106 protein-coding genes and 1 pseudogene (2 of these 107 cut by a window edge) are annotated in these 115,343 nt (G+C 50.3%); 58 read left to right on the forward strand and 49 right to left on the reverse strand.

Annotation, left to right across the window (positions count from 1 at the left end; all coding sequences use genetic code 11):
- A protein-coding gene (locus tag NA330_RS00845) for a peptidase U32 family protein (protein ID WP_023242326.1) crosses the window boundary here: on the forward strand, window positions 1-1,091 show its 3' portion. The gene continues 874 nt to the left of window position 1, outside the view; 1,091 of the gene's 1,965 nt are visible here — the last part of the coding sequence; the start codon falls outside the window, past its left edge; it ends in the stop codon at window positions 1,089-1,091.
- Here NA330_RS00845 and NA330_RS00850 read toward each other — a convergent pair whose 3' ends face one another.
- On the reverse strand, window positions 1,092-1,322 hold the full coding sequence (locus NA330_RS00850; protein WP_001537894.1) for a YncJ family protein: 231 nt from the start codon (window positions 1,320-1,322) through the stop codon (window positions 1,092-1,094).
- Between the two features lie 272 nt (window positions 1,323-1,594).
- Entirely contained in the window at window positions 1,595-2,545 is a 951-nt protein-coding gene (sifB, locus tag NA330_RS00855) for an SPI-2 type III secretion system effector SifB (RefSeq protein ID WP_023195455.1), read from the reverse strand.
- A gap of 528 nt (window positions 2,546-3,073) precedes the next feature.
- On the opposite strand from sifB, the gene ugtL reads away from it, so the two are divergent.
- From ugtL to patD, 5 genes and pseudogenes are all read left to right on the forward strand, one after another.
- The gene (gene ugtL, locus NA330_RS00860; RefSeq protein ID WP_023216859.1) at window positions 3,074-3,472 is read left to right on the forward strand and encodes a hypothetical protein; all 399 of its coding nucleotides are present in this window, start codon (window positions 3,074-3,076) and stop codon (window positions 3,470-3,472) included.
- Window positions 3,473-3,504: 32 nt separating this feature from the next.
- A pseudogene (locus NA330_RS00865) lies at window positions 3,505-3,736 on the forward strand (hypothetical protein).
- 259 nt (window positions 3,737-3,995) lie between these two features.
- On the forward strand, window positions 3,996-4,766 hold the full coding sequence (locus NA330_RS00870) for a M15 family metallopeptidase (RefSeq protein ID WP_023242325.1): 771 nt from the start codon (window positions 3,996-3,998) through the stop codon (window positions 4,764-4,766).
- A 135-nt stretch (window positions 4,767-4,901) separates the two neighbouring features.
- Entirely contained in the window at window positions 4,902-6,326 is a 1,425-nt protein-coding gene (gene ycdR, locus NA330_RS00875) for a GntR family transcriptional regulator YdcR (protein WP_000760688.1), read from the forward strand.
- 114 nt (window positions 6,327-6,440) lie between these two features.
- Window positions 6,441-7,886 (forward strand): aminobutyraldehyde dehydrogenase, encoded by a 1,446-nt coding sequence (patD, locus tag NA330_RS00880; protein WP_000158093.1) that lies wholly within the window; start codon window positions 6,441-6,443, stop codon window positions 7,884-7,886.
- Window positions 7,887-7,990: 104 nt separating this feature from the next.
- Here the strand turns inward: patD and yncL are convergent, their stop codons facing one another.
- Window positions 7,991-8,086: a stress response membrane protein YncL gene (gene yncL, locus NA330_RS00885; protein ID WP_001103198.1), complete on the reverse strand. Its 96-nt coding sequence runs from the start codon at window positions 8,084-8,086 to the stop codon at window positions 7,991-7,993.
- A 198-nt stretch (window positions 8,087-8,284) separates the two neighbouring features.
- Between yncL and NA330_RS00890 the strand changes: the two genes are divergently transcribed.
- On the forward strand, window positions 8,285-8,458 hold the full coding sequence (locus NA330_RS00890) for a GhoT/OrtT family toxin (protein ID WP_000171943.1): 174 nt from the start codon (window positions 8,285-8,287) through the stop codon (window positions 8,456-8,458).
- Between the two features lie 44 nt (window positions 8,459-8,502).
- Here NA330_RS00890 and srfC read toward each other — a convergent pair whose 3' ends face one another.
- Genes srfC through srfA form a run of 3 tightly spaced genes read right to left on the reverse strand, consistent with a single transcriptional unit; the run spans window position 8,503 to window position 14,955 of the window.
- Complete coding sequence (srfC, locus tag NA330_RS00895) at window positions 8,503-10,647, reverse strand: virulence-associated effector SrfC (protein WP_023241646.1); 2,145 nt, start codon at window positions 10,645-10,647, stop codon at window positions 8,503-8,505.
- Entirely contained in the window at window positions 10,644-13,625 is a 2,982-nt protein-coding gene (locus tag NA330_RS00900) for a virulence factor SrfB (protein WP_052894856.1), read from the reverse strand. Before NA330_RS00900 ends, srfC begins: the two co-directional genes overlap by 4 nt.
- Window positions 13,626-13,629: 4 nt before the next feature.
- Entirely contained in the window at window positions 13,630-14,955 is a 1,326-nt protein-coding gene (srfA, locus tag NA330_RS00905; RefSeq protein ID WP_023242428.1) for a virulence-associated effector SrfA, read from the reverse strand.
- 223 nt (window positions 14,956-15,178) lie between these two features.
- Between srfA and NA330_RS00910 the strand changes: the two genes are divergently transcribed.
- On the forward strand, window positions 15,179-15,412 hold the full coding sequence (locus NA330_RS00910) for a YdcY family protein (RefSeq protein ID WP_000018720.1): 234 nt from the start codon (window positions 15,179-15,181) through the stop codon (window positions 15,410-15,412).
- A 4-nt stretch (window positions 15,413-15,416) separates the two neighbouring features.
- On the opposite strand, the gene NA330_RS00915 is transcribed toward NA330_RS00910, so the two are convergent.
- Both NA330_RS00915 and mddA read right to left on the reverse strand, forming a co-directional pair.
- Entirely contained in the window at window positions 15,417-15,866 is a 450-nt protein-coding gene (locus tag NA330_RS00915; RefSeq protein WP_001076565.1) for a DMT family transporter, read from the reverse strand.
- On the reverse strand, window positions 15,866-16,381 hold the full coding sequence (gene mddA, locus NA330_RS00920; protein ID WP_000155373.1) for an L-methionine sulfoximine/L-methionine sulfone acetyltransferase: 516 nt from the start codon (window positions 16,379-16,381) through the stop codon (window positions 15,866-15,868). Before mddA ends, NA330_RS00915 begins: the two co-directional genes overlap by 1 nt.
- A 211-nt stretch (window positions 16,382-16,592) precedes the next feature.
- Between mddA and NA330_RS00925 the strand changes: the two genes are divergently transcribed.
- Together NA330_RS00925 and mcbR are read left to right on the forward strand one after the other, a co-directional pair.
- Window positions 16,593-17,630: an NADP-dependent oxidoreductase gene (locus tag NA330_RS00925; RefSeq protein ID WP_023242427.1), complete on the forward strand. Its 1,038-nt coding sequence runs from the start codon at window positions 16,593-16,595 to the stop codon at window positions 17,628-17,630.
- 333 nt (window positions 17,631-17,963) lie between these two features.
- Window positions 17,964-18,629, forward strand: coding sequence for a colanic acid/biofilm transcriptional regulator McbR (mcbR, locus tag NA330_RS00930; RefSeq protein ID WP_017441333.1), 666 nt, complete (start codon window positions 17,964-17,966; stop codon window positions 18,627-18,629).
- A 55-nt stretch (window positions 18,630-18,684) separates the two neighbouring features.
- Here the strand turns inward: mcbR and pqqU are convergent, their stop codons facing one another.
- A complete protein-coding gene (gene pqqU, locus NA330_RS00935; RefSeq protein ID WP_017441334.1) occupies window positions 18,685-20,805 on the reverse strand; it encodes a TonB-dependent receptor PqqU in 2,121 nt (706 codons plus the stop codon).
- A 263-nt stretch (window positions 20,806-21,068) separates the two neighbouring features.
- Between pqqU and NA330_RS00940 the strand changes: the two genes are divergently transcribed.
- Together NA330_RS00940 and NA330_RS00945 are read left to right on the forward strand one after the other, a co-directional pair.
- Entirely contained in the window at window positions 21,069-22,130 is a 1,062-nt protein-coding gene (locus NA330_RS00940) for a YncE family protein (RefSeq protein WP_000550642.1), read from the forward strand.
- A 144-nt stretch (window positions 22,131-22,274) separates the two neighbouring features.
- Window positions 22,275-22,496, forward strand: a complete 222-nt coding sequence (locus NA330_RS00945; protein ID WP_000732362.1) for a YgdI/YgdR family lipoprotein — start codon at window positions 22,275-22,277, stop codon at window positions 22,494-22,496.
- Window positions 22,497-22,572: 76 nt separating this feature from the next.
- Here NA330_RS00945 and ansP read toward each other — a convergent pair whose 3' ends face one another.
- Window positions 22,573-24,066 (reverse strand): L-asparagine permease, encoded by a 1,494-nt coding sequence (gene ansP, locus NA330_RS00950; RefSeq protein ID WP_023242426.1) that lies wholly within the window; start codon window positions 24,064-24,066, stop codon window positions 22,573-22,575.
- Window positions 24,067-24,578: 512 nt separating this feature from the next.
- On the opposite strand from ansP, the gene NA330_RS00955 reads away from it, so the two are divergent.
- Window positions 24,579-25,211, forward strand: a complete 633-nt coding sequence (locus NA330_RS00955; protein ID WP_017441335.1) for a hypothetical protein — start codon at window positions 24,579-24,581, stop codon at window positions 25,209-25,211.
- Between the two features lie 283 nt (window positions 25,212-25,494).
- Window positions 25,495-26,340 carry an N-hydroxyarylamine O-acetyltransferase gene (gene nhoA / locus NA330_RS00960; protein WP_000200329.1) on the forward strand — a complete coding sequence of 282 codons (846 nt, stop codon included), beginning with the start codon at window positions 25,495-25,497 and terminating at the stop codon, window positions 26,338-26,340.
- A 35-nt stretch (window positions 26,341-26,375) separates the two neighbouring features.
- Here nhoA and NA330_RS00965 read toward each other — a convergent pair whose 3' ends face one another.
- The 7 genes from NA330_RS00965 to NA330_RS00995 all read right to left on the reverse strand — a co-directional run bounded on the left by NA330_RS00965 (window position 26,376) and on the right by NA330_RS00995 (window position 36,300).
- Window positions 26,376-27,269, reverse strand: coding sequence for a PhzF family isomerase (locus NA330_RS00965; protein ID WP_000804298.1), 894 nt, complete (start codon window positions 27,267-27,269; stop codon window positions 26,376-26,378).
- Between the two features lie 105 nt (window positions 27,270-27,374).
- Window positions 27,375-28,055 (reverse strand): respiratory nitrate reductase subunit gamma, encoded by a 681-nt coding sequence (gene narI, locus NA330_RS00970; RefSeq protein ID WP_000617103.1) that lies wholly within the window; start codon window positions 28,053-28,055, stop codon window positions 27,375-27,377.
- Entirely contained in the window at window positions 28,052-28,747 is a 696-nt protein-coding gene (narW, locus tag NA330_RS00975) for a nitrate reductase molybdenum cofactor assembly chaperone (protein ID WP_023182141.1), read from the reverse strand. The genes narI and narW overlap by 4 nt, the downstream gene beginning before the upstream one ends.
- Window positions 28,747-30,291, reverse strand: a complete 1,545-nt coding sequence (narH, locus tag NA330_RS00980; protein ID WP_000702579.1) for a nitrate reductase subunit beta — start codon at window positions 30,289-30,291, stop codon at window positions 28,747-28,749. The genes narW and narH overlap by 1 nt, the downstream gene beginning before the upstream one ends.
- A complete protein-coding gene (locus NA330_RS00985) occupies window positions 30,288-34,028 on the reverse strand; it encodes a nitrate reductase subunit alpha (protein WP_052894858.1) in 3,741 nt (1,246 codons plus the stop codon). The genes narH and NA330_RS00985 overlap by 4 nt, the downstream gene beginning before the upstream one ends.
- 91 nt (window positions 34,029-34,119) lie before the next feature.
- Entirely contained in the window at window positions 34,120-35,508 is a 1,389-nt protein-coding gene (locus NA330_RS00990) for a NarK family nitrate/nitrite MFS transporter (protein WP_023242320.1), read from the reverse strand.
- A 213-nt stretch (window positions 35,509-35,721) separates the two neighbouring features.
- Window positions 35,722-36,300, reverse strand: coding sequence for a TetR family transcriptional regulator (locus NA330_RS00995; RefSeq protein ID WP_000121044.1), 579 nt, complete (start codon window positions 36,298-36,300; stop codon window positions 35,722-35,724).
- Between the two features lie 117 nt (window positions 36,301-36,417).
- Between NA330_RS00995 and smvA the strand changes: the two genes are divergently transcribed.
- On the forward strand, window positions 36,418-37,905 hold the full coding sequence (gene smvA / locus NA330_RS01000; RefSeq protein ID WP_000489734.1) for a methyl viologen efflux MFS transporter SmvA: 1,488 nt from the start codon (window positions 36,418-36,420) through the stop codon (window positions 37,903-37,905).
- A 24-nt stretch (window positions 37,906-37,929) separates the two neighbouring features.
- On the opposite strand, the gene NA330_RS01005 is transcribed toward smvA, so the two are convergent.
- The 3 genes from NA330_RS01005 to yddG form a co-directional block, all read right to left on the reverse strand.
- Window positions 37,930-38,310, reverse strand: coding sequence for a GFA family protein (locus tag NA330_RS01005; protein WP_014343841.1), 381 nt, complete (start codon window positions 38,308-38,310; stop codon window positions 37,930-37,932).
- Between the two features lie 143 nt (window positions 38,311-38,453).
- The gene (gene ompD / locus NA330_RS01010) at window positions 38,454-39,536 is read right to left on the reverse strand and encodes a porin OmpD (RefSeq protein ID WP_000769043.1); all 1,083 of its coding nucleotides are present in this window, start codon (window positions 39,534-39,536) and stop codon (window positions 38,454-38,456) included.
- 523 nt (window positions 39,537-40,059) lie between these two features.
- Complete coding sequence (gene yddG, locus NA330_RS01015; protein ID WP_023242321.1) at window positions 40,060-40,941, reverse strand: aromatic amino acid efflux DMT transporter YddG; 882 nt, start codon at window positions 40,939-40,941, stop codon at window positions 40,060-40,062.
- 277 nt (window positions 40,942-41,218) lie between these two features.
- On the opposite strand from yddG, the gene fdnG reads away from it, so the two are divergent.
- From fdnG to fdnI, 3 genes are read left to right on the forward strand one after another with little or no spacing between them, the layout of a single operon-like run.
- Window positions 41,219-44,266 (forward strand): formate dehydrogenase-N subunit alpha, encoded by a 3,048-nt coding sequence (fdnG, locus tag NA330_RS01020; protein ID WP_077684034.1) that lies wholly within the window; start codon window positions 41,219-41,221, stop codon window positions 44,264-44,266.
- Between the two features lie 13 nt (window positions 44,267-44,279).
- Window positions 44,280-45,164, forward strand: a complete 885-nt coding sequence (fdxH, locus tag NA330_RS01025) for a formate dehydrogenase subunit beta (protein ID WP_000061599.1) — start codon at window positions 44,280-44,282, stop codon at window positions 45,162-45,164.
- Window positions 45,157-45,813 carry a formate dehydrogenase-N subunit gamma gene (gene fdnI, locus NA330_RS01030; protein WP_000045658.1) on the forward strand — a complete coding sequence of 219 codons (657 nt, stop codon included), beginning with the start codon at window positions 45,157-45,159 and terminating at the stop codon, window positions 45,811-45,813. The genes fdxH and fdnI overlap by 8 nt, the downstream gene beginning before the upstream one ends.
- Window positions 45,814-45,903: 90 nt before the next feature.
- Here fdnI and adhP read toward each other — a convergent pair whose 3' ends face one another.
- The 4 genes from adhP to bdm all read right to left on the reverse strand — a co-directional run bounded on the left by adhP (window position 45,904) and on the right by bdm (window position 49,527).
- The gene (gene adhP / locus NA330_RS01035) at window positions 45,904-46,914 is read right to left on the reverse strand and encodes an alcohol dehydrogenase AdhP (RefSeq protein WP_000642447.1); all 1,011 of its coding nucleotides are present in this window, start codon (window positions 46,912-46,914) and stop codon (window positions 45,904-45,906) included.
- A gap of 285 nt (window positions 46,915-47,199) precedes the next feature.
- A complete protein-coding gene (locus tag NA330_RS01040) occupies window positions 47,200-48,897 on the reverse strand; it encodes an NAD-dependent malic enzyme (protein WP_000450511.1) in 1,698 nt (565 codons plus the stop codon).
- Window positions 48,898-49,073: 176 nt separating this feature from the next.
- A complete protein-coding gene (gene sra, locus NA330_RS01045; RefSeq protein WP_000841559.1) occupies window positions 49,074-49,217 on the reverse strand; it encodes a stationary-phase-induced ribosome-associated protein in 144 nt (47 codons plus the stop codon).
- A 94-nt stretch (window positions 49,218-49,311) separates the two neighbouring features.
- Window positions 49,312-49,527: a biofilm-dependent modulation protein gene (bdm, locus tag NA330_RS01050; protein ID WP_001649462.1), complete on the reverse strand. Its 216-nt coding sequence runs from the start codon at window positions 49,525-49,527 to the stop codon at window positions 49,312-49,314.
- Between the two features lie 511 nt (window positions 49,528-50,038).
- Between bdm and NA330_RS01055 the strand changes: the two genes are divergently transcribed.
- The 6 genes from NA330_RS01055 (at window position 50,039) to glgX (ending at window position 58,634) form a co-directional block, all read left to right on the forward strand.
- Window positions 50,039-50,470, forward strand: coding sequence for an OsmC family protein (locus tag NA330_RS01055; protein WP_000152297.1), 432 nt, complete (start codon window positions 50,039-50,041; stop codon window positions 50,468-50,470).
- 336 nt (window positions 50,471-50,806) lie between these two features.
- Window positions 50,807-51,136 carry an acid-activated periplasmic chaperone HdeB gene (hdeB, locus tag NA330_RS01060; RefSeq protein ID WP_001032161.1) on the forward strand — a complete coding sequence of 110 codons (330 nt, stop codon included), beginning with the start codon at window positions 50,807-50,809 and terminating at the stop codon, window positions 51,134-51,136.
- Between the two features lie 142 nt (window positions 51,137-51,278).
- The gene (locus NA330_RS01065) at window positions 51,279-52,064 is read left to right on the forward strand and encodes an OBAP family protein (protein ID WP_023242322.1); all 786 of its coding nucleotides are present in this window, start codon (window positions 51,279-51,281) and stop codon (window positions 52,062-52,064) included.
- A 128-nt stretch (window positions 52,065-52,192) separates the two neighbouring features.
- Entirely contained in the window at window positions 52,193-53,977 is a 1,785-nt protein-coding gene (gene treZ, locus NA330_RS01070; protein ID WP_023242323.1) for a malto-oligosyltrehalose trehalohydrolase, read from the forward strand.
- The gene (gene treY, locus NA330_RS01075) at window positions 53,974-56,502 is read left to right on the forward strand and encodes a malto-oligosyltrehalose synthase (protein WP_052894860.1); all 2,529 of its coding nucleotides are present in this window, start codon (window positions 53,974-53,976) and stop codon (window positions 56,500-56,502) included. The genes treZ and treY overlap by 4 nt, the downstream gene beginning before the upstream one ends.
- A 56-nt stretch (window positions 56,503-56,558) precedes the next feature.
- Window positions 56,559-58,634 carry a glycogen debranching protein GlgX gene (gene glgX / locus NA330_RS01080; RefSeq protein WP_000210594.1) on the forward strand — a complete coding sequence of 692 codons (2,076 nt, stop codon included), beginning with the start codon at window positions 56,559-56,561 and terminating at the stop codon, window positions 58,632-58,634.
- A gap of 113 nt (window positions 58,635-58,747) precedes the next feature.
- On the opposite strand, the gene NA330_RS01085 is transcribed toward glgX, so the two are convergent.
- From NA330_RS01085 to NA330_RS01095, 3 genes are all read right to left on the reverse strand, one after another.
- A complete protein-coding gene (locus NA330_RS01085; protein WP_000347152.1) occupies window positions 58,748-59,950 on the reverse strand; it encodes a MalY/PatB family protein in 1,203 nt (400 codons plus the stop codon).
- A gap of 12 nt (window positions 59,951-59,962) precedes the next feature.
- Window positions 59,963-61,414 carry a Na+/H+ antiporter NhaC gene (gene nhaC, locus NA330_RS01090; RefSeq protein ID WP_001276632.1) on the reverse strand — a complete coding sequence of 484 codons (1,452 nt, stop codon included), beginning with the start codon at window positions 61,412-61,414 and terminating at the stop codon, window positions 59,963-59,965.
- A gap of 143 nt (window positions 61,415-61,557) precedes the next feature.
- Window positions 61,558-62,565, reverse strand: coding sequence for a LacI family DNA-binding transcriptional regulator (locus NA330_RS01095; protein WP_000201071.1), 1,008 nt, complete (start codon window positions 62,563-62,565; stop codon window positions 61,558-61,560).
- A gap of 257 nt (window positions 62,566-62,822) precedes the next feature.
- Here NA330_RS01095 and NA330_RS01100 point away from each other — a divergent pair, with 257 nt between their 5' ends.
- Window positions 62,823-64,289 (forward strand): hypothetical protein, encoded by a 1,467-nt coding sequence (locus NA330_RS01100; protein ID WP_024149238.1) that lies wholly within the window; start codon window positions 62,823-62,825, stop codon window positions 64,287-64,289.
- A gap of 265 nt (window positions 64,290-64,554) precedes the next feature.
- On the opposite strand, the gene NA330_RS01105 is transcribed toward NA330_RS01100, so the two are convergent.
- On the reverse strand, window positions 64,555-65,535 hold the full coding sequence (locus NA330_RS01105; RefSeq protein ID WP_023241923.1) for an NAD(P)H-dependent flavin oxidoreductase: 981 nt from the start codon (window positions 65,533-65,535) through the stop codon (window positions 64,555-64,557).
- 173 nt (window positions 65,536-65,708) lie between these two features.
- On the reverse strand, window positions 65,709-66,617 hold the full coding sequence (locus NA330_RS01110) for a LysR family transcriptional regulator (RefSeq protein WP_001176641.1): 909 nt from the start codon (window positions 66,615-66,617) through the stop codon (window positions 65,709-65,711).
- Between the two features lie 412 nt (window positions 66,618-67,029).
- On the opposite strand from NA330_RS01110, the gene NA330_RS01115 reads away from it, so the two are divergent.
- The gene (locus NA330_RS01115; RefSeq protein WP_001276021.1) at window positions 67,030-67,218 is read left to right on the forward strand and encodes a DUF29 family protein; all 189 of its coding nucleotides are present in this window, start codon (window positions 67,030-67,032) and stop codon (window positions 67,216-67,218) included.
- A gap of 274 nt (window positions 67,219-67,492) precedes the next feature.
- Here NA330_RS01115 and NA330_RS01120 read toward each other — a convergent pair whose 3' ends face one another.
- The gene (locus NA330_RS01120; protein WP_023241922.1) at window positions 67,493-67,825 is read right to left on the reverse strand and encodes a DUF1493 family protein; all 333 of its coding nucleotides are present in this window, start codon (window positions 67,823-67,825) and stop codon (window positions 67,493-67,495) included.
- Window positions 67,826-68,712: 887 nt separating this feature from the next.
- On the opposite strand from NA330_RS01120, the gene NA330_RS01125 reads away from it, so the two are divergent.
- From NA330_RS01125 to NA330_RS01145, 5 genes are all read left to right on the forward strand, one after another.
- Window positions 68,713-69,102 carry a hypothetical protein gene (locus tag NA330_RS01125; protein WP_001044696.1) on the forward strand — a complete coding sequence of 130 codons (390 nt, stop codon included), beginning with the start codon at window positions 68,713-68,715 and terminating at the stop codon, window positions 69,100-69,102.
- A gap of 2 nt (window positions 69,103-69,104) precedes the next feature.
- The gene (locus NA330_RS01130; protein WP_000418733.1) at window positions 69,105-69,458 is read left to right on the forward strand and encodes a hypothetical protein; all 354 of its coding nucleotides are present in this window, start codon (window positions 69,105-69,107) and stop codon (window positions 69,456-69,458) included.
- A 413-nt stretch (window positions 69,459-69,871) separates the two neighbouring features.
- Window positions 69,872-70,120, forward strand: a complete 249-nt coding sequence (locus tag NA330_RS01135) for a type II toxin-antitoxin system Phd/YefM family antitoxin (RefSeq protein ID WP_000885424.1) — start codon at window positions 69,872-69,874, stop codon at window positions 70,118-70,120.
- A complete protein-coding gene (locus tag NA330_RS01140; protein ID WP_000221343.1) occupies window positions 70,110-70,394 on the forward strand; it encodes a type II toxin-antitoxin system RelE family toxin in 285 nt (94 codons plus the stop codon). Before NA330_RS01135 ends, NA330_RS01140 begins: the two co-directional genes overlap by 11 nt.
- A gap of 170 nt (window positions 70,395-70,564) precedes the next feature.
- Window positions 70,565-70,954 carry a RidA family protein gene (locus NA330_RS01145; RefSeq protein ID WP_000194089.1) on the forward strand — a complete coding sequence of 130 codons (390 nt, stop codon included), beginning with the start codon at window positions 70,565-70,567 and terminating at the stop codon, window positions 70,952-70,954.
- A gap of 57 nt (window positions 70,955-71,011) precedes the next feature.
- On the opposite strand, the gene NA330_RS01150 is transcribed toward NA330_RS01145, so the two are convergent.
- Window positions 71,012-72,085 carry an S-adenosylmethionine:tRNA ribosyltransferase-isomerase gene (locus NA330_RS01150; RefSeq protein WP_000954689.1) on the reverse strand — a complete coding sequence of 358 codons (1,074 nt, stop codon included), beginning with the start codon at window positions 72,083-72,085 and terminating at the stop codon, window positions 71,012-71,014.
- Window positions 72,086-72,277: 192 nt separating this feature from the next.
- Window positions 72,278-72,766 carry a MarR family winged helix-turn-helix transcriptional regulator gene (locus NA330_RS01155; protein ID WP_001293635.1) on the reverse strand — a complete coding sequence of 163 codons (489 nt, stop codon included), beginning with the start codon at window positions 72,764-72,766 and terminating at the stop codon, window positions 72,278-72,280.
- 44 nt (window positions 72,767-72,810) lie between these two features.
- Between NA330_RS01155 and NA330_RS01160 the strand changes: the two genes are divergently transcribed.
- The 5 genes from NA330_RS01160 to NA330_RS01180 all read left to right on the forward strand — a co-directional run bounded on the left by NA330_RS01160 (window position 72,811) and on the right by NA330_RS01180 (window position 79,639).
- The gene (locus tag NA330_RS01160; protein ID WP_023241920.1) at window positions 72,811-74,319 is read left to right on the forward strand and encodes an FAD-dependent oxidoreductase; all 1,509 of its coding nucleotides are present in this window, start codon (window positions 72,811-72,813) and stop codon (window positions 74,317-74,319) included.
- On the forward strand, window positions 74,309-75,550 hold the full coding sequence (locus NA330_RS01165) for an MFS transporter (RefSeq protein WP_023241919.1): 1,242 nt from the start codon (window positions 74,309-74,311) through the stop codon (window positions 75,548-75,550). The genes NA330_RS01160 and NA330_RS01165 overlap by 11 nt, the downstream gene beginning before the upstream one ends.
- Window positions 75,551-75,619: 69 nt before the next feature.
- On the forward strand, window positions 75,620-77,176 hold the full coding sequence (locus tag NA330_RS01170) for a PhoPQ-activated pathogenicity-related family protein (protein WP_072103187.1): 1,557 nt from the start codon (window positions 75,620-75,622) through the stop codon (window positions 77,174-77,176).
- 176 nt (window positions 77,177-77,352) lie between these two features.
- The gene (locus NA330_RS01175) at window positions 77,353-78,639 is read left to right on the forward strand and encodes an MFS transporter (protein ID WP_000824240.1); all 1,287 of its coding nucleotides are present in this window, start codon (window positions 77,353-77,355) and stop codon (window positions 78,637-78,639) included.
- Window positions 78,614-79,639: a zinc-binding alcohol dehydrogenase family protein gene (locus tag NA330_RS01180; RefSeq protein ID WP_000864936.1), complete on the forward strand. Its 1,026-nt coding sequence runs from the start codon at window positions 78,614-78,616 to the stop codon at window positions 79,637-79,639. Before NA330_RS01175 ends, NA330_RS01180 begins: the two co-directional genes overlap by 26 nt.
- A 58-nt stretch (window positions 79,640-79,697) precedes the next feature.
- Here the strand turns inward: NA330_RS01180 and NA330_RS01185 are convergent, their stop codons facing one another.
- Both NA330_RS01185 and NA330_RS01190 read right to left on the reverse strand, forming a co-directional pair.
- Window positions 79,698-80,489 carry a FadR/GntR family transcriptional regulator gene (locus NA330_RS01185; RefSeq protein ID WP_001518759.1) on the reverse strand — a complete coding sequence of 264 codons (792 nt, stop codon included), beginning with the start codon at window positions 80,487-80,489 and terminating at the stop codon, window positions 79,698-79,700.
- Between the two features lie 45 nt (window positions 80,490-80,534).
- Window positions 80,535-81,626, reverse strand: coding sequence for a choloylglycine hydrolase family protein (locus NA330_RS01190; protein WP_023241917.1), 1,092 nt, complete (start codon window positions 81,624-81,626; stop codon window positions 80,535-80,537).
- A 427-nt stretch (window positions 81,627-82,053) separates the two neighbouring features.
- On the opposite strand from NA330_RS01190, the gene NA330_RS01195 reads away from it, so the two are divergent.
- From NA330_RS01195 to hypA, 9 genes are read left to right on the forward strand one after another with little or no spacing between them, the layout of a single operon-like run.
- Entirely contained in the window at window positions 82,054-83,157 is a 1,104-nt protein-coding gene (locus NA330_RS01195) for a hydrogenase small subunit (RefSeq protein WP_001194448.1), read from the forward strand.
- Window positions 83,158-83,159: 2 nt separating this feature from the next.
- Entirely contained in the window at window positions 83,160-84,962 is a 1,803-nt protein-coding gene (locus tag NA330_RS01200; RefSeq protein ID WP_000331200.1) for a nickel-dependent hydrogenase large subunit, read from the forward strand.
- Window positions 84,913-85,656 (forward strand): Ni/Fe-hydrogenase, b-type cytochrome subunit, encoded by a 744-nt coding sequence (cybH, locus tag NA330_RS01205; RefSeq protein ID WP_000924456.1) that lies wholly within the window; start codon window positions 84,913-84,915, stop codon window positions 85,654-85,656. The genes NA330_RS01200 and cybH overlap by 50 nt, the downstream gene beginning before the upstream one ends.
- Before the next feature lie 5 nt (window positions 85,657-85,661).
- A complete protein-coding gene (gene hybD, locus NA330_RS01210) occupies window positions 85,662-86,270 on the forward strand; it encodes a HyaD/HybD family hydrogenase maturation endopeptidase (protein ID WP_023241916.1) in 609 nt (202 codons plus the stop codon).
- Window positions 86,270-86,569, forward strand: coding sequence for a HypC/HybG/HupF family hydrogenase formation chaperone (gene hypC / locus NA330_RS01215; protein ID WP_000334910.1), 300 nt, complete (start codon window positions 86,270-86,272; stop codon window positions 86,567-86,569). Before hybD ends, hypC begins: the two co-directional genes overlap by 1 nt.
- On the forward strand, window positions 86,566-86,976 hold the full coding sequence (locus NA330_RS01220; protein WP_000155985.1) for a hydrogenase: 411 nt from the start codon (window positions 86,566-86,568) through the stop codon (window positions 86,974-86,976). The genes hypC and NA330_RS01220 overlap by 4 nt, the downstream gene beginning before the upstream one ends.
- A 17-nt stretch (window positions 86,977-86,993) precedes the next feature.
- Window positions 86,994-88,055 carry a hydrogenase expression/formation C-terminal domain-containing protein gene (locus NA330_RS01225; RefSeq protein WP_023241915.1) on the forward strand — a complete coding sequence of 354 codons (1,062 nt, stop codon included), beginning with the start codon at window positions 86,994-86,996 and terminating at the stop codon, window positions 88,053-88,055.
- On the forward strand, window positions 88,043-88,930 hold the full coding sequence (locus NA330_RS01230) for a dehydrogenase (protein WP_023241914.1): 888 nt from the start codon (window positions 88,043-88,045) through the stop codon (window positions 88,928-88,930). The genes NA330_RS01225 and NA330_RS01230 overlap by 13 nt, the downstream gene beginning before the upstream one ends.
- Window positions 88,931-88,942: 12 nt before the next feature.
- On the forward strand, window positions 88,943-89,284 hold the full coding sequence (gene hypA / locus NA330_RS01235; RefSeq protein ID WP_000544772.1) for a hydrogenase maturation nickel metallochaperone HypA: 342 nt from the start codon (window positions 88,943-88,945) through the stop codon (window positions 89,282-89,284).
- A gap of 140 nt (window positions 89,285-89,424) precedes the next feature.
- Here the strand turns inward: hypA and ompC are convergent, their stop codons facing one another.
- A complete protein-coding gene (gene ompC / locus NA330_RS01240) occupies window positions 89,425-90,543 on the reverse strand; it encodes a porin OmpC (protein ID WP_000758336.1) in 1,119 nt (372 codons plus the stop codon).
- A 716-nt stretch (window positions 90,544-91,259) separates the two neighbouring features.
- Here ompC and NA330_RS01245 point away from each other — a divergent pair.
- Window positions 91,260-91,802 (forward strand): YybH family protein, encoded by a 543-nt coding sequence (locus NA330_RS01245; protein WP_000513118.1) that lies wholly within the window; start codon window positions 91,260-91,262, stop codon window positions 91,800-91,802.
- A 55-nt stretch (window positions 91,803-91,857) separates the two neighbouring features.
- Here NA330_RS01245 and NA330_RS01250 read toward each other — a convergent pair whose 3' ends face one another.
- The 4 genes from NA330_RS01250 to sad all read right to left on the reverse strand — a co-directional run bounded on the left by NA330_RS01250 (window position 91,858) and on the right by sad (window position 95,774).
- On the reverse strand, window positions 91,858-92,772 hold the full coding sequence (locus tag NA330_RS01250) for a bestrophin family protein (protein ID WP_001804844.1): 915 nt from the start codon (window positions 92,770-92,772) through the stop codon (window positions 91,858-91,860).
- A gap of 255 nt (window positions 92,773-93,027) precedes the next feature.
- The gene (locus NA330_RS01255) at window positions 93,028-93,387 is read right to left on the reverse strand and encodes a DUF4186 domain-containing protein (RefSeq protein WP_000992449.1); all 360 of its coding nucleotides are present in this window, start codon (window positions 93,385-93,387) and stop codon (window positions 93,028-93,030) included.
- Window positions 93,387-94,313: a glutaminase B gene (gene glsB, locus NA330_RS01260; RefSeq protein WP_000090081.1), complete on the reverse strand. Its 927-nt coding sequence runs from the start codon at window positions 94,311-94,313 to the stop codon at window positions 93,387-93,389. Before glsB ends, NA330_RS01255 begins: the two co-directional genes overlap by 1 nt.
- Before the next feature lie 72 nt (window positions 94,314-94,385).
- Entirely contained in the window at window positions 94,386-95,774 is a 1,389-nt protein-coding gene (gene sad, locus NA330_RS01265) for a succinate-semialdehyde dehydrogenase (RefSeq protein WP_000178413.1), read from the reverse strand.
- A 102-nt stretch (window positions 95,775-95,876) separates the two neighbouring features.
- Here sad and ptrR point away from each other — a divergent pair, with 102 nt between their 5' ends.
- Both ptrR and NA330_RS01275 read left to right on the forward strand, forming a co-directional pair.
- Window positions 95,877-96,749: a putrescine utilization regulator PtrR gene (ptrR, locus tag NA330_RS01270; RefSeq protein WP_001649498.1), complete on the forward strand. Its 873-nt coding sequence runs from the start codon at window positions 95,877-95,879 to the stop codon at window positions 96,747-96,749.
- 115 nt (window positions 96,750-96,864) lie between these two features.
- Entirely contained in the window at window positions 96,865-98,055 is a 1,191-nt protein-coding gene (locus NA330_RS01275) for a sugar transporter (protein WP_000154617.1), read from the forward strand.
- Window positions 98,056-98,101: 46 nt separating this feature from the next.
- On the opposite strand, the gene NA330_RS01280 is transcribed toward NA330_RS01275, so the two are convergent.
- On the reverse strand, window positions 98,102-98,767 hold the full coding sequence (locus NA330_RS01280; protein ID WP_000968968.1) for a MarC family NAAT transporter: 666 nt from the start codon (window positions 98,765-98,767) through the stop codon (window positions 98,102-98,104).
- Window positions 98,768-99,025: 258 nt separating this feature from the next.
- Between NA330_RS01280 and marR the strand changes: the two genes are divergently transcribed.
- Genes marR through marB form a run of 3 tightly spaced genes read left to right on the forward strand, consistent with a single transcriptional unit; the run spans window position 99,026 to window position 100,107 of the window.
- Window positions 99,026-99,460 (forward strand): multiple antibiotic resistance transcriptional regulator MarR, encoded by a 435-nt coding sequence (gene marR, locus NA330_RS01285; RefSeq protein WP_000843434.1) that lies wholly within the window; start codon window positions 99,026-99,028, stop codon window positions 99,458-99,460.
- Between the two features lie 19 nt (window positions 99,461-99,479).
- Window positions 99,480-99,863 (forward strand): MDR efflux pump AcrAB transcriptional activator MarA, encoded by a 384-nt coding sequence (gene marA / locus NA330_RS01290; protein ID WP_000091194.1) that lies wholly within the window; start codon window positions 99,480-99,482, stop codon window positions 99,861-99,863.
- Between the two features lie 28 nt (window positions 99,864-99,891).
- Complete coding sequence (gene marB / locus NA330_RS01295) at window positions 99,892-100,107, forward strand: multiple antibiotic resistance protein MarB (protein ID WP_000783049.1); 216 nt, start codon at window positions 99,892-99,894, stop codon at window positions 100,105-100,107.
- Between the two features lie 118 nt (window positions 100,108-100,225).
- On the opposite strand, the gene eamA is transcribed toward marB, so the two are convergent.
- Window positions 100,226-101,128 (reverse strand): O-acetylserine/cysteine exporter, encoded by a 903-nt coding sequence (eamA, locus tag NA330_RS01300; RefSeq protein ID WP_072103186.1) that lies wholly within the window; start codon window positions 101,126-101,128, stop codon window positions 100,226-100,228.
- A 227-nt stretch (window positions 101,129-101,355) separates the two neighbouring features.
- On the opposite strand from eamA, the gene ydeE reads away from it, so the two are divergent.
- Together ydeE and mgtS are read left to right on the forward strand one after the other, a co-directional pair.
- Complete coding sequence (gene ydeE, locus NA330_RS01305; RefSeq protein WP_023205775.1) at window positions 101,356-102,543, forward strand: efflux MFS transporter YdeE; 1,188 nt, start codon at window positions 101,356-101,358, stop codon at window positions 102,541-102,543.
- 246 nt (window positions 102,544-102,789) lie between these two features.
- Window positions 102,790-102,885 carry a protein MgtS gene (mgtS, locus tag NA330_RS01310; RefSeq protein ID WP_000901531.1) on the forward strand — a complete coding sequence of 32 codons (96 nt, stop codon included), beginning with the start codon at window positions 102,790-102,792 and terminating at the stop codon, window positions 102,883-102,885.
- Window positions 102,886-103,231: 346 nt separating this feature from the next.
- On the opposite strand, the gene NA330_RS01315 is transcribed toward mgtS, so the two are convergent.
- On the reverse strand, window positions 103,232-103,624 hold the full coding sequence (locus NA330_RS01315) for a YdeI family stress tolerance OB fold protein (protein WP_000776351.1): 393 nt from the start codon (window positions 103,622-103,624) through the stop codon (window positions 103,232-103,234).
- Between the two features lie 426 nt (window positions 103,625-104,050).
- Here NA330_RS01315 and NA330_RS01320 point away from each other — a divergent pair, with 426 nt between their 5' ends.
- On the forward strand, window positions 104,051-104,578 hold the full coding sequence (locus NA330_RS01320) for a 2-oxo-tetronate isomerase (protein WP_001235357.1): 528 nt from the start codon (window positions 104,051-104,053) through the stop codon (window positions 104,576-104,578).
- Window positions 104,579-104,697: 119 nt separating this feature from the next.
- On the opposite strand, the gene NA330_RS01325 is transcribed toward NA330_RS01320, so the two are convergent.
- Both NA330_RS01325 and dcp read right to left on the reverse strand, forming a co-directional pair.
- The gene (locus NA330_RS01325; RefSeq protein WP_000807642.1) at window positions 104,698-104,880 is read right to left on the reverse strand and encodes a general stress protein; all 183 of its coding nucleotides are present in this window, start codon (window positions 104,878-104,880) and stop codon (window positions 104,698-104,700) included.
- A 344-nt stretch (window positions 104,881-105,224) separates the two neighbouring features.
- Window positions 105,225-107,267: a peptidyl-dipeptidase Dcp gene (gene dcp / locus NA330_RS01330; protein ID WP_023241913.1), complete on the reverse strand. Its 2,043-nt coding sequence runs from the start codon at window positions 107,265-107,267 to the stop codon at window positions 105,225-105,227.
- A gap of 138 nt (window positions 107,268-107,405) precedes the next feature.
- Here dcp and ydfG point away from each other — a divergent pair, with 138 nt between their 5' ends.
- The 3 genes from ydfG to ydfZ all read left to right on the forward strand — a co-directional run bounded on the left by ydfG (window position 107,406) and on the right by ydfZ (window position 109,352).
- Complete coding sequence (ydfG, locus tag NA330_RS01335; RefSeq protein ID WP_000636564.1) at window positions 107,406-108,152, forward strand: bifunctional NADP-dependent 3-hydroxy acid dehydrogenase/3-hydroxypropionate dehydrogenase YdfG; 747 nt, start codon at window positions 107,406-107,408, stop codon at window positions 108,150-108,152.
- Window positions 108,153-108,281: 129 nt separating this feature from the next.
- Window positions 108,282-108,968 carry a GntR family transcriptional regulator gene (locus NA330_RS01340; RefSeq protein WP_000215563.1) on the forward strand — a complete coding sequence of 229 codons (687 nt, stop codon included), beginning with the start codon at window positions 108,282-108,284 and terminating at the stop codon, window positions 108,966-108,968.
- 180 nt (window positions 108,969-109,148) lie between these two features.
- Window positions 109,149-109,352 carry a putative selenium delivery protein YdfZ gene (ydfZ, locus tag NA330_RS01345; RefSeq protein ID WP_000989267.1) on the forward strand — a complete coding sequence of 68 codons (204 nt, stop codon included), beginning with the start codon at window positions 109,149-109,151 and terminating at the stop codon, window positions 109,350-109,352.
- Between the two features lie 66 nt (window positions 109,353-109,418).
- On the opposite strand, the gene NA330_RS01350 is transcribed toward ydfZ, so the two are convergent.
- From NA330_RS01350 to NA330_RS01370, 5 genes are all read right to left on the reverse strand, one after another.
- Complete coding sequence (locus tag NA330_RS01350) at window positions 109,419-110,885, reverse strand: mannitol dehydrogenase family protein (protein ID WP_023241912.1); 1,467 nt, start codon at window positions 110,883-110,885, stop codon at window positions 109,419-109,421.
- Between the two features lie 143 nt (window positions 110,886-111,028).
- Window positions 111,029-112,408: an MFS transporter gene (locus NA330_RS01355; protein WP_000192118.1), complete on the reverse strand. Its 1,380-nt coding sequence runs from the start codon at window positions 112,406-112,408 to the stop codon at window positions 111,029-111,031.
- A gap of 53 nt (window positions 112,409-112,461) precedes the next feature.
- Window positions 112,462-113,481, reverse strand: coding sequence for a Zn-dependent oxidoreductase (locus NA330_RS01360; RefSeq protein WP_000836495.1), 1,020 nt, complete (start codon window positions 113,479-113,481; stop codon window positions 112,462-112,464).
- A 10-nt stretch (window positions 113,482-113,491) separates the two neighbouring features.
- The gene (gene rspA, locus NA330_RS01365; RefSeq protein ID WP_023241911.1) at window positions 113,492-114,706 is read right to left on the reverse strand and encodes a starvation-sensing protein RspA; all 1,215 of its coding nucleotides are present in this window, start codon (window positions 114,704-114,706) and stop codon (window positions 113,492-113,494) included.
- A gap of 121 nt (window positions 114,707-114,827) precedes the next feature.
- Window positions 114,828-115,154: a YnfA family protein gene (locus NA330_RS01370; protein ID WP_000921382.1), complete on the reverse strand. Its 327-nt coding sequence runs from the start codon at window positions 115,152-115,154 to the stop codon at window positions 114,828-114,830.
- 152 nt (window positions 115,155-115,306) lie between these two features.
- On the opposite strand from NA330_RS01370, the gene NA330_RS01375 reads away from it, so the two are divergent.
- A protein-coding gene (locus NA330_RS01375; protein WP_001066440.1) for a DUF1283 family protein crosses the window boundary here: on the forward strand, window positions 115,307-115,343 show its 5' end (the start). The gene runs 305 nt beyond the window's last position; the window shows 37 of its 342 coding nt (coding positions 1-37); it begins with the start codon at window positions 115,307-115,309; its stop codon lies beyond the right edge, outside the window.

Below are 115,343 nucleotides of genomic sequence, written 5' to 3' on the forward strand. Positions count from 1 at the left end.
TCCATCGCGGCAGCACCGACTATTTTGTTAACGCGCGTAAAGGTGATATTGGCGCATTTGATTCACCAAAATTTATTGGCTTGCCGGTAGGCGAGGTGCTGAATGTGGCGAAGGATTATCTCGACGTAGAAGCTACGGAGCCGTTGGCGAATGGCGATGGTCTGAACGTGTTGATTAAGCGTGAAGTGGTAGGTTTTCGCGCCAATACGGTGGAGAAAACCGGTCATAACCGCTACCGCGTTTGGCCAAATGATATGCCTGCCGACCTGCATAAAGTCCGTCCGCATCATCCGTTGAATCGTAATCTGGACCATAACTGGCAGCAAGCGCTGACAAAAACCTCCAGTGAGCGCCGTGTGGCGGTTGATATCATGCTGGGCGGCTGGCGGGAACAGCTTATTCTGACGCTGACCAGTGAAGACGGTGTCTGCATCACGCATACGCTTGACGGGGTATTTGAGGAAGCCAATAACTCTGAAAAAGCGTTGAATAACCTAAAAGCCGGACTGGCGAAGCTGGGACAGACGCCTTACTACGCGCGTGATATGCAGGTGACATTACCGGCGGCGTTGTTCGTGCCAAATAGCCTGCTCAATCAGTTCCGTCGGGAGGCGATTGATATGCTTGACGCGGCGCGGCTGGCCCATTATCAACGAGGTCGTCGGAAACCCGTGGCGCAGCCTGCGCCGGTCTATCCGCAAACGCATCTCAGCTTTCTCGCTAATGTCTACAACCACAAAGCGCGGGAATTTTATCACCGTTACGGCGTACAATTGATTGATGCGGCCTATGAGGCGCATCAGGAGAAGGGCGAGGTACCGGTCATGATCACCAAACACTGCCTGCGTTTTGCGTTCAACCTTTGTCCTAAGCAGGCGAAAGGAAATATTAAGAGCTGGAAAGCCACGCCGATGCAGTTGGTGCATGGCGATGAGGTACTGACGCTAAAATTCGACTGCCGTCCTTGCGAAATGCATGTCATTGGCAAAATTAAAAACCACATCTTAAAAATGCCCCAGCCCGGCAGCGTTGTCGCTTCAGTGAGCCCTGAAGCGCTGATGAAAACGCTGCCGAAGCGCAGGGGCGTTTAATTAACGAAAATAGCTCTCTGGTTTGCGCGATTTCTGCCAGTTGTGGTGCTCGCGCAAGCCTTCCGCTGATTCTTCCGCTGCCGCCCGTAATTCATCACTGTCGGCTTCGTGTCTAAGCTGGTGCCCTCCCGTCGCAAACCATACGAATGCGTGGTCTTGCTGTTTCGCCAGTAACTGGCCTGAAAACAGCGCACAGGTCAGTAAAACTACTGATAACGTTTTTGTAAACATCATGCCACCTTCCAGTTACGTCGTGAGGCTATGATGCCAATAATTTCTTTGAGTTATTATTCAACACTTCAAATTAGCGAAAACGGTTTGTCAATAAGTGCGATAAGTTGTATGAGAAAATATACTTATACTCAGTATCTCAATTATAAAAATAACGAGCCAATTCGCTCCATGCGAAATTCATTATTCCATGGAAGTATATTTTAAAGTTATTCTATTAGATGGTTTTGGTATTGCCAGGGGATTGTAAACCATAATAATTTATGGTGTGGTCAACTCTGGTGATGAGCCTCATTTTTTGTTGTTTCAACGAGTGAAGATAAATCTTCAGAAAAAAGGCTGTTATGAACTTGTAGCGCTACATATTCAACAAGGTCGTTTAAACATAGCAGATCATGAGAGGAATTTTCCTCAAGCATATTCATTAATATCTCATTCTTAAACAAACATGAATAAACTAGTTGAGTAACTGAGCTTTGTGTATGATTTGCATGAAATGTTGCATTCTTTAAGTTAGTATTCTCAATAACCTTTGCGGCTATTTTGTTTTTAATAGCGTCGTCAATAGGTGGTACACCTGCCTGGGCGATGCCCAGATTAATCCTGGAGGAGATGGCGGCTTTTCTTTCCTGTTCCTTCCAGTCACATAAATTACCCTTTTCTGCCATGTCGATAAGCGTCTCTTTTATATTTTTTAGGTCGACGGGAAATGTTATACCGCCGGATAGCGAGAGTAGTAACCGCTCAGGGAACAAGCAACATAGCTCTTCACAAACATAAGTGCTAGCTTTTATATTAATATCAGAATATCTTTTCAGGTGGGCAGACTGAGTATCAACACAGAGTACTGTTCTATTCATTATCTCATAATAGTAGTGATCCTGGCGTATCACAATGCATAACGGAATATCTTCGCCATCTTTAATGCAGAGATTTGTATATTGATACTCAGCATCTTTATAGTGCTGAAAATGGAAATTTCCTCTGCATGACGGTGATGATAATTCATATAACTTGCAAAATAAATCAAATAAACGTTGCGCGTCAGGCGGAGAGGCAACATCACATAATTCCTTTATATATTGATCGGCAGCAGATCTTCGCGTGCTACAGAAAAAATCTTTAATCTTTTCCCATAGTAACGTAAAGAAGGAGCGTTGAGAGATGGCACTTTGAGAAAACATCTCACTTTTTAAAAATCCTCTCCCGATAGTAATTGGCATAATGTAGACCACAAGTGATTATATGAGACTTCATTACTGGAATAGGTGGTATTCGAAATATTATACCATGTTGCCCATCGATTTGGTTATCAGTGAAATACCTGATTTTTGCTTTGTCCTGAACCGTCAACATTATTGTTAATATCGACCCGTAGCTTTAGTCATGCCCACGTCTCCTGGCCATGAAGTATGTCAGGTAAAACGAATGAAAGTAAAATGATTTTCTTAATTCTCACATCATCATGTACCATGAGTAATGATTAATTACGCGCTATATTATTTTTAGAGAAAGTAAATAGTTGCTCAACCGTGTAGAAATTGTCTTATAAGAAGTTAAACTAAAAGTATTATTAGGCTAACAACAATGAGATATTTAGCGGCAGGGCAGAAGGCCAATACTGATAGCACTTATGATATAAATACCTTACTCTTTAGTTTTTGTCTTAATTATATTTGTTGTAACGATTAGCTGACGGGTTTATTTCCAGTTGGGTGATAAGACTATAAAAACCTGCGAGGAGGCTCAAAATGAAGAAATCAGATGGTGAAATTCACGAAAAGACAGCATCCTGGGGCATTTTGCAGTCAGAATGGCTAAAAAAATGTGGACGGCTATTATTGCTGTTACTTTACCGCTTCGTTATCGGATGGGCTTTTTTTCAGTTACTCGCCATGATTGTGGCAGGGATATTTTTGTTAGGCGTCTTATTATTTCATCCCATAATATTTGTACAGACTATCGCAATCACTGAGAAGTTAAATCATGCTTCGCTTGATTTATGGCATATCCTTAAGTTATGCCTGTGGCATTACGGTATCATCGCAGGGTTTATTTTTATGGCGGAGTGTACGTTAAGTAAAAGTATACGGCAGGTTCAGCGCTTGTCCAAAAAGTTTGGGGCGCAGGATTTTTCTTCACGCCCGTGATCCGCCGCTGCAACCTGCGTTCTTACTGAATAATGGCTATGATCAGCAGACCGAATTATCTCGGTTCGAGGGGGATTCTATGTGTTTGCACAACTGCGGTGAATCGTAATTTCAGATGCATTATCGCCGACAATTGACGCGTTCCTCACTAATTGCCTTCCTGACTATATAGTGGTCTTATCTTTGACAAAACAATGTTATTTAGTTATGGAAGGCGACAACAACTGTACTACTGATTATCAAATAACCTTTCTGGTCAGGTAGACTCGCCTTTGTGAAAACACATCGTTATCTGTGTTCCTGGGACTCACTCCCTTGCCGCCTTTAAGCAACTCGAATTATTTTGGGTATAGAACAGGCGGCGTAATGGTCATATAAGCAAAATATAACCTCTCCGTTTGTGATAAGGCACAGATTACAGGGGGGAATGATGTTTATTTTAACCATCTGTTTAAGCGCTGTCCGCTAATCTTTACCTGCTCAAATACATAATCACCCCTGTGACTCTCGCGAGGTGTAACATATGGTAAAATGCGTATCTTCTTTCCTCCTGTTCAGCCTGTTGTCCTTTCAGGCAATGTCAGCTGAAAGCCATATTGATCTCCACCAGCCAAAAGACTTTGTCGATATTACTACGGTCGCCCCCGACGTACAGGTAGACATGCGATACTTCACTTCCCATAACTTTATTGGTCGCCCCATTAAAGGCTATAACGCGCCTGTTTGCCTGTTAACACGACCAGCCGCAAACGCAGTGAAGCAGGTCGCCGATCGTTTACGCCCCTTTGGACTTACCTTAAAAATATATGATTGCTACCGTCCGCAAAGCGCAGTGAACGACTTTATCGCGTGGGCCAAAGATCCTTCTCAAAACCAAATGAAAAACGAATTTTATCCGCTGGTAGAGAAAAAGCGTCTGTTTGATGAAGGTTATCTTGCCGCCAGATCCGGCCACAGTCGGGGAAGTACGCTTGATCTAACGATTGTTCCACTTGACAGTAAAATACCAATATACGCTCCCGGACGACCACTGGTGAATTGTACTGCGTCCGCGGCGCAACGCTCGCCAGATAATAGTCTGGATTTTGGTACCGGCTTTGACTGTTTTAGTCCGTTATCCCATCCCGATAATGCCATGCTTACCGCTCAGCAACGCGCGAATAGGTTGTTATTACAAACATTGATGCGTGATGCGGGCTTTACGCCACTGGATACTGAATGGTGGCACTTCTCCCTTACTCATGAACCATACCCGAACACCTGGTTTGACTTTCCCGTTAAGCAGAGACCCTGAAACGGCGTTTTGTTGCGAAATCTAATCATTACGCCTGTTGGGAAGCACCATAACAGTTAGCAAATCATTGTTAATTTTAACAACTGATATACACTGCGGTTGCCACCTGCAAGCAGCGCTCAATGAGAACGAATAATGAAAAAATATCAACGTCTGGCGGAGCAAATTAGAGAACAAATCGCCTCTGGCGTTTGGCAACCCGGCGATCGATTACCCTCGCTGAGGGAGCAGGTCGCCAGTAGCGGCATGAGTTTTATGACTGTCGGTCATGCGTACCAGTTGCTGGAAAGTCAGGGACGGATTATCGCCCGTCCGCAATCCGGTTATTATGTCGCGCCGCATCCGGTTTGTCGGTCAGTCGCGACGGCAGCGCACGTTATTCGGGATGAAGCCGTAGATATCAATACCTATATTTTTGAGATGCTGCAGGCCAGCCGTGATACCTCAGTGGTGCCCTTTGCTTCAGCGTTTCCCGATCCGCGTCTGTTTCCCTTGCCGCAATTGAACCGCTCTCTGGCGCAGGTCAGTAAAACCGCGACGGCAATGAGCGTCATCGAAAACTTGCCGCCAGGTAATGCAGAATTGCGCTATGCGATAGCACGCCGTTACGCGCAGCAGGGGATTACCGTTTCTCCTGACGAGATTGTCATTACCGCCGGCGCGCTGGAAGCGTTGAATCTTAGTTTACAGGCAGTGACGGCGCCGGGAGACTGGGTGGTGGTGGAGAACCCCTGTTTCTACGGTGCGCTACAGGCCCTGGAGCGATTGCGCCTGAAAGCGTTGTCGATACCCACCGATGTCAAAGAAGGTATCGATCTTATGGCGCTGGAACAGGCGTTACAGGAATATCCGGTGAAAGCGTGCTGGTTAATGACCAACAGCCAGAATCCGTTAGGGTTCACGCTGAGCGCTGAGAAAAAAGCGCGGCTGGTTGCGTTACTCACGCACCATAACGTGATGCTAATTGAAGACGATGTTTATAGCGAACTCTACTTTGGCCGCGAGAAACCTCTGCCCGCCAAAGCATGGGATCGCGACGATACCGTGTTGCATTGTTCATCTTTTTCCAAATGTCTGGTTCCCGGTTTTCGCATTGGCTGGGTTGCGGGAGGAAGCCATGCCAGACAAATTCAGCGTTTGCAGTTAATGAGCACATTATCCACCAGTTCCCCCATGCAATTGGCGTTAGTGGATTATCTCTCGACACGTCGATATGACGCGCATCTGCGCCGATTGCGAAGGCAGCTTGCCGAACGTAAACAGCAAGCCTGGCAAACCCTTTTGCGCCATCTCCCGGCGGAAGTAAAAATTCACCATAACGATAGCGGTTATTTTCTTTGGCTGGAGCTACCTGAGCAGCTTGATGCCGGTGAACTTAGCGCCAAAGCGCTTGAACACCTTATCAGTATCGCGCCGGGGAAAATGTTTTCAACGTCCGGTGCCTGGACGCGTTTCTTTCGTTTTAACACCGCATGGCATTGGGGAGAACGGGAAGAACAGGCCGTAAAACAGCTTGGCAGCCTGATTCGCGAGATGCTGAGCGCTAAAAGCCTTGTGTGAGGTGGAATGCGTGTCAGCTCACAACCTGACTAAATTTCCCGAGTGTGCCGGGTGAGCATCTGGCGCGCCGTCTATTTTTAGGAAAGCGGCGGCCCGTTCGCCGGAAATCGATTAATGACGATATGGGAAAATGCTATGCAATATCAATTACTGATTAATGGCGTGCTGGTGGACGGCGAGGGAGAAAGGCAGTCTGTTTATAACCCGGCGACAGGCGAGGTCATACTTGAGATTGCGGAAGCGTCGCCCGCGCAGGTTGACGCCGCAGTGCTGGCCGCCGATAGCGCGTTTGCCGAATGGGGGCAGACCACACCCAAAGCACGGGCGGAATGTCTGTTAAAACTGGCGGACAGCATCGAGCAAAACGCCCTTGAGTTCGCCCGGCTTGAATCGCAAAACTGCGGTAAGCCTTTGCACTGCGTAATTAATGATGAAATTCCGGCAATCGTGGATGTCTTTCGCTTTTTTGCCGGCGCGGCCCGTTGTTTGAGTGGGCTGGCGGCGGGCGAATATCTGGAAGGACATACGTCGATGATCCGCCGGGATCCGATAGGCGTGGTTGCCTCTATCGCGCCGTGGAATTATCCGCTCATGATGGCGGCCTGGAAGCTGGCGCCAGCGCTGGCGGCAGGTAACTGCGTGGTGATTAAGCCTTCTGAAATCACGCCGCTGACGGCGCTTAAACTTGCCGCGCTGGCGAAGGATATCTTTCCGCCGGGGGTGCTCAATGTCCTGTTCGGACGAGGGCAGACTGTTGGCGATGTATTGACCGGTCATGAAAAAGTACGCATGGTCTCTTTAACCGGTTCTATCGCGACCGGGGAGCATATTCTGCGCCATACTGCGCCAGCGATAAAACGTACGCATATGGAACTCGGTGGTAAAGCCCCGGTGATTGTTTTTGATGACGCCGATCTGGATGCGGTGGCGCAGGGCGTCCGGACTTTCGGTTTCTATAATGCCGGACAGGATTGTACTGCGGCATGCCGTATATACGCGCAGCGCGGTATCTATGATGCGCTGGTCGAAAAGCTAGGGAACGCGGTGAGCAGCCTGAAAATGGGCGCGCCGGAGGATGAGTCGACAGAGCTGGGGCCGTTAAGTTCGCTGGCGCACCTGAAGCGCGTCACAGCGGCTGTAGAGGAGGCGAAGGCCCTCAGCCATATCCGTGTGATTACTGGCGGAAGTCAAACGGAAGGTAAAGGTTACTATTTCGCTCCGACGTTGCTGGCAGACGCAAAACAGGAAGATGCCATCGTGCAACGCGAAGTCTTCGGCCCGGTGGTCAGTATAACCGTCTTTGATGATGAAGATCAGGTTCTGAGGTGGGCCAACGATTCTCGCTATGGTCTGGCATCCTCCGTCTGGACTCAGGACGTTGGGCGGGCGCACCGGCTTAGCGCCAGATTGCAGTATGGCTGTACCTGGATTAATACCCATTTCATGTTGGTTAGCGAGATGCCGCATGGAGGGCAAAAACAATCGGGATACGGCAAAGATATGTCATTGTATGGTCTGGAAGACTACACCCTTGTCCGCCATATCATGGTTAAGCATTAAGGATCATTTACTGTTCAGAAAAATCGTGAAAAAATAGGCGGGTGTCGGCGGAGAGGGGGACCTCCCCGCCAACATGCGCAGCAAGTACTCAAAGGTTGAACACCTCAAGCAAACCAGCCGAATCTCAACGAGATCAGACCCAAAAGTCCTGCAGCAGCAAAGACATTAATCAGCACGACGGTTTTACTGGAAACATTCATTTTCGCCACCTTTCATCATAACCCCTATGGGTATAGTACGGGTTGGCGAGATCCGCAATAATACGTAAACAGGATATTCTGTGAGTGGAGCCGTGCATTGAGAACGTTTTGCTGTTAAGGCGGATAAACCTTGATGTGTGTCAAATAAAAAGAGCATATTGCGCGCGTTTTTTCCTCTGGTTGGCGCGGATGCCTGATATGACCCTCTTTCAAAAGATATTAATTTTTTACGCCGTCATGGCGGTGATATCATCCCTGATCACCTGGTTTTTGACTCATGACAAAAAACGAATTCGTTTCCTGAGCGCCTTTTTGGTTGGCGCGACATGGCCGATAAGTTTCCCCGTCGCATTGCTGTTTTCGCTTTTCTGACCTCAAGCCCGATACAGGTTACCGGGCATGGTTTTTCCGCCAGGTCAGGCTATCAGGGCAATTAATTGCGCTCTGTCTACGTCGGTAACGTCCTGCGGATGCCGATATCCTGCGTTCTCATTGGCCAGGGTATACAGCGCAACAAGCCAGTCATAGACATAGCGGCTGGCGGCGTGAACGGGCTGTTCGTCAAGCTTTGTTAGACGCAACATTGTCGAACGCGGTGTTGCGGCGAAAATGGCTGCGCCTTTCTGAACGCGGCTGGCCGGGCGTTGGGCCTCCTCGATATTGGCGTAGCCGAGCCAGGCGATGAAGTTACCAATGATGGCATGAAGCTGCGCGCCGCTAACCTCCTCGCGTTGCATGGTTTTCTGTAACTGCTGAGGTAAACCGAGGCGATAGCTGGCGGTAATTAAAATCTCCGCCACGGCGTTGAGCATCTGCGGTTCCAGTCCCAGACGCTGCGCATTATCCCGGCAGTGGGCCCACTGGCGCAGATGATTGATCCACATTTTGTGCGCCTGATAGCCTGTTTCGTGACCTTCTGACGCTGAAGCGCGCGTTGGTTCGTCGGCAAAGAGATCGATCGCGTCATTAAATAAACCGCTGACCTGTTCTTCTCGTGACTGTCGGATGCGCAGCAACGCTTCGAAATTCTGTACCGGCGGTAACAGCCCGGCCAGCAGGTCGCCATGTCTGGCGGCCTGGGCCTGAAGACGCCGGATCACGGTTTCAACCGGTAGCCGCGTGTCATCAAACATCGATAACAGATCGCGCACGCGGCCCCGCAGTTGTTCGCGTAACGCCTGTAAGCGCGCCTGTCGCTGTGGTGCCGATGTCGCCTGCGATAACCACTCCACCAAACGCTGCATACTGTGTTTATCCAGTGCCTGCAACGTTCCCCAATGCACGCCAGGTTTACCCATCAACTGCTGGACGGCCTCATCCAGATTTTGCTGGGTGGCAAAACGGGCATCCTGTGGAGTAATAGCCCAGACGACGCCGGGTAACGCTGATTCATGCTGCGGCTGCGTGGCGTTAACCCACTCCAGTAAGTGACGGGCGGCAGTGGACGTTTGCGAGCGAGATGCCAGAGCATTGCAAATCACCAGAACATCGGGCTGTATCTGCTGACGGCAATGGGCCAGCATCCAGCCTAATTTCGCCCGCCATAACGGATGAGGATGACTGTCTGGCGCGACCGGAATATCCAGTAAATCAACGTTATCCAGTACGCTGTTTTCAACGCTTAGCACCAGTTCGCGGGTAAGCAGCGCCAGAGAATCAAGCGAAAGGCTGACCGCATTGAGCAGTCGGCCTTCCTTAACCGGATGCACCACCACATCGCTTTGCGTATCGCTGGCGGTTAGCGCCATTTGCGTCAGGAAGTTTTCCGCCGGTAAGCCAAAATGATCGACCAGCAGGCTGAGCGGCGCCGCCAGTTCCCCGGCATGGCCGGTTTGTTGCAACATATGCGCCAGCGCCAGCCATTGCTGGGTGATCTCTGGTTGCTCTCCCCACAGTAATGCCCAGGCGTGCGCCCGTGTCGTGAGATCCAGCGTAGGCAAGAGCGAGGCAAAGTGTTGCCATGTCGCATCATCAATATGTTGTCTGGCGGACGGCAGGCAAGAGCGCCAGAAACTCGCGATGGTCGCTACCTCTTCAGCGGTAACGCCGGGGACGGGCTGCGGTTGGCGAAGCGATTGCCATTTCTCCAGGCGTGATGTGATAATGGATTTTTCGACCTGGCGACAAACGGGGGACGCGCTGGTCCAGGCAATAAAGATCTGCACCAGTTCGGCTTCACTGATCAAGCGCAGGCGCAACGGCCAGCCGCTCTCGTTTGAAAAAATGTCGCGCGTAAAGCGAATAGCCATATTCGCTGGCGCATGACCCGGATTGATGTGGCTGAAATAATCATAGTCACGGTCCGGCGTGATAATTTCCAGCTTGCCATTCTCGTTACCGCATAGCGTCGTTAGCAGATGCGCTTTTGCGGATTGCGCATACCCGTACAGACCGACGCAGCCATGTGATGCGCAGGCGGCGTTGAGCGCTGACTCATCCGCCGCGGCAAGCGTAAGTTGCGCCAGCAGAGCGTCGGCTTCGTCATCCAGTCGCGTTGCGTAACGGCGCGTGTTGTTAACCCACTCGATAACAGCCTGGGTGGCGTTTAACGGTTTTGTCATTTCAGGTATACACTCCCGCTATCTATCCAGTAGTGGCTGCCGCTGTGGCGACGGTCAGCCAGCGTATTCAATTTTAATGTCAGCGCATCGGCGGCGACCGGCGTCCCGTCCTGGAGCCAGGCATCACTTAATATGAACGATTCCGGGGCGCTATCTTTACTACTGCCGCGTAATTTCAGTCGCACATTCAGTACGCCGTCGCCAGCGATGGTTTTGGCCAGTTCGGCGGAGTTAATGCTCAGGCAATAGAGTGGGGTTGCCGGCCAGCGACTGTTCGCCAGTTGACGAAAGCCCAACGTTACGTTGCCGCGTAGCGGAAAATGCAGGCGAGCGTCCAGCGTTGCGCCGGGTTTATCCAAATCGATCTCGTGATACCAGATATTTTCATCGCGAAGCGTATTAACGGTATTATCCAGTACGCCGAGATAACGCACAGTCGAATACGCGCCGATATCAGCCGCTTTAAAATTGAAACGCGGCAGACGTAAGTCCAGCGCCAGGCTGCATAACATCGCGCCTACCGCTGCAGTGGATTTTGGATTGCCGATACGCCCTTGCTGACTGAAGGGATACCATTCATGTACCTGATACTTATCCATCCACACAATGCGATTAACCGGCACCGGTTGTAAGTGCCGGATGAGCGCCTGTACGCCGGGTAAACAGGTCGGTCTCCCCGTCACCAGCAAGATATCGCAGTGATAGTGGGATATCGCTTCGCAGACCGCATGAAGCGGCGTTGTCAGCGTAAACTGGCCGGCCAGCAGAGCCTCCTGAAGCTGGCTAAACTGGATTTGCAACGGCACATTGAATATATCAAATGTCGGCGAACCAGACGGTAAGGCATGATCGATCGCCTGCTGGATATAGTTCATCACGTTGCTCGTTGGGCGGCGGATCAGCAGATCGCCAAATGTTGCATGTAAACCAGCAAACGGATCGTTAATGTCGCTTTGCTCCCAGGCGGAAAGTACCGCATGGCCCAGCGGCATAAATAATTGCAGCGCCGTTTGCTGGCGCAAAATGGCCTGAGTATCAATTCGTCCCGAATCGCCAAATAAGGTCGCCAGCAGGGCGGCGGCATCCGTAACGCCTGCCCGTTGCAACGCCGTTTGCAGGGAAGGGAGTACGCAACGCTGAATGATATCCAATAGCAGATCGTCCCCGGCGACTTTAAAACCTTCGCGAAACAGGAGATGAGGCGTAATTTTTACATTGGCCCCCACGCCGTCATCTAACTGATAGTGAACGATCGCCATATCCGTCGTGCCGCCGCCGATATCAATCGATGCCACGCGCAACGCGCGCCCGGGGACGACGCCGGGTTCAGGCTGGCGATCCGGTCTGGCGAGTGCATTAAAAAAGGATTCGGTACGCCCGGCGTAATGCGAAATGGCTTCGTTATAAAGCCATACCAGTTGGCCGCAACTTGCTTCGTCCCATTCCATCTGTATTTCTGGTACCGGCACCACGCTTTTTTCACGTTGCTTAGGCGTGGTGAAATCCTCATCCTGCGGATGCCAGCCCATGGCTTTCCAGACCAGCGCCAGCGCTTCAAACATTCGCTGGCGGAAAATTTCTCGCTCCTGTTTCGGCATGGCGGAAGGCAGCGTTAAAATCAGGGTGCGTAGCTGGCGCGGCGAGGCGGGAAAGCCGAGCCGCAGCCGGGTGGCGACGCTGTTAATTTGCCCCAGCGCCTGAGCCAGAATTTCGCACAACATATGCGTCATCAAGGTGCTACGGCTGTATTGCGGCGAAAAAACCGGTAGCCTTTCTTCATGCGGCAGGCGGAATAACGGCTGTCCGTCGTCGTTCATCAGATTCATCAGCGGAAACGCGGTGGCAAGCGGTTCGCGCTGCGTTTTACCGTGGATCTGGCTAAAACGCCAGTCCTGCAAGGCGGGGGTTTCATCCCACAGGTAGCGGCGCGGGCTGGAGATGCCGCTGCTGCCTTCGGTGCCCACACGCTGCATAGCAAGGGCGCGAGCCTCGTCGCCCACACGCACAATGGAAGGCCAGACAAAGGCGTCGTCTCGTCCGCTTTCGACAGAAAAGTGTTGCTTGCCAAAGCGTGCTTCCGAGAATTCTACCCGGCTGGTAAATAAAGGATCGTTCAGATACTGCGGCTCGCTTAAAGAACGCACCTGAAGCTCTGCCGTCTGGCGTAACCCGTCATTCGCATCGCCATGATCCTCGATCAAGACGCCGCAGGTATGCGTATTGCCGACATCCAGAATCAGATCGACCGGGATTGCGGGCGTGCTTAACGTATGTGTCACAAACTTCACTTCCGGCACCGTAAGCTGTTCGCCTAACAGCGTCAGTAAATTCAACCAGTGCGCCTGATACTCAAAGCTACGCAGCGCTTGTTGTATGGCCTGTTCCGGACGGTTTTCCACCTGTGAGGCATACTGAAGAAACGACTCGCGCAGCCAGCCGTCAATCCATGTCTGGTCAAGAAAATCGGCAACTTCTTCATCGCGCCAGGCGAGCGCAAAACGTGTGCCATTGAGCAGATCGTTTTCGCAAGGCGCCAACGCCGCAGGCATATTTTTTGCCAGTTGACTGTCGAAGGCGAGGGTGATGCGGTGTGTGTTTCCGGCGCTATCTGGCTCGCTGAGTTTACGTACCTGAATGCGCGCCCAGTTATCCGGCCCGTCAATAAAGGTACGCGGCGGATTAAAACGCAGGAACGGCAGGGGGAGCCAGATTCCGTCGAGTACATCCAGAGAATAGTGCAGCGTCTGAGTGCTTTCCGGTTTCACGACTTCGGGTTGGCCGCCAGCACGTCCAGGCAACGTGTAGCGCCCGTTGGTCAGATCAAAATCGAGGCGCAGTAGCGGACCGTTTGCCGTTTTGCGCACAAAACGTCCGTAGTGGGCCGACTCTTGCGGCGTTAAGCCAAAATCAAGAAACTGGACGCCGCTGTTTGCAATGAGCGTGACGCTCTGTTTGTAATCACACAGATTGACCAACATAAAATCAGGCACCTATCTTTTTAAACGTCAACGGAATTGCCGCGTGGTCGCCATAACGGGCGGTACAGGTTGCGACGTCATTGACGCCTGCTTTACAGGTAATTTCCGGCATCGGATAACGTGAGCCGTCGGTGCAGCGCGCATTGCCGCGACTTTTAATCATCAGCTCGCCCGTTTGATGCAGACCAGAGAAAATTTCCGCCCGACAAACCACGTTATCGCCATGTACTACGCGCGCGATACCTTTGTTATTTTGGATCTGATAACGCAGAGAGGGCGGCTTGCCGGTAATCGGATCTTTGACATCCACGCTGACCCGCCAGCTACCGTTTAAAAAGCGCGTGGTTCCAAGCTTCATCTGCGTACTGTCCATCACCAGCGCGTCTTTGGGAATAGCGGCAATGATAACAGGCGCTTCCGGCAGCGGCGCCGCTTTGGGGGCGGGCGTCACCTCAGCGCGATGCAGCGGTAAATGCGCGGTGAGTTCAGGCAAGGGGGTAACGTCAGTTTTCGCGGTAGCGACAGGCGCGGCGCGAACAGGAGAGGACCCGTTAACGGATGAAGATGGCCAGAAAAAAGGCGTGGCGACGGCAGCGATAACCACGGCAGCGACAGGTAAGCTCCACAGCGGTAGACGGCGAGCTCTTTTCGCCTCAGCAACCGGGATGGGTGTGGCCGGCTTCGGCTCGCTAACGATAACGGGCGGCGCAACAGGTTCCTCCGGCATTTTCGGCGGCTCAATGACAGACGTTAACAAGGGTTCATCCGCCTGACTAAACGCCGCCTCTACCAGCGGCTTTTCTTCGGGCTCCGGCTCCGGCTCGACCAGAGGGATGTCGGGGATTGCCTCGGTGACCCGCAGGCAGTCCAGCATATCATCGCGTGTATTTTCGTTGAGATTAACGAATCCCCAGAAGGTGATAACCGGTTTGCCGTTAACCAGGAAAACATGATTTTCGCCGGGAAATTGCGTCGCTTTCTCAAGTAGCGACCCAAATAGCTGAAGCGCTGTTTTACCGGATTGCAGACTTTTTCGACTGAGTGCAGCCGCGCTTTCAAAAGTGCTGGCTAAATAACGTAAAGCCCGAGAACGTGTCTCTTCGTCAGCCGCTTTCCACGCTATCGCCTGACCTTCAATCGGCGAATACCAGTCAACCCGATCGCCATTATCGTTAAGTTGCGGAATCGCCAGACAGTCAACCATCGCCTGCTGTTTACGCAGACGAAGCGTTTCGCGAATTTGCAATGCTGATTCAAATACGGCCTGACCGCCGCCGCCCACGGCCTGATAATCATCCAGATTGCCGCTGCGCAAGAGAGATTTTGCCACGTTGTTATCCCTTAGACTTCTTCACGCGTCTACTTTACGGGGTCTATACGCAAGCAAACGGCGGAAGAAAGGCAAAAAGGCGCGAATTCTCGGTCTATTAAGCCCCGTGTTTTCACTTGACGTAAGTTAAATCAGGAGGGCGGCGGCGAATTACCGCATCGGGCGACAATAACGCGTATAATAGGCGAATCATGCTGTTACAGAATAAAGAGTAGGAGAGCTTATGTCGCACCTGGAGGAAGTGAGCGCCCGCGTGGATGCCGCCATCGCGGAGAGCGTAATTGCCCATATGAATGAATTGCTGATTGCCTTGAGCGATGACGCTGAATTACGTCGTGAAGATCGTTATGTGCAGCAGCAGCGTTTACGCACGGCTATCGCGCATCACGGCAGACAATATCAAGAAGATCGGGACGCGCGCCGCGAACAGCTCACCAAAGGCGGCACGATCCTGTAACCCATTAAAACTGGCGCTTCGCAATCAGCCATGCGCCAATGACCAGCAACAGCGCGCCAAACGCCGGCCCGACCATTGCGCGTAACGTGACGCCGTGGCTACGCGCGATATCCAGCGCCAGTCCGCCGATTAACTGGCTGGCGACCAGTACCGCGATAGTCGTCGCGGCGCCAACGTTCTGATACCCGCTAATGCTGGCAAATACAAAAAATGACCCCAGCAGACCGGGGATCAATGTCCACCAGCGAACGCTGGCGACCAGCTCGCCGAAACCCGCAGCGCCTTGCTTAAACCACAATATCGTCACAAATAAAACGATCCCTACCAGCGAGTTCAACAGCATAGCGATCAGAATCGTCGATGATGTCTGCGTAATACGCACCATAATACTGTTTTGTACCACCAGCCCGACGCCGGCGGCGATCAAAAAGATAAGCGTCAAAGACTGGTTCATCAGCAGGCGTCCGGCGCGGCGTGTTCATCAAGCTGGAGCTGCATAAACGTAAGATCTAACCAACGGCCAAATTTTACGCCGACCTGTGGCATTTGCGCGGTAACGGTAAATCCCAGCGAATGATGCAGGCGTATCGAGGCGGCATTCTGTGACTCAATACCGGCCACCATCACATGCTTGCCGCAGCGTCGGGCTTCGTCGATCAGTCTGCTGAGCAGCTTTCGCCCCAGTCCTTTCCCCTGGTGCGCCGGATGAACATAAACCGAGTGCTCGACGGTATAGCGAAAACCGTCGAAACTGCGCCAGTCGCCAAATGATGCATAGCCAGTCACCACGCCATTTTCTTCGCTTACCAGCACCGGATAGCCCAGTAATTGACGGGCCTCATACCAGGCAAGGCGATTATCCGTATCGACCGTCCGATCGTTCCAGATGGCCGCAGTATGTAATACCGCATGGTTATAGATTTCGGTAATCGCGGCGCAGTCTGCTTTATCGGCAAAGCGAATCGTCATAGGGAACCCCAGGGAATGTTTATGATAGTGTTAGAAATACTATTGAAGGCGGCATAAATCAACGAATTAGCGCAAGAATTCATATTTAGCGAGAGGGGAAAGAAAGTCGTTCACAAAAGCGCACAGCCTGATATCTGAGAGTGTTTAACTCCCTCAGAAAGCTAATGTTCGACTATTATTGATGGATTATGCCAGGCATGAGGAGAATAGAATGAAGCAACAGACCAACCGAAATCGTCGTTGGGTTTTGGCCTCGCGTCCCCACGGCGCGCCGCAGATGGATAACTTCCGCCTCGAAGAAGATGACGTCGCGACGCCCGGTGAAGGGCAGGTGCTATTGCGTACCGTTTTTTTATCACTCGACCCTTATATGCGTGGCCGCATGAGCGATGAACCCTCTTATGCGCCGCCTGTTGAACCTGGCTGCGTTATGGTTGGCGGTACGGTCAGTCGCGTTGTCGCGTCAAGCCATCCTGATTACCGACCAGACGAATGGGTGTTGAGTTACAATGGTTGGCAGGATTATGACATTTCAGATGGCGAAGGGTTGGTAAAGCTGGGTGATAATCCGCAACATCCTTCCTGGTCATTGGGTATTTTAGGAATGCCGGGGTTTACCGCCTATATGGGGTTACTGGATATCGGCCAGCCGAAAGAGGGCGAAACGCTGGTTGTCGCCGCCGCCACCGGCCCCGTAGGCGCAACGGTTGGGCAAATTGGCAAGCTGAAGGGCTGCCGGGTCGTGGGTATTGCTGGCGGCGCGGAAAAATGCCGTCATGCGACAGACGTTTTGGGATTTGATCTGTGCCTTGATCATCACGCTGATAATTTCCCACAACAGCTTGCGCAGGCCTGCCCGCAGGGAATCGATATCTATTATGAGAATGTCGGCGGTAAAGTCTTTGACGCCGTCTTACCGCTACTGAATACATCGGCGCGGATTCCGCTCTGCGGTCTGGTCAGCGGCTACAATGCGACAGCGTTGCCGGACGGTCCAGACAGACTGCCTCTGCTGATGGCGACATTACTTAAAAAGCGTATTCGTCTGCAAGGCTTTATCATCAACCAGGACTATGGTCACCGGATACATGAGTTTCAGCAAGAAATGGGGCGTTGGATCAAAGAAGGGAAAATACATTACCGGGAGCAGATTACTGATGGGCTGGAAAATGCGCCAGAAGCGTTTATGGGGCTGCTGGCGGGGAAGAACTTTGGCAAAGTCGTGATACGTTTAGCGGACGATGCGTAAAGAAAAAATGGCGGCATTATGTCGCCATAAAAATGTGCAAATTTTAAAATTGCGGCTTTACTTATATTCATCATTCAGATCGCGGTGGGGCAGCTTATCTCCCTCAGCGGCCTGAACTGGTCAAAAATCTCGATACATGAAGGAATGACGGAGATAAAACGGTTGCCATAAAGAAACCTGTATTGTTGTAAAAGATGAGAATATCACGCAAGTAAATTATCACTTTTATTTATTTGGCCGTTCAGGCCTGGATTATCTTTTTTACAATTAAGTTCCGAAACTTCTTCGGGACTCGATTGCGATGTTGTTCTGCCAAGAGGTGAAGGAAGGAAAATGCCGGGTACGGAAAAAACACAACATATAAGCCTGACCACACAGGTTGAAAATCGGTTAAAGCATCAATTGTCTATTGGCGCATTAAAACCAGGCGCAAGGCTTATCACTAAAAATATCGCTCAAGAGTTAGGCGTCAGTATTACGCCAGTGCGTGAGGCCCTGTTAAGGCTGGTCTCTTCCAGTGCTTTGGCGGTGGCGCCAGCACAGGCGTTTATGGTGCCGGAGATCTCGCTGCAAAGTTTGCTGGAAATTAATACGATTCGTACTGCCCTGGAGGAGATGGCGGTGGTCGCCGCTGCGGGTAAGATTACCCCGGATCGCGAGCAGACGCTGAATGCGCTATTAGATGAATTTCAACAGGCGCTGGAAAGTGGCGTTATGGAGAAAATTCTTTTGGCCAACCGCGCATTCCGCTTTGAGATCTACCACTACGCGGATATGCCAACGCTGTATGCCATGATCGAGCAATTATGGGTACGCCTGGGGCCAAGCCTGCATTTTTTATATGATAATTTTAAACTTGATGATTATCAAGACGGCGTTAGTCTGTACAGAAAATTGCTTAATGCGTTAGTGACAGGTGATAAAGAAGCCAGTCGCCACTGCCTACAGAACGTTTTGCAACAAAACGTAGCGACGATTAAAAATCAGTACTTCATGTAACCTTTATGAAACTATGACTTATCAATAGCGGGGATTCCCCGCTATTGCCGGATATTTATTCAAATTGCCATGCCAGATTAATCCCCACGCCATAGTTACGCCCTGGCGCTGGCTCATAATATCGGCCATTAGATTCATTAACGATCACCGAACCGATATATTCTTTATCAAATAGATTATCTACCCGCCCAAAAATATCGACGGTAAGCTGACTGTAATTAAATTTATACCCTGTATTTAGTCCAACAACGGTATACGAAGGCACTTTGGCGGTATTTTCATCATTGGCCATGATATCGCCCATATAACGAACGTCTGTTCCGGCGTACCACCCCTCATCCGGGATAAAACCTAATGAGGCGAATCCCATATTACGGGCGATGCCGGGCATCCGGTTTCCATCACAGTTTTGCCCCTGACAAACGTTACTGCGATAGGTCGCATCCAGCCAGGTCCATGATGCTTTCACCCGCCAGTCGCCGGCGAAGCGCTGGTCCAACGCGAGCTCTGCGCCCTGGCGGCGTGTTTTGCCCGCGTTTTTGTAGGTAGTGCGTCCTCCCATACTGCTGGCGACGACAATTTCATCATCAGTATCGGTTTGAAATAACGCGGCGGTCAACAAGCCATTGCCAATCCGCGTTTTACTGCCGACTTCCACCGTATCATTGGTCGACGGTTTGAGGTCAAAGTTGAACCCGCTTTGGCCGTCAGCGCGATAAGAAAGTTCATTGATAGTGGGAGTTTCAAATCCGCGACCGGCAGCAAGATAGAGATTCCAGGCGTCAGTTAACGCATATTTTAGCGATCCGGCGGGTAGCCAGTGGTGATAGCTGGCGTCGCCGCTGTCATCGCCATTGCCGGGCGCGATATAGTGATCATTAGAATCGAACCACACGGAACTGTAGCGCACGCCAGCATCCAGCGAGAGTTTTTGCGTAAGCTGCCACTGGGTTTGCAGATAAGGATCGACATTCCACATCAAGTTACGCTCATCCCGGCGTAAATCGCCTTTATGCCCAAACTCAGGGGTGCCGTTGTTGAGACGGAAGTTATTGTAACCCTTGCGGTTTTCGCTCATGTTTTCATAGTTTACTCCGCCAGTGAAGGTGACCGGCACACCTAATTCTCCCCGGTGAGTCCAGCGGGAATCAATGCCCTGATAGTGGCGTTGCAGTGTAATTACGCCGCCAGCCTGGGCTGGTTTTAGCTGTGCCACCAAGGGAATAGACTGGTATTGCGTGGTTTCCCGCTCTCCGGCGTAGGCCATCACGCTGATATCATCCTGCGCGCTGAGCTGACGTTCATAACGCAATCCTGCCTGAGTTTGTTTGATGGTTTTACGCGTATTGTACTGTTCAGCGCGCGGCGCCTGTTGCGGATCGGCTTTCCATTCAGATTCGGTAAGTCCGCCGGGATCGTCCGCCTTAATGTCCACACTATTAAAAATCAGCGAGAGTTTACTGACATCGTCAAGGCGCACGCCCAGTTTGGCATTAGCCAGATTTTTTTGCGCGCCGCTGTGATCGCGGTAGCCGTGGGTGGTGAAACGGGTAGTCGATACCGTGTAATCCACGTCGCCAGGCTGTGTGCCGTCACCCATCGCGCCCGTGGCTTTTAGCCCATAGCGCCAGCTTCCATAACTGCCGTAGTAGCTGCTGGCCTCAAGGGTAGGCGGCTGTCTGCCGGTTTCGGTGGTGACATTTATCACGCCGCCGGAAGCATTGCCGTATAGCGCTGAGAAGGGGCCGCGTAACACTTCAACGTCTTGTATGCTGTTAATATCAATATTCGAAATCTGGCCTTGTCCATCCGGCATGGTGGCGGGAATGCCATCAACATACAGACGAATGCCGCGCACGCCAAAGGCGGAACGCGAGCCAAATCCACGGATAGAGATTTGCAGATCCTGCGCGTAGTTCTGCCGGTTTTGCACCTGCAATCCCGGGACGCTGGTTAAAGACTCAGATAAATTGACGCGCGGCGTCGCCAGACGCATGTCTTCTCCCTCAATGACGCTAACGGCGGCAGGTGTATCCAGTTCGGATACGGTTTGCGGCGTTGCGGTGACTATCATGGTTTGTTCATTGGACGTGCTGGCGGCCTGAAGGACCGGGGAGAAGGTCAGAGGCAATAAGAGGGCGGGATAAAGTCGCTGTCTAACGGAAATAATTTTCATGAAAATGCCGGATAAATGTAAGCGTATCAACGGAAAACGTGACATTAAGGGTAGTCAATATGTAAAGTTTTGAAATTTTAATCGCACATTAAGTTAAGAAAATGTGCGGTATTTAAGAGCCATGACATTCGCAGGCGAGGAAAAGCTCCACTTTCTGATAAATAATGATTATTATTCTCAACTTATAATAAGTGCGGAACGAAGATCCCGCGCAGCGAAGTAGTGTGAAGCAGCTATACACGTTTTTATCAAAGGGAGTCGTCATGCACTTACGTCATCTTTTTTCGCCGCGCCTGCGTGGTTCTTTATTGTTAGGTTCGCTCCTCGTCGCATCCTCATTTAGCACGCTGGCGGCGGAAGACATGCTGCGTAAAGCGGTAGGCAAAGGCGCTTATGAGATGGCCTGGAGTCAGCAAGAAAACGCGCTCTGGCTGGCTACATCGCAAAGCCGTAAACTGGATAAAGGCGGCGTAGTTTATCGTCTCGACCCGGTGACGCTGGAAATCACGCAAGCGATTCATAACGATCTCAAGCCGTTCGGCGCCACCATCAATGCCGCGACCCAAACGCTGTGGTTTGGCAATACCATTAACAGCGCTGTTACCGCGATTGATGCCAAAACGGGTGATGTAAAAGGTCGTCTGGTACTTGATGCGCGCAAACGTACTGAAGAGGTTCGTCCGTTACAGCCCCGTGAGCTGGTTGCCGATGCGTCTACCAACACGATCTACATTAGCGGTGTTGGTAAAGAGAGTGCTATTTGGGTAGTGGATGGCGAAACCATCAAACTGAAAACGACGATCGAAAATACCGGCAAAATGAGTACGGGTCTGGCGCTCGACAGTAAAGCGCAACGCCTGTACACCACCAATGCGGATGGCGAATTTATCACCATCGATACCGCCAGCAATAAAATTCTCAGTCGTAAGAAGTTGCTGGATGACGGTAAAGAACACTTCTTTATTAACCTGAGTCTCGATACCGCAGGTCATCGCGCGTTTATCACCGACTCGAAGGCGACTGAGGTTCTGGTTGTCGATACCCGTAATGGCAATATTCTTGCCAAAATCGCGGCGCCTGCCTCTTTGGCCGTCCTGTATAACCCGACACGTAACGAGGCGTATGTGACGCACCGTCAGGCAGGGCAGGTCAGCGTGATCGATGCGAAGACCTATAACGTTGTTAAAACGTTCGATACGCCGACGTACCCGAATAGCCTGGCGCTATCGGCAGACGGTAAAACGCTCTACGTCAGCGTGAAGCAGAAATCGACACGTGAACAGGAAGCGACGCAGCCGGATGATGTTATTCGCATTGCTCTGTAAATAGGGTATGGAGGGGGAAACCCCTCCAGTCATCTCTTTAAACGCACCGATACGCCTCGTTACACCCCGCCGATAGCCTGATGATTCTGTGAGAATTACACTGCCTTTTTGCTGTAGTTAACTCATTATATTCACGAGGAAAATATGAAAAAGTTATTTATATGCTCAGGTTTGGGCATGATGTTTTTTATGCTTGCGGGTTGTACAACCAACTATGTGATGACGACGAAGAATGGGCAAACGATCGTAACTCAGGGTAAGCCACAGTTAGATAAAGAGACGGGGATGACCAGTTATACCGATCAGGAAGGCAACCAGCGGGAAATTAACAGCAATGATGTGGCGCAGTTGATTAAGGCTGACTAAGCATTGGGCGCGATGCGGTGTTGGCGGCAACGCGCATTAAACCCGGCAGGCCTGGGGCTGCCGGGGAAGGGTAATGTTATGTCGCTGCTTCTTCTTTCAATACGACACTCTCTGTCGAATCCGCCGTCACTGGCGCAGTTCGATGGATCTCCGCCACGCGACGTCGCACGCCAAACCAGCCGGCGACCAGCAGAATGGCGATCAGCGGCAACGAGGCGATAGTGTAAGTTCCATTCGGGTAGTCAAACGCCATGAGTACCAGCACGCTTAGTAAAAACAGCAGCGTTAGCCAGGAGGTAAAAGGCGCGCCGGGCAGTTTAAAACTGACGTCTGCGGCTTTGCCTTCTTTTATCGCCTGGCGTAAACGCATCTGGCACACCATGATAAACGCCCACGACGCGATAATGCCGAGCGAGGCAAAATTAAGAACGATCTCAAACACGCGGGAGGGGACCAGGTAATTCAGGAACACGCCGACCACGTAAACCACCAGAGTCGCCAGAATACCCGCATAGGGCACATGCTGACGGCTCATTTTCGCCATGAATTTCGGCGCGGAACCCCCCATCGACATTGAACGTAAAATTCTCCCCGTACAGTAAAGCCCGGAGTTCAGGCTGGAAAGCGCGGCGGTTAACACCACGATATTCATAATACTGCCGATATAAGGCACGCCAAGTTTAGAAAAGAAGGTGACAAACGGACTTTGCCCCGCCTGATAGGCGTTCCACGGCAGCAGCAAAACCAGCAATACGACCGATCCTACATAGAAAAGACCAATACGCCAGATCACGCTATTGATGGCTTTTGGCACCATCGTCTGTGGATCTTTGCACTCCCCAGCGGCGGTACCGACCAGTTCAATCGACGCAAAAGCGAACACCACGCCCTGAATCAGTACCAGCGCGGGCAACAGGCCGTGCGGGAAAAAGCCGCCATTATCTGTAATCAGGTGAAAACCGGTGGCACTACCCTCAAGCGGTTGACCGGTACCGAGAAAAATCGTGCCTACCACCAGGAAGATAACAATGGCGAGTACTTTTATCAGCGCGAACCAGAACTCCATTTCGGCAAACCATTTTACGCCGATCATGTTCATGGTACCGACAATGGTTAACGCGCCGAGCGCGAACACCCATTGCGGAACGTCGCCAAATGCGCCCCAGTAGTGCATGTATAACGCCACTGCGGTGATATCGACGATACCGGTCATCGCCCAGTTAATAAAGTACATCCAGCCTGCGACGTAGGCCGCTTTTTCACCCAAAAATTCACGGGCGTAGGAGACGAAGCTCCCGCTGGAAGGGCGATGCAATACCAGTTCGCCCAGCGCGCGTAAAATGAAAAAAGAAAAAATGCCGCATATCAGATAGACCAGCGCCAGTGCCGGTCCGGCCATTTGCAATCGGGCGCCTGCACCTAAAAATAAACCGGTGCCAATCGCGCCGCCGATAGCAATCATCTGAACCTGACGATTCCCCATCGCTTTGTGATACCCCTCTTCATGGGCGTTCAGCCAGCGTCGTTTCGCCGCATGTTGTTCTGCGGCGTGCGTAGTCTGTGTTTTCATTACGTTACCTGTTATAGCCTGTCCTGACAGAAAAATTCCTTATGCCGCGACGGGCGCTCACCAATCGATTGCCTGCAATGGCGAATGCCGCTTTTCCCTGATTCTGTGACAGGGATAAAACCGCCGGCGGAGCATCCTACCTGCAATTGTTAAATGACGCAAAACATACGGAAAGAACAAAATGAGGATGTCGTGTTTATTTGTGCGGTCAGATGTGGTGCGGTGTGGTCACGATTCAGCCAGATAAGCTTTCAGCACAAATCCGCAGTGATTGCGCTGCGCAATAATTAACCAGCGTTAATCCCTGCAGGGATTTATGGTCATAGATATGACCTCGAACGATAAACCACCTGACGATATTGAAGCAGCATAAGATAAGGCCGTTGCGTCTGTTATTCTCATTTTCTCCTGAAAATGTATGCCTTTGAGCAATTTTGTTGATTGACATATCGTCATAATGAGAGAGGAGTAGGACATATAAAGCTATTGAGCAAAATTTGAAGGAGTAGGATATGCCACATACATCAGTTTCTACCTATGGCAGAGCTTTATCAGGAAATAAGCTACCTCATGTTGCTGCAGGAGATTATGAAAATAAATTATCAACAAAAATCATGAAAGGCATCTTGTATGTGCTTACCGCAGGACTGGCCTACGGATTTACGCGAGTAATTGAACATTATTGCAATGTTACGCCTAAAGTTGAGGAGTTCTGTGCCAATGCAGGGAATATCCATGATCACCTTGCTGATGCTGTATGTGATGGACTGTATGCTGTAGATGTCGAGCTTTCTGATGGTCGGAGGTTAATATTCGAACAACTCTCGCTGATAGCTGGAGGTAAGCCAATCGTCAGGATATCGGATGGCGAACATTCCGTTGAGGTTGAGGGAACCTTTGAAGATATTTGTATGAGACTGGAAGAGGGCTTTTTAGAAGCGCCAGCGTACTATCATTATGATATTGATAAAGACCATAAAACCGTCAGAGAACGAATAGCAGCATATAATGCCTTACCTCAGGCATTAGGCGCCATTCCGAGTTTAGAACATTATATCGCTCGGGCCAGCGACATGCCGGAGGCGAAAGCGCAACGGGCGGCCGACATAAAAGAGCGTTACCGTAACTATTTGGACACTTATTAAAAAGCGTTTATGTTTAGCCAGTTTTGTTAGAAATCAGACTCGCTGAGCTGGCGTTAAAAATTTTAACACGCCGCTATTTTGGCGGCGTGTCGCAAAGAGATTCTCAGAACCCGATTTCCGTTTGTACGCCAAAATTCCACGTACCTCCGGCGGCTGTAGCCGACCTGTCTTATTTTTTCAAAAGTATCCAACGCTATTCCACGGATAGGGTATCCTGTTGCGCAGCGATATCCGCCTCAGCCTGTGTGCCGAACGCAAGCATTAATGTTAATGGAAGCCTCAGATGACCTCTTTTTTACATGCTTATTTTACGCGATTACATTGTCAGCCGTTGGGGGTTCCTACGGTTGAAGCGCTCAGAACGCTTCACTTAGCGCACAACTGCGCGATTCCTTTTGAAAATCTGGATGTTCTACTGCCTCGTGAAATACAGCTCGATGAGACGGCATTAGAGGAGAAACTGCTTTATGCCCGACGCGGTGGATACTGTTTTGAACTGAATGGCCTGTTTGAACGTGCGTTACGCGACATCGGTTTTAACGTCCGAAGCTTATTGGGGCGGGTCATTCTGTCTCATCCCGCCAGTTTACCGCCACGCACGCACCGTTTGCTGCTGGTTGATGTTGAGGATGAGCAGTGGATCGCAGACGTGGGGTTTGGCGGCCAAACGCTAACCGCGCCGCTTCGTCTGCAGGCTGAAATTGCTCAGCAAACGCCGCATGGCGAATACCGCCTGATGCAGGAGGGGAGCACATGGATTTTACAATTCCGCCACCATGAGCACTGGCAATCGATGTACTGTTTTGATCTGGGGGTGCAGCAGCAGAGCGATCATGTGATGGGCAATTTCTGGTCGGCTCACTGGCCGCAATCCCATTTTCGTCATCATTTGTTGATGTGCCGCCATTTGCCTGATGGCGGCAAGCTGACATTAACGAATTTCCACTTCACGCGTTACCACCAGGGACATGCCGTTGAACAGGTCAATGTACCGGATGTACCGTCGTTGTATCAGTTACTTCAGCAGCAGTTTGGTCTCGGCGTAAATGATGTAAAGCACGGTTTTACCGAGGCGGAGCTGGCCGCGGTAATGGCTGCATTTGATACCCATCCGGAGGCGGGAAAATAATTTTTTGCCGCGAGGATTTGCGGGCCTGACAAAGATTAAAAAGTAATGGCCCATTCGGCATGAAACAGAATGACCGCCTGGCCGGAGATGGTGACGTTTTCCGGCTGGTTATCGCGAATGGTGACGGTAACATCAACAGTACCCTCTTTGCCTAAAGCGCGCCCCTGATGGCCTTGAATCTGCAGCGTTTTACCGTCATGCGCCATCAGACCATGATGGACGAGCCATGCCCCCATCGGGCCATTGGCGTTTCCCGTTACCGGATCTTCCACAATCCCTATCGCCGGGGAAAACATTCGCCCATCGGTTTCGTTTTTTCCCGGACGAATCTGGAAAGGAAAAAAGCCGTTACAGCCAATTTGCTGGCTGATTGCCGTCAGGGCTGCCAGATTCGGAGAAAGGGCATCAATATCAACGTCTGGTTTGAGCAGGATCATCACTTTTGCATGTCCTGTTGAAGCCACCTGAATTGGCGCTCCCGGCACGATATCATCTTCAGTCAGGTTCAGCGCGGTGATGATGGCAGCCCGAATTTCTCCGACTAGCGGTGGTTCAAAAGAGGGCTGACCTTGTTCCAGCGTGATGCGATAGTCGTTGTGTTCGGCATGAATTTCAACGCGATGACGGCCCGCTAACGAGGTTTGCCAGACGGTGGTGTTTCCCAACCCCAGTACCGTTGCCCGAACATAATGCGCGGCCACGGTGGCATGACCACAGATGGGGACTTCTACTGTCGGTGTAAAGTAGCGTATGCGCACATCACTCTCTTCGCTTTTTAGCAAAAAGGCGGTTTCCGAGTGACGAAGTTCACGGGCAATCAGCTGCATCTGCGCGTCGCTTAGCGTATCCGCATGTAAGACAACGCCAGCAGAGTTGCCGCGAAAGGGTTCGCTGGTGAAGGCGTCAACATGGTAAATCTGCGGTTTCATTGATGTTCTCCTTTGACTGAAGAATCATCATAGCCTGTGCGTTGCCGAATGACGACGCCCATGCGTCTTTCTTTGCCCGGTAAGCGTACCCCCGGGCAAAGAGAATTAGCGGCGGGTACGAACGATCTGGTAGCGACGGGTGAAATACTCAAACGGCGCGCTCCAGACATGAACCAGACGGGTGAACGGGAAGAGCAGGAAAATAGTCATACCCAGCACCAGATGAACGCGGAAAACAAACGCCACACCGTTCAGCATTTCCGAAGACCCGCCGCGGAAGGTGACAATACTTTGCGCCCAGCCCACCAACTTCATCATTTCGCTGCCATCCGGATATTGCGCCGAAAACGGAATGGTGCTCAGGCCAAGCAGGCACTGAATCAGCAAAATGCTCATGATGATAATATCAGGTGTAGTGGACGTCGCCCGCACACGCTGATTGGTCAGACGACGCCACAGTAATCCCGCGCCGCCGATCAACGTTAATACGCCGCACACGCCGCCGAGGATCATCGCCATCTGCTGTTTTACCGCAATTGGCAGGAACCAGGCATACATCCAGTGTGGCGTCAGCATCCCGAACAGATGGCCAAAAAAGATCCCCAGAATGCCAATATGGAACAGATTCGACCATATCACCATCCCACGCTTATCCAGCATCTGGCTGGACGACGCGCGCCAGGTATATTGTCCGTAGTCATAGCGCAGCCAACTGCCGAGGAAGAAGACCGTGGCGCAAATATAGGGGTAGATGTCGTAAAAAAAGACGTTCAGGTACTGTATCATTTCGGGCCTCCCGCGCTGACGTCGACGTACTGCGGCGCCGCGTCCTGGCTAAAGCGTCGTTGATAATGGTGTAACGGTGAACTGTCACAGGTCGTGGCGTTGTCTTCGATAAACTTCACCTGTTCTTCTTCCCAGACGGCATCCAGTGCCTGACGGGTATCATCCCGCGATTCCTGAATAACTTGCTTAGTGACACTGTCACTTGTCAACGGGCTGCCCGCCAGCGTCAGCAGGGCGTCAAACAGTTGATACCACGGCGCTCCTCGCTGTTTCAGACGACCGCCCAGTAGCGCCAGAATAGGGGCAATATTCTGTAATCCCTCGCGCGCTTCCGCTTCCGGCAACACGCTTAAGTACTCCAGATAGAGCGGCAGGTGATCCGGCAGTTCGCGGCAGTTGAGCTGCAGGCCCACGGTTTCATACTGGCTTAACAAATCGACCATCGCCTGGCCGCGATCGCGGGACTCCGCATGAACATGCTCGAATAACAGCAATGAAGTGGCGCGCCCTCGGTCAAACACTTCGCACCATTCTGCTTGTTTATCCAGTAACGGCGCATAAAGCAGCTCGCGAGTGAAGTCGGCCAGCATTGGCGCATCGTGTTGGATTAGGGCAAGCGCTTCATCCCGACATTCCCACAACTCGTCGTCCGGATACTCCATCAACAGGCCAATCGCTTTGAGGATTTGCATTATTCCCCCTCCGCTTTATCACGCACTTCGGTGATATTGATGGCATCAATACGGCTACTGTTGAACAGGTTGAATTTGGTATCCGACCCGTGGCAACCGTCGCCAAAAGTAAAGCCGCAGCCGTTGCGCTCCGGAAAGGCGTCGCGCGCCATTTCCCGGTGGCTGGTGGGAATGACAAAACGATCTTCATAATTGGCAATCGCCAGGTAGCGATACATCTCTTCAACCTGTTGTACGCTCAGACCCACTTCGTCAATCGCGCGGGTATCCGTCACGCCTTCAACCGTCTGCGAGCGCATGTAGTGGCGCATCGCCATCATCCGCTTTAGCGCCCGAATGACCGGACCGGTATCGCCCGCGCTGAGCATATTGGCCAGGTACTGGACCGGAATACGCAGCGTCTCCACCGCCGGCAGAATATTGCCATTGTGCGGCAACCCGCCCGCGTCGGCGTATGACTGGATGGGCGACAGCGGCGGTACGTACCAGACCATCGGCAGGGTACGGTATTCCGGGTGCAGCGGAAGCGCCAGCTTCCAGTCCATCGCCATTTTGTACACCGGCGACCGTTGGGCGGCGTCGATGACGTTTTGCGGGATGCCTTGTTTAAGCGCCTCTTCGATGACCGCCGGATCGTGCGGATCGAGAAACACATCACACTGACGTTCATACAAATCCGTCTCGTGTTCGGTACTGGCCGCGTCTTCAATCCTATCGGCGTCGTAGAGCAGAACGCCAAGATAACGGATGCGCCCGACGCAGGTTTCCGAGCAAACGGTCGGCTGGCCGGATTCAATACGCGGATAGCAAAATATGCATTTCTCAGACTTGCCGCTCTTCCAGTTAAAGTAGATTTTTTTGTATGGGCAGCCGCTGATACACAAACGCCAGCCCCGGCATTTATCCTGGTCGATTAGCACGATGCCGTCTTCTTCACGCTTATAAATAGCGCCACTTGGGCAGGTGGCGACACAACTGGGGTTCAGGCAGTGTTCGCACAGGCGCGGCAGGTACATCATGAAGGTGTTTTCGAACTGACCGTACATCTCCTTTTGTATGTTGTCGAAGTTACGGTCGCGGGCGCGTTTTTCAAACTCGCCGCCGAGCAGCTCTTCCCAGTTTGGCCCCCAGATCACCTTGTCCATCCGTTTTCCGTCAATCAGTGAACGAGGACGGGCAGTGGGCTGATGCTTACTCTCCGGCGCATGATGTAAATGCTGATAATCGAAGGTAAAGGGTTCGTAGTAATCATCGATTTGCGGAATCACCGGGTTGGCGAAAATTTTGCTAATTACCCCCATTTTGCCGCCCAGACGGGGCCTTATCTTGCCATTAACATCACGAACCCAACCGCCTTGCCACTCCTGCTGGTCCTCCCAGTTTTTGGGATAGCCGATGCCTGGTTTAGTTTCGACGTTATTGAACCATGCGTATTCCATCCCTTCACGTCCGGTCCAGACGTTTTTACAGGTGACGGAGCAGGTGTGACAGCCAATACATTTATCGAGATTCAGTACCATCCCAACCTGTGAGCGTATTTTCATTTTTTCGCCTCCTGTACCTGATCCCGGCCCTCATCATCCAGCCAGTTAATGTTTTTCATTTTCCTGATCATGATGAATTCATCGCGATTCGAACCCACGGTTCCGTAATAGTTGAAGCCGTAAGCCAGTTGCGCATAGCCGCCGATCATATGCGTCGGTTTTGGACAGACCCGGGTCACGGAGTTATGGATCCCGCCGCGCATCCCGGTCACTTCCGAGCCCGGAATATTCATAATTCGCTCCTGGGCGTGGTACATCATGGTCATACCCGGCGGGACGCGCTGGCTGACCACCGCACGAGCGGTAAGGGCGCCATTAGCGTTGAAGGCTTCAATCCAGTCGTTATCTTCAATACCCAATTCACGGGCATCGGCTTCGCTAATCCAGACAATCGGCCCGCCGCGCGACAAGGTCAGCATCAGCAGGTTTTCGCTGTAGGTGGAGTGAATTCCCCATTTCTGGTGCGGCGTCAGGAAGTTAAGCGCTTTTTCCGGGAAACCGTTGGGTGGAATTTCTCGCATTTCGCTGACGCTGCGGGTATCAATCGGCGGGCGATATGCCACCAGGCTTTCGCCAAAAGCGCGCATCCACGCATGATCCTGATAGAGTTGTTGCCGCCCCGACAACGTGCGCCACGGGATCAGTTCATGTACGTTGGTATATCCGGCGTTATAAGAGACATGCTCGCTTTCCAGTCCTGACCAGGTCGGGCTGGAGATAATTTTGCGCGGTTGCGCCTGGATATCACGAAAGCGAATTTTCTCATCTTCTTTATTGATGGCCAGATGGGTGTGCTCGCGCCCGGTCATCTCGCCCAACGCCTGCCAGGCTTTCACCGCCACCTGGCCGTTAGTTTCCGGCGCTAAGGCAAGAATCACTTCCGAAGCATCCAGCGCGGTGTCTATTCGCGGACGTCCTTTCGCCGGACCATCGTGTTTGGTGTAATTGAGCTTACCGAGGAAATTGACTTCATCTTGCGTATTCCAGGCAATACCCTTACCGCCGTTGCCCAATTTATCCAGCAGGGGACCCAGCGAGGTAAAACGTTCATAGGTGGCCGGATAATCGCGTTCAACCACGACGATATTGGGGGCGGTTTTGCCCGGAATAAGTTCGCACTCGCCTTTACGCCAGTCGAGAATATCAAATGGCTGCGCCAGTTCCGCCGGGGAATCATGCTGGAGCGGGTGTAACACCACATCGGTTTCCTGTCCGAGATGTCCGACACACACTTCAGAAAAGACGCTGGCGATACCTTTGTAGATCTCCCAGTCGCTTTTGGATTCCCAGGCAGGATCGACCGCGGCGGAAAGGGGGTGGATAAACGGATGCATATCCGAGGTATTCATATCGTCTTTTTCATACCAGGTGGCGGTCGGCAAAACGATATCGGAAAACAGACAGGTACTGGACATACGGAAATCAAGCGTGACCAACAGATCGAGCTTGCCCTCAATCGCGGCGGACTGCCATTCCACCTCTTCAGGCTTAATTCCTTCGCTGGAGCCCAGCGCTTCGCCCTGGATACCGCTGTCTGTGCCCAGCAGATATTTGAGCATGTACTCATGACCTTTCCCGGAGGAGCCGAGCAGGTTAGAGCGCCAGACAAATAAATTTCGCGGGTGATTATGACCACTGTCAGGCTGTTCGCAGGCAAAACGGATAGCGCCTGATTTCAACGCTTGCACGGTATAATCCGCCGCAGACAGCCCGGCTTTATCGGCGCTCGCTTTCACGCTGAGCGGGTTAAGATTAAGCTGCGGCGCCGAGGGTAGCCAGCCCATACGTTCCGCGCGCACGTTGAAATCGATCAGGTGTCCGGAAAATTTAGCCGGATCGGCCAGCGGCGACAGCAACTCTTGCGCAGTCAGTTTTTCATAGCGCCACTGGCTGGCATGGTTGTAGAAAAACGAGGTACTGTTCATCTGACGCGGCGGGCGATTCCAGTCCAGCGCGAAGGCCAGCGGCAGCCAGCCGGTTTGCGGCCGCAGCTTCTCCTGGCCGACATAGTGCGCCCAGCCGCCGCCGGTTTGTCCAACACAGCCGCAGAACACCAGCATGTTAATCATCCCACGGTAATTCATATCCATGTGATACCAGTGATTCACTCCCGCGCCGAGGATGATCATCGAACGACCGTGAGTTTTATGGGCGGTCTCGGCAAATTCACGCGCAATAGTTTCGATATGTCGACGCGGCACGCCGGTAATCTGTTCGCCCCAGGCCGGCGTGTAGGCTTTTACGTCGTTATAATTATTGGCGCTATGGCAGTCATCCAGGCCACGATCCAGCCCATAATTAGCCAGCACCAGATCGTAAACGCTGACGACCATCCGCTCGCTACCGTCCGCCAGAGCCAGGCGTTTCACCGGTAACTGACGTACCAGCACCGGTTCCTGCCGCACGCTGCGAAAATGTGGGTTTTCGTTACCGCCAAAATAGGGGAAGGCGACACCCGCCACGTCATCATGCTGACCAAGTAAAGAGAGCGACAGTTCAGTTTCGACGCCCGCCGCCACCGGTTCCAGGTTCCATTTTCCCTTTTCGCCCCAGCGAAAACCGATAGAACCGTTGGGCGCGACCAGTTCGCCCGTACTGTTGAGCGCGACGGTTTTCCATTCCGGATTATTGGCTTCTCCCAGTCCATCCACCAGATCCGATGCGCGCATCATACGCCCCGGCACATAACTGCCGTCTGCGCGCTCATCCAACAGGACCAGCATTGGCATGTCGGTATAACGGCGGCAATAGTTAAGAAAATAGTCGCTGGGATTATCGAGATGAAACTCTTTTAAAATAACGTGACCCATGGACATCGCCAGCGCGCTGTCGGTACCTTGCTTTGGCGCCAGCCACTGATCGCACAGTTTAGCGACTTCGGAATAGTCCGGGGTGATGGCGATCGTCTTAGTGCCTTTGTAGCGCACTTCAGTAAAGAAGTGGGCGTCCGGGGTACGCGTCTGCGGCACGTTAGAGCCCCAGGCAATAATGTAGGCTGAGTTATACCAGTCGGCGGACTCCGGCACATCAGTCTGCTCGCCCCAGGTCATTGGCGACGCGGGTGGAAGATCGCAATACCAGTCATAGAAGCTCAGACAAGTACCGCCAAGCAATGACAGATAACGTGTTCCGGCGGCGTAAGAAACCATCGACATCGCCGGAATAGGTGAAAACCCCGCCACACGATCCGGGCCATAGGTTTTGATTGTCCAGACGTTAGCGGCGGCAATGAGCTGATTCAGCTCTTTCCAGTTCGAACGAATAAAGCCGCCATGTCCGCGCACCTGTTTGTAACTTTGGCATTTTTGCGGGTCGTTCATTATAGATTCCCATGCCAGTACCGGATCGCTGTGCCGGGAAAGGGCCTCGCGCCACAGTTCTATCAGCCGCTTACGCACCAGAGGGTATTTCAGACGATTGGCGCTATAGAGATACCAGGAGTAGCTGGCGCCGCGCGGGCAGCCGCGCGGTTCATGGTTCGGTAAATCGGGACGCGTGCGCGGGTAGTCGGTTTGTTGAGTTTCCCACGTCACCAGACCGTTTTTGACATAAATTTTCCAGCTACAGGAGCCCGTGCAGTTGACGCCGTGGGTTGAGCGCACGATCTTATCAAACTGCCAGCGCTGGCGATAACTGTCTTCCCAGTCGCGGTTGGTATGCATCACCTGACCATGGCCGTCGGCAAAGGTATCGCCTTTTTGTTTAAAGTAACGAAAGCGATCCAACAGTTTACTCATGACATTTCTCCTGCTTCGATAAATTTTCCGCCACCCTGTCGATTTGGCGTTAAACCATTGCCGGATGGCCGTCCTACAGGTGCGTATGTTGTTATTGTTGTTTAGGCTTACGACGCCCGTAGACCAGCCAGGTCAGCAGGACGCAAGCGATGTAAAACAGCAAAAAGATTTTCATGGCGCCCACCGGCGAGCCGGTCAAGGCCAAAGAGGTGCCAAACGCTTTTGGAATAAAGAAGCCGCCCACAGCGCCAATAGCGGAGATAAAACCGAGTGCGGCGGCGGTATCCGTCACCGCTTCGCGCTGCGCCTGCTCATCGCTCCCGCCGCGCAGTTTGACGTTGTAGAGCGTGATCTGACGGAAGATCACCGCAATCATCTGGAAGGTAGAACCGCTGCCGAGACCCGCTGTCAAAAACAGGCCCATAAAAACAAGATAGAACGCGCTAAAGCTGCCTGCGCCGGAGCCTGGCAGCGTGAGGAATAGCAGAGCGGTAAACAGCGCCATAAAGATAAAATTAATGAGCGTTACGCGAACGCCGCCGAATTTATCGGAGATCACGCCGCCTGCCGATCGCGCCAGCGCGCCGATAAAGGGGCCAAAGAACGCCAGTTGCAGAATGTTTACGTCGGGAAATTGCGTTTTGGCGAGCATGGCGAAACCTGCGGAAAAGCCGATGAATGACCCGAATGTCGCCAGGTACAGCAGGCTAAGCAGCCACAGGTGCAGACGTTTTAGCACCGGCAATTGCGAGGCGACAGACGCTTTTGAACTGCCGATATCGTTCATACCAAACCAGGCGGCAAGCGTCGCGACAGCCAGTAACGGCACCCAGATCCAGGCGGCGTTAGTGAGGGCGAGCAGGGAGCCATCAGGTTGCGGCACGCCCTGGACGCCTAAAAAAGTAAATATCGGCAGAAAAATAACCAGCGGCGCAATCAACTGCATCACACTGACGCCAAGATTTCCCAGTCCGCCGTTAATACCCAACGCGCTACCTTGTCTGGCTTTTGGAAAGAAAAAACTGATGTTGCCCATACTGGACGCGAAGTTTGCCCCCGCAAAACCGCACAACAGAGCGATGAGCATAAATACCCCGAAAGGGGTGGTGGGATTTTGCACGGCGAATCCCAGCCATGTGCAGGGAATAATCAATATTACAGTACTTAATACGGTCCATTTACGGCCACCAAACAGTGGCACCATAAAGGAGTAGGGAACGCGTAATATTGCGCCGGAAAGAGAAGGTAATGCGGTTAATAAAAAGAGTTGGTCGGTGGTAAAATTAAATCCAATTTTATTGAGGTTGACGGCAACAGCGCTAAACAACATCCAGACGCAAAATGCCAGGAGCAAACAACTTACTGAAATCCATAAGTTTCTTCTGGCGATGCCTTTCCCTTTATTCTCCCAGAAGGCTGGATTTTCGGGGCGCCAGTCACTCAAGAGATAACGGTTATAATTCTCGTTTTGTCGTGTCATTTTACCCCTCACATGCGCATATCATTTGAAAAAAACACAAAAAAGAGACAGAGCGTCACGCGCTCTTTTGAGAACTTATTGAAGTTTTTTTAGAATATTGAGTGAAAGAATAGATAAAAAACCAAGCCAGCGCGGCGCGAAGAGGAGATATGATGTTTCTTAATTGTTACTATTTGTAAACTAAAAGTGATTTTTATTAAATTATTTGTAACTTTACGCAAAGAGTTCAAGCGTAATCATCCGATCCAGATGGTATTTAAACGCGGGATCGGCCATTTCCGGAATACCCAGCACATACATACCGTCCAGCCCGCACACCAGTGCGATAAGCCGCCAGGCAATATCCGTGGCGTTAGCAGTAAACGTAAATTCTCCTGCCTGTTTGCCCTGCTCGATAATTGTGACCGTTTCCTCATGCCACATCTGCATCGTGAGGAGATAAGCATCTCTGATGTGCGGATCCCGATCGGCCAGAATTTGCGCCTCTCGCCACAATTTTATGTAAGGCTCAAAGCCGCCGTCTTCGCTACCCAACATAGCGTGAAGCCGTGCACGCCAGGTGGCAGGCGGCGGAACTTGCCCGGCATCAAGCAGGGTACGGATCAAATGGACAAAGGCCAGCGCTTTGAGCTCACCCGCCGAGCTGAAGTGGTGATGCACCTGTCCGGCGGCGACATCGGCTTCTGATGCGATTCGTCGCACCGTCATGGCGGCAAACCCCTCTGCCAGCGCCACGCGCATCGCCGCTTGCAGGATCACTTCGCGGCGTTCATCCCGGTTAAGGTAACTCATATTTTCCCCACATTAGCCAATGCGCGCAGTGTAACAAAAAGCTGGACATTCGTTCAACTTACCGTAGGATCCTGAAGCTGGACAAGCGTCCAAATTTGAGTTTTTGAAGGGAGAGTTATGTTTCGTCAGTGGTTAACGTTAGTCATTATTGTGCTGGTCTATATTCCTGTCGCCATTGATGCCACGGTCTTGCATGTCGCCGCCCCGACACTGAGTATGACACTGGGGGCCAGCGGCAACGAGCTGCTGTGGATCATTGATATTTATTCTTTGGTCATGGCTGGCATGGTGTTGCCGATGGGCGCGCTTGGCGATCGTATCGGTTTTAAACGCCTGCTGATGCTGGGCGGGACGCTCTTTGGCCTGGCGTCACTGGCGGCGGCGTTTTCGCATACCGCCAGTTGGCTTATTGCCACCAGGGTATTACTGGCTATTGGCGCGGCGATGATTGTACCGGCGACGCTGGCCGGGATACGCGCCACCTTTTGTGAAGAGAAGCATCGCAACATGGCGCTGGGCGTCTGGGCAGCGGTAGGTTCGGGCGGAGCGGCGTTTGGGCCGCTCATCGGCGGCATATTATTAGAGCATTTTTACTGGGGATCGGTTTTCCTGATCAACGTGCCGATTGTGCTGGTCGTCATGGGCTTAACCGCCCGCTATGTTCCTCGCCAGGCGGGCCGTCGCGATCAACCGCTCAATCTTGGCCATGCGGTGATGCTGATTATTGCCATTTTGCTGTTGGTCTATAGCGCTAAAACCGCGCTGAAAGGGCATCTGTCGCTGTGGGTCATCTCGCTTACCCTGCTTACCGGCGCGCTGCTCCTGGGACTCTTTATCCGCACACAGCTTGCGACATCGCGTCCGATGATTGATATGCGACTATTTACCCATCGCATTATCCTGAGCGGCGTCGTGATGGCGATGACCGCGATGATCACTCTGGTGGGCTTTGAGCTGCTGATGGCGCAAGAGCTACAGTTTGTTCACGGGCTATCGCCTTATGAGGCCGGGGTATTTATGCTGCCGGTGATGGTCGCCAGTGGATTCAGCGGGCCGATTGCGGGCGCGCTGGTCTCGCGTCTGGGACTACGGCTGGTCGCGACGGGCGGCATGGCGTTAAGCGCGCTGAGTTTTTATGGCCTGGCGATGACGGATTTCAGTACCCAACAATGGCAGGCCTGGGGGCTGATGGCGCTGCTGGGATTTAGCGCCGCCAGTGCATTGCTGGCTTCCACGTCGGCAATTATGGCCGCTGCGCCGGCAGAAAAAGCGGCGGCGGCCGGCGCGATAGAAACGATGGCTTATGAACTGGGCGCGGGACTGGGCATTGCCATTTTCGGTCTGTTGTTAAGCCGTAGCTTCTCCGCGTCTATCCGTCTGCCTGCCGGGCTTGAGGCGCAAGAGATTGCCAGAGCGTCATCTTCAATGGGAGAAGCCGTGCAGTTGGCGAATAGCCTACCGCCCACGCAGGGGCAGGCAATACTGGACGCCGCCAGACATGCCTTTATCTGGTCGCATAGCGTGGCGTTAAGCAGCGCCGGGAGTATGCTTCTTTTGCTGGCGGTAGGGATGTGGTTCAGCCTGGCAAAAGCCCAACGCCGATAACATAACGCCTGGTGAGATAAGCGCTTAATGCGCTAGCTGGCAGGGGGAGTCCATTTCCTCAACCTCTTTACCGCTGAGGCGTGCGTATTGCCCCGTCAGTCGCCAGAAGGCAGGCTGGGTTTCGGTATAGATTTCCGCAGCCAGAATCAGCCGACGGCGATCAACTTCGTTCAGTTCCAGTAAGGTCCAGGGAATAAAATAGCGATCGGTATCGGTAAGCCGAAACCACAGCGGACACCCGCAGCCGGAACAGAAGTAGCGTTCGCCGCGCGAAGAGGATGAAAAGTATGGCGGTTCCGGGGAAAGGGGGGCTAGCTGTGGTTGCCCGCAGGCTTCCAGATACATGGCTATTCCACCCGACCATTTTTGACACAGCGTACAATGGCAGGCATAGACATCCAGCATTTCGACGTCAACGGTAAAATGGCTCTGTCCGCAAAGACAACGACCAGTGAACGTCTGCACGGCATACTCCTTATGACCGAGTCTACATCAAGAGAAAAAGCCAGCCCTGAAAGGACTGGCTTTGTATTCAGACTACAACAAAATTAGAACTGGTAGTTCAGACCAACAGCAACGATGTTGTCAGTGCTGATCTGCGCAACATTTTTAGTGAAGTTGGTGTCATCCAGCAGGTTGATTTTGTAATCAACGAAGGTGGACATGTTTTTGTTGAAGTAGTAGGTAGCACCGACATCGATGTACTCAACCAGATCCTGGTCGCCGTAAGCACCCAGATCTTTACCTTTGGATTTCAGGTAAGCAATGGACGGACGCAGACCGAAGTCGAACTGGTACTGAGCAACAGCTTCAAAGTTCTGAGTTTTGTTAGCAATACCGTCGATTTTACCGAATGTGGTCATATTCAGCGTTTCGGAGTAGGTGGTCGCCAGATAGATATTGTTCGCATCATATTTCAGACCAGCAGCCCACACTTCCGCATTCTGGCCAGAAGCATACAGGCCATTGGTGCCGTTGCGCACCTGACGGTCAGTACGGTCAGACTTCGCATAGGCCGCACCCACGCCAAAACCTTCGTACTCATACGTTGCGGACAGACCGAAACCGTCGCCGTTTGCTTCTACTTCATTGTCACGATCGTTTTTGCCCTGATACTGCGCGGCAAAGTTCAGACCTTCAACCAGACCGAAGAAATCGGTGTTACGGTAGGTGGCAACGCCGGTAGCACGCTGGGTCATGAATACGTCAGTCTGGGTCCAGGTATCGCCACCGAACTCTGGCAGAACGTCGGTCCATGCGCCGATGTCGTAAGCAACGCCGTAGTTACGACCGTAGTCGAAAGAACCGTATTCAGCGAATTTCAGACCAGCGAATGCCAGACGGGTTTTGTCTTTGTCGGAACCTTCAGATTCAGTACGGTTGCCTTTGAATTCATATTCCCACTGGCCAAAACCAACCAGTTGGTCATTGATCTGCGTTTCGCCTTTAAAGCCCAGACGCGCGTAAGTTTTGTCACCATCACTTCCGTTATCATCAGAGAAATAATGCTGAGCGTGAACTTTACCGTACAGATCCAGTTTATTGCCGTCTTTGTTATATACCTCGGCTGCATTTACAACGCCTGCTGCCAACAGGGAAGTCACTGCCACTGCCACTAACTTAAGTTTCATTTTAATAATCCTTATAATTTTCTTAGCGTGTTTCCTCAACCATTGTTAAACGAGGCGTTTGTCAATGGCAGACTATTTTTAAATGACGGAGTGGCATAAGTTCAATAATAAGTTTCATAAGATTACAAATTATTTTAATTTGTGTGATCGAGATCTCCTTAATACATTTGAGAGTATTAATTCAAATAGGGACTGTCTAATAAGATATATTTTCGGATGGGATTATTGAGCTGTTTATAATTTTATTTTTGGTAGTAACGATTGATTATTATATGCACTAATACAGTTGCCAGCTAGCGTTGATTATATATTTGTTAATATAATTATATCATTACATTAACATATTTAACGGTTTTATAAAATCCATTTTTACCCGCGCGATCCTGGTATGGCGCAGGGGGAGCTCGTGAAAATGGAAAATCGTCAAATACACACAGGCGATAGATAAAAGCGTAGTTGTGTTATGAAGAGTGTCAAGGTGCAGCGGGTCGATTTAATATCAACATCGGCCCGCCCGTCGCTATTAGCGCCGCCGCGTTGCCAGCCAACAAAGTAGCGAACCTACGCAAACCATGACTGCGCCTTGCCAGAAGGAGAATGACAGTGGCGAGCTGAGTAACAGCGCTGCCAGAGCAGAGGACATGACGGGGGTAAAATACGACCCTACGGCCATGATAGTCACATTGCCATGAAGTATGCCCACATTCCATGCGGCGTAGGCAAACCCTAACGTTAATGCCGCGGTAAAAAGTTTAGCAATCACCGGTAGGCTAAATATCATGGCAGGTTGCGGCGTAAGAAAATAGTGGAACCACAGCGCCACGGCGGTGAGTAACACAAAGACGGTGATACCGTTAAAACCACGCGCATATTTATTGGTGACCGTGCAGTATGTCGCCCATATAAACGCCCCAAGAAATGCCAGTAAATAACTTAGCGGACTGGTGGCGACATTGCTGATAATTTCTCCGGCATTAAGACCATTCTCGCCCCCCAGAACCCAGCAAACGCCAGTAAGTGCAATAAGCAATCCAGGAACAATAAGCCAGTTAGTTTTTTGCCCGTTAAAAAGAATGGCAAACAGAATGGTCAGGCTGGGCCATAAATAGTTAACCATGCCGACTTCGATAGCCTGATGGCGAGTGGCGGCATAACCGAGAGAAAGCGCCAGGCATATTTCATAACTGACAAACAGTACGCTGCCTGCGATGAGGTATCGCCCCGGGAAACGACGGATATCAGGTAATCCGACGGTAAAAATCAGCAGCAGACCGCTTAATGAATAGATCATGGCTGCGCCGCCTACCGGTCCGAGACCTTCGCTGACGCCGCGAATTAACCCAACCATCGTGCTCCACAGAACGATGGCAACAAGCCCTATTAGCGTTGCTTTTTGTGATGTCATGCTTTGTGACTGTCCTGAATACCACGCAAAATAAACTGCCACTTATAGCACTTTTTCCGAGGGCGATGCCATGCAGTGTCATTTTTTAGTACCTCCCTGGAGTTATTGCAGTTTAAAAATAGGGCTATTTAGTAGCGGAACCGTTTCAATATTGATTTGACGCAAAAAAGTTATCGATTTTGCTGTTAGTTTCCTCGCGAAGTTATACACGCATCCTGGGCTGAGGTTTTGCTGCAGTTCGAAGGAGGCGTGCATCCGTGGAAAAAAGAGGAAAGCAATGGACGTCAGCCGCAGACAATTTTTTAAAATCTGCGCGGGCGGTATGGCGGGAACAACGGTGGCCGCACTGGGTTTTACCCCTAAAATGGCCCTGGCTCAGGCGCGAAACTATAAGCTGTTGCGCGCAAAAGAGATCCGTAACTCCTGCACATACTGTTCCGTAGGTTGCGGGCTATTAATGTATAGCCTGGGAGATGGGGCAAAAAACGCGAAAGAAGCGATTTACCATATTGAAGGCGACCCGGATCATCCGGTAAGCCGTGGCGCGCTGTGCCCGAAAGGGGCCGGTTTGCTGGACTATGTTCACAGTGAAGATCGCCTACGCTATCCGGAATACCGCGCGCCGGGTTCCGACAAGTGGCAGCGCATTAGCTGGGATGACGCTTTCACTCGTATTGCTAAATTAATGAAAGCCGACCGCGACGCCAACTTTATTGAAAAGAACGAGCAGGGCGTCACGGTTAACCGCTGGCTCTCTACCGGAATGCTGTGCGCCTCGGCGGCCAGCAATGAAACGGGGATGCTGACGCAGAAGTTTGCGCGTTCTCTCGGTATGCTGGCGGTAGATAACCAGGCGCGCGTCTGACACGGACCAACGGTAGCAAGTCTTGCTCCAACATTTGGTCGCGGTGCGATGACCAACCACTGGGTGGATATTAAAAACGCCAACGTCGTGATGGTGATGGGCGGCAATGCCGCAGAAGCGCATCCGGTGGGTTTCCGCTGGGCGATGGAAGCGAAAAACAATAACGATGCGACGCTGATTGTCGTTGATCCACGCTTTACGCGTACGGCGTCGGTGGCGGATATCTATGCGCCAATACGTTCCGGTACAGACATTACCTTTCTGTCCGGCGTGTTGCTGTACCTGATCGAAAATAACAAAATCAACGCTGAATACGTTAAGCATTACACCAACGCCAGCCTGCTGGTGCGGGATGATTTTGCCTTTGATGACGGTCTTTTCAGCGGCTATGACGCCCAAAAGCGTCAGTACGATAAATCCTCCTGGAACTACCAGTTCGATGAAAACGGCTATGCCAAACGTGATGAAACGTTGACGCACCCACGCTGTGTGTGGAATCTGCTGAAGCAGCACGTTTCGCGCTATACGCCGGACGTCGTGGAAAACATCTGCGGTACGCCGAAAGCGGACTTCCTGAAGGTGTGTGAGGTGTTGGCCTCTACCAGCGTTCCGGATCGCACTACCACCTTCCTGTATGCGCTGGGCTGGACGCAACATACCGTCGGGGCGCAGAACATCCGTACTATGGCGATGATCCAGTTGCTGCTCGGCAATATGGGGATGGCTGGCGGCGGTGTGAACGCCTTGCGCGGCCACTCTAATATTCAGGGTTTAACGGATTTAGGACTGCTCTCCACCAGCCTGCCGGGTTACCTGACGCTGCCGTCAGAAAAACAGGCCGATCTGCAAACTTATCTGGCCGCGAATACCCCCAAAGCGACGCTGGCCGATCAGGTCAACTACTGGGGTAATTATCCTAAGTTCTTCGTCAGCCTGATGAAATCTTTCTATGGCGATGCGGCGCAGAAAGAGAATGACTGGGGCTTTGCCTGGCTGCCTAAGTGGGATCAGTCCTATGACGTGATCAAATATTTCAACATGATGGATAGCGGGAAAGTCACCGGCTATTTCTGTCAGGGCTTTAACCCGGTGGCGTCCTTCCCGGACAAAAACAAAGTGGTGCAAAGCTTAAGCAAACTGAAGTATCTGGTCGTTATCGATCCGCTGGTGACTGAAACGTCAACGTTCTGGCAGAACCACGGCGAATCTAATGATGTTGATCCGACAACGATTCAGACCGAAGTCTTCCGTCTGCCGTCTACCTGTTTTGCGGAAGAGGATGGCTCTATCGCTAACTCCGGTCGCTGGTTACAGTGGCACTGGAAAGGTCAGGACGCGCCGGGCGAAGCGCGTAACGACGGCGAGATTCTGGCCGGTATTTACCATCGTCTGCGTGAAATGTATCGCGCAGAAGGCGGTAAAGGCGCCGAACCACTATTGAAGATGAGCTGGAACTACAAGCAGCCGGATGAACCGCATTCGGAAGAAGTGGCGAAAGAGAACAACGGCTATGCGCTGGAAGATCTCTATGACGCCAACGGTACACTGCTTGCCAGGAAAGGCCAGTTGTTGAGCAGTTTTGCATTACTGCGCGATGACGGTACGACATCCTCCTCCTGCTGGATTTATACCGGTAGCTGGACGGAGCAGGGCAACCAGATGTCCAGACGTGATAACGCCGACCCGTCAGGGCTTGGCAATACACTGGGTTGGGCGTGGGCGTGGCCGCTAAACCGTCGCGTATTGTATAACCGCGCTTCGGCGGACCCGCAGGGTAAACCGTGGGATCCAAAACGGATGCTGATCCAGTGGAACGGCGCGAAGTGGACAGGGAACGATATTCCGGACTTTAACAACGCGGCGCCGGGGAGCGGGACCAATCCGTTTATCATGCAGCCGGAAGGGCTGGGACGTCTGTTTGCTATTGATAAAATGGCGGAAGGACCGTTCCCTGAACACTACGAGCCGATGGAAACGCCGCTGGGCACTAACCCGCTGCACCCGAATGTGGTCTCGAATCCGGCGGCGCGTCTGTATGAAGAAGATGCGCTGCGCATGGGTAAGAAGGAGCAGTTTCCGTACGTGGGCACGACTTACCGCCTCACAGAGCATTTCCATACCTGGACCAAACATGCGCTACTTAACGCTATCGCTCAGCCGGAACAGTTTGTGGAGATCAGTGAGACGCTGGCGGCAGCGAAAGGTATTGCTAACGGCGACTATGTGAAGGTGAGCAGTAAACGCGGGTTTATTCGCGCGGTCGCGGTGGTAACTCGTCGTCTTCGCACTCTGCATGTCAACGGTCAGCAGGTTGAAACGGTGGGGATCCCGATTCACTGGGGCTTTGAGGGTGTCGCGCGCAAAGGCTATATCGCCAATACTCTGACGCCAAATGTCGGTGATGCCAACTCGCAAACGCCGGAATACAAAGCGTTTTTAGTTAACATCGAGAAGGCGTAAGGGAGGCGAACATATGTCTATGGAAACGCAGGACATTATTAAACGGTCCGCAACAAACGCCATCACGCCGCCTCCGCAGGCGCGTGATTACAAAGCCGAAGTCGCGAAACTGATCGACGTCTCCTCCTGTGTCGGCTGTAAAGCCTGCCAGGTAGCCTGTTCTGAATGGAACGATATTCGCGATAACGTTGGTCATTGTGTTGGGGTGTACGATAACCCTGCCGATCTCAGCGCCAAGTCCTGGACGGTGATGCGCTTTACCGAAACCGAGCAGAACGGCAAGCTGGAGTGGCTGATTCGTAAAGATGGTTGTATGCACTGTGAAGATCCAGGCTGTCTTAAAGCCTGTCCATCTGCCGGGGCTATCATCCAGTACGCGAACGGGATTGTTGACTTTCAATCTGAACACTGTATCGGCTGTGGTTACTGTATCGCCGGGTGTCCGTTTAATATTCCGCGCCTCAACAAAGAGGACAACCGCGTTTATAAATGTACGCTCTGCGTCGATCGCGTCAGCGTGGGCCAGGAACCGGCCTGCGTCAAAACTTGTCCGACCGGGGCTATTCACTTCGGCACCAAAAAAGAGATGCTGGAACTGGGTGAGCAACGCGTGGAGAAGTTAAAAGCGCGCGGCTTTGAACATGCCGGTATCTACAACCCGCAGGGCGTCGGCGGTACGCACGTCATGTATGTGCTGCACCATGCCAATCAGCCGGAGTTGTACCACGGCTTGCCAAAAGATCCGCAGATCGATACCTCAATCAATCTGTGGAAAGGGGCGCTAAAACCGCTGGCCGCAGCGGGCTTTATCGCCACTTTCGCCGGTCTGATTTACCACTACATCGGTATTGGCCCGAATAAAGAAACGGACGACGATGAGGAGGATCATCATGAGTAAGTCGAAAATGATTGTGCGCACGAAATTTGTCGACCGCGCCTGTCACTGGACGGTGGTGATCTGCTTCTTCCTGGTAGCGCTGTCGGGGATTTCGTTTTTCTTCCCGACGCTACAATGGCTGACGCAAACCTTCGGCACGCCGCAGATGGGACGTATTTTGCACCCGTTCTTCGGTATTGCCATTTTCATCGCGCTGATGTTTATGTTCGTGCGTTTCGTCCACCACAACATCCCGGATAAAAAAGACATTCCGTGGCTGAAAAATATTGTCGAAGTATTGAAAGGCAATGAGCATAAGGTGGCGGATGTCGGCAAATACAATGCCGGACAGAAGATGATGTTCTGGTCCATTATGAGCATGATTTTTGTGCTGCTGGTGACTGGCGTGATTATCTGGCGTCCGTATTTCGCGCAGTATTTCCCCATGCAGGTGGTGCGTTATAGCCTGTTAATTCATGCGGCGGCGGGCATTATTTTAATGCACGCGATCCTCATCCATATGTATATGGCGTTTTGGGTGAAAGGCTCGATTAAAGGCATGATCGAAGGGAAGGTCAGCCGTCGCTGGGCGAAGAAACATCATCCACGCTGGTATCGTGAAATCGAGAAGGCGGAAGCAAAAAAAGAGAGCGAAAAAGGTATTCAGTAATTCTTTCGCGATCTGATAAACAAGGCGCTATCCTCGTAGCGCCTTGTTTTCATCTGCTGTCTGTATACTCAGACGACCACAGCAAATCGTTTAACGACGGAAATCGATGACCATACGGCCACGAATTTGCCCTTGTTCCATCTCTTTAAAAATAACGTTGATATCTTCAAGCGGACGTAGAGCGACTTTTGGTACGACTTTTCCTTCCGCCGCGAACTGGAAGGCTTCGGTCAGATCCTGGCGTGTCCCCACCAACGAACCGACAACCTGAATGCCATCCAGCACCAGGCGAGGGATATCAAGGTTCATGGCTTCTGGCGGCAGCCCGACTGCCACCACGCGACCTCCGGCACGAACGGCATCTACTGCGGAATTAAACGCCGCCTTAGCGACCGCGGTAACCACCGCTGCGTGCGCGCCACCGGTTTTTTCCTGCACAATTTTAGCCGCATCTTCCGTACGTGAATTAATGGTCAGATCTGCGCCCATTTCCTCGGCCAGTTTCAGTTGTCCATCATTGACATCAATGGCGATCACTTTCGCATTGAAAACGTTTTTCGCGTACTGCAAGGCCAGATTACCCAGACCGCCCAGACCGTAGATGGCAATCCACTGGCCAGGTTTAATATGAGAAATCTTCACCGCTTTATAGGTGGTAACGCCCGCGCAGGTAATACTACTTGCCGCCGCAGAGTCCAGACCTTCCGGTACTTTCACCGCATAATCCGCGACGACAATACACTCTTCGGCCATGCCGCCATCTACCGTGTAACCGGCATTTTTCACGTTGCGGCATAAGGTTTCATTGCCCGTATTGCAATACTCACAGTGTCCGCATCCTTCATAAAACCACGCGACACTCGCGCGATCGCCGGGTTTCAGCGAGGTGACACCAGGACCGACTTCCGCCACGACGCCAATGCCTTCGTGTCCCAGAATAACGCCGGTTTTGTCACCGAAATCGCCGTTTTTCACGTGTAGATCGGTATGGCATACGCCGCAGCACTCCATTTTTAGCAAAGCTTCACCGTGGCGAAGGGGACGCAGCGTTTTCTCAGTAACATCAACCTGATGATCTTGTGTGACAACAGCAGCTTTCATAACCTTCTCCTTTTATTAATAGTGAACTGCATAGCAGGTAAGTAATAGCAGGTAAGGCGCTATTACCTCTTTAGGATTAATATTTCTGATGAGTTATGCAAGGCGGCAGAAATACAATGTAATAGTTTAGCCAGGATTATCCTGATAAATCCCCGTTCAATACATAAAGGTGGCTAATATTAGTAGCTTGACAAATAAGCAGGGAAAGGAATTCAGGTGTGTCGACAGACTCGCCAAAACTAAAGAAGAAAGTGATATCCGGCGGCATTCACCGCCGGGTACGTATTAAATGGAAGTCCGACGGTAGTCGCGGTATTCCGGTTTCCAGAAGTTATCGTCAATCGCCTGTTGCAGCGCTTCCGCAGAGGTTTTCACCGCTACGCCTTGTTGCTGCGCCATTTTACCTACGGCAAAAGCGATAGCGCGCGACACGACCTGGATGTCTTTAAGCGCTGGCAACACTAATCCTTCGCCGTTATTCACCAGCGGAGAATGTTTCGCCAGCGTCTCACTGGCTGACATCAGCATTTCATCAGTAATGCGCGATGCGCCGGAAGCGATAACCCCCAGACCGATGCCGGGGAAAATATAGGCGTTATTACATTGTGCGATCGGATAAACCTTATCTTTCCAGATGACCGGCGAGAATGGGCTGCCGGTTGCCACCAGCGCGTTGCCTTCCGTCCAGGCGATAATGTCCTGTGGCGTGGCCTCCACGCGAGAGGTGGGATTAGAGAGCGGCATGACGATCGGGCGAGGGCAATGCTTATGCATCTCGCGGATGATCTCTTCAGTAAAGAGCCCGGTCTGGCCGGAAACCCCGATCAGAATATCCGGCTTCACGTTACGCACCACATCCAGCAGCGACAGCACGTCATTTTCGGTATCCCAGTGCTGGAGATTGTCGCATTTCTGCACCAGTTTTGCCTGGAACGGCAATAAATTAGGCATCCGGTCCGTCAACAGGCCGAAGCGATCGACCATAAAAACGTTCTGTCGGGCGGCATCTTCGCTTAAACCTTCACGCTGAGTCTGCGCGATGATTTGTTCAGCAATCCCACATCCGGCGGAACCCGCGCCGAGAAAAACGATTTTCTGCTCGCTAAGCTGACTGCCGGCAGCGCGGCTGGCGGCGATCAACGTACCGACGGTCACGGCTGCGGTGCCCTGAATATCATCGTTAAAGGAGCAAATCTCATCACGATAGCGCGTCAACAGCGGCATTGCGTTTTTCTGCGCGAAATCTTCGAACTGTAGCAGGATATCTGGCCAGCGCTGCTTAACGGCCTGAATAAACTCATCGACGAACGCATAATACTCATCGTCGGTAATGCGCGGATGACGCCAGCCCATGTAAAGCGGATCGTTGAGTAACTGTTGATTGTTGGTGCCGACATCCAGCACAACGGGAAGGGTATAGGCCGGACTAATGCCGCCGCAGGCTGTGTATAATGACAGCTTACCGATAGGGATCCCCATCCCGCCGATGCCCTGATCGCCAAGCCCCAGAATCCGCTCGCCATCCGTCACCACAATAACTTTAATGTTGTGGTTAGGCACATTCTGCAAAATGTCGTCCATATTGTGACGGTTCGGATAAGAGATAAATACGCCGCGCGCCCGGCGATAAATCTCAGAGAAGCGCTCACAGGCCGCGCCCACGGTCGGGGTATAGATAACCGGCATCATCTCTTCAAGATGGTTTTGCACCAGTCGATAAAAGAGCGTTTCGTTGGTATCCTGGATGTTACGCAGGTAAATATGCTTATCGATTTCTGTTTTAAACCCCTGATACTGGAGCCAGGCGCGTTCGGCCTGTTCTTCAATCGACTCGACGACCTCCGGCAGCAGCCCTGACAAATTGAAGTTGCGGCGCTCTTCTACGCTAAAAGCGCTGCCTTTGTTTAACAGGGGGAATTCCAGCAATACAGGGCCAGCGTAAGGGATATAAAGGGAACGTGCTTTCTTGGTTGTAGTTTCCATGTTACTCACTCTTTTTCGAATAACTGTCCCTGGCACCGTCGTTTATCATCATATATTGCCTTCCACCAGGGAACCGACCCTGAGTATAAAGCATTGTGAGACGTTAAGGTCATTCCTATAAACAAAAACACCATTGCAGATGCAATGGTGTTTAACGTCATTTCAGGACTGTACGATTACTTTTGGCTATCGGCGCGGCGCTTTCTGCCGGTTGGGTTATTCACCACGCTGCTGGTGTCGCCTTCAGTAACAACCTTACGCTGGTTGGAAATTCTGTAATCCAGTCCAAGTATATGACGAGCCTGACGGTTCGATTTCATGTTAACTCCTCAATCCTGTTGCTAGTTTTAAGGACAAATTCGCTTACGCGAAAGAAACGTAACCCCTAAGGTTGCCGATACAGCATAGCAGGTTTTACAGAGTCGGGTGCTGCCCGCTTACCACATAGTTGATGGTCTGCTGGTAGATGTCACTGAGGATGTCATTGTCGGAAGCCTCAACCCATTTGGTCAGCTCCATTAAAACATCATCTTCAGTGACAACGCCTAACTCCGCGCGTAATCCTTGTTCAATCGCGTTGACCAGGGCCGGTTGTGCTGCTGAGGTATTTGCTGAGTGATAAGTAAACATATAATGCCTCCGTGAACATGTATTTATTTAGTACGGCTCGCAGAAAATTAATTCGTATTCAGCATGGCAAATATTTTTGCGGCTGTGGTTAAGATTAGTCCTGGAGTTATTTTAACGCAAGGCGGAACTCTAATTGCTTACCCCACAAGAAAATATATTACGTTTGCCAATTACATATCCTCATACAAATAGTGGTCAATTAATATACATTTAAAAGGCTAGTTATTGCGATTTTTATCCTTTATTACAACGAGATAAGACAAATCTTAATTTGAATTAAAATATACATAATGGAATACGCCTCCAGAAGAAAAAGTAAGGATAAAAGGAGGGATATATTCTTTAAAGAAAGTGAGGCCTGTTGGTTTAATATCCATCATTGAAAAAGTATACAACTATTTTCTATATCTGAAGTGCGGGTAATCGACAACATGCTACCTCCATCGGCATGGACAACGCAGATTAGCAGCATGGTCTATACTTTATTTTTTGAGCCAACAGGAGAGCAAAAATGACAATCCATAAGAAAGGTCAGGCACACTGGGAAGGCGACATCAAACGAGGTAAAGGTACTGTATCAACAGAAAGCGGCGTGCTTAATCAACAACCGTATGGATTCAATACCCGGTTCGAAGGCGCGCAGGGAACCAACCCGGAAGAGTTAATTGGCGCCGCACATGCGGCCTGTTTCTCCATGGCGCTATCACTCATGCTGGGAGAGGCTGGATTTACGCCGACATCCATTGACACCACCGCTGACGTATCGCTTGATAAGGTGGAGGCGGGCTTCGCCATTACCAAAATTGCGCTACAAAGCAAAGTCGCGGTAGCAGATATTGATGCTTCAACTTTCGATCAAATCATCCAGAAAGCAAAAGCCGGGTGCCCGGTATCGCAGGTTCTGAATGCGGAAATCACCCTCGACTACCAGCTTAACGCCTGATAACCTCTCCAGCCCGGTAACGATGGGTTGATCGGGCTGATGAATATACCTTCAGACGGAGGGCTCGCTCCCGGCTGCCGTATTTCTATCACCTCAACGTACCGTAGACCACGTCAGTGGCTATTGTCGTGGCCTACTTTTTCGCCCTAAAATCTGCTCGCCATGTTGCTTTATTCATCAAACATCAAAATCAGTCAACGTAAATATCAATAATAGCCATATCGCGGAGGGTGATCTTTATTCCTGAGAGAGGAGGGGTATTATTTTCTGCGTTCTACATTAACGGGTTAACGCGCAGATGTAGAGGTTATTTATATAATTATTGGAGCAACAACAATGAATAAATTCTCCCTTGCTACAGCAGGTATTATCGTGGCAGCGCTGGTAACCAGTGTTAGCGTGAATGCGGCAACAGATACTACTAAAACAAACGTTACGCCTAAAGGTATGAGCTGCCAGGAGTTTGTTGACCTAAATCCGCAGACGATGGCGCCAGTCGCTTTCTGGGTGCTGAATGAAGATGAAGATTTTAAAGGCGGGGACTACGTTGATTTCCAGGAAACTGAGACGACAGCAGTGCCGCTGGCCGTTGAGCTTTGTAAGAAAAACCCGCAGAGTGAATTAAGCAAAATAAAAGACGAAATCAAGAAAGAACTCTCAAAATAAGAGTAAACTGATATCAAAACCCGGCCTGTGTGTCGGGTTTTACTATTTGTGACGCCGTCACAAATAACATCTTCCATTTCTTCTACCAATCACGTGGTATTGCACTATTTTCATTAGAGCCCTTTCACTATATGGAGACCTAATGAAAATTTTACCGCTGGCACTCTTTATCATTTCTTTTCTGGCCGGATGCGGCGCCAATAATACGCCGCCGCAAACGCCTATTCCCGGGGAAAAAACCTCTGCCAAATTACGTACCCTGGAAACAGGCGCGGCGGCTATTCAATCCAGACCACCTGTCGATGCCATCAGTACCTACCTTGACGGGTTCCATTTTTATAGCGGTGATAAAAACGGACAGATGGAAGCGCACCATTACGTTACCGCCCTGAACGAAGATGTCATGCAGGCGGTGATTTACGACGGCAATACGAAAAACGCGCGCCTGATGGGGGTGGAGTACATTATCAGCGAACGTTTATTTAAAACGCTTCCTCCCGAGGAGAAAAAACTGTGGCACAGCCACCAGTACGAGGTGAAATCCGGTAGCCTGGTGGCGCCTGGCTTACCGCAGGTCGCTGATAAAGCGTTGATGAGTAAGATTGTTAATACTTATGGCAAGACCTGGCACACCTGGCATACCGACCGGGATAAAACCCTGCCAATGGGTATCCCTGCGCTGATGATGGGCTTTACTGGCGACGGGCAGCTTGACCCCGCGCTGCTGGCCGATCGGGATCGCCGTCTGGGAATTGATACCCAGGCCATTAAACGCGAGCGGCAGGATCTGCCTGAGCATCCCGTTGTTAAGGGGGCTAACGCCTGGGAGCAGGGGGAGGTTATCCAGCTACAGCGTGTTCAGGGCTCTGGCGAACACGGGCGAGGCGATACCGCGCACTTCGGTACATCTGAGCAATCCCGACAATAATTCCACGGTTTTACACGCAGATAGGAAAAAGAATGCCTGTTAAGTGACAGTGTCACGTAAAAATTAGCCCCATAGTCTATGCTTGTTTTTCGGATGCTGTAGAGGTTATGGGTTAAACGGAGCGACAAATGAGTTCAAAAATTTTTTGCAAAAGCTGGGGGGCTGAATATATCGCCGCTGATGTCGTCCGCTTTCGTCTTTGGGCCACCGGTCAGCAAAAGGTCATGCTCAGGCTTGCGGGTAAAGACCAGGAAATGCAGGTGAGCGGTGACGGCTGGTTTACGCTGGACGTCTCCGGGGTGACGCCAGGTACGGAGTATAATTTTGTACTCAGCGATGGCATGGTGGTCCCCGATCCGGCTTCCCGCGCCCAAAAAACTGACGTCAACGGTCCGTCATATGTGGTTGATCCAGGCAGCTACGCGTGGCGCAACACCGGGTGGAAAGGTAGCCGTTGGGAGCAGGCCGTGGTGTACGAGATGCATACAGGCACGTTCACTCCGGAAGGCACTTTCCGCGCCGCAATAGCGAAGCTGCCTTATCTCGCTGAACTCGGCGTTACCGTTATTGAAGTGATGCCCGTTGCGCAATTTGGCGGCGAGCGTGGCTGGGGCTATGACGGCGTACTGCTTTACGCGCCGCATTCTGCCTATGGGACGCCGGATGATTTCAAGGCGTTTATTGACGCCGCGCATGGGTATGGTCTTTCCGTCGTCCTGGATATTGTGCTGAACCATTTCGGCCCGGAAGGAAATTATTTACCGCTATTGGCACCGGCGTTTTTCCACAAAGAGCGCATGACGCCGTGGGGAAATGGTATCGCCTATGATGTCGACGCCGTGCGGCGCTATATCATCGAGGCGCCGTTATACTGGCTGACAGAATACCATCTCGACGGCTTACGCTTTGACGCTATCGATCAGATTGAGGACAGTAGCGCCAGGCATGTGCTGGTTGAAATCGCACAACGTATTCGGGAAGACATTACCGACAGACCCATTCATCTGACTACCGAAGATAGCCGCAATATTATTTCTCTGCATCCCCGAGATCAGGATGGCAATGCGCCGCTGTTTACCGCCGAATGGAATGACGATTTTCATAATGCCGTCCACGTTTTTGCGACCGGAGAGACCCAGGCCTACTACAACGATTTTGCTGATGCCCCGGAAAAACACCTCGCAAGGGCGCTGGCCGAAGGATTCGCTTATCAGGGAGAAATTTCACCACAAACCGGCGAACCTCGCGGCGTAAAAAGTACCGGACAACCCCCGGTCACCTTTGTGGATTTTATTCAGAACCACGATCAGGTCGGTAACCGCGCCCAGGGCGACAGACTGATAACCCTGGCGGGCGCTGAACGAACAAAAGTATTGCTCGCCACGTTGCTGCTTTCACCGCATATTCCGCTGCTTTTTATGGGCGAAGAGTATGGCGAAAGCCGTCCTTTTCTTTTTTTTACCGATTTCCATGGGGATTTAGCCCGCGCCGTTCGTGAAGGTCGCGCAAAAGAGTTTGCCGATCATGCAGGGGAAAATGTTCCGGACCCGAATGCGCCAGAGACCTTTCAACGCTCAAAACTTAACTGGAAGCAACAGCACAGTGAAGAGGGTAAAGCGTGGCTGGCGTTTACCCGCGAACTACTGCTTTTGCGCCAGAAGCATATCGTGCCGCTGTTGTCCGCTGCCCGTGAGAGCTCAGGAACGGTATTGCAAACCGCGCCCGGGTTTATTGCCGTTAGCTGGCGTTTTCCGGGAGGAACACTGTCACTGGCGCTGAATATTAGCGCTACGACGGTATTGCTGCCCGATTTACCGGGTAAGACTCTCTTCGCCTGGCCTAATGAATCCACCGGGTCGCTTTCCCAACATTCTCTTATTGTCCGCTTAGCCCAGGGAGAGTCTGCATCATGATCCCAACTGCAACGTATCGTCTTCAGTTTCGTAATGGCATGACCTTCGATCGCGCTGCGGCGCTGGTGCCTTACCTTAAAAATTTGGGTATCAGCCATCTTTATGCCTCACCCATCTTTACCGCCACCAAAGCGTCAACGCATGGTTATGATGTCACCGATGCGAATGAGATTGAGCCCTCTATTGGCGGGCGCGAAGGATTTGAAAGACTGGTGGCTGAACTTAAAGCGCAAGGTCTGGGATTGATCATCGATATTGTGCCTAATCACATGGCCAGCTCGCTGGAAAACGCCTGGTGGCGCGACGTGCTTGAATATGGCAAGGAGAGCCGTTACGCCCGCCATTTCGATATTGACTGGTCGCGCCGACTGACGCTGCCTTTTTTAGGCGACACGTTTGACGCCGTGCTGGAAAACGGAGAAATTGCGATCAAGCCCGATCCCGCTACGGGTAAACCCACGTTCGCCTATTATGATAACTATTATCCGCTTGCGCCGGCGACGTGGCAGGGGCGCGAGGCCGAAATACTGGCGCTTACCGATAAAGCCGCTATTGCTGATTTGCATGAGCGCCAGCCGTGGAAATTAATGTCCTGGCGCGAGGCCGCCCGCTCGCTTTCATATCGGCGTTTCTTTGAGGTCACAGGGCTGGTGGGAATGCGGGTGGAAGATAAAACCGTCTTCGACGATACACATCGGCTGATTCTGGAGCTGGTCAGAACAGGGGCGGTTGACGGTTTACGTATCGATCATATCGACGGCCTTGCCGATCCGAAAGTCTATCTTGCGCGTTTACGTCAGGAAGTGGGGCCGGCGTGCTATATCACCGTGGAAAAAATTCTCGCTAAAGGCGAGCAACTTCCTGATGACTGGCCGGTTTCCGGCACCACAGGCTATGAATTCATCGCCTCGCTGGCGGAGGTGCTGGTTGACGATGAGCAGATAGACAATCTGCGCCAGGCTTACGAGACTGTAAAAGGCGCGCCAGTGGATATGCGGGCGGAATTACGGGCGGCTAAATTGCTGATGGTCGATCGCAATTTCGAGGGGGAATTTACCCGGCTGCTCGCACTTGCGCTGTCGATTGCCAGCGAGCTACAGATCGCACAGGAAGAGAGCGTCGTTCGGCAGGCGTTACGCGAGTTATTAATTGCCTTTCCCGTATATCGCACTTACGGCACGGCAGAAGGGCTACCGCCGACCGATATTTGCCTGTTACACCGTATTGTGGAACGGGTAAAGACGCTTGAAAACCCTCCGCAGCCAGAAGCGCTTACATTTCTGAGCCGTCTTCTTACCGGCGATGTTCCCACCTCCAGCCAGGAGGAGGCGACACAGTTTCGCGTTCGGTTCCAGCAACTCACCGGTCCGCTGATGGCGAAATCGGTAGAGGATACGCTTTTCTTTCGTCAAAACATGGGACTGGCGTTAAATGAAGTCGGCGCCGAGCCCGTCACGCATCACTTCTCCATCGAACGCTTTCACCATGAGATGAAAACCCGACAGGCGCGACAGCCTGATGCGTTATCCGGTACGTCGACCCACGATACCAAGCGAGGCGAGGATGCGCGAGCACGCCTGTATACGCTTACCGAAGCGCCGGAACAGTGGAGCGAATGCCTTGCCCGCTGGCGGCAGATGAACCAGACCCATGTCAAATTTTTGAATGATGGCACTGCGCCAAAATCGGCGGATACGTGGATGTTATATCAGGCGCTGACCGGCGTCTGGCCCCCGGTGCTACAACCACAGGACGAAACAGGCCTAAACGCGCTGAAAACACGCTTTGAAGCCTTTGTGGAGAAAGCGCTACGCGAAGCGAAGCTGCGTACCGATTGGGTGGACAGTAATGAGGCTTACGAAACGGCAATGCTTGATTACGCCCGTTATTTACTGGCACCGGATAATCAGACATTTTTGCAGGATTTTTATCGTTCCTTGCAACCCTTCATCCGCGCAGGGCTGGTTAACAGCCTGACGCAGACCGTTATCAAATTAACCGCGCCGGGGGTACCTGATATCTATCAGGGGAGCGAGGCGTTGAATTTTAGTCTTGTCGATCCCGACAACCGCCGCGAACCGGATTTCGCCACGCTGGCGCAGCAGTTAGACCAACTGACGCCGGGAGTTTTCTCGCGCGAAGAGAGTTGGCTGAACGGGCAGGTGAATCAGTATGTCACCGCTGCATTACTGCGTCTGCGTCAGCAGAATCATGAGCTCTTCCGTTTTGGCGACTATATACCGCTGCGGGCTGTTGGTCAGCGTGCCGACAAGGTCATTGCTTACGCCAGAGTCAATCATGATGATGCGCTGATTGTTGTTGCGCCCCGACTGGTGTTCGCCGAATGTGACGGCTTATTGTCACAATCGCATAGCGGTTTCTGGGCAGGAACAGACATTATTATACCCGGACAGCTTAATCAGCATCGTTATCGCAATGTGCTTACCCAGGAGAGGTTAATGCCTGGTGAACGCCTGTCGTTGGCCTCACATCAGGGCGGCGTACTGGTTTTAATGAGCGACTGAGTTTATGTGTTGATGTGCCGTGACAGGACAACGTTTACCGTGGGTGGAGAAAGAGAATGACAACAAACAGGGCTTTTGAAATCAGATCAGGATACAGCCATACGCTTGGCGCAAATTATGACGGCGAAGGTGTGAATTTCGCTATTTTTTCCGCCCATGCGGAACGCGTCGAGCTTTGCCTTTACGATCCGAGCGGGGAGCATGAAATCGCTCGTCTGGAGTTACCGGAATATACCGACGAAATATGGCACGGCTATGTCCCGAAGTTGCAGCCCGGCGCGCTGTATGGGTACCGCGTTTACGGTCCTTATGACCCGGAAAATGGTCATCGTTTTAACCCCAACAAGCTGCTTATCGACCCTTATGCCCGTGAGCTGGTGGGCGATATTCAGTGGAACGATGCGCATTTCGCGTATCAATTACTTCATGACGATAAAGATTTGACCTTTGATGACCAGGATAGCGCGCCATTTACGCCTAAATGCCGGGTGATTGATCCGGCTGAGGCGAATTGGGAGGATAGACAACGGCCTTCCATACCGTGGTCGAACGCCATTATTTATGAAACGCATGTAAAAGGCTTTACCCAGCTTAATTCCGCGATCCCTGAGCCTCTACGCGGTACGTTTGAGGGCATGGGGCATAAAGCCAGCGTGGATTACATTAAAAGTCTGGGTATTACCTCCGTCGAGCTTTTACCCGTTCACTGGTTCCCGGACGATCAGCATCTGCTCGATAAAGGACTGAAAAATTTCTGGGGATACAACTCGCTGGGCTTTTTTGCGCCGGCGACGCGCTACTATGGTCCAAAAGGTATTCAGGGATTCCGCGATATGGTGCGCGCTTTCCATGATGCCGGCGTCGAAGTGATACTGGACGTGGTCTATAACCATACGGCAGAAGGGAATGAGCTTGGCCCCACGCTGTCATTTAAAGGTATCGATAACTTCTCTTACTATCGCACCATGCCCGATCAGCATCGCTATTACATTAACGATACAGGGACAGGTAATACCGTCAATACCTCTCATCCACGGGTACTGCAAATGGTGATGGATTCCCTTCGCTATTGGGCGGAGTCAATGCATGTCGACGGCTTTCGTTTTGATTTGGGCACCATTCTTGGTCGTGAGCCGGAAGGCTTTGATCAGAGAGGCGGCTTTTTTGATGCGGTAACGCAAGACCCGGTGCTGGCAAAACTGAAACTGATTGGCGAACCCTGGGATATCGGACCGGGCGGCTATCAGGTTGGCGGTTTTCCACCAGGGTGGGGCGAATGGAATGATAAATACCGCGATACGGTGCGCGAATATTGGAAAGGTGACAACGTCACAAATGATTTCGCCGCACGCCTGCTGGGTTCCGGCGATCTCTATGATTTGCGCGGCCGTCGCCCCTGGTCAAGCGTTAACTTTATTACAGCCCATGACGGCTTCACGCTGAACGATCTGGTGTCTTATAACGACAAACATAATGAAGCCAATGGCGAAGATAATAATGACGGGCATAATGATAACCGCTCCTGTAACTATGGCGCAGAAGGGCCAACCGACGACGAAGGCATCAATGCGATACGCGAGCAACAGAAACGTAATTTCCTGACCACCTTGCTTTTCTCGCACGGTACGCCAATGTTATTAGCGGGCGATGAGTTTGGCCGCAGTCAGATGGGCAATAACAATGGCTACTGTCAGGACAGTGAAATATCGTGGGTCCACTGGGATAATTTGCCGGAAACCGCCAATGCGCTACGGGAGTTTACCCGTCATCTGATTCAACTGCGCGCCACGCAACCGTTGCTGCGCCGGGAGAGCTGGCGTGACGGTCTGGAGATCCGCTGGTTTAACGCCGGCGGAGGGGCGCAGCAATCCGAACAATGGGATGAGGGATCGACGATAGGCGTATGCATTAGTCGACCCGATCTCCAGCCGGAAGCGGGAATCTGGCATGACGCCTTACTGCTTTTCAATCCGTTTGAAGGCAGCGTACCGTTCCGTATTCCGATGTGGGGAGAAGGCGGCTGGGTACTTGAACTGACGACTGCCGATAACGCGCAGCAGGGAATGCGGATTACCGAAGAAATGGATTTCGATCTGGCCGGGCGCAGCATCGTATTATTCAGACGCCCCTGATAGTAAAACCGCGCTCCGGACCCAACCGGCCTTGATGGCCGGTTTTTTTACTGGCGCTCAGGCGATATCATGTCGCAGAAATAACACCGTTGTCAGTTTACCGCCCGAAAAATTCATCCGCCTGTTGGTATTCCTTTGATTGTCTTCACCGATATTCGCTTCAGGCCGTCTATTGCCATTTCAAGGTAGGTACGTGGACATCCCAGATTTAAACGGATAAATCCGCTGCCCGCCGGGCCAAAGCCGCTGCCCATTGAAGGAGCAATACCCGCGACATCCGCCATTACCCATTTTAGCTGTTCGTCATCCAGTCCCAGTTTTTTACAATCCATCCATAATAAATAGGTTCCCTGCGCCGGGACAATTCTTGCCCAGGGAAGGTGCTCTGTCGCCTGTTCAACAAACCAGCGGCGGTTTTCCGCCAGGTAATCCAGTAGCGAATCCAGCCACTGTCTGCTTTCATTCCATGCGATAGTCGCCGCCTGAACGGAGAGGGCGTTAAAGACGTCCAGCCCATGAGCGTCCAGACGAGACAGGAATCGCTGGCGAAGCGTAGGATCGGGAATGAGAAAATTAGAAATTCGCAACGACGATAAGCCAAACGTTTTGCTGGCCGCAGTGGCGGAGATGACCCGTTTATGCCAGCGCTCCCCTAAATGCAGTACCGAGGTAAAGGTTTCGCCGGGCAGCAATAGATCGGCCCATATTTCATCCGAGATGAGAGTGACATCATAAGCTTCACATAATAAAAGCAGTTGCTCCAGCTCGTTGGCCGACCAGCAACGCCCGGTTGGATTATGTGGATTACACAAAATCATCAGCGGAGGGCGCTCATGGCGAAACAGCCTTTCCAGTTGGCAAAAATCCATCTGGTAGCCGTCGTCCGGCGACTCGCTAAGGGGATTCTCCAGCAGTTTTCTACCATTAAGCGTGATTATTTTGGCGAAGGAGCCATAGTATGGCCCCTGTACCACTACGCCGTCGCCTGGATGCGTCAACATTTGCACTAAGAGCGCCAACCCTGGTACGACGCCTTCCACGCTGCATACCCATTCTTGTTTTAACGTGAGCTGGTGGCGTGATGAAAACCAGTGAAGCAGGGCGTTAAAATAGGCCTCATCGCGTTCGCTATAGCCAAATACGCCGTGCTCGATTCGCTGATGCAATGCCGCCTGAACCTCAGGCGGGCAGGCAAAATCGAAATCAGAAACCCACATCGGCAGCAGTTTTCCAGCGCCGTCGCCAAAGTGACGCTCAATAAAATCCCACTTTACCGAACCAGTATTGTTGCGATTGATAATCTGGTTAAAATCCATCTTGTTTCCTTATTATTTCGTCACTGACGTTTGCGGCGACTTTTCTGAAGCGGAGGCAGTTCTGGCAATACCAATTCCGCTAAAACCATAAATTAATGCGAAGAAGATCGCCGCATAGCACTGGATAGCCCAGGGCAGAAGATCAAGCGTGCTAACGCCCAGCGTGGTCGCCATGTAGACGCCAGCCGAGGTCCACGGCAGGAGAGGTTCGATAACGGTTCCGGCATCTTCTATCGTCCGTGAAAGGTTTTTAGTATCCAGCCCCATACGACGATAGGCATCTTTAAACAGTTCGGCGGGAACTAACAATGCCAGTTTACCGTCGCTGGTCGCTCCTGTGACCAAAATTGTGGTGCCGATAGTGGCGGCAATGAGTTGACCAACGCTATGAATAATGGTCAGCAGTCGGTTAATGATGATCGTTAACGCGCCGGTTAACGTTAGCGCTCCGGCAAATGAAAAAGCGCAGAAAACTAACAGTATTGTTCCCATCATCGAGAACATTCCGCCCCGGTTTAGCAGGCGCGGAACATCGGCCACGACACCTTCTGCGCCTTGTGGGAACATGGCGATATCAAATCCATCAATGAAAGCGTCCAGTCCCTGTTTGATGCTCAGTCCCTGCATGATGACGCCGAGGAACAAGGCAAGTACGCAGGCGCTTAACATTAATGGGATGACAGGCTTCTTGCGAATTGCGCCCCACAGTACGATCACCGGCGGCAAAATAAGAACAATATTAAAATGGTATAGCGACTCCAGCGAGTGGATGATGTCCGTAACGCGCTGCGGCGTGGCCACCTCGCCCAGCATATTACTGTGTCCGGCGATAAGATAAACCACGGCGGCAAGCAGGAAACTTGGCAGGGTCGTCCAAAGTAAATGCTGAATATGCTCAAACAGAGTAGTGTCTGCGACAATCGCGGCAAAGTTAGTCGAGTCGGACAACGGTGAGATTTTGTCGCCGAAATAAGCGCCAGAAACAACGGCGCCAGCTGCTGCTGCAAGAGACACGTCCAGCCCGGCGGCAACCCCCATTAACGCAACGCCAACCGTCCCGGCGGACCCCCACGATGTACCGGTACAGACGGAGACCACGCTGGTTAAAAAGAAGGCTGCAATCAAAATATATTCCGGGCTTATGAGTTTTAGCCCCCAGTACACCATGTAGGGAATGGTGCCACTAAACATCCAGGTGCCAATCAAACCGCCCACGCAGATCAGGATCATGATAACCGGCATTGCTTTAGCCAGCTTATCCACCACTGAGTTGATGATGTCTTCCCAACAGTATCCTTGCCACCATGCAATGCCTGCCGCTACCGCCGCAGAGCACAGAAGGAGCGGTTCGATACGTAGCCCCATGATGCCGTAACCGATAATCAACAATAACAACATGGAGATGACTGGGATTAGCGCTAAACCCAATGACAGCGTTTTCTTCTTGTTTTGTGATGCACTCATAATGGAGCTCCGGTCAGTAAGGTAGCTCAAGGGTAGGGGGATACGCTTCTCACTACTGTGATCCATTACTTTCGTCCATGTAACCGATTACATGAGAAGGGTTAATTTGATAGTCATCACAGTTTTTACTGTTGACGACGCGTTCATCGTGAAAAATAGGGCGCGACAGAATCGCGGATCACCAGTTCGGCATTGAAATGATTGCTGCTGGGCGGCGGCGTAATGCCCTGGTATAACTGTATCGCCAGTTGCGCGGCACAGCGCGCCATTTGTTCGACCGGATAATGCATTGTTGTTAACGCCGGATAAAGATACCGGGCCAGCACCACATCATCAAAGCCGACAATAGAGAGCTGTTGCGGAAGCTGAACGCCGCGTTGATGAAGAATACGCATAATGCCAGCGGCCATCACATCGTTAAACGTGACCGCTGCCGTAAGGGGAAGCCCGCTATTAATAAGTTGATGCGCGGCCCGCTCGCCGCCTTCTTCGTTAAACGGAACGCTAATCACCCAGCGAGGGTCTGGAGAAATACCATATTCTTCCAGCGCCTCACGGTAACCATCAAGGCGTTCCTGACGATCGATAATTGGCAAGTCAGATGTCACACAGGCAATGCGCCGATGCCCGTTCGCCAGGAGATATCGGGTCGCTTCCCTGGCGGCGCTGCGATTTTCCAGCCAGATACACCGGTTGGCCATACCGGCGATATAACGATTCACAACAACCAGCGCTGGAAAGTGGGCTGCGTAGCGCAGCAGCTCTTTATCCGGTAATCGGCTGGCGTGTACAACAATAGCCTCACAGCCTTGATTAACCAGAAAATCCAGTCCCGCTTTTTCCATTTCTTCATCGTGGCCGCCGCTACATACCATCAAGCGATACTGCTGCTTACGAGAAACATCTTCTACGCCGCGAGCAAGGTGGGCAAAAAAAGGATCAGCCAGATTGCCGGTTAACAATCCGAGCATATCGCCGCTACGTTTCGCCAGCGCGATAGCGGCGGCATTCCGGCGATAATTGAGATCGCGCATGGCTTTCTCTACACGTTCGCGCGTGACGGGTTCAACCCACGCGGTCTGGTTAATGACACGTGATACAGTCGCGGTTGATACACCGGCCAAAGATGCAACATCCTTTATTGTCGCCATGTTAAGCTCATATTTGTTCGTTTAAAGGGTATCAAAGCCATTGATTATCATGTTACGTGGAAATCAGTGCAATCACTGCAGCGCAGCCTGAATTTATAAACATTTTTAAAATCATCCTAAATCCTGGTAACTGCAAATTTTAGTAGCTACCTCAATGAGTTATTGACCACTGAATTTTCTACGATAACATGACTAACAATATACACATGATAAGAACCACTACACTGGGAAATCGTTGCGTGGTGGTTCGGAGATAGATGATGAGTAGTATTACAAAAAGCATACAGAATGAATATGTTTTATTGATGGAAAACGCTTTTTCTGAAAAATATAAATATGCATTCAGAAATTTAGAACTAAAAGAATTACGTAGATTCATCCTGAAAGAGCTAATTAGCTCTCCCGAGTTAGATAATCAACTTACAAACCTAATCGTGTTGCTAAATAAATTTTGGGATACTCACGCCGCGGCGCTTATAACAGAAGTGCGGGCGTCTAAAAGTTATCGATTATTACTTCCGATTCAACGCTTTGGTTATAACATATCTAATCACCTTAGATCTCTGGGGATTTATTTTGATAGCATCATAATGGTTGATCCATTACATTTTCCTTCTCTTAGCTCTCTGCATTCATTTTTGTCATTGCCACCAGATAATAGTTATGTCCGCATGCGCAGGTTGGTATTACTTGAACATGTTTCCAATCTATTTCGCGCCATCCCATTTATGACTATTGATGATGATTATCCAATTTTTCTAATCGTTCCTGAATTACTGGATTTTGATAAAGAACGCAATCATGAACAATCTGCCGCTTTTCTAAGTCAGCTCTTTTTTAAAGATAGAAAAATGGATTACGCTACTTATTTAGCGTTTCTTGAGCACTTTGGGACAAATGAAGAAACATTCCAGAAGATCCTAATAAATAAAGAATTATTAAAAACATTGCTTAATAATTTCAATAACATCGAAAAAGAGGTCTGGGTTTACGATACAGATTTAAAGAGTTTTACAACAAGAGAGGTAGATCTTCTGGATTACGATCTGCCGTCAGCTATAGCAACCTTACTGGGTAAGGTTGAAGGTGCAATTTATGCACAACGATCAACTCAATTATCGGCAACACTATTAGGCATTGATCCGGTTATTTATAGTAACCATATGTTTTTACATGAATGGACTACGGAGCAGTTGGTCAAGGATTATGGTAAATTAAATCCTCTTTCTTCTGAAGAGCAAGCGATTACAATGGGCCTTTCAGCCGCGGAAGTAAAATTCCTTACTGCGCTTTCCGATCTGGAATTAAAAAAGATTAGAGAAAGAGGTCAACTGGAATCCTTAAGGCATGAACTAAGAATCTCAAGGCATGACTTGCAAGGAAAAACACCAGATCAAATGCAAGATGCGGCAGATAGTTTTTCAAAACATTTAATCAATGTGGTCGAAGAGTATGGAAAGTCGCATGAATCAGCCATTAAGAATTCAAAGAAAAAAAAGATCTCATCCGGATTAATTTTTGCAGGAACAGCCACGTTAGGTATAGCTTCTCTTGCCATGCCGCAACTGACATTACTTTCAGCAGCAGCAACGGGAATTGGCCTGGCCTTTGGAGGTAAAAGTCTGGCAGATATTTTTAGTGAACATAAAGCACATAAAAATGAAATCCAGATATTAGAAAAAACACCCGTATCGCTTTTGTATGGGGCATATAAAAAGAAATAGTCATACTGTGTATACCGTCTGGTAGCGGAAGTCTGGCATTTGATAGTTTTTGAAGCAATTGTCGTAAAGTTACTCAAACAATCATTTCGGCTTTGCTGATAAGCACAGCGGCTTGTCCGGTGGTGAGCCGGTAGTCACAGGGTAGGGGAGGAATACAGCCTATGGCGTTTCAATGTCTGAAAACACTACCACATCTTGTGTCAGAGGGCCGCTGCGCGCCAGGCCGTTTCGCAAAGTTCGATTGCTTTTGCAGTCAGTACTGCCCTTAACAAATGGCCAGCTCGTTCACGACCTCAGCTACGCTCTTGATGCTGCGGATATTTCCAATGCCCGTGCCCAGCGCAATGTATCCTTCATCTGTATTACCTTCCAGCATGCCGATACGCAACCCGCGTAAACCTCCCATCGTCTGGGCCAGTTCTTCATTGCTTGCACCAGCTTTATCCATCGACACGAGCTTGTCAGCCAGCTTGCCAGGCAGTGAGCGGTAGTAATCTGGCAGAGTACGGAAAAGCAGCAAATCCAGGCCGTTAGCATTAATGATTTTATCCTTTACTGACTGCGGCACACGGCTTTCTTCTGTCCCAATAAACACCGAACCAGCAAAGACACCCTCTGCTCCCAGCGCATGGGCAGCACGGGCGGTACGGCTATCGGCAATCCCGCCTGCAGCCATGACGGGAACACTCTTCACCGAGTCCGCAATCAGCGGCACGATCGAAAAGGTGCCAAGCGCGGTGCCAGGCAATGTGCCACCTTCATCAAAACCTGTTGCAACAATAATGTCGGCGCCGGCTTTTTCCGCTAAACGTGTATTTTCAGGTGTCGGATTAATATCGCGGTAAATAATTGCAATACCCGACTCTTTTAGTTCATTAAACAGCGAAGTGATAATAGCTCCTTCTCCGTAACCGGTATAAACAACAGCTTTTACTCCCTCTTCCTTTATTACCTGTAGGATAGGCGGAGTCCAGATGTCGTTTTCAGGGGTTGGAATAAGGTTCACCCCGAATGGTTTTTCGGTAAGTTTTTTGGTTTTACGAATTTCTTCACGCATTTTTTCTGCTGTTTCTTCAGGCGTTGATACAGCAGTTTCCGCTGTTAAGCCCGCATTTGGGCCAAGCACACCCAAACCACCGGCGTTGCTTACGGCTGCAACCAGTCTTGCATCGGTAAGCCAGGACAGTGGGCCTTGTATAACAGGTTTTTCGATACCCAGGATCTGGCAGATACGGTTGTACTTCATGAGGTGATCTCCTTCGAACAAATTTTCAGCCAGCCTTTTAGGCGACTGTGGTAGTTAATTAATCTGAAGAAGATCTTAAGCCTCTTTATTGTTACGAAAAACCACCCAATCTTTAAAACAGAATTACTGATAAAGTAACAATAGTCAGGTCGGATATGCACGAAAGAGCGTTATCAGAGATGTGCATCCGGACCAAAAACCTCGCACAGCCAGTCGATGAATACGCGAACTTTAGGTGCCAGATACCGACGATCCGGGTAAAGCAGTGAAACCGGTTTTGGCGGGGGCGGGAAATCAGTGAGGATCTCTGTCAGCTCTCCACTGGCAATAAAGGGTGCAAGAGACGGACGCAATCCGTGTAGAACACCCAACCCCGCCAGCCCGCATGAAAGAAACGCTTCTGAATTGTCTACCAGGATGCTGGAGGGAATTTTTATTGACGCGATACTGCCATCAACCGTGAATTTCCACTCCATTATCTGCAGGCTGTGATTACTGAAAAAATTTACAGCCCGGTGGGACTTCATCAGCTCATCGATAGAGTGCGGCGTGCCATGCTTCGCAAGATAAGATGGCGCAGCACAGGTCACCATGGCTGCCGTTCCCAGACGTCTGGCAACAAAACTGGAGTCATTAAGCTCACCAAGTCGTATGACGCAGTCCACACGCTCGGCAATCAAATCAATCTTGCGATCGGACGTGCCAAGTACAATCTCAATATCCGGGTATCGGTTCTGAAAATCTCCAAGAGCCGGAATGATGACTGCCCGGGCGAGCGTAATAGGGACGTCAAGGCGCAGGCGGCCTTTCGGCGGTTGCGTGCTGGAAAATAATCGCCGGACGTCGTCCAGCTCGCTTAAGAGCGACAGGCAACGCTGGTAAAACTCTTCCCCTTCATCCGTCATACTGACCTGTCGTGTTGTACGATGCAGGAGCTTAACGCCCAGATCATGTTCCAGATTCTGAACGGCGCGGGTAACAGCAGGGCGGTGCAGCTCAAGCACTTCCGCCGCGCGGATAAAGCTCCCTTGCTCTACCACATTGACATAAATATTCATGGCTTCCAGCATATTCAGCTGCATCTGTTCTCAGTCCTCAACCATTATTTGTGTCGAAGGGGGAAGCTCCTTATAACATTCCTGTCTGCTGGAACATATCCCTTTCTGAACCGATTGTTTCATCTGGAGTAACATACTGCTATCGATATATGACTTTTACCGGGTGGTTGAGGTAAGACATGTCATTTGTAAAATCGCTACCAATTCTTCGCAACTTTTTTGGATGTTCGGCGGCGTCGTATACAAAAACAAACAGGCCAGGCGATACGGTTACGCATGTGCAGGTCATGCCAGGCTCGACGTTAAAATACGAACTGATAACCGATGAATTATGTTTGACCGCCGCCAGTGTAGGTGGCGAGTATGAATGCAAGACATTGGCAGACAGTGAATAATCAAACCTCATGAAATGAGGTTCCCATTGATTTTTTAGCCCATGTCAGCGCAGCGCAGGAAAATTGCCCGTCGTCTGGAAAAAAGCCCGTTATTAAAACGGGAACTGTCGGAAATGGCTGTTGAGTCCTACGGCGATGCCATGTTATCTGCAGCGCGTGAAAAGAGTTTTCCGTCTGAAATGCCGTGGGCGCTCGCTGATGCGCTGCGCGACGATTTCATCCCGGACTGACACACTGACATTGACGAATCGGTCACAATGGCCGGTTTTTTTATGCCTGCGCGGCGTGTGCTGCGTGAAATCGTGTGCAGGATAGCGGGTGCAAATCAACAGAATTTACGCAGCGTCACGGCAGGGAAGGGATCAAACTTATGGGCCAGAAGTTTTTTGACATGCACGAATCCAGCCGCCTTAACATGTCTTTTAAATGTTCTGGTGCATTTAACATAATATACATTATGCGCACCATAATAGCGGAAGGCGAAAAGCAGCCCCCAAGCGTGAATCAGTCATACAACCAGCGACCAGCCCTGGCAGACGCAATGAGCATACCTATCGTGAACTCCGGCACCTGAGGAATATCGTTTTTGCGAAACGGATTAAGCAAATGCTTTAGCGGTGGTTCTGGCGGATAGTATGTTGTGATCGAGAAATTCCCTTTATCTACATTGAATGTCGTAAAAAAATCATCCATCAATGCCAGTGCTTCATCATCTTCCAACCGTAGATCTGAATCCAAATCTGTTGACGGTGTCAGTTCTTTTTTCTTAAAAAGGTAAATTCCATCATGGCTTCTTACCAGTTCATAAATCCGCTGTTCAAGAGTATCACTTACCATATTTTATCGCTTCCCCTGGCAATGCGTTTGAAGGACGAGCGCCGAAATGCTGCCTGCTTGTTTTTATTGATGATGCTATCGGTCACCTGATGCACCTCCGCTTTGGTGAGACTGAATCAGCCTTTGGTATGATGAGTTAAGCCGCAGGGCTATCGGGAAGTATATCGAGGTCTGGCACTACCCGGATGGTCATAAAGAACTCCGCCTTAATGACGCTGTTCTTCCCTACTCCACCTGTGATCGGCTCCAGGAAATCGTTGAGCGAACAGCGGAGTTCGCATAGTTACCCCTTCCGGATGTGTTTCCGACACCGTGCCGATGCCGGCTATTTTCTGCAGCCAATACGTTTCCGCATAGGGTCAGTATATGCAGATTATATATGTAGCAGATGCAGGACATATGGATATGTGTTACCTATCCCTCTGAAGTTTGCCAGTGCAGTCCGCTGCTCCACCATCAACTGACGAGTGCTTCGAAGAGCCTTCATATCCTGCTGCTCAACTGTTTTGATGGCAACGAAATGATTTCCTGGATTTATTGATATTGAGGATGAATGGTCAGATTGCCAGGTTGATGGCGAAAGATTGAATGAAGATATTACACGCGCAGTAGATAACTATTAAACATGGAGTTTTTCCGAAAAATCTTAGGGTGTTTAAAAACAAGTTATTATATTCGCCACTTCACTATATCATCCTGCTGCTATTGGTAAATCTGCACCTGATACACGAGGATCATACACCACTAGTACAAAAGATTTATGAAAAAAGCGATGTCTGGAGAGGTGTAAAAAAATTAACAGCCTCAGGAATGAGACAAACGTGCAGTATTACCAACACTGAATGTTCTTGGTTGGGTGATTTTTAAACACAAGGAAAGGGTAAATTATGAACAAAACCGTGTATGTACCAAGCTACTTCCAACCTATCTACAAAGAGGTAACGGTCAAAGTTCCCACCGGAAATACAAAACGATTTCTTGGATTTATTGATATTGAGGAAAAAATCCGCAAAAAAGAGGTAGTACAGGAAGGATGGTCAGATTGCCAGGTTGATGGTGAAAGATTGAATGAAGATATTACACGCACAGTAGATAAGCTCAACCAAGACGGATTTGAAGTTATTAGCATAACGCCAGTAACGTCCGGAAACTGGGGATTTAAATATGACTCAGGGTCTATCAACAATGGAACCGGCAGAGGTGGATATGGTTACGGATATGGTTACTCTTATACCGAAGGTGTTTTAATCCTCGCAAAGGAAAAGGGAGCTTATTAAATATGGAGTTATTCCGAAAAACTTTAGGGGGTTTAAAAGCAAGTTATTATATTCGCCATTTCATTTTTGGCGCGATAATTTCAACATTCTTTATTTACATCTCTATGCAGAATCCTTCTGGGATGAAGGTGGGTAATGTAATATTCTTTGTTATCAATGCGTTACTTTATCCATATGCAAGATTCGTATATGAGCAGGTTGTTTCGTTCATAATGGGTGAAAATGTCTTCTTCATCAATGCGATAGTGATGTTAATGGCTAAGGTCATCACAATGTGCTTATGTTGGATATTTTCAATATTTATCGCTCCAGTTGGATTGGCATATCTTTATTATTATCATTCCAGGGGTGATTAGGTATTGGAAAATAGCAATTGGTTCGCCCAATGACGTTATGCTAAAAAGGCCGTTGCGGGATCCGATTTTCGCAGCGGCCTTTTCAACAGCCGTACATTATGCGCATTTAAATTGTAGAGGCCCAATGCTAATGCCTATTTGTAGCCATTTTTGTCCAGGTTTGTCGACCAGTGTCCTGAGCACCCAGATGGCCGCGCTGCGCCTGGGTATCTCTGTCCGTCACTTCCGAGTGTGATCTTACTCACATAATGTGGACGCTCTAAGCGAGGTTCTGGACATCTGAACTTAGCCTTGAAAAAAACCGTCAGCTGCCCGCATCCCTGACTGGGCTGGCGCTGAATCTCTTTCGGGAAGGGTGCTTTTATTAGTACTATTAAAGGTGCTATATTTAGTCATCAACCAAGAGGTAAATTATGGCATTTCAAATTTTAACGACTACTGCAGCAAGCATTACAGAACTGAAACGTGATCCAATGGGAACTTTCAATGCCGGAGATGGCGCTCCAGTTGCCATTCTTAACCGCAATGAACCGGCTTTCTACTGTGTGCCTCCGGCACTTTATGCTCATCTTATGGATATTCTTGAGGATGAAGAACTCGGTCGTATTATCGATGAGCGTGCGAATGAACGCGTCATTGAGGTCAACATTGATGACTTATAAGCTGGCATTTAACGAATCAGCACTAAAAGAGTGGAAAAAACTGGGTCATACCATACAGGAACAGTTTAAAAAAAAGCTAAGGGAACGGCTTGAAAACCCTCGGGTTCCGGCTTCTCAATTACATGGAAGAAAGGATCAGTACAAAATTAAGCTGCGTGGTGCAGGATACAGACTGGTGTACAGCGTCGAAGATGAAATTATCACGGTAACTGTCATTGGTGTTGGAAAGCGTGAAAATGATGCCGTCTACAAAATGACACGACACAGAAGCTAATCACTCAGGAAATGCTCTCTTTCCCGTCAAGCGATACGACAAACAGGCTCAGTTCTTTTATGTGACGGCACCTTGACATATGCCACGTATATGAAACTATGGCCTACGTTGTGTATGTGACATTCATTTTATTCCCGCCCGGAGTGTTTACGCTATCTGAGGATAACATTATGACGCAACGTATCGCGGTTTTTCCTGCTGACCGCCATTCTCTGTATGAGGAACATGGGTATTCCGCAGCCATCCGTTCTGGTGATTTACTGTTTGTTTCAGGCCAGGTAGGCAGTCACACAGACGGAACGCCGGAGCCTGATTTTCAAAAACAAGTGAGGCTTGCTTTTGAAAACCTGAAAGCAACACTGACTGCAGCAGGATGCACATTCGATGACATAGTGGATGTCACCACCTTCCATACCGATCCAGAGCAACAACTTAACGACGTGATGGCGGTGAAACAGGAGATATTTGCCCATCCCCCTTATCCTAACTGGACCGCTGTTGGCGTTACCTGGCTGGCCGGCTTTGATTTCGAAATAAAGGTTATTGCCCGAATCCCCTGATGCTTATTCTCGGTAAAACCGGTAGCATTATGTGTACCGGTTTTATTTTATTCATCCCTACCCTACATCCTGTATGATTAACATGCAATCACCAAACATATCGAACTGACATGACTGGATATCTTCTGAGGCATAGGCCTTCATGAGTAGATCAACCCCAGCAAACTGACCAGTTAACACCATATGCGTCGTTTTTGGCTGATGTAAGTTCGTTAGCAGGCAGTCAACCACTTTCAGTTGATAGCCTGGATGTATATAAAGCGCAGTCCAGCCAGAACTTGCTTTGAGGCAATTGTGTTCCCTCGAATACGCAGATTCCAGACATCGTGTAACGGTAGTTCCTACGGCAAAAATACGTCCGCCATTTTGCTTCGCAGTATTAATGATATCCGCTGTAGCTTGTGGAACCTCGTAGTATTCTTCGTTGATAGTCACTTCCTCTACACATTTTGTTTGTATTTTTCTGTTGGACAACATTTCTGTTGATGCAACATGTAAAGTGATGAAGGATATTAACCCACCTTTATCTTTGATTCTTTGGATAAGATCCCAGGTAAAATGAATGCCGGCAGAAGGTATTTCCAAAGAGCCATACTTTTTAGAAAAAACGGAACGGTAAGCATCTGGATATTTATAAAACAAGCTGGAGTCCACATACTCATCAAGACGCTCACCATGACTGGCTAAATAGCAAATTAAGGCCTCATGATTTTCCACGACGGCCCGGTACTGGCTCTCCTCGCTAAACCTTTGTTCTATCTTAATGGAAATTTCAGGGTTATCAACCAAATAGAAAACATCATTCGCGTTAAGCCTTTCTTTTAAAAGTCCGGAAATAATTACTCTATTATTTGGTAAAAATCCCTCTAAAACAATTTTAATTAACCTATTCTGTCTTGTTTTACAGATAAACATATGGTTTATTATAGTACTGTCGTTAAAACAGATTACATCACCTTCTTTGATATAATCTGTTAATTTACTAAAGTCTACCTTATGAATTTCCCCTTTACTCCGGTTGAGGACAAGCATTTTACACTTTTCCCTGTATGAATCATTGGCTATCCAATGAGGTCTGAGTGGGATAGTCATCTGATCGGTAATGCGAAAATCATATTTTTCGGTAAGCATATATTTACCCTTTGAAAAACCATTGATACGGCGATTGTTATATAGCCGTATTCTGCAGTATACGTTGGCCTTTCAAAGGGTGAAAATTAACTCAATAAATGTTGTTGTTATATTTACTTTGCTGGATATTTAATCAATGTCAGATACCGATATTAAGCTGGACGATCGGATTTGACCGCCCTTTTCTTTTGCTTATTCCGGCATTGAAGCATCGCTATCCATTGCATCGGCAAACTTTTGCATTAACCGAACAAAGACATCAAGTTCCTCCTGAGGCCAGTCTTTAAAAACAACTTTGCCCATTTGCTCTCGAGCAGCGTCTATACGCTCCGTCATCGCCTTTCCTGTCCGGGAAATAACGGCCTCGCGTATACGACGATCGATGGCATTATGTTGCCGTATTATCAACCCCAGCTTCTCCAGTTTGGCGACCTGTCGGCTCACCGTCGTATAATCACGACCGGCACGTTCGGCTAACTCAACAACGCCAATCGGCCCTAAACGTTCGATACTAATAAGGATCGAAAATAGCGCACGATCGAGTTGAATCCCCGCCTCTGCAATTAATTTCTCATCATTACGAGGCCGGTTAAGCGCGCTCACCACGCGAATCAACGCACCGTGAAGCGCCTTCATTTGCTCGGAAATATGTGTATCTTGCACATTTTTATTTTCTGACATAGCATGTCTCCTCTTATGTGCATAATACACATATCGGAGAGACGATGACAAGATACACCACTACAGATGTACTGATCTGCGGCGCTGGCGTTACCGGGCTTACTTTAGCCATCGAACTGGCGCGTCACGGGGTCTCATTTCGCCTGATTGAGAAAAGAACGACGCCTTTTATCGGTTCTCGCGGTAAAGGTATTCAGCCGCGAACGCAAGAAATCTTCGAGGATCTTGGAATACTCAATAAAGTGGTCGCCGCCGGCGGGCTCTATCCCCGATTACGAACCTACCGTCACGACGGAAGCTATGTAGATTCAGATATTGCGCATCATACAAAACCGACCCATGCCGAACCCTACCATCTGCCATTGATGGTTCCACAGAACGTGACAGAAACGATTATGCGAGAGCAATTAAAAGCGTGGGGACATCGGGTGGAGTTCGGCTGCGAGTTACGGCATTTTGCGCAAACCCCACGCACGGTCACCGCGTATGTTGCCGGGCCGGCTGGAGAAGAGGTCATCATCGCGCATTATTTGATAGGCGCGGATGGCGGCGGAAGCTTTGTCAGAAAGAAATTAGGCGTCAGCTTCCCCGGTCGTACGTTGGGAATCCATGCGCTTGTGGCTGACGCTTCGCTTTCCGGTCTGAACCGGGATGTATGGCACCATTTTAACGATGGCGATATGGCGCGGATGATAACGATTTGCCCTCTCGCCGGCACGCAGCTCTTTCAAATCCAGGCGTTGTTGGCCCCGGACGACTCGCAGAATTTCTCAGCCGACGTGCTCACGGCTTTTCTTACTGAACGAATCGGGCGGACGGATGTTCGCATCCATTCGATTCCCTGGGTATCGAAGTACCAGATGAATGCGCGCATAGCGGAACATTACCGTGTGGGTAAGGTATTTTTAGCCGGTGATGCCGCTCATGTGCATCCGCCGACGGGTGGGCAAGGGTTAAATACCAGCATCCAGGATGCCTATAACCTGGGATGGAAAATGGCAGCCTCGCTGCGGGGCGCAGGAAAAGAACTTCTCGATAGCTATGAACAGGAACGCCGCCCGGTAGCCGAATCACTGCTCCACCTTTCTACCCGATTACTTGACTCTCAAAAACAGGGTGGCATCAAACGAGAACGCGACGTTCAACAACTTGACATCCAGTATACCGACTCCCCCTTAGCCCACACGTTGCCCGAACGTCAGCATGGGTTACAAGCGGGAGAAAGAGCTCCGGATGCTCCTCTTTTGGGCGCCGGCGGCCAATCATTACGATTATTTCAGTTACTACAAGGTCCGGACTGGAATCTGTTGGCCTACGAAACCCACGGTAAGGTCATCGATGCGCGGCGAAATCTGCGTATTCATCACATTGGCGAGCAGGACGAGCTCATCGATACCCTGGGGCACTTCCGGGAGTCCTATCAACTGGCGCCGGGTCAATGCGTGCTGATCCGACCCGATGGCTATGTCGGCGCATTCTTTCACAGCAAACAGAGCAACGATATTGAAAATTATCTCTCTCGTTTTGCCATAGGGATTAAAGATGAATACTAATGTCTATGAGAACACCGACAGCGAAACTATCACCCCGCTCAACAAGCGGCGTATTTTGCCTGTTTTCCTGCTTGTCGGCCTTTACGCCGCCAGTACAGCGGCTGTAATGTCGGTACTGCCTTTTTATATCCGCGAGATGGGCGGTTCGCCGCTTATCATTGGAATCATCATCGCCACTGAGGCTTTTAGCCAATTTTGTGCGGCGCCCCTGATTGGCCACCTTTCCGATCGCGTTGGCCGCAAGCGAATACTGATTGTCACGCTGGCTATTGCGGCGATAAGTTTACTATTACTTGCCAACGCGCAATGTATCCTGTTTATCCTGCTCGCCCGCACGCTTTTTGGCATTAGCGCCGGGAATTTGTCAGCCGCCGCAGCCTATATTGCCGATTGTACGCACGTCAGAAATCGGCGCCAGGCAATCGGTATCCTCACAGGCTGCATTGGTTTAGGCGGTATTGTCGGGGCAGGCGTTTCCGGGTGGCTATCGCGTATCAGTCTGAGTGCGCCGATCTACGCCGCCTTTATACTTGTCCTTGGGTCTGCCCTGGTCGCGATTTGGGGGTTAAAAGACCCGTCCACAACATCACGTACCGCAGATAAAATAGCGGCGTTCTCTGCCCGCGCTATTTTAAAGATGCCAGTCCTTCGCGTCTTAATCATCGTAATGCTTTGTCATTTCTTCGCCTATGGCATGTACTCTTCACAATTACCTGTTTTTCTTTCTGACACCTTCATCTGGAATGGGCTTCCCTTTGGGCCAAAAGCGTTAAGCTACCTGTTAATGGCGGACGGGGTTATTAATATTTTCGTTCAGCTATTTCTGTTAGGTTGGGTGAGCCAATATTTTTCGGAGCGAAAGCTAATTATTCTAATTTTCGCCCTTCTTTGTACTGGATTTCTCACTGCGGGTATCGCCACGACCATACCAGTGCTTATTTTTGCTATCGTTTGTATTAGTATCGCTGATGCGCTAGCCAAACCCACTTATCTTGCCGCCTTGTCCGTCCATGTATCGCCTGCCCGACAAGGTATCGTCATCGGAACGGCGCAGGCATTAATCGCAATCGCTGATTTTATATCCCCCGTATTGGGTGGATTTGTCCTGGGTTATGCCCTGTATGGTGTCTGGATCGGTATAGCTATCTCTGTCGCCATTATTGGTCTGGTGACGGCAATGATTTACCTTTCAAAAAGTTCAGTGCTAATAGCGAAACCAGAAATAGAATAATGTGACAACGTCACAAGCATTATTACTCCCTTCTTCCCTTATTTATCAAAAGTATTGTACTTATATTGAATGTTTAAGAGGTATTTATGGAAATTATGCTGGTTGGCATTTGCCCTTGTAAAGCGCGGGGAAAGCATGAAAAAAATATATCTCGTTGTTATCGTACTGTTTTTTATTTCCACAAAAGTTTATACACTACTTCATAACAACATCTTCTTTTGTCGAAACAGCCCGGAGTGTGATTTGTCTCATGTTCTCCCCGACTACCGGGAGAAGATTTCAGGCACACCGCTAAAATATACCTTGATTAGTACAGCTCCATTAGCACAGGTTGTAGTCAGACACTATGAATTATTATCGCAACACTGGTCGCCAGATGACATGGTAACCCCTGCGCAATGGCGACATAACGTTGATATTTATATCCCTGAAACGGCAAAAGAGCACCATGCTTTGGTGGTTGTAAACAACGGAATTAATTATGATAAAGGCGTACAAATCACTGGTAAACCTGGTGATTTCCCCCAGGAAACACTGGCAAGCATCGCCCGTGATACGAATACCATCGTAATATCAGTGAGTGATATACCTAACCAATATTTAACCTTTCAGGATGATAAAAAACCATTGAAAGAGGACGAAAGCGTTTCCCGAAGCTGGGCATTATTTATGGAAGCGCCGGAGCAACGTGAGTTAATGCCTTTAAATATTCCTATGGTCACTGCCATATCGCAAGCGATGAGATTAGCAAAAAAGGAGTTAACGCAATGGAATATAAATTCCTTTATCATTACAGGTATTTCAAAGCGTGGGTGGACCACCTGGTTGTCAGCTATCGCCGATCCTGATGTTGAAGCAATTGTTCCCTTCGCCATTGATCTACTTGATATTGATGCTTCACTTGAGCATATTTATCAATCATACGGTGGAAATTGGCCCATTACATTCTACCCCTACTACCAGCAAGGCATAGATGAGAAAATAAAATCCCCCACATTTACCCAGCTAAGGCAAATAATAGATCCGCTAAGATATCTCAACACTATTTATCAACCCCGCCTTGCAATACCGAAATATATTATTAATGCAAGCGGCGATGATTTTTTCGTACCAGACAATACTCGTTTTTATTATAGCAAACTTCCTGGCGTAAAATCATTACGTATAGTGCCTAATATGAACCACTACTCAATTAACCAGTTCGCTGAAGAAAGCCTCGTTCCATTTATTAATAGGTTTCAAAGTAAAAAAACATTACCGCAGTTGATCGGCCTTATTCACCACCATCTTCTTACGGTCTATTTCTCAGAAGCGCCGGTAAAAGTCGTTCGCTGGACAGCCAACAATCCAAATGCGCGTGATTTCCGTTATGCCTGTGGCATCCGCTATCAGCCGCTTACAATAGATATTCCCGCCAACAATAAGATCAGTATTACGTTAAATGAACCGAAGACAGGTTGGGAAGCTACCTATATCGAAGCCACTTTTAATGATGGCTATGTCGCCACGAGTCAGGTTTATATTACGCCCGATGAAAAATACCCACAGACAGCGCCACCTTCCGTTAACGCCGCATGTCAAACGTTACCGGGGCGTGGATTAGGGGAAAACGATAGTCCCGATTGAATTTTCAAGTAATTGTCTGATTTTAAATAATTTTATCCATCACGCTTGCGATGGATAAAAATCCTCTGCGATAAATTTTTGTTATATTGATCACGTTCTAACCACAAGAGAGGTGATTTGAAAATAACCTTAAAATATTGTGGTCAGGCCGCTAGACCACAATAAGAGGATTAATCATGAAAAGAAAAACAATGGGATGGCTTATCGTTTTTCTTCTATTTATAGTTTACATGCTCAACTATATGGATCGTTCAGCATTGTCGATAACTGCCCCCTTGATCGAAAAGGAGTTAGGATTTAACGCCGCGGAGATGGGAATGATCTTCAGCGCATTTTTTATCGGATACGCCCTGTTTAATTTTATTGGTGGCTGGGCCAGCGATAAAGTTGGGCCAAAAACGGTTTTTCTCATCGCAGCGTTACTATGGTCTGTATTTTGTGGCTTAACTGGTTTGGTCACCGGATTGTGGACAATGCTTATCGTGCGCGTTCTTTTCGGTATGGCTGAAGGACCGGTCAGCGCTGCCGGAAATAAAATCATCAATAACTGGATTTCCCGAAAGGAGTCTGCCACGGCGATCGGAATTTTTAGCGCCGGTTCCCCGCTCGGCGGCGCGGTGTCCGGGCCGATAGTGGGCCTGCTGGCGTTATCCTTAGGCTGGCGCCCCGCATTTGGCATTATTTTCTTATTTGGCCTGGTCTGGGTACTGCTCTGGTACTTTATCGTTAGCGATAAGCCAACAATGAGTAAACGCCTGGCGCCGGAAGAACGCATTGATTTTGAAAATCATGAGGACGTTATTTTATCTGATGATGGCCGGGCTACGCCTTCACTCGGCTATTACATGAAACAACCAATGGTATGGGCAACAACTCTGGCTTTTTTCAGCTACAACTATATTCTTTTTTTCTTCCTGACCTGGTTCCCAAGTTACCTGAACCATTCGTTACATCTCGATATTAAAGAAATTAGTATCGCCACGGTAATTCCCTGGGTCATCGGCGCCATTGGTATGGTGCTCGGCGGCGTCTGTTCTGATGTAATTTATCGGATTACCGGTAATGCTCTGCTCTCACGTCGACTTATTCTGGGCGTATGTCTGGCAGGCGCAGCGGTATGTGTTGCCGTTTCCGGTACTGTTAGCACTATCGGTAGCGCAATTACGCTCATGTCAGTTTCACTCTTCCTGCTCTATTTAACGGGCCCAATTTATTGGGCGGTTATTCAGGATGTTGTTCATAAAGATAAGGTAGGGAGCGTCGGCGGAGCCATGCATGGCCTGGCTAATATATCCGGCATTATCGGTCCGCTTGTCACCGGTTTTATCGTTCAATTTAGCGGTAAATATGACTATGCGTTCTATCTGGCTGGTGCTATCGCTATCGTTTCAAGCCTGTTGGTCTTCGTGTTTGTAAAAAGTAAAGGATTCAAAGCCAATGAAAGTCAAAGCTGTGTTCATTAATAAGCCTGGTGAAGTTGAAACCCGCTGGGTGGATTATCCCCATAAGAAAGAAAATGAAGTATTAATTAAGGTTGATGCTGCAGGCATTTGCGGATCGGATATCGGGGCTTTTCGTGGAACGAACCCACTGGTTACTTACCCAAGAATTATTGGGCATGAAGTGACCGGAATTGTTCTTCAGGAAGGTACCGGAATGCCGGGCAATATTAAAAAAGGCGACCGCGTGATTGTTGACCCCTATATTTATTGTGGTCACTGCTACCCTTGCTCTGTCGGCAGAACTAATTGTTGTGAAAATTTAAACGTCATTGGCGTGCATGTCGATGGCGCAATGCAGGAGGTGGTTACTCATCCCGCACATTTAATTCATAAAATACCAGATAATGTGCCTTCTGAAATGGCGCCGCTGGCAGAACCGCTGACTATCGCTCTGCACGCGCTGCATCGGGCAAACGTTAAGGCCGGGGAATATGTTGCCATCATCGGCGCGGGGGCCATTGGTCTTATGGCGGCATTAAGCGCGCGACATTACAAGGCAACGCCTATTCTGATCGATATTGTGGAAGAAAGGTTACGCTATGCGCAAAAGCTTGGCGTTCCTTATGTACTGAACGCCGCTGACGATCAGGTTATCGACGCTATTAAAAATATCACCCACGGCACCATGGCGCAGGTCGTGATAGAAGCCTCCGGCGCAAATAGCGCTATTCGAAATACGCTTGATTTAGCATCGTTTGCTGGTCGTATTTCGTTTACCGGATGGCCAAAACAGGAAACGTCGCTGCCGACGAACCTGATCACCTACAAAGAACTGGATTTACGCGGTTCCCGCACCAGTGCCGGTGAATTTGATGAGGCATTACGCATGCTGTCAACGCTGGAGATTAATCCGCAAGATGTTGTCAGTAAGGTCGTCAATCTTGATGAGATCCCTGATGCAGTTAAAGAACTTGATCGCTATCCGGAGCGCTACTTAAAGATTAATGCTGTTTTCCATTGATTTACGGCGAGTTCTACCGCATGGCATATCCGCCATGCGGTGTTATTTACCGACAAACTTAGCCGCCGACAATCTTTCTCACATAGCGTAAATGTTCCAGAGATCCCTCATAGGCGCTGTCAGCATCAGACTGGCGCATCGCATCCACTATCGCTTTATGTTGTTTGTTGAGATTAAGTAAAACATTTCTGTCTCCAGACTGCTCGTCGAGCCCGGCATAAGGGATATTAATCCGTTGTTCCCATAACATACGGGACATATCGAACAACACCCGGTTACGGCTGGCCTCAGAGATCGCAAGGTGAAATTCTTTATCCAGCGAGTAAAAGCCGTGGACGTTATTATCGTTAATGGCTTGATCCATACGATGATAAATCGCCTCTATTTGATTGATGACGTCAACGTTATCGTTTTGTGCGGCTAAGCGCGCACAATGGCTATCGACCAGCTCGCGAGTAGAGAGAATTTCTTCGATGGTATAGTCGCTGGCAAGGTGTTTTTTATCTGAAACGATAACCCCATTACCGGACTGAATCACGATCCATCCCGAGATCTCCAGTACAATAAGGGCTTCTCGCAAGGAGGCGCGGCTCACGCCAAGCTGTTTTGCCAGTTCGCGTTCTGGCGGTAAAAAAGTTCCCGGTGGAAAAATATTATCATTGATCAGCTTAATGATGAGGTTGGCTATCTTCTGATAGAGCCTCTCCTGCCTGACCTCAGGTATAACCATGCGCCCTCCAATCCATATCCAGGGGATTTTGAATGGATTTAGCATACCATCCTGGCGCTGGTGATCGTGATAATTAATTACCGTGCATGATAAAGAGAAGCAACCGCCGGTAGTCTCCATTACCTTCGCCGAGACTACCGGGGAAACTAAACAGAGACGAGCGGTTTATCCTTTGACGTTGATTTTCTCGAATACGGGCGCAGTCGCGTTCTTAAACTGAGAAAGAGACCAGGTTTTATAGTTGATATCATTGTAGCCGCGCACCATCATCTCACCGTGCGTTAAGTCAGACAGCGTTGTCCAAACCGTATATTCTGAGACCGGTTTGCGGGTGGCGTTGCCTTCCCCTTCACTCCCCATATAATCAACCGTAATATTTTTCGGACGATCGAAACGGCTCATAATATGCGCAAGCGTATTCATTGCGTCGTGGGCGGATGTCGCTTGCGGCGCATATGTGGTGTAATAAACGCCGCGTATAAAACGGGAAACCGACGTATCGGACGATGGCAAGTCTGCAATAGCAATCCCGCTATCAGGCTGCATCACTTTTATCCCGCCCAATGTGCCTGAAGAGCGGTCCACATTGGTTAATTGCGTATAATTATTCAGATTTGTCAGATGCCAGGGGAATGCGGGACCATTTGTCATCACGCGAGTGGGATTGTCATAGACATGGAATTTGCCATTTTCCACTTCAACGACAATGTTTCCTCCTTTCTTGTCGTAAAACGCATAATGAAATGGCGATTTCAGATCGCCAAACCGATGCAGTTCCGGTGACCAGAATTTGCCCTCTTTTATTGCCTGTTTTACCTCGCCGACAGTAGCAAAACGGGCCAGCGCCCATTCTCCCAACGAGGTGACAGGAATTGCCTGTTTATATTCACTCGCAGGCAATGGCGGCAACTGCGCATTCATGATCATGTTTTCACTAAATGACAATCCCGCGCTATTCATGCCTTCAAGTATGTCTCTGCTATCGCCATCAGTAATGGTGGAAGTAATGGCCAGTATCGGATACTTCGCCTGATAGCTTATCCCCTGGCTGCCATCCGGCGTTTTTTTATCAAACTGCGTTCCCGCCGGGTAATACGTTAACCATGAGGGTAAATCCTGCATATATTCCAGCGTACGCCCATGAAAAATATCGCCTTGTTTATCCTGAATAGCAAGGGTTGTGCAGGCCTGTGCAGCCAGGGCGTATGAAAACAGCGCCGGAGCGATAAATAACATTGCTTTACTTTTTTTCATCATGCTCTCCTTGTTTGTAAAATGGATTGGATGAATATATTAAATTAAACCTATCAATGGTTATGCAGCACGTAATTAATTGTGATCTTATTTTACAAGCTAATAAATTTAACTGACGGGTTTAAAGGAGAGTTAAACACAGCGAACTAATATGAAACGCGTTATCCGTGTGACCATTTAAAAAAATCCCATCATGTTATAAATAAAAAACACGGTTTCTTATCAACATTAAGAGATACCATCACAACGCTATATTTACTCCACATCACCAATAACATTAAATTAATTTATGTTTTTGAGTAATGTGAGTAGCACACATGTAATCGGTTGTTACGAATTAGAAACATAATTGCTACTAAAACACGTTGAGAAAGACAAGAAATGCAACATATGATGCCCACACTAACTATAGTGGTTTGGGATAAACGTTATGCAAACACAAGATACATTTTATCAAGTTATGCGTAGACACGGCGTGACAAGGCGTAGCTTCCTCAAGTTTTGCAGCCTTACCGCAACGTCTTTAGGCCTGAGCAGTTCGATGATTCCTCAGATAGCTTATGCCCTGGAGAATAAACCGCGTACGCCAGTGATATGGCTGCATGGTCTTGAATGTACCTGTTGTACCGAATCTTTCATTCGCTCTGCGCACCCGTTGGCAAAAGATGCCATTTTGTCGCTCATTTCCCTGGATTATGACGACACCATTATGGCCGCCGCAGGGCAACAAGCTGAGCAGGCGTTGGCGGATGTGATGCGTGAGTACAAAGGAAATTATATCGTTGCCGTGGAAGGTAACGCGCCGCTGAATGAAGATGGGATGTTTTGCATACTGGCTGGCGAGCCGTTCCTGGAGAAGTTAAAACGCGTCAGCGCGGATGCTAAAGCGATTATCGCCTGGGGGTCTTGCGCATCATGGGGCTGCGTGCAGGCAGCCCGTCCCAACCCAACTAAAGCCACGCCGGTTCACAAATTAATTACCGATAAACCCATTATTAAAGTGCCAGGCTGCCCGCCTATACCTGAAGTGATGTCCGCCGTTATCACCTATATGCTGGCATTTGATCGCATCCCTCCCCTTGATCGTCTTGGACGACCAAAAATGTTTTATGGCCAGCGAATTCATGACAAATGTTACCGACGCGCGCATTTCGATGCCGGTCAGTTTGTGGAAGCGTGGGATGACGAAGGCGCCAGAAAAGGGTATTGCCTGTACAAGATGGGCTGTAAAGGCCCGACCACCTATAACGCCTGTTCAACCGTTCGCTGGAATGATGGCGTGTCTTTTCCTATCCAGTCGGGTCATGGATGCCTCGGATGTTCGGAAGATGGATTCTGGGATTACGGTTCTTTTTACAGCCGGGCAACGGGCATTCCGCAAACCGGCATTGAGGCTACCGCCGATAAAATCGGACTGGGCGTTGCTGGCGTCGCGGGCGCTGCCGCCATCGCTCACGCCACGGTGAGCGCCATAAAACATGCCCGCAATAAAAACAACACGTCATCAGAAAACGCTCCGGAAGAGAAAAAATAATTATGGCATATCCTTATCAGACTCAGGGTTTTACGCTGGACAATAGCGGACGGCGAATTGTGGTCGATCCGGTTACTCGCATCGAAGGGCATATGCGTTGCGAAGTGAATATCGACAGTAATAATGTTATTACTAACGCCGTGTCGACCGGCACCATGTGGCGCGGCCTGGAGGTTATCCTGAAAGGTCGCGATCCGCGAGACGCCTGGGCATTCGTTGAACGCATTTGCGGCGTCTGCACCGGTACACACGCTCTGACCTCAATCCGTGCCGTAGAAAATGCGCTGGGAATCGCGATTCCGGACAACGCAAACTGTATCCGTAATATGATGCAGGCTACGCTACACGTTCACGATCACCTGGTGCATTTTTATCATCTGCACGCGCTGGACTGGGTTGATGTGGTTGCGGCCCTGAAAGCCGACCCGCATCAGACCTCCGCCATCGCGCAAAGCCTTTCCGCATGGCCGCTATCCTCGCCGGGATATTTCCGCGATTTGCAAAATCGACTGAAGCGGTTTATCGAGTCCGGTCAACTTGGCCCTTTCCGTAATGGCTACTGGGGACACCCGGCGATGAAACTTCCGCCGGAAGCCAATTTGCTGGCGGTCGCCCACTATCTTGAAGCGCTCGATTTTCAAAAAGAGATCGTAAAAATTCACACCGTTTTCGGTGGTAAAAACCCGCATCCTAACTGGCTGGTGGGCGGCGTTCCTTGCGCCATCAACCTTGACGAAACGGGCGCGGTCGGCGCAGTGAATATGGAACGTCTGAATCTTGTCAGTTCCATCATCCAAAAAGCTCGCCAGTTCTGCGAACAGGTTTATCTTCCGGACGTCTTGCTGATTGCCAGTTATTACAAAGACTGGGCAAAAATCGGCGGCGGGTTATCGAGCATGAACCTGCTGGCTTATGGCGAGTTTCCGGATAACCCTAACGATTATTCCGCCAGTAATCTTCTGCTTCCGCGTGGGGCTATCATTAACGGTCGTTTCGACGAAATTCATCCTGTCGATTTAACCGCCCCCGATGAAATTCAGGAGTTTGTCACTCACTCCTGGTATACCTATGGTAACGGCAATAACGATAAGGGCCTGCATCCGTGGGATGGTCTGACCGAACCGCAACTGGTCATGGGCGAACACTATAAAGGCACAAAAACCTTTATCGAACAGGTGGATGAGTCCGCTAAATATTCATGGATTAAATCGCCGCGCTGGAAGGGACATGCGATGGAGGTAGGTCCGCTGGCGCGTTATCTGATTGGATATCATCAAAATAAACCGGAATTTAAAGAACCTGTGGATCAACTGCTTAGTGTATTAAAGCTGCCTAAAGAAGCGCTCTTTTCTACATTAGGACGTACTGCCGCGCGTGCGCTGGAATCCGTATGGGCAGGCAATACGCTGCAATATTTCTTCGATCGTCTGATGCGTAACCTCAAGTCCGGCGATACGGCGACGGCAAACGTCACGCTCTGGGAACCCGATACCTGGCCTACATCGGCAAAAGGCGTTGGTTTCAGCGAGGCGCCGCGCGGCGCGCTGGGGCACTGGATAAAAATTGAAAATCAGAAAATCGACAGCTATCAGTGTGTGGTACCGACAACCTGGAATGCCGGGCCACGTGACGATAAAGGTCAAATTGGCGCGTACGAAGCGGCGTTAATGGGGACTAAACTCGCCGTTCCCGATCAACCATTGGAGATTTTACGTACTCTGCACAGCTTCGATCCCTGCCTGGCCTGCTCCACCCATGTTATTGATAATCATGGAGGGGAGCTGGTCAGGGTTCAGGTACGATGACGACGATTCGGAGGTCTCAATGCATCTCAAAGAAATAACCAGCCAGGGGTACTATATCTATGAAGCGCCGGTCCGTTTATGGCACTGGATCACGGCGTTATCCATTGTCGTCCTGGCTGTTACAGGATATTTCATTGGCCGCCCCCTGCCATCGATTCAAGGTGAAGCGACCTTTATGTTTTGGATGGGCTGGATACGACTGATCCATTTTACCACGGCGTATATTTTTACTGTCGCGCTGCTGTTTCGTATTTACTGGGCATGTGTCGGCAATGAGTACGCCAGGGAGATGTTTCTGGTTCCGTTCTGGCGCCGCGCCTGGCGCAAAGGCGTTATCAGCGAAATCCGCTGGTATTTTTTCCTCGAAAAAGAGGCCCATCGTTACTATGGACATAATCCGGTAGCGGGACTGGCGGTAATGTTCTATTTCTGGATGTCCGTACTGATGGTGTGTAGCGGCTTTGCGCTCTATGGCGAAGGACTTGGAACAGACAGTTGGGCGTATCAATGGTTTGGCTGGATGATTCGCCTGACTGGCAACGATAGCCTCGCGCTGCATTTCTGGCACCGGCTGGGCATGTGGTTCATTATCGCCTTCGTCATTGCGCATGTTTATACCGCTATCCGTGAAGACATTATGAGCCGACAAAGCGTGATCTCCGTCATGATAAGCGGCTGGCGCTGGTTCAGGTGATAACAATGGCAGAAGTAACAATCTTAGGGCTTGGCAACCTGCTTTGGGCAGATGAAGGGTTCGGCGTCAGAGCGGCGGAAAAGCTGTTTGAACAGTATGCCGATAACGAGAAAGTTGACGTTGTTGATGGCGGTACGCAGGGGCTGGCGCTGCTGCCCTGGCTGCAACAAACCGAAAAACTGTTAATCATGGATGCTATCGATTTTGGTATGGCGTCAGGTTCGCTGGCGATGTTTCGTGATGAACAGGTTCCCGCCTATCTGACGGCGAAAAAACTCAGTTTACATCAGACCAGTTTTTCTGAAGTGCTGGCATTGCTGCAATTAACCGGCGGCCAGTTATCGGAGATTGTGCTGATTGGCGTGCAGCCGGAATGTCTGGATGACTATGGCGGGAGTCTTACGCCGCAGGTAAAGGCGCAACTGATGCCTGCGGTCTGTCTCGCGCAGGAAGTGCTGGCGCAATGGGGTATCACCGCCTCTTCAGCGGCCTTGCCCACTGAAAGACTCAATCATTACAGCCTGTGTATGGAACGCTACGAAGATGAACGGCCAGATGCGCAAAGCGCTTGCCGGGTCGGCGATATTCGGGTGCTACAGAGAGAGAAATCATAATGTGTATCGGCGTTCCTGTGCAGGTTATTTCACCCGGTCAGTGGTTCGCCAAATGCCGCGACCGACACGGCGAGCTTATCGACGTTGATATTCGGCTTGTGGCTCCCCCCTTAGCAGGCGCATGGCTGCTGACATTTGGCGGCGCAGCACGACGAGAAATGGACGAAACGGAAGCCGTTGAGGTACTGGCGGCGCTGGACTCGCTGGAACAGGCCATGCTCACGCAAAGCGATCCGCTGACCGGTTTTGCCGATTTATTGTCTCGCACGCCTGAATTACCGGAGCATTTAAAAAAATGACTATCTCACCCCAAAATCCTGTTTGTCCACTGGCGGATAAAGGCTTTCTGGTTACCGATGCACAAACGCTCCCGTCGTTGATTAATGCGCATCCGACTGTGCTGGTTTTGCTGCAAAGCGACCCCAACAAACATCCGGAAGTCGCCGACAGTTGGGTCATTATCCCGGAGATCCTCAAGCAATTTCCGGCGACGTCTTATACCGCGGCATTTGCGGATAGCGAACAGAGTGAACTGATCGCCCGGGAGTATCGCATTCTGAAATATCCGGCGCTGCTTTTCTTTCGCCAGCACCGTTTTGTCGGCAGTCTGGCGGGATTATATAGCTGGCAAGAATACTCTCAGCGGGTGGCCGCATTGCTGACCACACCGGGCTATCGTCAGGATATTCCCGTTATCACGCAATAGAATGAAAGGTAACACACGTGAATCATTCCAGAACTATTCCAGTCGTTAATATTGCCGGACCAGGCTCGCAGCCAGAAGAGGAAGACTTTAACTTTCTTCCTATCCCCGCCGGCATTAATCTCCCACTGACGCCGGTTTTACCGGAACAGGCGCTGCCCGCTGAGCTTCGTGTTGCCAGACACATCCTGACTACGCTTATTCGCGATATGGATAACCCGGTGGCAACGCTCCCCTTTCCCCTGAGCTATAAGCTGAATGCCACTGAGCAACAGAATAGCGGTTTGTTGGATCAACTGCTCGGCGAAGGTGAAATCTCCGCCCGGGTACTATTATCCGATGGAAAAGAACAGCGTATTCAGGAGACGGTTTTTACGGGCGTCTGGCGTGTACGTGAATATAACGCTGACCAGCAACGGGTTGCCGATGAAATTATCATTGGCCCGATCCCGGAGAGCATCTGGCAGACGCATCCGCAGCCGCCGATTACGCCAGAATTGCCGCCGCAACCGGCGGGATTGATGAATGGCGCCTTTATCGCGCATGAAATAGCCGAGCGCGTAAAACAGCCGGTAAAAGAGCCGCATATCATTAACTTAACGCTATTGCCAGTAAACGATGCCGATCGCGAGTATCTGGATCATTTTTTAGGCGAAGGGTGTAGCGCTATTTTTTCACGCGGATATGGTAAATGCCGGATTGTAAGCACGTATTTTCCCGGCGTATGGCGGGTCAATTATTTCAATGATATGAACACATTACTGCAAGATATGATTGAGATAGCGGACATTCCTGATATCGCCGTTGCAGGCATCGACGATATCGAAGATGCCTACGCGGGGCTAAAAAATACGTTGGAATGGTTGAAAGAATACCCGGTCACAGAAAATGAGCCAGTGGTGCGCATGGAGTGCAAAGTATGTTGGTGGGTTTACGACCCTGCGCTGGGCGATGATGTATGGCAAATTCCACCCGGCGTGCCCTTCAGCCAGTTACCTGATTACTGGTGCTGTCCGGTTTGCGAAACCAGTAAGTCCGGGTTTATGGTGATCGATGAAGGTAATAATTCGTGCAAAGATTGACCGTCTATTCTCACCCGCTACGGATTATCTGGCAGGAGGCGCCGATCGGTCGTTTGTTACAGGGCGCAACACCGGTGTACGCAAAAACGCTTATTTCACGTTTGTTTACGTTGTGCGCTCAGGCGCACAGCGTAGCGGCGGCTTTACTGTTGTTTCCTGAAGAGAAGCCAGATATGCAGGCCGCGCAACAGGAGCTGGCGCGAGAAACGCTCCGTCGCGCGTTGACCGACTGGCTCCCCCTGTTTAGCCACCGACAGGCAACCGCTGAAGAATGGGCGTTGTTACGTCGCGGAGAGTTATCCCCGCTGGCAAGCACAATCTTTTTTGACGATGATCCTCAGACCTGGCTTGCCGCTGGCGTAAAGGGCTGGGAAGCCTGGTTTTTGCAAGAGCGTTCTGAAACCGCCCGCTGGCTGGCGGCAGTACAGAATATCATTACACCTACACTACCGATGGCGTCGTCCCCGGACCATCCGTTAATAACCCATGGTCCCCTGGATGTCTCGCCTCTGGCTATCGAATATCCGCTGCTGTCAGCCTGTTGTCTTAGCGGAAAAACGACTGCGCTACGTCTGCTGGCCCGCTGCATTACGCTCGCCCGAAGTTTGAGCGCCCTTCCCACCCTGCGCTGGAATCGTTTTGATGATGGCGAATGGAAAATAGCGGTAGTGGAAACCGCGCGAGGATGGTTAGTTCATCAGGCCAGACTGACGACGTCAGGCAATATTCTTGATTACCGTATTATCTCGCCTACCACACGTCACGCCCAACCTGACGGCGTCATTGCTCGCGAACTGGCCACTATTCCACTCTCATTGTGGTCGCAACAGTTACAGGTAATTGATCCTTGTGTCGCCGTAAATATTGTTGAATGAAGGAGCTGGCCCATGCATGAATTAGCCCTGGCGCAAAATATTATCGAATTGCTGGAGGAACAGGCAGTAAATCACCAGTTCAGCAAGGTAAAGCAAGTCTGGCTGGAGATTGGCGTTATGGCCTGTGTTGAGGTGCCGGCGCTGCATTTTGGCCTGGATGTCGCCGCTCGTCATACCCTTGCTGACAATGCGCGTTTCCACATTACTATCGCACCGGCGCAAGGTTGGTGTCTGTCCTGTAATCAACCCTTTACCTCTCAAACATCCACACTCTGTTGTCCCTTTTGTCATTCAGGCAAAGTGCAGATAGATGACAGTAGCAGAATGCGCATTCGCGAGATCGAAGTCGAATAGTCAACGAATAGGCAATAAAAAAGGACGCCAGAAGCGTCCTGAAATAATAAAAGAATAAATTAACAATAATAAAGGTTAAGCAGTGACACAGTTTTGGGAAAAGGAGGGTATCCCTAAACTGTCTTAATCAGCAAGTTTTATCAAAACTCGTAGACTAAGCCGAGAGCCACGGTGTTGTCTGTATTAGGATTCGATGGGTTGCCATCTTTTAGTAGATTGATTTTGTAGTCAACATACGCGGACATATTTTTATTGAAGTAGTAATAAGAGCCCACATCAATATATTTTACAAGGTCGAACGAACCCAGTCCATTAACATCATTGGCTCTGGATTGCAGGAACGCCAGTGATGGGCGTAAGCCATTATCAAATTGATATTGTCCTACCATTTCCCAGTTATCGGTTTTATGTGCAAAGCCGCCCAATGTATCACCCATATAGGTCATATCATAAGTACGGGTATAGTTTGCCGCCAGGTAAATATTATTGGCATCATACTTCACGCCGCCAGTCCAGGCTTCAGCGCGGTCACCATTGTCGTATTTATCTTGCGTCATCTGATCAAGCGTGCGTTTGGAACTGGTATAGGCTGCCCCCAGACTCACCCCCATGCCCAAATCATATGTCGCTGATGCCCCGAAACCATCGCCATTCTGGTACGCGATACTTTTTCTGGCATTATTACTTAAAGGATCACCTTCTTTCGACAGGCCGTCATTTTTACCCTGATACTGCAACGCAATATTCAGACCATCAACCAGACCAAAGAAATCATTATTGCGATAAGTCAGAACGCCATTCGCGCGTCCGGTCATAAAATTATCGGAAGCTTCATACGAATCATTACCAAATTCAGGCAGTACGTCAGTCCATGAACCAATGTCGTATAACACGCCATAGTTACGACCATAATCAACAGACCCCATATCGGCAAATGCCAAACCAGCAAAACCGAGACGCGTCCAGCTTTGCGGGGAACCGCTGGAGTCACCATCTTCCGGACGATTGGCGTTGACCTGATACTCCCACTGTCCAAAACCGGTTAGTTGATCGGTAATTTGAGTCTCGCCTTTAATACCCATACGGATATAAGATTGATCGCCATCCGTACTATGATTACTGGAAAAATAATGCAGGCCGTCGACCTTGCCATACAAATCCAGTTTATTGCCATCCTTGTTATAGATTTCTGCTGCGTTGGCGGCTCCAGCCATCATTACGGCTGCGGCTACCGCAGATAACACCACTACTTTTTTCATTTTATATGCCTTATTTGTCTTATTTTTGGACTTTCCGCAAAACCTGCTCGCGGAACTGTCCAGGACAATATCACTAACAATTACCATGCGTTAAGTTTCAAAGTGTAATATTAGCTTGCTATGTATTAGTGATGTTAAAATGCAAGTTAAGCATGACTACATCAATGATATGCCCTGTTTTCTGCTGTAATAACAAGGGGGTTACCAGTAGAGAACTGGCTTACGGTCGGGGATGCCAGGGCGAGAATGGCACTTAACACTCGGCTGGCATTCGTTAAGACGGAATCATAATCAAGTCAGTTGAGGCCACAGCCCTTCTTATTTTTGTGTATAATTTGTTACGTTTACATTTATTTTTAAATTAGCGTTATGAAAATATCAGTACTACTGAAATAGCACTTCTTCGCTTCGTGTATTTTTACTATGGTTAATTATCACATAGCGCAAACGGTCATTTGTGTATCACTATTCATAAGATTAACTATTTACCAGTGGTAATAAACATAAAAGTAAGTCAATGGACAACAACAATACTGAAACTCTAAATGTTGATATTTTGAGTCATGCCGTTACAAACAAATACGATATTCTTAATTGCACTACTCCCTTTTCGGGGTAATTTTATAGAAGGATGTTTTTTATTGTTCGTGAGCCATGCTCCTTTAGTATAAAGGTGAACGTAACAGGAAAGATAAAGCGTCTCAAAAACAGACCATATGGGTATAACTATTATGCAAAAAACGTCACTATTGTTTTCTGCCGCCGCGATAACGTTAACTCTGATGGCGTCCTCGGCATCAGCGGCAACGCCAACCGCCGCACAAAATGAAGCTACGTCGACCGTTAAACAAGAAATTACAGAAGGCATTAACCGTTACCTTTATTCAATAGATAAGGCAGACCCAACGTTAGGCAAGCAGCTTTTTTATGTTTCACCGGATACCAGTTTTATTCATCCACGCGGTCACGAACGCGGATGGTCGCAGATCGCTGAAAATTTTTATGGTGCCACTATGGGTAAAACCTTCAGCAAACGCACATTAAAACTGGACGCTCCCCCTGCTATTCATGTGTATGGCAATGCCGCCGTTGCAGAGTTCGACTGGCATTTTACCGCGGTACGCCGTGATAATGGGCAGACTCAACACACGACAGGCCGCGAAAGCCAGGTGTGGGCGAAGATACCAAACACAGGATGGCGAATCGTTCATGTCCACTACTCCGGTCCAGCCAAAACCGGCGTTGGAGAAGGCTATTAAGCTTTGCTCTTCAGGTTATGGCGCAGATGAACATTCTGCGCCAGTTAAGTCGAGCTTAGGTCAGTTGATAGCGTTTATCCGGTATCCGTTTTGCCGGAATATCCCTTTCATCATTCATTTGCAGTAAATCGATTTCTATCGCATTGCATATCGCATCCAGCGGTAAATCATTATTTTCAGTACCGAACGGATCTTCCAACTCTTCTGCTAACGCATCCAGCGCGATAAACGTATAAGAAATAAGCACCGAAATAAACGGCGTCATATAGTGCAGATCAACCACCAGTGCAAATGGCAACATAATGCAGAAAAGATAAACCGTACGATGCAAAATTAACGTATAGGCAAAAGGCACCGGCGTGTTGGCGATGCGTTCACAGCCGGCCAACACTGACGACATATCATTTAAACGGTTGTTGAGGCTATGAAATAAAATATCGGAAAGCTTTCCGCTGTGGCGGCGAATCGCCAGCCACTCTCCCATCAGCAATAAGATACGATTAGCGGGCGAATGGGAAGCGACAACTTTCTGTAACGCGCCCTGGTCAAGATAGTTGCCCAGAACTTGCGTTTGAGGCTGTCGACGCAATGTCATACGCAAACAGTGGGCAAAAGCGATTTGTAACCGAACAAAATCCTCGATACCACGTTCATCAGGTAAGGTAGTTTTCACCTCACGCAGTATTGAGCGTGAAGCGATCATCAACTGCCCCCACAAATGTCGGGCTTCGACGTAACGCGCATAACAGGCATTATTGCGAAACCCAAGAAAAATGGCGATAGCGACGCCCAGTATGCTAAACGGCGCAAGGGTAAACTTAATACCCAGCATTGTGTACCAGGGCAGCATGATAATAACGGCGATAGAAAGAAGAAAGTTAAGGAGCAGTCGTGAAAAGATTTTAGATAACACGGAACCATGCCAGACAAATATCAGGCGAATCCAGTGCTGTTGTGGTCTAACGATCATGATTATCTTCAGCAGGTAAAAAAGCACTGTCATTAAACGTGATCCAGATCAAGGTTGCAAGCTTCTGGTGATACACGGATCCCCTGCCCTGTAGAACATTTTTTTGCACAGTGCTGACAGGCGTTGAAAAAAAACAACCCAATGTATGTTGTAACTAAACATGCGCTTCAGCGCATGAGATATATGACGGTCAACGGCTGCTATCAGTGGTATAGGGTGATTTATCGGGGAAAGCGTCAGCAACGACACGCTGCTCTACCGCTGATTCATTTGTATGACCAGCCAGTAATGGATAACGCTGACAATATACTGTTGCTGCGCTTCGCTCAGCGGTTCTCCCTGAGGTATCTGGTGCCACTTCGCCAGGCACCCGCGACAGCAGGTTGCCGTCGCATGTTGCGCGATAAATACCGGATGGCCCCGCATCGGCGTTTGCTTACCATCATTCGCCGGGTGAGCTGGCGCCAGTCGCTGGGCGATAAAATCGGCGGCGTGTTTATCAATCACCTCCGCGCCTTTATCCCAGCAATATTGTCTTTCTTTTATCCCGAGACGAAAACGCGAACGAAATGTCGATCGCGCCAGGCGGGCAAAGAGCGGTTCAAGCGCATTCATCAGTATACCGAACGTCCTAACGTTTGTGTTAATTGCTCAAGCGCGGCGATACCTGCCAGAGAGTTTCCCGCAGGATCCAGCTCCGGACTCCAGACGGCAATCGCCATTTCATGCGGCACTATGGCGACAATACCGCCGCCCACGCCGGATTTAGCGGGCAATCCCACCCGCCAGGCAAACTCTCCGGCATTCTGATACATACCGCTGGTCGCCATTAGCGCATTAATCTGCCGGGCCTGCATGGGGGTAACTACCGGCTCGTCGAGATGAAACGCCTCGCCCTGATTCGCCAGAAAGACAAACGTCCTCGCCAATTCCATGCAACTCATTTTCAACGCACAATAGTGGAAGTAATTTTGCAACACGGTAGGCACATCATGATGAAAATTACCGAATGATTTCATCAGCCAGGCAATCGCGGCGTTACGGGCGGAATGCTCAAATTCAGAGCGCGCGACCGTAGCGTCATACGTAATATCCGATACGCCGCAAAGCGCGCGCACAACTTCCAGCATCCGCTGACGCGGCGCGCTAAGCCGGCCTTGCAACATGTCGCATACCACCAGCGCGCCCGCATTAATAAATGGATTACGCGGGATGCCTTGTTCCATCTCTAACTGAACCAACGAATTGAACGGCGAGCCGGAAGGATCTTTTCCGACGCGCTGCCAGATCTCCTCTTCCGGATAATGACGCATCGCCACCACCAGACTAAGCACTTTCGAAATAGACTGAATAGAGAAGCGTTCGTGCGCATCGCCCGCCTGATAATGCTGCCCGTCCACGGTACAAATCGCTATCCCCAGCTTTGAACCTTCGACGGACGCTAATGCCGGAATATAGTCAGCGACTTTGCCCTGGCCAATGAGGGGGCGAACGCGCTGTAAAATCGTCTCTAAAATTGCATTATCCATGGCCCTGGCCACAACATGCTCCTTGCTCGCAGGTCTGAAAAGGCCTGCGAGTATAGCAGAGGGCGCCACGCGACGTCAGGGCGATTAGACGCGGTTCTTCCAGACGGTCTGCACATTACAAAATTCGTGTAAACCAAAGTGCGAAAGCTCGCGACCGAAGCCGCTTTTCTTCACCCCGCCGAATGCCACACGCGCATCGCTGGCGCTGTACCCATTAATGAATACCCCACCGCACTCAAGACGCGCCGCCATCTCCGCGGCCAGCGTATCGTCGGCGGTAAAGATCGTCGCCGACAGGCCAAACTCACTGTCATTCGCCAGCGCGAGGGCGTGCGCCGCATCTCTTGCAACGGTAATGGCGGCAACAGGCCCAAAAAGTTCCTGACGAAATGCCGTCATGTCAGGTGTGACATCCGCCAGAACGGTCGCGGCATAATAGTTGCCCTCCCCGGCGATTTTCTCGCCGCCCAACAGTAGCCGTGCGCCTTCGGCGACGGAAGCCTGCACCTGTTGATGGAGTTCATCACGCAGATCAAAGCGCGCCATCGGCCCCAGGTCATTCTCTTCAACCAGAGGATCACCCATCTTTAATGCTGCGGCAGCCGCCACAAAACGATCGGTAAACGCCTGCGCAATGCCCTCTTCGACAATAAAACGTTTGGCGGCGGCGCAGACTTGTCCGGTGTTTTGATAGCGTCCGGCAACCGCGGCTTTTACCGCCAGCTCGAGATCGGCATCATTGAGTACAATAAACGGATCCGAGCCACCCAGTTCCAGTACGCACTTTTTCAGCGCCGCCCCAGCCTGAGCGCCAATCGCCGCGCCGGCGCGCACGCTACCGGTCACCGTCACCGCCGCGATTCGCGGATCGTTAATCATCTGACTCACGCCCTCATTATTGGCGTTCACCCATCCATAGACGCCAGCGGGAGTACCGGCTTCCGTCAAGATTCGGGCTATCATCTGCGCGCAACCCGTGACATTGGGCGCATGTTTTAACAAGTAGCTATTCCCCGCCAACAGTATCGGCACTGCCCCGCGTAACACCTGCCATAAAGGAAAATTCCACGGCATTATCGCCAGAATGACGCCCAGCGGACGGTATTCAATCACCGCCTGCTGATTTTCTACCAGCGTAGGCTCAGGATTCAGCATTGCCGGGCCATGTTCCGCATACCAGTCGCATAACGCGGCGGATTTCGTCACTTCCGCACGCGCCTGCTTTATGGGTTTCCCCATTTCACGCGTAATACATTGCGCCATCTCTTCTGCATGAGCGCGAAGCGCCTGACCAATATCACGTAATGTTTGCGCCCGTTGCGCTACCGATGTCATTTTCCACTTTTTGAAACCGCTCGCCGCCAGACTCAGCGCATGTTCAATCTCTTGCGCGTTAGCCCAGGGCATTGCCGCCAGCGTCTGGCCGGTCGCAGGATTCACGGATAACGCCTGTGTTGCAGTCATCATGGTCATGTTCTTTCTCTCGTTATCAGGGGAGTTGTACCATCATGACGCCCTTTACCCTTTCTGAAAAATGAATAATATTAACCAGACTATTCACGAATTGAGAAAATCATGGACCTGACGCAACTGGAAATGTTTAACGCTGTCGCTCTGACGGGCAGCATCACGCAGGCGGCGGCAAAAGTGCACCGCGTTCCGTCCAACCTGACCACGCGTATCCGCCAGCTTGAAGCCGACCTGGGCGTCTCTCTGTTTATTCGCGAAAACCAGCGGCTCAGGCTGTCACCAGCCGGGCATAACTTTTTACGTTACAGCCAGCAGATCCTGGCGCTGGTTGATGAAGCCCGTATGGTGGTTGCCGGAGAGGAACCGCAAGGACTGTTTTCACTCGGCGCGTTAGAAAGTACTGCCGCCGTACGTATCCCCGCGCTGCTGGCGGGTTATAACCAGCGTTACCCTAAAATTCAGTTCGCGTTAACGACCGGTCCTTCCGGCGCCATGCTGGATGGCGTGCTCGAGGGAAAGCTGAACGCCGCCTTTATTGATGGCCCGCTAATGCATCCGGGGCTGGAAGGTATACCGGCTTACCAGGAAGAGATGATGATCGTCGCGCCACACGGCCATTCCGTCGTTTCGCGGGCCAGCGAGGTAAATGGTTGTAACATCTATGCTTTTCGCGCCAACTGTTCTTACCGACGGCATTTCGAAAGCTGGTTTCATGCCGATGGCGCGACTCCAGGTACGATTCACGAAATGGAGTCATATCATGGAATGTTGGCGTGCGTAATTGCCGGCGCAGGTATTGCGCTGATGCCAGCAAGTATGCTCAACAGTATGCCAGGACATCATCAGGTGGAAGCCTGGCCGTTGGCGGAGAAGTGGCGCTGGCTTAACACATGGCTAATGTGGCGGCGCGGGGCGATGACGCGTCAGCTTGAGGCCTTTATCGAGTTACTTAACGCCCAACTGGCGAGCGTCGACTGAAGACGAAACGGCCTGGGAAGTAAATGAGAAGCAGGTCACAAAATGATTGTCTTTTCGCCAGTAAACGTTTTAAGATCGCGGTCTCACCTTCTCGCAACTAACCCGAAATATTTTTATGACAATCAATCCAGTTTCCCGCAAGGTCGCGTGGCTACGGGTAGTTACGCTTGCTATTGCCGCTTTTATTTTCAATACCACAGAATTTGTGCCGGTTGGTTTGCTATCAGACATTGCTGAAAGCTTTCATATGCAAACCGCGCAGGTCGGCATCATGCTAACCATTTACGCCTGGGTAGTTGCCGTCATGTCGCTGCCTTTTATGCTTCTTACCAGTCAAATGGAGCGCCGTAAGCTACTCATTTGTCTGTTTGTTTTGTTTATTGCCAGCCATGTGCTCTCCTTTCTGGCATGGAACTTTACCGTGCTGGTCATTAGCCGTATTGGTATCGCTTTCGCCCACGCTATTTTCTGGTCGATAACCGCCTCGCTGGCGATCCGCCTGGCCCCTGCCGGGAAACGCGCGCAGGCATTAAGTCTGATAGCGACCGGCACCGCGTTGGCCATGGTGCTTGGGCTGCCCATAGGTCGCGTTGTTGGTCAGTATTTTGGCTGGCGCACCACCTTTTTTGCCATCGGCATGGGCGCATTAATTACGCTGCTATGTCTGATTAAGCTTCTACCGAAATTGCCGAGCGAGCATTCCGGCTCACTAAAAAGTTTACCTTTGCTATTCCGGCGCCCGGCGCTGATGAGCCTCTATGTACTGACCGTCGTTGTGGTGACTGCGCATTACACAGCTTATAGCTATATTGAACCGTTCGTTCAGAATGTCGCCGGGCTCAGTGCGAATTTTGCTACCGTCCTGTTACTGATCCTCGGCGGCGCCGGGATCATCGGCAGCCTCGTGTTTGGTAAACTGGGTAATCGCCATGCCTCGTCGCTCGTCAGTATCGCTATTGCCCTGCTGGTTGTCTGTCTGCTTCTGCTGCTGCCTGCGGCGGATAGCGAAGCGCATCTGGCCATACTGAGCATTTTCTGGGGCATCGCGATTATGGTGATAGGGCTCGGTATGCAGGTGAAAGTACTGGCGCTGGCCCCGGACGCGACCGATGTCGCAATGGCGCTATTTTCAGGCATCTTTAATATTGGTATTGGCGCTGGCGCGCTGGTAGGCAATCAGGTGAGTTTGCACTGGTCAATGTCGGCCATCGGCTATATTGGCGCCATACCCGCCTGTGCCGCGCTGGTATGGGCTGTGCTCATATTCCGCAAATGGCCAGTGACGCTGGAAGAACAACCGCATTAAGACATTCGTCTGCCGGGAACAGGTTTCCGGCAGACGAAAATGCGCCTTAGTGGTACGTTTTAATAATTTCCAACACGCCGTTGATAATAAATTGCACGCCCATACACACCAGCAGGAATCCCATTAAGCGGGAGATCGCTTCAATCCCCCCTTTACCCACCAGCCGCATAATAGCGCCAGAACTGCGTAAGCATCCCCACAGGATCACCGCCACGGCAAGAAAAATAATCGGCGGCGCGACCATAATGACCCAGTCGGGAAACTCGCCGCCATGACGCACCGTGGAAGCGGAACTGATGATCATTGCGATGGTCCCCGGTCCTGCGGTGCTTGGCATAGCCAGTGGAACAAACGCAATATTGGCCGTCGGTTCGTCTGCCAGCTCCTCCGATTTGCTTTTCGCTTCCGGCGACTCATGCGCCTTCTGCTGCGGGAAAAGCATTCTGAAGCCGATAAACGCCACAATTAACCCCCCGGCGATCCGTAACCCTGGAATCGAAATACCGAAGGTGTTCATAACTAACTGCCCGGCGTAGTACGCCACCATCATAATAGCGAAGACATAAACCGAAGCCATATAGGACTGCCGGTTGCGTTCCGCACTATTCATATTGCCCGCAAGGCCAAGAAACAGCGCCACGGTGGTTAGCGGATTGGCTAACGGGAGCAGTACGACCAGCCCCAATCCAATCGCTTTAAACAAATCCATCATAATACTATCTCTTACCCATCAGCGTTTCATGAACCGGAAGTATAAAGTGAAATTACCCAGGCGCGCCATTTCGCCAGTGTGCAAATTAATATCCTCTACAACCTATAACCTGTAATTATCAATTAGTTACAAGTTATCACAGCACAATACCCCGGACGCCTTTTAGCAAATCGTGGCATCGGCCAATTCATTTAGTTGACTTATACTTGCCTGGGCAATAGTATCTGACGAAATTAATTACTTGCCGGGGCAACCATTTTGAAAAGCACCAGTGATCTGTTCAATGAAATCATTCCGCTGGGTCGCTTGATCTACATGGTAAATCAAAAAAAAGATCGCCTGTTAAATAACTATTTATCCCCGCTGGATATCACCGCAACACAGTTTAAAGTGCTTTGCTCGATACGCTGCGCGGGATGTATTACCCCGGTTGAACTTAAAAAAGTGCTGTCTGTCGATCTCGGCGCATTGACGCGGATGCTCGACCGCCTGCTGTGCAAAGGCTGGATCGAAAGACTGCCGAATCCTAATGACAAACGCGGCGTACTGGTGAAGCTAACGCCGGACGGCGCGGCAATTTGTGAGCAATGTCATCAACGACCAGGGCAAGACCTGCATCAGGAATTAACAAAAAACTTAACGGCGGACGAAGTGGCAACGCTTGAGTATTTGCTCAAGAAAATTCTGCCGTAGACAAAAAAGAGGTATGACGATGTCCAGACGCAACACTGACGCTATTACTATTCATAGCATTTTGGACTGGATCGAGGATAACCTGGAGTCGCCGCTCTCACTGGAAAAAGTGTCTGAGCGTTCAGGATATTCCAAATGGCACCTGCAACGGATGTTTAAAAAAGAGACCGGTCATTCATTAGGCCAATACATCCGCAGCCGTAAAATGACGGAAATCGCGCAAAAATTAAAAGAGAGCAACGAGCCCATTCTCTATCTGGCGGAACGCTATGGCTTTGAGTCACAGCAAACATTGACCCGGACGTTCAAAAACTATTTTGATGTGCCGCCACACAAATACCGGATCACCAATATGCATGGCGAATCACGGTATATGCTGCCGCTGAACCATGGCAACTACTAGTTTGTTTATGCGCCACGCGAAGAGCACCATGAAAATGCTGTTTCCCGCCCTGCCGGGTCTGTTACTTATCGCCTCCGGATATGGCATTGCAGAACAAACTTTGTTACCTGTGGCGCAAAATAGCCGCGATGTGATGCTTCTGCCCTGTGTGGGCGATCCGCCAAATGACCTTCACCCCGTGAGCGTGAACAGCGATAAGTCAGATGAATTAGGCGTGCCCTATTATAACGACCAACACCTTTAACCTCTTTGCCCCGTTTTGCGGGGCATTTTTTTAGTACCGTCTGGCGATGACGAGTTCGTCGCTATTACCTTGCGGCATGGTCTGAAATTAGCGTTTGTCTTCTTAGTAACATAATGCCTCATCCCCTGACGCGCGCAGTACGGCGCACACGAAATCCAAACACATTGATATAGAGTCCAGCCATAATCAGTACTGCGCCCGCAAGTTGCATCCCGGTCAACGTTTCCCCGAGTAACACCGCGGCACTCGCCAGCCCGACTACCGGCACCAGCAATGATAACGGCGCCACGCGCCAGGTCTCATAGCGCCCCAGTAACGTGCCCCAGATGCCGTAGCCAAGTATAGTGGCGACAAAAGCCAGATAAAGCAGCGACAATATCGTCGTCATATCGATGGTAATAAGGCTTTGCGTAATGTGATCCGCCCCCTCCAGTAGCAGCGATGACAGCAGGAACGGCAGGATCGGGATCAGCGCGCTCCAGACCACCAGCGACATCACCGCCGGGCGCGGACTATGTTGCATAATTTTTTTATTAAAGATATTGCCGCAGGCCCAGCTAAATGCCGCCGCCAGAGTCAGCATAAATCCCGACATCGCTATATGCTGTCCGTTGAGACTGGCTTCAATCAATACCAGTACACCTATAATCGCCAGGGCGATCCCCGCCAACTGCTTACGTTGTAACCGCTCGCTAAAAACAAACGCCCCCAAAGCCATGGTAAAAAAGGCCTGCGCCTGTAATACCAACGACGCCAGTCCTGCGGGCATACCAAACTTTATCGCGCAAAAGAGAAAGGCGAACTGCCCAAAGCTTATCGTCAGGCCATAGCCCAGCAACAGCGTAAGCGGGACTTTAGGCCGGGCGACAAAGAAAATTGCCGGAAACGCCACCAGTAAAAATCGTAATCCTGCCAGCAATAATGGCGGCATATGGTGCAGGCCGACTTTGATGACAACAAAATTGAGCCCCCATACGATAACCACCAGTAACGCCAAAAAACCGTCTTTACGCGACATCATCGGCCCCTGTCATTATTAAAATTTTGTAAAAAGGTAAGTTATCGGAAATCAGTGCGCCATAACAGGACTTTTCTTTTTACCGTGAGCATGGCATTGAACAACACACGATGGGCAAAATCCTGCGTTATGGTATGTTAAGACTACGCTATAGCGTATAGACATCATGCTTTTGCGGGCACGGTAGATTAAAACGTCCCGATACGTAACCTCGATTTCAGGCAGGAAAAATGAATCCAGTATTGAGACGTTCGACGTTGGCTCTACTCGCCTCATCGCTGTTATTGACAATTGGACGCGGGGCCACGCTCCCCTTTATGACCATCTATCTTAACCGTCAGTACGGTTTAGGCGTGGATCTGATTGGCTACGCGCTGACCAGCGCGTTAACGATTGGCGTCGTCTTTAGTCTTGGCTTTGGGATTCTGGCGGACAAGTTTGATAAAAAGCGCTACATGTTACTCGCGATTATCGCCTTCGCCTGCGGATTTATCGCCATCCCAATGGTGCATAATGTCGTACTGGTTGTCCTGCTTTTTGCGCTTATTAACTGTGCCTATTCGGTTTTTTCTACCGTCCTGAAGGCCTGGTTCGCCGATAATCTCACCGCGACAACAAAAACACGGATTTTTTCGCTCAACTATACCGTACTCAATATCGGCTGGACGGTTGGCCCGCCGCTCGGCACGCTGCTGGTGATGCAAAGCATCAATTTACCCTTCTGGCTTGCCGCCATCTGTTCCGCATTCCCGCTGGTCTTTATTCAGGTATGGGTGACACGATCGGTTGCCCCCAGCGAGGGGAAAAATGCCGCTATCTGGTCTCCCTCCGTTCTGCTGCGCGACAAAGCATTATTGTGGTTTACGCTTTCGGCATTTCTGGCCTCCTTTGTGGGGGGCGCCTTTGCGTCCTGTATTTCACAGTACGTTATGGTCGTTGCCGATAGCGGCTTCGCGGAAAAAGTGGTAGCCGTCGTCCTGCCGGTTAATGCGGTTATTGTGGTCAGTTTGCAATACGCCGTGGGCCGTCGACTTACCGCCGTCAATATTCGACCAATGATGACGACCGGCACCGTCTTTTTTATCGCCGGGCTCATCGGATTTATTTTTTCAGGCGACAATCTGTTTTTTTGGGGGCTTTCAGCGGCAGTATTCACGATTGGCGAAATTATTTATGCCCCCGGCGAATATATGTTAATTGACAACATTGCGCCTGCCGGGATGAAAGCCAGCTATTTTTCAGCGCAATCGCTGGGCTGGCTGGGTGCGGCGGTAAACCCGCTGGCCAGCGGCGTCATCCTGACGACGCTTCCCGCCTGGTCGCTTTTCGTTGTCCTGATAATCGCCATTGTGTTCGCCTGGGCACTGATGTTAAAAGGAATGCGGATTACCCCTACGCAACAGGCTATCACCTGTTAATTATCTGCAGCCAGTGATGTGCGCAGTTTCTGGCGCACCGGGTTAACCCTATATATTGCAGGCTAATTATCTGCTGTCACTGCGGTAATTCAGGAATATTCCTGGGCGCTGACGAAAATATTCTAATGCTTACCCTTCCAGTAAAATAAATACGCAATTCAGACTTTGCTTAAGCATAAATTAGTACTATAGTCTGTACGAGGTTTTTTAAAAAAGAGGATGCACGCTAAAATAAGGAGAAACGAGATGTTAGGCAGTATTAACCTTTTTATCGTTGTATTAGGAATTATTTTATTTTCCGGATTTCTGGCCGCCTGGTTCAGTCACAAATGGGATGATTAATGAACGGAGATAATCCCTCGCAGAGCCGGCCCCTTGCTGCATCGTTGCGCAAGGGGCCGCTTTTGTCTGGATGGCAGGCAAAAAAAACCGCCGGTTCACCAGCGGTAAATGCTTGCATGGATAGATTTGTGTTTTGCTTATACGCTACCGGGCAAATTCTTGCGAGGATAACGGATCGCTAACGACTGTAGCACCGTCAATATCAATGAAGCTTAAACGATACGCAACCAGACCTGAATAAGACATTATGGGACCTTTTGTCCGCCAGGCGCTTTTACAAGACCCATGGTATCAGGCCAGCCGCGTGCCCCGTATGGCTGACCTGGAGATTGCCGGTTAGCGCGCGTTATTTTTGCAATCGGTTCACGCGAACAAGCGGTTCCTTCGCTTTCTTGTCCAGACTACCGTTAATGTTGATCATTTGATCCGGCTGAACTTCCCGCCCATCAAATACGGCAGAAGGAATTATCACGTTAATCTCGCCGGATTTATCACGAAATACATAGCGATCGTCGCCTTTATGATCAATAAGGTTGCCGCGCAGCGAAACGGTCGCGCCATCATGCAGGGTTTTTGCCTGTTCGATGGTCATTTTTTCTGCATCATCCGTACCGCGATAACCATCCTCAATAGCATGAGGCGGCGGCGGTGCCACGTCTTTTTTTAATCCCCCCTGATCTTCCGCTAGCGCGTAAGGCATTATCAGAAAACTTAAAAATGCAGCCACCTGTAGTTTCATGCTCTCTCCTTAATAACGTCTATTTGACGTATTAAGTCTGGCCGCTATTTTTAGTTTTTACAAACATGAATTTACCCGCAGAATATTAAGCAATAAAATCAACCCATCCGGATTAATATGCAACCGATATCAGCGCCGGTGAGCGCGAAAGCGTAACGGCGTAATAGTTAACTTGCCACATAGCTGAAGTCATATGCATCAACGTTTTGATAGCAATTCAGAATAATCGGCTTTATTTTTTGAGGATAATGACCTTACGCATAATCAATGACAGTCATCGCCGCAGGAAAGTAAGCAAGTTATGCACCAGCGGGTTTGTTGGTAACTGGATAAAATAATCATTCACAGACAATGTCATAAAATAAATATGCCATACTTGAGAAGAACGAACAGATTTCTTTTGTCTCTATAACGGAAAAATAAACGATGAGATTAGAACAGCACGATATTGTCACCCTTGATGAAGCCGAATCCGTCGATAGCCTGACAAAAAAACTTGGTGATTTACTGGTTAACCAGAAACTCCGTCTGACCACTGCAGAATCCTGCACTGGCGGGAAACTGGCTTCAGCATTGTGCGCAGCAGAAGATACGCCCTCATTTTACGGTGTGGGTTATGTCACCTTTACTGATGAAGCCAAAGCAAAAATCTTACGCGTACAACGCCACAGTCTTGCCGAACATACCGCCGTCAGCGAAGCGGTCGTTACTGAAATGGCACAGGGCGCTAAGGATCAGGCTGAGGTCAATATCAGCATAGCGATCAGCGGCTATGGCGGTCCGGAAGGCGGCGAAGATGGCACGCCGGCGGGCACCGTTTGGTTTGCCTGGAATATTAACAATACAACTTTTACAAGCCGACAACATTTCAACGGAGATTGTCAGGAAGTATTGGAAAAATGCGTACGCTTCGCCCTCGCTGAATTGCTTTTTCTGTTAACGAAGAAAGCATAAAAAATAATTTCATCTGACCGGTCAGAATAACTCCCGGTCAGAATAAAAAAATGCGAGCCTATGGCCCGCATCGTATGCGCAATATTTCAGAATATATTTACGAAATATCAGCAGTAAAATTAATTGCCGGATTTCCGTCCGCCACTGTGGCTATTCTGGCCACCTTTTTTACCCGCTTCAGATGCACGCTGTGGGTCGTTTTTAAAGTTCCCACCGCTATGCTGGCCGCCTTTACGACCTGCTTCTGAGGCTTTCTCTTTATCTTCTGCAAAATTACCGGAACCGCCGCGATGTTCTGCCATAATATAATCCTCATGATGATGTTGCGTTTTAAATATGATATGTCTTCTCATATCATGTGATACAGTTCTAAATCTAGTCGCCCTGTGCGCAGTGTCAAATTCATTTCTGCATTATTTACATAACGCCGATACATGGCGGAAAATATATTTTTTGAAAACATCAACAGCGAAGCGGTAATAAATCTTTGGCAATCAAGCCACCACGGGAAAATAAGTAGAAAAATCCGAATGCACGCCCTTGTTATATTCAGACAATTTAACCCCATAAATTTAACTGGCTGTCATCAGAAGTGCAGGATTCATTTTCAGGCGGTTGTTCGACAGTGCCGAACAACCGTATCAGCTTAGCGATCGAGCCCACGATATTGCAACATGGGGTCAATATGCGGTTCATGTCCACGCCAGGCTGAATAAAGCGTTTCTAAATCAGTACTATTCCCCCGGGAAAGGATAGCATCACGAAAACGCTGCCCGTTTTCACGCGTCAGGCCGCCCTGCTCTACAAACCATTGATAACCGTCATCCGCTAACATTTGCGTCCACAGGTAGGCGTAGTATCCCGCTGCGTAGCCGCCGCCGAAGATATGGGCAAAATAACTGCTGCGATAGCGGGGCGGCACTGCCGGTAAATCAAGATGCTCGGCGGCCAGCGCCTGCTGCTCGAACTCAGCGACAGACTGCTCTGCTACGCTCTCCTCCAGCATATGCCAGCGCATATCCAGCAATGCGGCGCCGAGCAATTCAGTCATATCGTAACCTTTATTAAATAAACTCGCCTTGCGCATTTTTTCCTGTAAATCAGCGGGCATTTTTTCACCGCTGTCGACATGACGCGCGTAGCGTTCGAACACGCGTGGATGGCTCGCCCAATGCTCATTAATCTGGGAGGGAAACTCGACAAAGTCGCGGGGCGTATTGGTACCTGAAAGCGTGGCATAGCGCTGAACGGCAAACAAACCATGTAACGTATGACCAAACTCATGGAAGAGCGTAATAACGTCGTCCCAAAGCAGTAATGCAGGCTGCCCATCAACCGGTTTCTGATAGTTACATACATTGTATATAACGGGCCGGGTTTCATTGAGTGTGGATTGCTCGACAAAATTCCCCATCCACGCGCCGCCGCTTTTCGAGTCCCGCGCGAAGAAGTCGCCATAAAATAACGCCATGCCGACACCATCGGAATCGAAAATCTCCCACACCCGAACATCAGGGTGATACACCGGAATGTCAAAACGCTCGACGAAGGTGATGCCGAATAGCTGGTTGGCGGTCCAGAAAACCCCCTCTTGCAACACCGTATTTAAGGCAAAATAGGGCTTCAGTTGCGCTTCATCTAACGCATATTTTTCCCGCCGTACCTGTTCGGCATAGAACATCCAGTCCCAGGCCTGAACGGTGTAGCCGCCCTGCTCACCATCAATGACGTTCTGAATTTCCGCCTGTTCATTGAGTACACGCTGACGCGCTGGCGGCACAATGCCACGCATAAAGCTCAGTGCGGCTTGCGGCGTTTTCGCCATCTGATCGGCCATTTTCCATGCGGCATAATTGGGGAAACCCAGCAGTTTTGCCTGACAGCGACGAATCTCTACCAGACGCTGAACGATAGCGCGGGTATCGTGGGTATCTCCTTTTTCCGCCCGAGTCCATGACGCTGCGAATAAATTTTCGCGGGTCTGGCGATCGCGCAGCGTAGCAAGCGCAGGCTGTTGCGTCGTATTAAGGAGCGGAATGAACCAGCGCTCCTCCAGGCCTTTTTCACGCGCCGCTTCGGCAGCGACGGCCATTTCTTCCGGGCTTAATCCTGCCAGGCAATGCGCGTCATCTACCGCCAGCCCGCCCGCTTTACTTGCCGCCAGCAGACGCTGATTAAACTGACTCATTAAGGTCGCGGATTCAGTATTCAATACTTTCAGTCGCGCTTTATCCTCTTCGGCAAGCTGCGCGCCTGCCAACACAAAACGCTGATGGATCACATCGACCAACCGTAGCGACTCATCATCCAGCCCCAGTGAGTGACGCTGTTGCCAGACGGCATCCACGCGAGCGAATAACGCGCTATTCAGATAAATATCGTTGGAGAGCGCCGCCAGCTCGGCAGAAAAGGCCTCATCCAACCGCTGGAGTTCATCGTTAGTGTGCGCAGCCGTCATCGCGAAAAAAACGCTGGTGACGCGTGACAGAAGCGCCCCGCTTTGCTCCAGCGCCAGAAGCGTATTCGTAAAGTCAGGGGCCGCCGGATGATTGACGATGGCCTCGATTTCCACGCGTTTTTGCCGCACGCCCTCATCAAAAGCAGGACGATAATGGCAATCTTTGATCCGATCAAAACGCGGTGCCTGATAAGGCAACATACTCTGGTCTAACAAAGGATTCGTCGACATTTTTCACTCCTGAAAATAGGTTGATCATAAGAGTAAGCTTCCCCCTATGCTGACCGCAACCGTGTTAACCAGGATTACCCTTTCATAAACGCCGCGTGCTATGGTAATACAACACAAAAAGCGTTGAGGAACTGTGTGATGATCGTTTTAGTAACTGGAGCAACCGCAGGGTTTGGCGAGTGCATTGCACGCCGTTTTGTTGAGAATGGACATAAAGTCATTGCCACGGGACGTCGTCATGAACGCCTGCAAGCGTTAAAAGATGAGCTTGGCGAGAACGTATTGACCGCCCAACTGGACGTGCGCAACCGCGCGGCCATCGAAGAGATGATGGCCTCTCTGCCTGCGCAGTGGCGCGATATTGATGTGCTGGTCAATAACGCCGGTCTGGCGCTGGGTCTTGAACCGGCGCATAAAGCCAGCGTAGAAGACTGGGAAACTATGATCGATACTAATAATAAAGGCTTAATTTATATGACCCGCGCCGTGCTGCCAGGAATGGTCGAACGTAATCGCGGTCATATCATTAACATCGGTTCAACCGCCGGCAGTTGGCCTTATGCTGGTGGCAACGTCTATGGCGCGACGAAAGCCTTTGTGCGCCAGTTTAGCCTGAATTTGCGCACGGATTTACACGGCACGGCGGTTCGCGTGACCGACATTGAACCGGGTCTGGTTGGCGGTACCGAGTTTTCCAGCGTCCGTTTCAAAGGCGACGATGAGAAAGCGGGTAAAACCTACGAAAATACCACCGCGCTCACGCCAGAAGACATTACCGAAGCGGTATGGTGGGTGGCCACACTCCCCGCGCATGTGAATATTAATACCGTTGAAATGATGCCTGTTACCCAATCTTTCGCAGGGCTCAGCGTCCACCGTAGCTAAGAGGTTATACCCGGTCTGCGGGCCGGGTAATCCCTGGCAAACGTATCTGCAACCAGAAACATGATCGGTATAGACCGCCACGGAAAAGTGGTAGAGTATCCGGGTCAACCGCCTAAAAAGTAAGAATGAATGACCGTCGAAACGCAGCTTAACCCTACACAGCCTGTCAACCAGCAAATTTACCGTATTCTTCGGCGTGATATCGTGCATTGTCTTATCCCGCCTGGCACGCCGCTATCAGAAAAAGAGGTCTCAACCCGTTTTAACGTTTCGCGTCAACCGGTGCGCGAGGCTTTTATAAAGCTGGCGGAAAATGGGTTGATTCAGATCCGCCCTCAGCGCGGTAGTTATGTGAATAAGATTTCGCTTTCTCAGGTACAGAATGGCTGTTTTGTACGGCAGGCGATCGAATGCGCGGTGGTCCGCCGTGCTGCGGCGATGATCACCGACAACCAGTGCTATCAACTGGCGCAAAACCTGCACCTCCAACATATTGCCATCGAGCGCAAACAGATTGATGATTTTTTCCAGCTTGATGACGATTTCCACCAAAAGCTGGCGCAGATCGCCGATTGCCAGTTAGCGTGGGATACCATTGAAAATATCAAAGCGACAATTGACCGGGTTCGCTATATGAGTCTGGATCATGTTTCTCCGCCGGAGATGTTGTTGCGCCAGCACCATGATATTTTCTCCGCGCTGGAAAATCGTGACGGCAATGCGGTTGAGAGCGCAATGACCCAGCATTTGCAGGAAATTAGCGAATCCGTTCAGCTTATCCGTCAGGAAAACAGCGGCTGGTTTAGCGAAGAGTAACTCCCTTTAACGTCGGGGTGAGACGCCTTCTCCGCTTTCTCACCCTGCACATTCCCGCCTAAAAAGCCGTGAGCTTGATCAAAAACAAAAAAAATTCGCAACGATAAGCGTATTTATATGTCGCCCGTCATGCGGGGAAACCTGCGGGCTTTGGCTGTAAGTTTGAAAGGAGAAAACACCATGATGACATACGATCGTAACCGTAACGCAATCACTACCGGTAGCCGGGTCATGATAAGCGGCACGGGTCATACCGGGATTATCAAAGCCATTGAGAGCGAAGGTCTGGATGCAGGTCAAATTCGCCGCGGCAAAACGGTGATTGTCGAAGGTTGTGAAGGTAAATTCGCGCCGGTCGAACTGATTCGTCTTGGCATGAACTGATACCACTGGCCGCTAAGAACCGCTCCGGCCTTCCCGGTAGCATAATGCTACCGGGTCTCTGTTACGCTATTTCAACCGCTCGGCATATTTCGCCACGCTCGCTTTCGCGCCATATGTCAGTAAACTGTCATAGGCTTCTTGCACTTTTTGCGTAAACCGCGCCGCCTGCGGCAAATCTTTGCCGAAAATTTCAGCCATTCCCAGCAGCGCCTTAACACGACTGGCGCCTTCTTCACTGTTTGCCACGGCGCGCTGAATAACCGGTAATAGCGGATCGCTGACGTCGATGGCCTTGCCCTGCTCATCCACGCCGCCAACGTAACGCATCCACCCCGCTACGCCCAGCGCCAGCAAATCAAAATCGCTATGATTAGCAAGATGCCAGCGAACGGAGTCCAGCATACGCTGCGGAAGTTTCTGGCTGCCATCCATCGCAATCTGCCAGGTACGATGACGCAGCGCCGGATTACGGTAACGCGCAATCAACTGATCGGCATAACGCTGTAAATCTACCCCCTGGACTTTCAGCGTGGGCGCCTGCTCGCGTAACATTAACGCCTGCGCGGTCAGACGATAGTTGTCGTCAGCCATGCAGTCATTAATATGCTGATAGCCGGCAAGATACCCCAGATAAGCCAGGAAAGAATGACTGCCGTTAAGCATTCGCAGTTTCATCTCTTCAAACGGAACCACGTCGGCGACCAACGTCGCGCCCGCGTTTTCCCACTGCGGACGACCCGCCACAAACGTATCTTCTATCACCCACTGACGAAACGGCTCACAGGCGACACCCGCCGGATCGCGCACGCCGGTCAGTTGTTCGATTTTATCCAGCGTCTCCGGCGTGACCGCAGGGACAATCCGATCAACCATGGTTGACGGAAATGTCACGTTTTGCTCGATCCATATCGCCAGTTCCGCATCCACCTCCCGGGCGTAAGCCGTCACAACCTGACGCGTCACATGCCCATTTTCCGGCATGTTATCGCAGGACATCACGGTAAATGCCGATAAGCCTGCGGCTTTACGACGCGCTAACGCTTCGACAATAATACCCGGTGCCGTTAGCGGTTGATGCGGATTTTGCAGGTCGGCGGCAATCATGGGATGTTCCAGCAGAAGTTGGCCCGTGGCTGGCGAATGACAATACCCTTTCTCGGTAATGGTCAGAGACACAATCGCTATTTGCGGTTCGCACATCGCCGCCAGCACACGTTCCAGACCATCAACCTGAACATGCAACGCCGCTTTGACGACGCCCACCACACGCGCCGTCCAGGCATCCGCCGACATCTCCGCCACGGTATAGAGGTTATCCTGCTGCTTTAGATCGGCAATCTGCTGTTCGCCGCCAATAAGATTAACCTCATAATAGCCCCAGTCGCTATGCTGCTCCGCAGCCAGAATATCTGTATAAACCCCCTGATGCGCGCGATGAAACGCGCCAAAACCGAGATGGACCATCCGCGCCGCCAGCGCCGCGCGATCGTAATCAGGAAGCGTCGCCTTTGCCGATAAAAGCCTGTTTTGCATTTTATAACCTCTATATTCTGAAAGCGGAACAGTCGCAGAGTAACGCCTGCCCTGGTGCATTTGGATTTACGCTAATTAAACAAAAGTGACCGGACAGCATGGCCGAAACCGCATTAGCGTTCCGGCCATACCGCCAACACGATTTAACTCGTCTGAGTTGCGGAGTGGCGTAACTTCTCTGCCGCTGTCGCTTCCGCCGCATCCTCAGGCAAGCTCAGATCGCGATCTCTGACCTCCGGCATCAACAGCGCAGAAATCAGACCAATACACGAGTAGAGCACCAGCATAATTAAGATTGGCAGCCAGGAATCGGTCATGTTACAAAAGATCCCTGCGAGGACGGGGCCAAAACCGACCGCCACCAGCCCCCCTGCCTCTTTTGAAATCGCCATCCGGGTGAAGCGATTACGCGATCCGAAAATTTCCGCCATGGTGATGTTTTCCAGCGCAAATAATCCCAGCACGGCAAAGTTATGAATAACAATGAGCGCCGCCATAATTACGCCAGGGCTATACGTTTTATCTACCACAATAGACAGCATCGGCCAGGCGAGAATAATCGCGGAGATATTCAATATTATATACGGCAGCCGACGACCGTATTTATCGGACAACCACCCCAAGAGTGGGATAGTGATAAAACCAATTACGGAACTTATCATTAACGCATCGGTTGGGATAGATTTGTTAAATAATAACGTCTGAACTAAATATCCGGCAAGGAAGGTTTGAATAAGCCCAGAATTCCCCGCCTGCCCAAAACGTAAACCGGTGGCCAGCCAGAAAGATTTGCTGGTAAACATCGCGCCCAATGTATTTTCTGACGCAGGCGTTAACGCTGGCGATTTTTCGCCTTCGCTTACTTTTTCGAATACCGGACTTTCTTTCAAATTCATTCGCAGCCAGATCGCGAATATCATGACAACGACGCTCGCCAGGAAAGGAATACGCCATCCCCAGGCGATCAGTTGTTCGCGTTCAAGCGCAAAGAACATCACCGCCCAGATCGCCGTCGCGCTCAACGTACCGCAGTTGGTGCCCATCGCGACCAGCGAGGAAATGATGCCACGCTTTCCTTTCGGCGCATACTCGGCCAGCATGGTACCCGCGCCGGAAATTTCCGCCCCGGCGCCCAGCCCCTGTATAATTCGCAATGTCACCAGTAATACTGGCGCAAAAATGCCGATTTGCGCATACGTCGGCAGTACGCCAATCAGCGTGGTGCAGATCCCCATCATGGTGATAGTAATAAACAATACTTTTTTTCGTCCGATGCGGTCGCCCATTTTACCAAAAACAAAGGCGCCGATAATTCTGGCTATATAACCTGCACCATAGGTGCCCATTGCCAGAATAAGCGCCATCGCGGCAGACTGTTCCGGGAAAAATATCTCATGGAAGACCAGAGCCGCGCCTAGTGAATATAACTGAAAATCCATAAATTCAAGCGCGGTGCCTAACCAGCCAGATACGGCAGCGCGCACTAAATCCTGAGTCGATCGTTCATGCTTTATTTGTGTCATATAGGCAATCTCTAAGAGGTAAGATGCGTACCACTTACTCGCAATTATTTATATTATTTCGCAAAAGTGAGTAAAACTTTGCAGCATTGACGCTGGTCTTTTTCAAATAATTCAATCGCGTCAGTGACATGTTGATAATCAAATGTATGCGTTATCAGCTTATCCGGATCAATAAGCCCTTTACTCAGCCAGTCAATCACGACCGGGAATTTATTGGCATTAAGACGCGATGAATAAATAGCCAGCTCTTTTCCGGTAATACCCTGCTGTACAATCTCACACGGGTCGCTGGAAAATCCCATCAGGACAATGCGTGCCGCAGGCGATGCAAGGGTAATCGCCTCTTGCAGGATAGCGGGATGACAGGCGGCATCGACAATCAAGGTCGGTTTTAGTGCCTTCTGCTGTAGAAATTCCGCCAGTGAATGTTGACCATTATTGAGGGTCCAGTCAGCGCCGCTCTGCTTCGCCATTGCTAAACGCTCTTCAATGCGATCAACGACTATGACCGTTTTAACCTGATAAACCCCCTTCAGCGCCTGTACGGTCGTCAGTCCCATCGGGCCTGCGCCATAGATAAGCGCCACGTCCTGCTCGGTCGGATTCACCTGCCCCGTCACATTTGCCGCAATGGTAAACGGCTCAACCATGACGGCATGATGATCTGCGATGTTGTCCGGTATGCGATGAGCATTACGGGCCGGCGCCACCGCATACTCGCTGAAACCGCCGTCACGATGCACGCCCAGCACCACCAGCGAGGTACACACATTGGGTTTACCGACTGAACAAGGGTAACAATGCCCGCAACTGATCACCGGATCGACGGATACCCGTTCTCCTATCCGGTCGCGATTGACGTTGTCGCCTACCGCGTCGATGACACCGAAAAATTCATGGCCTATGACACGGGGATATTTTGCAAAGGGATTATGTCCCCGATAAATATGACTGTCGGAACCGCAGATACCCGCCAGTTTCACTTTAATACGAACTTCACCCGGCGCAGGCTGCGGAAGCGCGCGCGTTTCGATAGTTAATGTATTCGGTTTTTCGATTACGATGCTTTTCATTTTTCGCTCCTTACCAGTTCCACAGTGTGCCGTCTTCCAGGCGGGCCACCGGCAAATAGGCTGGATCGTACGGATATTTCGCCGCCAGTTTTTCATCGAACTCAATGCCCAGTCCTGGCTTGTCGCCCGGATGCATATAGCCGCCCTCGAACGTCCAGTTATGCGGGAAAACCTCCAGCATCTGTTCGGAGTAGCCCATATACTCCTGTACGCCAAAGTTAGGCACCCACAGGTCGAAATGTAATGCCGCGGCCATACAAATCGGCGACAGATCGGACGGCCCATGCGAACCGGTACGCACCTGGTAGAGCGAGGCAAAATCGGCAATGCGGCGCATCCCGGTAATACCACCGGCATGGGTAAGCGTGGTGCGGATATAGTCAATCAATTGCTCTTCAATGAGCTGTTTGCAATCCCAGATACTGTTAAAGACTTCGCCTACCGCAATCGGCGTGACCGTATGCTGGCGGATGAGGCGGAAGCACGCCTGATTTTCAGCCGGCGTCGGGTCTTCCATCCAGAACAAACGATAGTCTTCAATACTTTTGCCAAAGCGGGCAGCCTCAATAGGCGTCAGTCGGTGATGCATATCGTGCAGAAGATGTTCATTAAACCCGAACGTATTACGCACGGCGTCAAACAGCTTTGGCGTAAAATCGAGATACTTTTCCGTTGACCACAATTGTTCTTCCGGCCACTGGCCTTTTGTCGCGGGCTCATAGGCCAGCCCCTTGCCTTTCGCCATGCCGTAGGTGGTTTTCATCCCCGGAACGCCGCACTGCACGCGGATTGCTTTGAACCCTTGCTCTTTATGACGCGCGTAGTCTTCCAGCACATCGTCGATGGTGTGGCCTGTGGTATGGCAATACACCATGACGCCTTCACGCGAAGCGCCGCCGAGTAACTGATACAACGGCATATTGGCGGCTTTGGCTTTAATATCCCATAGCGCCATATCAACCGCGGAAATGGCGGACATGGTGACAGGGCCACGGCGCCAGTACGCGCCTTTGTAGAAGAACTGCCAGATATCTTCGATGCGGCGAGCATCCCGCCCGATGAGCTGTGGGCACAGGTGATCGGTAAGGTACGAGGCCACCGGGAGCTCGCGTCCGTTCAGGGTGGCATCCCCCAGACCGGTGATCCCGTCTTCCGTGGTTATCTTTAAGGTGACGAAGTTACGCCCTGGACACGTAACAAAAACTTCAGCCCCTACAATCTTCATTTTTATTCCTTACATCGCATTATGGGATGCAGGAAATTTACCCAACTGAGCTACTACCATACAAGCATATTGATGTAAAAAGCGCTGCCAGATCACAAAATGTTCTGGTCGCGCGGCAATGTTACGTACGTCCCCATCCGACGACGATAATCAGCATTCCACACAGCGCGATCAGCGCGCCGCACCAGTCATAAACCGTGAGCCGGACGCCATCGACAACACGTAACCACAGGAGCGCAGTACAGACATATACCCCACCGTAAGCCGCATAAACCCGCCCACTCGCCGCCGGATGCAAGGTCAAAAGCCAGACGAATAACGCGAGTGACGCGGCAGCAGGCAGAAGCCACCACACGCTGGCGCCGCGCTTAATCCATAGCCAGGGAAGAAAACATCCAATGATTTCACAGAGGGCGGTGACAAAGAAAAGCAGAGTCGTCTTTAGCATGAGATTCATTTGGTTACGAAATGATAAGTGATAATACAACAGAATATCGTTACGGTTATCCGGCCATTCTTGTGTATATGCCAGGCATAAGGATTGGTGTAGAATTTACAGGTGGTTTACCGCTTTTTCCCCTCTAATGAAAGGATGTTGTGATGAACAATACGCTGAGCAAACGCCTGTGCCTGACGG

It is taken from the genome of Salmonella sp. NW722 (genome assembly GCF_051702785.1).
Taxonomy (GTDB): Bacteria; Pseudomonadota; Gammaproteobacteria; order Enterobacterales; family Enterobacteriaceae; genus Salmonella; species Salmonella enterica.

What these genes read in the sequence shown, in the direction of transcription:
- NA330_RS01220 (WP_000155985.1), top strand. Translation starts at nt 86,566, where the DNA reads ATGACTATCTCACCCCAAAATCCTGTTTGTCCACTGGCGGATAAAGGC.
- ptrR (WP_001649498.1), top strand. Translation starts at nt 95,877, where the DNA reads ATGGACCTGACGCAACTGGAAATGTTTAACGCTGTCGCTCTGACGGGC.
- fdxH (WP_000061599.1), top strand. Translation starts at nt 44,280, where the DNA reads ATGTCTATGGAAACGCAGGACATTATTAAACGGTCCGCAACAAACGCC.
- NA330_RS01325 (WP_000807642.1), bottom strand. Translation starts at nt 104,880, where the DNA reads ATGGCAGAACATCGCGGCGGTTCCGGTAATTTTGCAGAAGATAAAGAG.
- NA330_RS01180 (WP_000864936.1), top strand. Translation starts at nt 78,614, where the DNA reads ATGAAAGTCAAAGCTGTGTTCATTAATAAGCCTGGTGAAGTTGAAACC.
- adhP (WP_000642447.1), bottom strand. Translation starts at nt 46,914, where the DNA reads ATGAAAGCTGCTGTTGTCACACAAGATCATCAGGTTGATGTTACTGAG.
- narH (WP_000702579.1), bottom strand. Translation starts at nt 30,291, where the DNA reads ATGAAAATACGCTCACAGGTTGGGATGGTACTGAATCTCGATAAATGT.
- NA330_RS01245 (WP_000513118.1), top strand. Translation starts at nt 91,260, where the DNA reads ATGGGTATAACTATTATGCAAAAAACGTCACTATTGTTTTCTGCCGCC.
- NA330_RS01320 (WP_001235357.1), top strand. Translation starts at nt 104,051, where the DNA reads ATGAGATTAGAACAGCACGATATTGTCACCCTTGATGAAGCCGAATCC.
- NA330_RS01355 (WP_000192118.1), bottom strand. Translation starts at nt 112,408, where the DNA reads ATGACACAAATAAAGCATGAACGATCGACTCAGGATTTAGTGCGCGCT.
- NA330_RS00870 (WP_023242325.1), top strand. Translation starts at nt 3,996, where the DNA reads ATGGTAAAATGCGTATCTTCTTTCCTCCTGTTCAGCCTGTTGTCCTTT.
- NA330_RS01250 (WP_001804844.1), bottom strand. Translation starts at nt 92,772, where the DNA reads ATGATCGTTAGACCACAACAGCACTGGATTCGCCTGATATTTGTCTGG.
- dcp (WP_023241913.1), bottom strand. Translation starts at nt 107,267, where the DNA reads ATGTCGACGAATCCTTTGTTAGACCAGAGTATGTTGCCTTATCAGGCA.
- hypC (WP_000334910.1), top strand. Translation starts at nt 86,270, where the DNA reads ATGTGTATCGGCGTTCCTGTGCAGGTTATTTCACCCGGTCAGTGGTTC.
- nhoA (WP_000200329.1), top strand. Translation starts at nt 25,495, where the DNA reads ATGACCTCTTTTTTACATGCTTATTTTACGCGATTACATTGTCAGCCG.
- NA330_RS00900 (WP_052894856.1), bottom strand. Translation starts at nt 13,625, where the DNA reads ATGTTGGTCAATCTGTGTGATTACAAACAGAGCGTCACGCTCATTGCA.
- sad (WP_000178413.1), bottom strand. Translation starts at nt 95,774, where the DNA reads ATGACCATGATGACTGCAACACAGGCGTTATCCGTGAATCCTGCGACC.
- ydeE (WP_023205775.1), top strand. Translation starts at nt 101,356, where the DNA reads ATGAATCCAGTATTGAGACGTTCGACGTTGGCTCTACTCGCCTCATCG.
- NA330_RS01160 (WP_023241920.1), top strand. Translation starts at nt 72,811, where the DNA reads ATGACAAGATACACCACTACAGATGTACTGATCTGCGGCGCTGGCGTT.
- NA330_RS01145 (WP_000194089.1), top strand. Translation starts at nt 70,565, where the DNA reads ATGACGCAACGTATCGCGGTTTTTCCTGCTGACCGCCATTCTCTGTAT.
- sifB (WP_023195455.1), bottom strand. Translation starts at nt 2,545, where the DNA reads ATGCCAATTACTATCGGGAGAGGATTTTTAAAAAGTGAGATGTTTTCT.
- NA330_RS01175 (WP_000824240.1), top strand. Translation starts at nt 77,353, where the DNA reads ATGAAAAGAAAAACAATGGGATGGCTTATCGTTTTTCTTCTATTTATA.
- NA330_RS01110 (WP_001176641.1), bottom strand. Translation starts at nt 66,617, where the DNA reads ATGCAGCTGAATATGCTGGAAGCCATGAATATTTATGTCAATGTGGTA.
- NA330_RS00940 (WP_000550642.1), top strand. Translation starts at nt 21,069, where the DNA reads ATGCACTTACGTCATCTTTTTTCGCCGCGCCTGCGTGGTTCTTTATTG.
- narI (WP_000617103.1), bottom strand. Translation starts at nt 28,055, where the DNA reads ATGATACAGTACCTGAACGTCTTTTTTTACGACATCTACCCCTATATT.
- NA330_RS01055 (WP_000152297.1), top strand. Translation starts at nt 50,039, where the DNA reads ATGACAATCCATAAGAAAGGTCAGGCACACTGGGAAGGCGACATCAAA.
- NA330_RS01115 (WP_001276021.1), top strand. Translation starts at nt 67,030, where the DNA reads ATGTCAGCGCAGCGCAGGAAAATTGCCCGTCGTCTGGAAAAAAGCCCG.
- NA330_RS01255 (WP_000992449.1), bottom strand. Translation starts at nt 93,387, where the DNA reads ATGAATGCGCTTGAACCGCTCTTTGCCCGCCTGGCGCGATCGACATTT.
- NA330_RS00925 (WP_023242427.1), top strand. Translation starts at nt 16,593, where the DNA reads ATGAAGCAACAGACCAACCGAAATCGTCGTTGGGTTTTGGCCTCGCGT.
- NA330_RS01350 (WP_023241912.1), bottom strand. Translation starts at nt 110,885, where the DNA reads ATGCAAAACAGGCTTTTATCGGCAAAGGCGACGCTTCCTGATTACGAT.
- ydfG (WP_000636564.1), top strand. Translation starts at nt 107,406, where the DNA reads ATGATCGTTTTAGTAACTGGAGCAACCGCAGGGTTTGGCGAGTGCATT.
- cybH (WP_000924456.1), top strand. Translation starts at nt 84,913, where the DNA reads ATGTTATTGATAATCATGGAGGGGAGCTGGTCAGGGTTCAGGTACGAT.
- NA330_RS01155 (WP_001293635.1), bottom strand. Translation starts at nt 72,766, where the DNA reads ATGTCAGAAAATAAAAATGTGCAAGATACACATATTTCCGAGCAAATG.
- yddG (WP_023242321.1), bottom strand. Translation starts at nt 40,941, where the DNA reads ATGACATCACAAAAAGCAACGCTAATAGGGCTTGTTGCCATCGTTCTG.
- NA330_RS01100 (WP_024149238.1), top strand. Translation starts at nt 62,823, where the DNA reads ATGATGAGTAGTATTACAAAAAGCATACAGAATGAATATGTTTTATTG.
- NA330_RS01170 (WP_072103187.1), top strand. Translation starts at nt 75,620, where the DNA reads ATGTTTAAGAGGTATTTATGGAAATTATGCTGGTTGGCATTTGCCCTT.
- srfC (WP_023241646.1), bottom strand. Translation starts at nt 10,647, where the DNA reads ATGACAAAACCGTTAAACGCCACCCAGGCTGTTATCGAGTGGGTTAAC.
- NA330_RS01065 (WP_023242322.1), top strand. Translation starts at nt 51,279, where the DNA reads ATGAAAATTTTACCGCTGGCACTCTTTATCATTTCTTTTCTGGCCGGA.
- NA330_RS01275 (WP_000154617.1), top strand. Translation starts at nt 96,865, where the DNA reads ATGACAATCAATCCAGTTTCCCGCAAGGTCGCGTGGCTACGGGTAGTT.
- narW (WP_023182141.1), bottom strand. Translation starts at nt 28,747, where the DNA reads ATGCAAATCCTCAAAGCGATTGGCCTGTTGATGGAGTATCCGGACGAC.
- mddA (WP_000155373.1), bottom strand. Translation starts at nt 16,381, where the DNA reads ATGACGATTCGCTTTGCCGATAAAGCAGACTGCGCCGCGATTACCGAA.
- hybD (WP_023241916.1), top strand. Translation starts at nt 85,662, where the DNA reads ATGGCAGAAGTAACAATCTTAGGGCTTGGCAACCTGCTTTGGGCAGAT.
- NA330_RS00955 (WP_017441335.1), top strand. Translation starts at nt 24,579, where the DNA reads ATGCCACATACATCAGTTTCTACCTATGGCAGAGCTTTATCAGGAAAT.
- NA330_RS01125 (WP_001044696.1), top strand. Translation starts at nt 68,713, where the DNA reads ATGAACAAAACCGTGTATGTACCAAGCTACTTCCAACCTATCTACAAA.
- NA330_RS01165 (WP_023241919.1), top strand. Translation starts at nt 74,309, where the DNA reads ATGAATACTAATGTCTATGAGAACACCGACAGCGAAACTATCACCCCG.
- ompD (WP_000769043.1), bottom strand. Translation starts at nt 39,536, where the DNA reads ATGAAACTTAAGTTAGTGGCAGTGGCAGTGACTTCCCTGTTGGCAGCA.
- sra (WP_000841559.1), bottom strand. Translation starts at nt 49,217, where the DNA reads ATGAAATCGAACCGTCAGGCTCGTCATATACTTGGACTGGATTACAGA.
- ydfZ (WP_000989267.1), top strand. Translation starts at nt 109,149, where the DNA reads ATGATGACATACGATCGTAACCGTAACGCAATCACTACCGGTAGCCGG.
- marA (WP_000091194.1), top strand. Translation starts at nt 99,480, where the DNA reads ATGTCCAGACGCAACACTGACGCTATTACTATTCATAGCATTTTGGAC.
- NA330_RS01195 (WP_001194448.1), top strand. Translation starts at nt 82,054, where the DNA reads ATGCAAACACAAGATACATTTTATCAAGTTATGCGTAGACACGGCGTG.
- rspA (WP_023241911.1), bottom strand. Translation starts at nt 114,706, where the DNA reads ATGAAGATTGTAGGGGCTGAAGTTTTTGTTACGTGTCCAGGGCGTAAC.
- NA330_RS01315 (WP_000776351.1), bottom strand. Translation starts at nt 103,624, where the DNA reads ATGAAACTACAGGTGGCTGCATTTTTAAGTTTTCTGATAATGCCTTAC.
- treZ (WP_023242323.1), top strand. Translation starts at nt 52,193, where the DNA reads ATGAGTTCAAAAATTTTTTGCAAAAGCTGGGGGGCTGAATATATCGCC.
- NA330_RS00850 (WP_001537894.1), bottom strand. Translation starts at nt 1,322, where the DNA reads ATGTTTACAAAAACGTTATCAGTAGTTTTACTGACCTGTGCGCTGTTT.
- pqqU (WP_017441334.1), bottom strand. Translation starts at nt 20,805, where the DNA reads ATGAAAATTATTTCCGTTAGACAGCGACTTTATCCCGCCCTCTTATTG.
- NA330_RS01120 (WP_023241922.1), bottom strand. Translation starts at nt 67,825, where the DNA reads ATGGTAAGTGATACTCTTGAACAGCGGATTTATGAACTGGTAAGAAGC.
- glgX (WP_000210594.1), top strand. Translation starts at nt 56,559, where the DNA reads ATGACAACAAACAGGGCTTTTGAAATCAGATCAGGATACAGCCATACG.
- nhaC (WP_001276632.1), bottom strand. Translation starts at nt 61,414, where the DNA reads ATGAGTGCATCACAAAACAAGAAGAAAACGCTGTCATTGGGTTTAGCG.
- NA330_RS01200 (WP_000331200.1), top strand. Translation starts at nt 83,160, where the DNA reads ATGGCATATCCTTATCAGACTCAGGGTTTTACGCTGGACAATAGCGGA.
- patD (WP_000158093.1), top strand. Translation starts at nt 6,441, where the DNA reads ATGACGATATGGGAAAATGCTATGCAATATCAATTACTGATTAATGGC.
- NA330_RS01105 (WP_023241923.1), bottom strand. Translation starts at nt 65,535, where the DNA reads ATGAAGTACAACCGTATCTGCCAGATCCTGGGTATCGAAAAACCTGTT.
- treY (WP_052894860.1), top strand. Translation starts at nt 53,974, where the DNA reads ATGATCCCAACTGCAACGTATCGTCTTCAGTTTCGTAATGGCATGACC.
- NA330_RS01185 (WP_001518759.1), bottom strand. Translation starts at nt 80,489, where the DNA reads ATGGAGACTACCGGCGGTTGCTTCTCTTTATCATGCACGGTAATTAAT.
- NA330_RS01005 (WP_014343841.1), bottom strand. Translation starts at nt 38,310, where the DNA reads ATGCTGGATGTCTATGCCTGCCATTGTACGCTGTGTCAAAAATGGTCG.
- NA330_RS01095 (WP_000201071.1), bottom strand. Translation starts at nt 62,565, where the DNA reads ATGGCGACAATAAAGGATGTTGCATCTTTGGCCGGTGTATCAACCGCG.
- NA330_RS01340 (WP_000215563.1), top strand. Translation starts at nt 108,282, where the DNA reads ATGACCGTCGAAACGCAGCTTAACCCTACACAGCCTGTCAACCAGCAA.
- NA330_RS00915 (WP_001076565.1), bottom strand. Translation starts at nt 15,866, where the DNA reads ATGAACCAGTCTTTGACGCTTATCTTTTTGATCGCCGCCGGCGTCGGG.
- ompC (WP_000758336.1), bottom strand. Translation starts at nt 90,543, where the DNA reads ATGAAAAAAGTAGTGGTGTTATCTGCGGTAGCCGCAGCCGTAATGATG.
- NA330_RS00985 (WP_052894858.1), bottom strand. Translation starts at nt 34,028, where the DNA reads ATGAGTAAACTGTTGGATCGCTTTCGTTACTTTAAACAAAAAGGCGAT.
- NA330_RS00890 (WP_000171943.1), top strand. Translation starts at nt 8,285, where the DNA reads ATGACCCTCTTTCAAAAGATATTAATTTTTTACGCCGTCATGGCGGTG.
- ycdR (WP_000760688.1), top strand. Translation starts at nt 4,902, where the DNA reads ATGAAAAAATATCAACGTCTGGCGGAGCAAATTAGAGAACAAATCGCC.
- mcbR (WP_017441333.1), top strand. Translation starts at nt 17,964, where the DNA reads ATGCCGGGTACGGAAAAAACACAACATATAAGCCTGACCACACAGGTT.
- eamA (WP_072103186.1), bottom strand. Translation starts at nt 101,128, where the DNA reads ATGATGTCGCGTAAAGACGGTTTTTTGGCGTTACTGGTGGTTATCGTA.
- NA330_RS01085 (WP_000347152.1), bottom strand. Translation starts at nt 59,950, where the DNA reads ATGGATTTTAACCAGATTATCAATCGCAACAATACTGGTTCGGTAAAG.
- ansP (WP_023242426.1), bottom strand. Translation starts at nt 24,066, where the DNA reads ATGAAAACACAGACTACGCACGCCGCAGAACAACATGCGGCGAAACGA.
- bdm (WP_001649462.1), bottom strand. Translation starts at nt 49,527, where the DNA reads ATGTTTACTTATCACTCAGCAAATACCTCAGCAGCACAACCGGCCCTG.
- marB (WP_000783049.1), top strand. Translation starts at nt 99,892, where the DNA reads ATGAAAATGCTGTTTCCCGCCCTGCCGGGTCTGTTACTTATCGCCTCC.
- NA330_RS01280 (WP_000968968.1), bottom strand. Translation starts at nt 98,767, where the DNA reads ATGATGGATTTGTTTAAAGCGATTGGATTGGGGCTGGTCGTACTGCTC.
- NA330_RS01140 (WP_000221343.1), top strand. Translation starts at nt 70,110, where the DNA reads ATGACTTATAAGCTGGCATTTAACGAATCAGCACTAAAAGAGTGGAAA.
- NA330_RS01190 (WP_023241917.1), bottom strand. Translation starts at nt 81,626, where the DNA reads ATGATGAAAAAAAGTAAAGCAATGTTATTTATCGCTCCGGCGCTGTTT.
- NA330_RS01130 (WP_000418733.1), top strand. Translation starts at nt 69,105, where the DNA reads ATGGAGTTATTCCGAAAAACTTTAGGGGGTTTAAAAGCAAGTTATTAT.
- NA330_RS00990 (WP_023242320.1), bottom strand. Translation starts at nt 35,508, where the DNA reads ATGACACGACAAAACGAGAATTATAACCGTTATCTCTTGAGTGACTGG.
- NA330_RS01360 (WP_000836495.1), bottom strand. Translation starts at nt 113,481, where the DNA reads ATGAAAAGCATCGTAATCGAAAAACCGAATACATTAACTATCGAAACG.
- fdnI (WP_000045658.1), top strand. Translation starts at nt 45,157, where the DNA reads ATGAGTAAGTCGAAAATGATTGTGCGCACGAAATTTGTCGACCGCGCC.
- NA330_RS01150 (WP_000954689.1), bottom strand. Translation starts at nt 72,085, where the DNA reads ATGCTTACCGAAAAATATGATTTTCGCATTACCGATCAGATGACTATC.
- NA330_RS00945 (WP_000732362.1), top strand. Translation starts at nt 22,275, where the DNA reads ATGAAAAAGTTATTTATATGCTCAGGTTTGGGCATGATGTTTTTTATG.
- NA330_RS00995 (WP_000121044.1), bottom strand. Translation starts at nt 36,300, where the DNA reads ATGAGTTACCTTAACCGGGATGAACGCCGCGAAGTGATCCTGCAAGCG.
- smvA (WP_000489734.1), top strand. Translation starts at nt 36,418, where the DNA reads ATGTTTCGTCAGTGGTTAACGTTAGTCATTATTGTGCTGGTCTATATT.
- yncL (WP_001103198.1), bottom strand. Translation starts at nt 8,086, where the DNA reads ATGAATGTTTCCAGTAAAACCGTCGTGCTGATTAATGTCTTTGCTGCT.
- NA330_RS01040 (WP_000450511.1), bottom strand. Translation starts at nt 48,897, where the DNA reads ATGGAAACTACAACCAAGAAAGCACGTTCCCTTTATATCCCTTACGCT.
- hypA (WP_000544772.1), top strand. Translation starts at nt 88,943, where the DNA reads ATGCATGAATTAGCCCTGGCGCAAAATATTATCGAATTGCTGGAGGAA.
- mgtS (WP_000901531.1), top strand. Translation starts at nt 102,790, where the DNA reads ATGTTAGGCAGTATTAACCTTTTTATCGTTGTATTAGGAATTATTTTA.
- NA330_RS00910 (WP_000018720.1), top strand. Translation starts at nt 15,179, where the DNA reads ATGTCGCACCTGGAGGAAGTGAGCGCCCGCGTGGATGCCGCCATCGCG.
- hdeB (WP_001032161.1), top strand. Translation starts at nt 50,807, where the DNA reads ATGAATAAATTCTCCCTTGCTACAGCAGGTATTATCGTGGCAGCGCTG.
- NA330_RS01135 (WP_000885424.1), top strand. Translation starts at nt 69,872, where the DNA reads ATGGCATTTCAAATTTTAACGACTACTGCAGCAAGCATTACAGAACTG.
- ugtL (WP_023216859.1), top strand. Translation starts at nt 3,074, where the DNA reads ATGAAGAAATCAGATGGTGAAATTCACGAAAAGACAGCATCCTGGGGC.
- NA330_RS00965 (WP_000804298.1), bottom strand. Translation starts at nt 27,269, where the DNA reads ATGAAACCGCAGATTTACCATGTTGACGCCTTCACCAGCGAACCCTTT.
- NA330_RS01370 (WP_000921382.1), bottom strand. Translation starts at nt 115,154, where the DNA reads ATGCTAAAGACGACTCTGCTTTTCTTTGTCACCGCCCTCTGTGAAATC.